Annotated in this window: 86 protein-coding genes, 1 tRNA gene, 2 rRNA genes and 1 pseudogene (2 of these 90 only partly in view); 55 read left to right on the forward strand and 35 right to left on the reverse strand. The window is 63.4% G+C overall.

Annotated features, from left to right (window positions below):
- From EJ076_RS32115 to EJ076_RS32130, 4 genes are all read left to right on the forward strand, one after another.
- Window positions 1-190, forward strand: partial view of an ABC transporter substrate-binding protein gene (locus EJ076_RS32115; protein WP_109658699.1) — the 3' end only. Its footprint begins 806 nt before the window's first position; 190 of the gene's 996 nt are visible here — the last part of the coding sequence; its start codon lies beyond the left edge, outside the window; its stop codon occupies window positions 188-190.
- A gap of 156 nt (window positions 191-346) precedes the next feature.
- On the forward strand, window positions 347-1900 hold the full coding sequence (locus tag EJ076_RS32120; RefSeq protein ID WP_126070576.1) for a sugar ABC transporter ATP-binding protein: 1554 nt from the start codon (window positions 347-349) through the stop codon (window positions 1898-1900).
- Window positions 1897-2862, forward strand: a complete 966-nt coding sequence (locus tag EJ076_RS32125) for an ABC transporter permease (RefSeq protein WP_109658697.1) — start codon at window positions 1897-1899, stop codon at window positions 2860-2862. Before EJ076_RS32120 ends, EJ076_RS32125 begins: the two co-directional genes overlap by 4 nt.
- Before the next feature lie 72 nt (window positions 2863-2934).
- Entirely contained in the window at window positions 2935-3951 is a 1017-nt protein-coding gene (locus EJ076_RS32130) for a zinc-binding alcohol dehydrogenase family protein (RefSeq protein WP_126070577.1), read from the forward strand.
- A gap of 15 nt (window positions 3952-3966) precedes the next feature.
- On the opposite strand, the gene phnF is transcribed toward EJ076_RS32130, so the two are convergent.
- Complete coding sequence (gene phnF, locus EJ076_RS32135; RefSeq protein WP_164548917.1) at window positions 3967-4716, reverse strand: phosphonate metabolism transcriptional regulator PhnF; 750 nt, start codon at window positions 4714-4716, stop codon at window positions 3967-3969.
- Between the two features lie 135 nt (window positions 4717-4851).
- Here phnF and phnG point away from each other — a divergent pair, with 135 nt between their 5' ends.
- The 3 genes from phnG to EJ076_RS32150 are packed head-to-tail and all read left to right on the forward strand — an operon-like array spanning window position 4852 to window position 7035.
- Window positions 4852-5313 (forward strand): phosphonate C-P lyase system protein PhnG, encoded by a 462-nt coding sequence (gene phnG, locus EJ076_RS32140; RefSeq protein WP_126070578.1) that lies wholly within the window; start codon window positions 4852-4854, stop codon window positions 5311-5313.
- Window positions 5313-5924, forward strand: coding sequence for a phosphonate C-P lyase system protein PhnH (gene phnH, locus EJ076_RS32145; RefSeq protein ID WP_126070579.1), 612 nt, complete (start codon window positions 5313-5315; stop codon window positions 5922-5924). The genes phnG and phnH overlap by 1 nt, the downstream gene beginning before the upstream one ends.
- 1 nt (window position 5925) lies before the next feature.
- The gene (locus EJ076_RS32150) at window positions 5926-7035 is read left to right on the forward strand and encodes a carbon-phosphorus lyase complex subunit PhnI (protein ID WP_126070580.1); all 1110 of its coding nucleotides are present in this window, start codon (window positions 5926-5928) and stop codon (window positions 7033-7035) included.
- A 2-nt stretch (window positions 7036-7037) separates the two neighbouring features.
- On the opposite strand, the gene EJ076_RS35370 is transcribed toward EJ076_RS32150, so the two are convergent.
- Window positions 7038-7247 (reverse strand): hypothetical protein, encoded by a 210-nt coding sequence (locus tag EJ076_RS35370; protein WP_164548784.1) that lies wholly within the window; start codon window positions 7245-7247, stop codon window positions 7038-7040.
- A gap of 65 nt (window positions 7248-7312) precedes the next feature.
- On the opposite strand from EJ076_RS35370, the gene EJ076_RS32160 reads away from it, so the two are divergent.
- The 9 genes from EJ076_RS32160 to phnE (EJ076_RS32200) all read left to right on the forward strand — a co-directional run bounded on the left by EJ076_RS32160 (window position 7313) and on the right by phnE (EJ076_RS32200) (window position 15534).
- A complete protein-coding gene (locus EJ076_RS32160) occupies window positions 7313-8212 on the forward strand; it encodes an alpha-D-ribose 1-methylphosphonate 5-phosphate C-P-lyase PhnJ (protein WP_109661115.1) in 900 nt (299 codons plus the stop codon).
- Window positions 8209-8985 carry a phosphonate C-P lyase system protein PhnK gene (phnK, locus tag EJ076_RS32165; RefSeq protein WP_109658692.1) on the forward strand — a complete coding sequence of 259 codons (777 nt, stop codon included), beginning with the start codon at window positions 8209-8211 and terminating at the stop codon, window positions 8983-8985. The genes EJ076_RS32160 and phnK overlap by 4 nt, the downstream gene beginning before the upstream one ends.
- A gap of 55 nt (window positions 8986-9040) precedes the next feature.
- Window positions 9041-9748, forward strand: coding sequence for a phosphonate C-P lyase system protein PhnL (gene phnL / locus EJ076_RS32170; protein WP_126070581.1), 708 nt, complete (start codon window positions 9041-9043; stop codon window positions 9746-9748).
- Window positions 9745-10362 carry a DapH/DapD/GlmU-related protein gene (locus EJ076_RS32175; RefSeq protein ID WP_126070582.1) on the forward strand — a complete coding sequence of 206 codons (618 nt, stop codon included), beginning with the start codon at window positions 9745-9747 and terminating at the stop codon, window positions 10360-10362. The genes phnL and EJ076_RS32175 overlap by 4 nt, the downstream gene beginning before the upstream one ends.
- Before the next feature lie 103 nt (window positions 10363-10465).
- Window positions 10466-11182 carry a DUF1868 domain-containing protein gene (locus tag EJ076_RS32180; protein ID WP_126070583.1) on the forward strand — a complete coding sequence of 239 codons (717 nt, stop codon included), beginning with the start codon at window positions 10466-10468 and terminating at the stop codon, window positions 11180-11182.
- Window positions 11183-11293: 111 nt separating this feature from the next.
- Window positions 11294-12151: a phosphonate ABC transporter ATP-binding protein gene (gene phnC, locus EJ076_RS32185; protein ID WP_109658688.1), complete on the forward strand. Its 858-nt coding sequence runs from the start codon at window positions 11294-11296 to the stop codon at window positions 12149-12151.
- Between the two features lie 92 nt (window positions 12152-12243).
- Window positions 12244-13152: a phosphonate ABC transporter substrate-binding protein gene (gene phnD / locus EJ076_RS32190; RefSeq protein WP_126070584.1), complete on the forward strand. Its 909-nt coding sequence runs from the start codon at window positions 12244-12246 to the stop codon at window positions 13150-13152.
- Window positions 13153-13207: 55 nt separating this feature from the next.
- The gene (phnE, locus tag EJ076_RS32195) at window positions 13208-14164 is read left to right on the forward strand and encodes a phosphonate ABC transporter, permease protein PhnE (protein ID WP_126070585.1); all 957 of its coding nucleotides are present in this window, start codon (window positions 13208-13210) and stop codon (window positions 14162-14164) included.
- A gap of 2 nt (window positions 14165-14166) precedes the next feature.
- Complete coding sequence (gene phnE / locus EJ076_RS32200) at window positions 14167-15534, forward strand: phosphonate ABC transporter, permease protein PhnE (RefSeq protein ID WP_126070586.1); 1368 nt, start codon at window positions 14167-14169, stop codon at window positions 15532-15534.
- A gap of 93 nt (window positions 15535-15627) precedes the next feature.
- On the opposite strand, the gene EJ076_RS32205 is transcribed toward phnE (EJ076_RS32200), so the two are convergent.
- The 3 genes from EJ076_RS32205 to EJ076_RS32215 all read right to left on the reverse strand — a co-directional run bounded on the left by EJ076_RS32205 (window position 15628) and on the right by EJ076_RS32215 (window position 19053).
- Window positions 15628-16479: a sugar phosphate isomerase/epimerase gene (locus tag EJ076_RS32205; protein ID WP_126070587.1), complete on the reverse strand. Its 852-nt coding sequence runs from the start codon at window positions 16477-16479 to the stop codon at window positions 15628-15630.
- Between the two features lie 175 nt (window positions 16480-16654).
- On the reverse strand, window positions 16655-17842 hold the full coding sequence (locus tag EJ076_RS32210; RefSeq protein WP_126070588.1) for a Gfo/Idh/MocA family oxidoreductase: 1188 nt from the start codon (window positions 17840-17842) through the stop codon (window positions 16655-16657).
- Window positions 17843-17997: 155 nt separating this feature from the next.
- Window positions 17998-19053 (reverse strand): sugar phosphate isomerase/epimerase, encoded by a 1056-nt coding sequence (locus tag EJ076_RS32215; protein WP_126070589.1) that lies wholly within the window; start codon window positions 19051-19053, stop codon window positions 17998-18000.
- Between the two features lie 400 nt (window positions 19054-19453).
- Here EJ076_RS32215 and EJ076_RS32220 point away from each other — a divergent pair, with 400 nt between their 5' ends.
- Genes EJ076_RS32220 through EJ076_RS32240 form a run of 5 tightly spaced genes read left to right on the forward strand, consistent with a single transcriptional unit; the run spans window position 19454 to window position 23712 of the window.
- Window positions 19454-20341 carry a sugar phosphate isomerase/epimerase gene (locus EJ076_RS32220; protein ID WP_126070590.1) on the forward strand — a complete coding sequence of 296 codons (888 nt, stop codon included), beginning with the start codon at window positions 19454-19456 and terminating at the stop codon, window positions 20339-20341.
- Window positions 20342-20399: 58 nt separating this feature from the next.
- The gene (locus EJ076_RS32225; protein WP_109658682.1) at window positions 20400-21569 is read left to right on the forward strand and encodes a mandelate racemase/muconate lactonizing enzyme family protein; all 1170 of its coding nucleotides are present in this window, start codon (window positions 20400-20402) and stop codon (window positions 21567-21569) included.
- A 2-nt stretch (window positions 21570-21571) separates the two neighbouring features.
- The gene (locus tag EJ076_RS32230) at window positions 21572-22291 is read left to right on the forward strand and encodes a FadR/GntR family transcriptional regulator (RefSeq protein WP_027043339.1); all 720 of its coding nucleotides are present in this window, start codon (window positions 21572-21574) and stop codon (window positions 22289-22291) included.
- Window positions 22292-22305: 14 nt separating this feature from the next.
- Window positions 22306-23286: a hydroxyacid dehydrogenase gene (locus EJ076_RS32235; RefSeq protein ID WP_109661109.1), complete on the forward strand. Its 981-nt coding sequence runs from the start codon at window positions 22306-22308 to the stop codon at window positions 23284-23286.
- Between the two features lie 42 nt (window positions 23287-23328).
- Complete coding sequence (locus tag EJ076_RS32240; RefSeq protein ID WP_109658681.1) at window positions 23329-23712, forward strand: hypothetical protein; 384 nt, start codon at window positions 23329-23331, stop codon at window positions 23710-23712.
- A gap of 3 nt (window positions 23713-23715) precedes the next feature.
- On the opposite strand, the gene EJ076_RS32245 is transcribed toward EJ076_RS32240, so the two are convergent.
- Window positions 23716-25026: an amidase gene (locus EJ076_RS32245; RefSeq protein ID WP_126070591.1), complete on the reverse strand. Its 1311-nt coding sequence runs from the start codon at window positions 25024-25026 to the stop codon at window positions 23716-23718.
- 105 nt (window positions 25027-25131) lie between these two features.
- On the opposite strand from EJ076_RS32245, the gene EJ076_RS32250 reads away from it, so the two are divergent.
- Window positions 25132-25479 (forward strand): GFA family protein, encoded by a 348-nt coding sequence (locus EJ076_RS32250; protein WP_109658679.1) that lies wholly within the window; start codon window positions 25132-25134, stop codon window positions 25477-25479.
- A 57-nt stretch (window positions 25480-25536) separates the two neighbouring features.
- On the opposite strand, the gene EJ076_RS32255 is transcribed toward EJ076_RS32250, so the two are convergent.
- Window positions 25537-26445, reverse strand: a complete 909-nt coding sequence (locus EJ076_RS32255) for an SDR family oxidoreductase (protein WP_109658678.1) — start codon at window positions 26443-26445, stop codon at window positions 25537-25539.
- A gap of 98 nt (window positions 26446-26543) precedes the next feature.
- Between EJ076_RS32255 and EJ076_RS32260 the strand changes: the two genes are divergently transcribed.
- The gene (locus tag EJ076_RS32260; RefSeq protein WP_245462926.1) at window positions 26544-27122 is read left to right on the forward strand and encodes a TetR/AcrR family transcriptional regulator; all 579 of its coding nucleotides are present in this window, start codon (window positions 26544-26546) and stop codon (window positions 27120-27122) included.
- A gap of 50 nt (window positions 27123-27172) precedes the next feature.
- On the opposite strand, the gene EJ076_RS32265 is transcribed toward EJ076_RS32260, so the two are convergent.
- Complete coding sequence (locus EJ076_RS32265; RefSeq protein ID WP_126070592.1) at window positions 27173-28387, reverse strand: MFS transporter; 1215 nt, start codon at window positions 28385-28387, stop codon at window positions 27173-27175.
- A gap of 91 nt (window positions 28388-28478) precedes the next feature.
- On the opposite strand from EJ076_RS32265, the gene EJ076_RS32270 reads away from it, so the two are divergent.
- The 3 genes from EJ076_RS32270 to EJ076_RS32280 all read left to right on the forward strand — a co-directional run bounded on the left by EJ076_RS32270 (window position 28479) and on the right by EJ076_RS32280 (window position 31065).
- Window positions 28479-29462 (forward strand): AraC family transcriptional regulator, encoded by a 984-nt coding sequence (locus EJ076_RS32270; RefSeq protein WP_126070593.1) that lies wholly within the window; start codon window positions 28479-28481, stop codon window positions 29460-29462.
- Between the two features lie 46 nt (window positions 29463-29508).
- Window positions 29509-30480, forward strand: a complete 972-nt coding sequence (locus tag EJ076_RS32275; RefSeq protein ID WP_126070594.1) for an AraC family transcriptional regulator — start codon at window positions 29509-29511, stop codon at window positions 30478-30480.
- A 153-nt stretch (window positions 30481-30633) separates the two neighbouring features.
- Window positions 30634-31065, forward strand: a complete 432-nt coding sequence (locus tag EJ076_RS32280; protein WP_109658673.1) for a DUF4437 domain-containing protein — start codon at window positions 30634-30636, stop codon at window positions 31063-31065.
- A gap of 6 nt (window positions 31066-31071) precedes the next feature.
- On the opposite strand, the gene EJ076_RS32285 is transcribed toward EJ076_RS32280, so the two are convergent.
- From EJ076_RS32285 to EJ076_RS32315, 7 genes are all read right to left on the reverse strand, one after another.
- A complete protein-coding gene (locus EJ076_RS32285; protein ID WP_126070595.1) occupies window positions 31072-32157 on the reverse strand; it encodes an ABC transporter ATP-binding protein in 1086 nt (361 codons plus the stop codon).
- Window positions 32157-33260 (reverse strand): ABC transporter ATP-binding protein, encoded by a 1104-nt coding sequence (locus EJ076_RS32290; protein WP_126070596.1) that lies wholly within the window; start codon window positions 33258-33260, stop codon window positions 32157-32159. The genes EJ076_RS32285 and EJ076_RS32290 overlap by 1 nt, the downstream gene beginning before the upstream one ends.
- On the reverse strand, window positions 33257-33478 hold the full coding sequence (locus EJ076_RS32295) for a hypothetical protein (protein ID WP_109658670.1): 222 nt from the start codon (window positions 33476-33478) through the stop codon (window positions 33257-33259). The genes EJ076_RS32290 and EJ076_RS32295 overlap by 4 nt, the downstream gene beginning before the upstream one ends.
- Window positions 33475-34434: a carbohydrate ABC transporter permease gene (locus EJ076_RS32300; protein ID WP_109658669.1), complete on the reverse strand. Its 960-nt coding sequence runs from the start codon at window positions 34432-34434 to the stop codon at window positions 33475-33477. The genes EJ076_RS32295 and EJ076_RS32300 overlap by 4 nt, the downstream gene beginning before the upstream one ends.
- A 1-nt stretch (window position 34435) precedes the next feature.
- Window positions 34436-35341, reverse strand: coding sequence for a sugar ABC transporter permease (locus EJ076_RS32305; RefSeq protein ID WP_109658668.1), 906 nt, complete (start codon window positions 35339-35341; stop codon window positions 34436-34438).
- Between the two features lie 67 nt (window positions 35342-35408).
- Window positions 35409-36725 carry an ABC transporter substrate-binding protein gene (locus EJ076_RS32310; RefSeq protein WP_109658667.1) on the reverse strand — a complete coding sequence of 439 codons (1317 nt, stop codon included), beginning with the start codon at window positions 36723-36725 and terminating at the stop codon, window positions 35409-35411.
- A 358-nt stretch (window positions 36726-37083) separates the two neighbouring features.
- On the reverse strand, window positions 37084-37779 hold the full coding sequence (locus EJ076_RS32315; protein WP_109658666.1) for a TetR/AcrR family transcriptional regulator: 696 nt from the start codon (window positions 37777-37779) through the stop codon (window positions 37084-37086).
- Window positions 37780-37862: 83 nt separating this feature from the next.
- On the opposite strand from EJ076_RS32315, the pseudogene EJ076_RS32320 reads away from it, so the two are divergent.
- From EJ076_RS32320 to EJ076_RS32330, 3 genes and pseudogenes are all read left to right on the forward strand, one after another.
- Window positions 37863-39058: pseudogene (locus tag EJ076_RS32320) on the forward strand (Tm-1-like ATP-binding domain-containing protein).
- A gap of 13 nt (window positions 39059-39071) precedes the next feature.
- Window positions 39072-39935, forward strand: coding sequence for a phosphoenolpyruvate hydrolase family protein (locus tag EJ076_RS32325; RefSeq protein ID WP_126070597.1), 864 nt, complete (start codon window positions 39072-39074; stop codon window positions 39933-39935).
- 6 nt (window positions 39936-39941) lie between these two features.
- Window positions 39942-40358 (forward strand): cupin domain-containing protein, encoded by a 417-nt coding sequence (locus tag EJ076_RS32330; RefSeq protein WP_126070598.1) that lies wholly within the window; start codon window positions 39942-39944, stop codon window positions 40356-40358.
- 194 nt (window positions 40359-40552) lie between these two features.
- Here EJ076_RS32330 and EJ076_RS32335 read toward each other — a convergent pair whose 3' ends face one another.
- Both EJ076_RS32335 and EJ076_RS32340 read right to left on the reverse strand, forming a co-directional pair.
- Window positions 40553-41743, reverse strand: a complete 1191-nt coding sequence (locus tag EJ076_RS32335) for a Xaa-Pro peptidase family protein (protein WP_126070599.1) — start codon at window positions 41741-41743, stop codon at window positions 40553-40555.
- Between the two features lie 63 nt (window positions 41744-41806).
- A complete protein-coding gene (locus EJ076_RS32340; RefSeq protein ID WP_126070600.1) occupies window positions 41807-42028 on the reverse strand; it encodes a hypothetical protein in 222 nt (73 codons plus the stop codon).
- A gap of 90 nt (window positions 42029-42118) precedes the next feature.
- Here EJ076_RS32340 and EJ076_RS32345 point away from each other — a divergent pair, with 90 nt between their 5' ends.
- The 6 genes from EJ076_RS32345 to EJ076_RS32370 all read left to right on the forward strand — a co-directional run bounded on the left by EJ076_RS32345 (window position 42119) and on the right by EJ076_RS32370 (window position 47799).
- Window positions 42119-43729 (forward strand): ABC transporter substrate-binding protein, encoded by a 1611-nt coding sequence (locus EJ076_RS32345; RefSeq protein WP_126070601.1) that lies wholly within the window; start codon window positions 42119-42121, stop codon window positions 43727-43729.
- A 129-nt stretch (window positions 43730-43858) separates the two neighbouring features.
- Complete coding sequence (locus EJ076_RS32350; RefSeq protein ID WP_126070602.1) at window positions 43859-44845, forward strand: ABC transporter permease; 987 nt, start codon at window positions 43859-43861, stop codon at window positions 44843-44845.
- Window positions 44842-45672: an ABC transporter permease gene (locus tag EJ076_RS32355; protein WP_126070603.1), complete on the forward strand. Its 831-nt coding sequence runs from the start codon at window positions 44842-44844 to the stop codon at window positions 45670-45672. The genes EJ076_RS32350 and EJ076_RS32355 overlap by 4 nt, the downstream gene beginning before the upstream one ends.
- Window positions 45669-46466, forward strand: coding sequence for an ABC transporter ATP-binding protein (locus tag EJ076_RS32360; protein ID WP_164548785.1), 798 nt, complete (start codon window positions 45669-45671; stop codon window positions 46464-46466). The genes EJ076_RS32355 and EJ076_RS32360 overlap by 4 nt, the downstream gene beginning before the upstream one ends.
- Entirely contained in the window at window positions 46463-47248 is a 786-nt protein-coding gene (locus tag EJ076_RS32365) for an ATP-binding cassette domain-containing protein (RefSeq protein ID WP_126070604.1), read from the forward strand. Before EJ076_RS32360 ends, EJ076_RS32365 begins: the two co-directional genes overlap by 4 nt.
- Entirely contained in the window at window positions 47245-47799 is a 555-nt protein-coding gene (locus EJ076_RS32370) for an L-2-amino-thiazoline-4-carboxylic acid hydrolase (protein ID WP_245462927.1), read from the forward strand. The genes EJ076_RS32365 and EJ076_RS32370 overlap by 4 nt, the downstream gene beginning before the upstream one ends.
- Here EJ076_RS32370 and EJ076_RS32375 read toward each other — a convergent pair.
- A complete protein-coding gene (locus EJ076_RS32375) occupies window positions 47753-48535 on the reverse strand; it encodes a DeoR/GlpR family DNA-binding transcription regulator (protein ID WP_126070605.1) in 783 nt (260 codons plus the stop codon). The genes EJ076_RS32370 and EJ076_RS32375 overlap by 47 nt on opposite strands.
- Before the next feature lie 206 nt (window positions 48536-48741).
- Between EJ076_RS32375 and EJ076_RS32380 the strand changes: the two genes are divergently transcribed.
- Window positions 48742-49524 carry a hypothetical protein gene (locus EJ076_RS32380; RefSeq protein ID WP_126070606.1) on the forward strand — a complete coding sequence of 261 codons (783 nt, stop codon included), beginning with the start codon at window positions 48742-48744 and terminating at the stop codon, window positions 49522-49524.
- A gap of 25 nt (window positions 49525-49549) precedes the next feature.
- On the opposite strand, the gene EJ076_RS32385 is transcribed toward EJ076_RS32380, so the two are convergent.
- A complete protein-coding gene (locus EJ076_RS32385) occupies window positions 49550-50161 on the reverse strand; it encodes an NAD(P)-dependent oxidoreductase (protein WP_126070607.1) in 612 nt (203 codons plus the stop codon).
- A gap of 43 nt (window positions 50162-50204) precedes the next feature.
- Window positions 50205-50843, reverse strand: coding sequence for a DsbA family protein (locus tag EJ076_RS32390; protein ID WP_126070608.1), 639 nt, complete (start codon window positions 50841-50843; stop codon window positions 50205-50207).
- A gap of 132 nt (window positions 50844-50975) precedes the next feature.
- On the opposite strand from EJ076_RS32390, the gene EJ076_RS32395 reads away from it, so the two are divergent.
- Window positions 50976-51893: a LysR family transcriptional regulator gene (locus tag EJ076_RS32395; protein ID WP_109658653.1), complete on the forward strand. Its 918-nt coding sequence runs from the start codon at window positions 50976-50978 to the stop codon at window positions 51891-51893.
- A 12-nt stretch (window positions 51894-51905) separates the two neighbouring features.
- Here the strand turns inward: EJ076_RS32395 and EJ076_RS32400 are convergent, their stop codons facing one another.
- From EJ076_RS32400 to EJ076_RS32445, 10 genes are all read right to left on the reverse strand, one after another.
- Window positions 51906-53522: a GMC family oxidoreductase gene (locus EJ076_RS32400; protein WP_126070609.1), complete on the reverse strand. Its 1617-nt coding sequence runs from the start codon at window positions 53520-53522 to the stop codon at window positions 51906-51908.
- Window positions 53519-55033, reverse strand: a complete 1515-nt coding sequence (locus EJ076_RS32405; RefSeq protein WP_126070610.1) for an FGGY-family carbohydrate kinase — start codon at window positions 55031-55033, stop codon at window positions 53519-53521. The genes EJ076_RS32400 and EJ076_RS32405 overlap by 4 nt, the downstream gene beginning before the upstream one ends.
- Window positions 55034-55055: 22 nt before the next feature.
- Entirely contained in the window at window positions 55056-55874 is an 819-nt protein-coding gene (locus EJ076_RS32410) for an aldolase (RefSeq protein WP_206438839.1), read from the reverse strand.
- 14 nt (window positions 55875-55888) lie between these two features.
- On the reverse strand, window positions 55889-57586 hold the full coding sequence (locus tag EJ076_RS32415) for a glycerol-3-phosphate dehydrogenase/oxidase (protein ID WP_126070612.1): 1698 nt from the start codon (window positions 57584-57586) through the stop codon (window positions 55889-55891).
- A gap of 21 nt (window positions 57587-57607) precedes the next feature.
- Window positions 57608-58603 (reverse strand): aldo/keto reductase, encoded by a 996-nt coding sequence (locus EJ076_RS32420; RefSeq protein ID WP_126070613.1) that lies wholly within the window; start codon window positions 58601-58603, stop codon window positions 57608-57610.
- Window positions 58600-59580: a sugar-binding transcriptional regulator gene (locus EJ076_RS32425; protein ID WP_126070614.1), complete on the reverse strand. Its 981-nt coding sequence runs from the start codon at window positions 59578-59580 to the stop codon at window positions 58600-58602. The genes EJ076_RS32420 and EJ076_RS32425 overlap by 4 nt, the downstream gene beginning before the upstream one ends.
- Window positions 59581-59605: 25 nt before the next feature.
- Entirely contained in the window at window positions 59606-60529 is a 924-nt protein-coding gene (locus tag EJ076_RS32430) for an ABC transporter permease (RefSeq protein WP_245463119.1), read from the reverse strand.
- Between the two features lie 76 nt (window positions 60530-60605).
- Window positions 60606-62141, reverse strand: a complete 1536-nt coding sequence (locus tag EJ076_RS32435; protein ID WP_126070616.1) for a sugar ABC transporter ATP-binding protein — start codon at window positions 62139-62141, stop codon at window positions 60606-60608.
- A 92-nt stretch (window positions 62142-62233) separates the two neighbouring features.
- Window positions 62234-63265 carry a substrate-binding domain-containing protein gene (locus EJ076_RS32440; RefSeq protein ID WP_126070617.1) on the reverse strand — a complete coding sequence of 344 codons (1032 nt, stop codon included), beginning with the start codon at window positions 63263-63265 and terminating at the stop codon, window positions 62234-62236.
- Between the two features lie 303 nt (window positions 63266-63568).
- Window positions 63569-65173, reverse strand: coding sequence for an FAD-dependent oxidoreductase (locus EJ076_RS32445; RefSeq protein WP_126070618.1), 1605 nt, complete (start codon window positions 65171-65173; stop codon window positions 63569-63571).
- Window positions 65174-65322: 149 nt separating this feature from the next.
- Between EJ076_RS32445 and EJ076_RS32450 the strand changes: the two genes are divergently transcribed.
- From EJ076_RS32450 to EJ076_RS32465, 4 genes are read left to right on the forward strand one after another with little or no spacing between them, the layout of a single operon-like run.
- The gene (locus tag EJ076_RS32450) at window positions 65323-65859 is read left to right on the forward strand and encodes a cupin domain-containing protein (protein WP_126070619.1); all 537 of its coding nucleotides are present in this window, start codon (window positions 65323-65325) and stop codon (window positions 65857-65859) included.
- A 10-nt stretch (window positions 65860-65869) separates the two neighbouring features.
- Entirely contained in the window at window positions 65870-66646 is a 777-nt protein-coding gene (locus EJ076_RS32455; RefSeq protein ID WP_126070620.1) for an aspartate dehydrogenase, read from the forward strand.
- A complete protein-coding gene (locus EJ076_RS32460; RefSeq protein WP_126070621.1) occupies window positions 66646-67458 on the forward strand; it encodes an alpha/beta fold hydrolase in 813 nt (270 codons plus the stop codon). The genes EJ076_RS32455 and EJ076_RS32460 overlap by 1 nt, the downstream gene beginning before the upstream one ends.
- The gene (locus EJ076_RS32465) at window positions 67448-69187 is read left to right on the forward strand and encodes a cobalamin-dependent protein (RefSeq protein ID WP_126070622.1); all 1740 of its coding nucleotides are present in this window, start codon (window positions 67448-67450) and stop codon (window positions 69185-69187) included. The genes EJ076_RS32460 and EJ076_RS32465 overlap by 11 nt, the downstream gene beginning before the upstream one ends.
- A 40-nt stretch (window positions 69188-69227) precedes the next feature.
- On the opposite strand, the gene EJ076_RS32470 is transcribed toward EJ076_RS32465, so the two are convergent.
- Window positions 69228-69974: an SDR family oxidoreductase gene (locus EJ076_RS32470; RefSeq protein ID WP_109661099.1), complete on the reverse strand. Its 747-nt coding sequence runs from the start codon at window positions 69972-69974 to the stop codon at window positions 69228-69230.
- A gap of 103 nt (window positions 69975-70077) precedes the next feature.
- Between EJ076_RS32470 and EJ076_RS32475 the strand changes: the two genes are divergently transcribed.
- The 7 genes from EJ076_RS32475 to EJ076_RS32505 all read left to right on the forward strand — a co-directional run bounded on the left by EJ076_RS32475 (window position 70078) and on the right by EJ076_RS32505 (window position 76373).
- Entirely contained in the window at window positions 70078-71049 is a 972-nt protein-coding gene (locus EJ076_RS32475) for a thiamine pyrophosphate-dependent dehydrogenase E1 component subunit alpha (protein ID WP_164548786.1), read from the forward strand.
- 1 nt (window position 71050) lies between these two features.
- On the forward strand, window positions 71051-72025 hold the full coding sequence (locus tag EJ076_RS32480; protein ID WP_126070624.1) for an alpha-ketoacid dehydrogenase subunit beta: 975 nt from the start codon (window positions 71051-71053) through the stop codon (window positions 72023-72025).
- 11 nt (window positions 72026-72036) lie between these two features.
- A complete protein-coding gene (locus EJ076_RS32485; protein ID WP_126070625.1) occupies window positions 72037-73353 on the forward strand; it encodes an acetoin dehydrogenase dihydrolipoyllysine-residue acetyltransferase subunit in 1317 nt (438 codons plus the stop codon).
- Window positions 73354-73418: 65 nt separating this feature from the next.
- A complete protein-coding gene (locus EJ076_RS32490) occupies window positions 73419-73742 on the forward strand; it encodes an NIPSNAP family protein (protein ID WP_109658643.1) in 324 nt (107 codons plus the stop codon).
- Window position 73743: 1 nt separating this feature from the next.
- Window positions 73744-74613: a hypothetical protein gene (locus EJ076_RS32495; RefSeq protein ID WP_126070626.1), complete on the forward strand. Its 870-nt coding sequence runs from the start codon at window positions 73744-73746 to the stop codon at window positions 74611-74613.
- Window positions 74613-75536, forward strand: coding sequence for a 3-hydroxyacyl-CoA dehydrogenase NAD-binding domain-containing protein (locus tag EJ076_RS32500; protein ID WP_126070627.1), 924 nt, complete (start codon window positions 74613-74615; stop codon window positions 75534-75536). Before EJ076_RS32495 ends, EJ076_RS32500 begins: the two co-directional genes overlap by 1 nt.
- A gap of 87 nt (window positions 75537-75623) precedes the next feature.
- Window positions 75624-76373, forward strand: coding sequence for an SDR family oxidoreductase (locus EJ076_RS32505; protein WP_164548787.1), 750 nt, complete (start codon window positions 75624-75626; stop codon window positions 76371-76373).
- Window positions 76374-76403: 30 nt separating this feature from the next.
- Here the strand turns inward: EJ076_RS32505 and EJ076_RS32510 are convergent, their stop codons facing one another.
- Window positions 76404-77156: an NAD(P)-binding domain-containing protein gene (locus EJ076_RS32510; protein ID WP_126070629.1), complete on the reverse strand. Its 753-nt coding sequence runs from the start codon at window positions 77154-77156 to the stop codon at window positions 76404-76406.
- A 110-nt stretch (window positions 77157-77266) separates the two neighbouring features.
- On the opposite strand from EJ076_RS32510, the gene EJ076_RS32515 reads away from it, so the two are divergent.
- The 7 genes from EJ076_RS32515 (at window position 77267) to EJ076_RS32545 (ending at window position 84142) form a co-directional block, all read left to right on the forward strand.
- The gene (locus tag EJ076_RS32515; RefSeq protein ID WP_164548788.1) at window positions 77267-78040 is read left to right on the forward strand and encodes a GntR family transcriptional regulator; all 774 of its coding nucleotides are present in this window, start codon (window positions 77267-77269) and stop codon (window positions 78038-78040) included.
- Between the two features lie 198 nt (window positions 78041-78238).
- The gene (locus tag EJ076_RS32520; protein ID WP_164548789.1) at window positions 78239-79294 is read left to right on the forward strand and encodes a branched-chain amino acid ABC transporter substrate-binding protein; all 1056 of its coding nucleotides are present in this window, start codon (window positions 78239-78241) and stop codon (window positions 79292-79294) included.
- Window positions 79295-79414: 120 nt separating this feature from the next.
- On the forward strand, window positions 79415-80365 hold the full coding sequence (locus tag EJ076_RS32525; RefSeq protein WP_245462928.1) for a branched-chain amino acid ABC transporter permease: 951 nt from the start codon (window positions 79415-79417) through the stop codon (window positions 80363-80365).
- Window positions 80365-81360, forward strand: a complete 996-nt coding sequence (locus EJ076_RS32530; RefSeq protein ID WP_109658636.1) for a branched-chain amino acid ABC transporter permease — start codon at window positions 80365-80367, stop codon at window positions 81358-81360. Before EJ076_RS32525 ends, EJ076_RS32530 begins: the two co-directional genes overlap by 1 nt.
- Window positions 81357-82187 carry an ABC transporter ATP-binding protein gene (locus EJ076_RS32535; protein ID WP_109658635.1) on the forward strand — a complete coding sequence of 277 codons (831 nt, stop codon included), beginning with the start codon at window positions 81357-81359 and terminating at the stop codon, window positions 82185-82187. The genes EJ076_RS32530 and EJ076_RS32535 overlap by 4 nt, the downstream gene beginning before the upstream one ends.
- The gene (locus EJ076_RS32540) at window positions 82111-82860 is read left to right on the forward strand and encodes an ABC transporter ATP-binding protein (protein ID WP_109658634.1); all 750 of its coding nucleotides are present in this window, start codon (window positions 82111-82113) and stop codon (window positions 82858-82860) included. Before EJ076_RS32535 ends, EJ076_RS32540 begins: the two co-directional genes overlap by 77 nt.
- Window positions 82853-84142, forward strand: a complete 1290-nt coding sequence (locus EJ076_RS32545; protein ID WP_126070630.1) for an FAD-dependent oxidoreductase — start codon at window positions 82853-82855, stop codon at window positions 84140-84142. The genes EJ076_RS32540 and EJ076_RS32545 overlap by 8 nt, the downstream gene beginning before the upstream one ends.
- A gap of 99 nt (window positions 84143-84241) precedes the next feature.
- Here EJ076_RS32545 and EJ076_RS32550 read toward each other — a convergent pair.
- The 3 genes from EJ076_RS32550 to EJ076_RS32560 form a co-directional block, all read right to left on the reverse strand.
- Window positions 84242-84318 (reverse strand) — tRNA-Met (locus tag EJ076_RS32550).
- Between the two features lie 183 nt (window positions 84319-84501).
- Window positions 84502-84616, reverse strand: a 5S ribosomal RNA gene (gene rrf / locus EJ076_RS32555).
- A 153-nt stretch (window positions 84617-84769) separates the two neighbouring features.
- A 23S ribosomal RNA gene (locus tag EJ076_RS32560) occupies window positions 84770-87220 on the reverse strand (it continues 371 nt past the right edge of the window).

Genomic DNA, 87220 nt, shown 5'->3' on the forward strand with positions numbered 1-87220 from the left:
CGACGGCGTCATTTCCGCCCTCGTTGTCCAGGATCCGTACCGGATGGGCTATGACGGCATCAAGACGGCGCTCGCCGCCTCGAAGGGCGAGAAGGTCGAGGCCAATGTCGACACCGGCGCCAATCTGGTGACCAAGGCCAACATGAAAGACCCCAAGATCGACGCGCTGCTCAACCCGAAGCTCAAGTAAGCATCGGCACGAAAACTGTTTCCGGGGCCTCGCGCCCCGGAAACATCAGCTTCGGCACAAACGGCTTGGCAATCCGCTGCCTTGGGCTAGGCTGCAAATGAGGTGTGTCACAGCCTCGCCGCCTGCCAACCGTGAGACCAATCTGGGAGGATTGTCATGACGTCGACAGCGCAGGACCTGCATCCGGCACCCGTGCTGGAACCGGGGCGGACCATCCTCGAATTGCGCGGGCTGGAGAAGCGCTATCCCGGCACCCACGCGCTGAAGCCGGTCAATCTTGCTTTCAAATCCGGCGAAATCCACGCCATCGTCGGCGAGAACGGCGCCGGCAAATCCACGCTCATCAAGCTTTTGACCGGCGTCATGCCGCGCACCTCCGGAGAGGTCATCTGGGAAGGCCAGCCCGCTGCGCTCGCGACGCCGCATGAGGCGATGGCGCTCGGCATCAATGCCGTGCACCAGGAGGTCGTGCTGTGCCGTCACCTGACGGTCGCCGCCAACATGTTCCTCGGCGAGGAGAATTCGCGCTTCGGCATCCTGCAACAGCGCGCCATGGTCAAGGAAGCCCAGAAGATCATCGACGATCTCGGCTTCGACCTGCCGGCGCATGTCACGCTGGGCGACCTCACCATCGGCCAGCAGCAGTTGATTGCAGCGGCCCGCGCCACCGTGCGCGGCACCAAGTTCCTGATCTTCGACGAGCCGACCGCCTACCTCACCCGCAAGGAGGCCGACCAGCTCTTCACCCTGATCCGCCGGCTGAAGGGCGAAGGCGTGACGATCATCTACATCAGTCACCGCATGGAGGAGGTGTTCGAACTGGCCGACCGTGTTTCCGTGCTGCGCGACGGCACGCTGGTCGGCACCCGCAACATCGCCGAGACCAACGATGCCGAGCTGGTCAAGATGATGATCAACCGCTCGATCGAGCAGGTCTACCACAAGGAGCATTTCACGCCGGGTGCCGCAATCATCGAGGCAAGAAACCTATCTGGCAAGGGCTTCGAAAATGTCTCGATGACGGTTCGCGCCGGCGAGATCGTCGGCCTCTATGGCCTGATCGGCGCCGGGCGCAGTGAGTTCGTCACCACGCTTTACGGCCGCCATCGCAAGTCGGCAGGCCAGATCCTCTGGGAAGGCAAGGATGTCCAGGTCAATTCCGAGCATGACGCGATCAAGCTCGGCATGGCGCTGGCGCCGGAAAGCCGCCGCGACCAGGGGCTTTGCCTCAACCTGCCGGTCGGCCTCAACCTCAACCTGCCGATCTACAAGCGCATTTCGAACAATTTGCTGATTTCGAGCGCGCAGGAGAAAACGCAGGCCGATCGCCAGATCGCCGATCTGCGGATCAAGACGCCGACGCGCGGCGCGCTGGCGTCCAGCCTGTCGGGCGGCAACCAGCAGAAGATCGTCATCGGCAAATGGCTGGCGCACGGCGCCAAGCTGTTCATCTTCGACGAGCCGACGGTCGGCGTCGATGTCGGCACCAAGGCCGAGATCTATCGTCTGTTCGGCGCGCTGCTGTCGAAGGGCGCCGGCATCATCCTGATCTCGTCCTATCTGCCGGAAGTCTATGAACTCGCCGACACGCTGCATGTGTTCCGGCGCGGCAAACTGGTGGCCAGCCATGGCTTTCGCGCCGCCAGCCACGAGGACATTCTCACGCAGGCGCTCGCCGAGAAACAAGAAAAGCTGGGAGGACAGATATGAGCACCGAGGCGATTGCTGTCGAAAAACCGAAGCGCAACTACAACGTCCTGTTTGGGCTGACGCTTTTGGCGCTGCTGGTTCTGCTCTGGATCCTCCTCTCCGTGGCGACAACAAGCTTCGCCTCGGCCAACAACATAGCCAATCTTTTGCGCCAGGGCTCCATGATCGCCATCATGGCGGTCGGCCAGACCTTCGTCATCATCACTGGCGGCATCGACCTCTCGGTCGGCGCCGTGGTCGGCTTCGCCACCGTCGTTGTCGCCATGATGATCAATGCCGGTTTCCCCATCTGGCTTGCCATTCTGGTGACGCTGCTGGTCGGTGTTGCCATCGGCATGTTCCACGGCTTCGGCATCGTCAAGATGGGCCTGCCGCCCTTCATCATCACACTGGCGACGCTGACCTCGCTGCGCGGTATCGGCCTTTTGATGACCAACGGCAATTCGATCAACATCAACAGCGACACCTTCACCGCGTTCTCGCGCAATTCCTTTATCGGCATCCCCAATTTGTTCTGGATGGTGATCCTGGTCGGCATTCCGGCCTATGTCTTCCTGCATCACAGCCGCTGGGGCCGGTATCTGTTTTCGGTCGGCTCCAACGCCGAGGCGTCGCGCCTGTCCGGCGTCAACGTCCAGCGCACCATCTACATGGCCTACACGCTGTCGGGCCTGTGCGCGGCCTTCGTCGGCGTGTTGCTGGCCGCCCGCATCGGCATCGGCAATCCGACCCAGGCCGAGGGCTGGGAGTTGCAGGCGATCGCCTCGTCGGTCATCGGCGGCACCTCGCTGTTCGGCGCCGTCGGCTCGGTGCACGGACCGTTGCTTGGCGCCTTCATCCTGGCCACCATCAACAACGGCGCCAACCTGCTCAACGTCAACTCGTTCTGGCAGCGTATCATCACCGGCGCGCTGATCATCATCATCGTCTACTTCGACGGGCTGCGCCGCCGCGGCAAGTGAATCGTCCCTGAACCGATGCGCCGGTCCGCTCAAACAACAGGCCGGCGCCCTTTTTGAACACTGGAATTGCGCATGAAAGCCGTCGTCTGCCGCTCGCCCGGCGACCTTGTCCTGGAAGACCACCCCGCGCCCGCTGCACCGCCTGCCGGCTGGGCACTGGTGGCGGTCAGCCATGTCGGGATCTGCGGCACCGACTACCACATCTTCGAAGGCAAGCACCCGTTCCTCGCCTATCCCCGCATCATGGGCCATGAAGTATCGGGTACCGTGGTGGAGACCGGCGAAGGTGTCGAACTGGCCGTTGGCGAGCCGGTCGTCATCAACCCCTATCTTTCCTGCGGAAAATGCATCGCCTGCCGGCACGGCAAGCCGAATTGCTGCGTCAGGATCGAGGTGCTTGGCGTGCATCGCGACGGCGCCATGTGCGAACGCATCCTGGTGCCGGCGCAAAATCTCTATCCGGCAAACGGCCTGTCTCTGGCCGACGCCGCCGCCGTCGAGTTCCTGGCGATTGGTGCGCATGCCGTGCGGCGCTCATGTGCCGAGCCCGGCGCCCGCACGCTGGTCATCGGCGCCGGCCCGATCGGACTCGGCACCGCCATCTTCGCCCGCATCGCCAGGCTCGACGTGACGCTGCTCGACATGAGTAGTGAAAGGCTTGCCTTCGCCGCGAACGAGCTTGGTTTCCAGACCCTCGACGGCTCGCGCGGCGCGGCGCCCGATCTGATCAGGGAGGCGACATCAGGCGAGGGCTTCGATGTGGTCTTCGACGCCACCGGCAACACCCAGTCGGTGCAGTCGGCCTTTGCCCATGTCGCGCATGGCGGAACGCTGGTGCTGGTCTCCGTCGTCAAGGACGACATCAGCTTTTCCGATCCGGAATTCCACAAACGCGAGATGACGCTGATCGGCAGCCGCAACGCCTTGCGCGCCGACTTCGACCACGTCGCCGCCTCGATCCGCAACGGCGCCGTGCCGCTGGCCAAGCTCGTCACCCACCGAACATCGCTTGCCGAAACGCCGTCCGATCTCGCTCGCTGGGCACACGAAAAATCCGGCCTGATCAAGGCTGTGATCGAGGTCGGATAGGCTACCGGCGCCGGCTCAGAGCGCAGACAGCTTGAGCTCGACCCGCTCGGCCGGGAAGCGCGACTCGGAAAACTGGATCGGCTGGCCGTCCGGCGTGACGTTGACGGCGACCGTGACCAGCACGATGGCGCCCGGCTGCAGGTCGAGATCGGCAAGGTCCGCCGCATCGGCATGGCGCGCCGACAGCACGGTCGATTGCCTGAGATAATCGTCGATGCCGAACCGCGCCAGCGACGCGGTGATCGAGCCGGTCTCAGCCATCGCGGCATCGATGCCGGCAAACCGACTGGCCTCGAACCAGCCGACAGCGCGCGACACCGGCCGCCCATCGGCTTCGCCGCGCGTTTCCAGTCGGATGACATCGGCTCCCCTGGCAAGGCCAAGGCCCTCGGCGACGCGCTGGCTGGCCGGCTCGACCGACGAGGCGAGCAGGACGATGTGCCGTTCCGTGGTTTGCCCCTGCAGGCCCGTCGAAAAACGCGTGCGCGCGCCAATCGGATAGGACAGCCGCTTGCGCGACAAGACGAAGGTTCCGCGCCCCTGCTCGGCCCGCAACACGCCTTCCTGCACAAGGGCTGCTATGGCGCTGCGCACCGTGTGACGATTGACGCCATAACGCTCGGCCAGCGCCACCTCCGGCGGCAGCGCGGCATTCTCGGCGAAATCGCCGATGGCGATCGCATGCAGGATCTTGTCTGCGATCTGCCGCCATAGCGAAACGCCGCTGCGCCGCTCTATGCTGTCCGCTTCCAGCTGCCCGACCATCATTGCCCCCGGCATTCTATCGCCCAGTCTTCAATCGCTTGTCATCCACCCGTCATGGACACGCGTTAGATAATAGGTATAATTTGTATAGTTGTCTATATCAATAGACAAATTTAACCACGAGGATTATTGCTTATGCGAGGACAGGAAGCCCGCGACCAGGCCGAGCGCAAGGCCGCCATGGCAACCCTGGCGCAATCCAGCGGCGATGACATCGTGCGGCTCTGGAACGAGGCCAGACTGCCTTCGGACGCCGAGCTGCTGCGCGGCCCCGAGACCGGTCTTGTCACCCTGCGCGGCCGCATCGGCGGCGGCGGTGCACCCTTCAATGTCGGCGAGGCGACCGTCACCCGCGCCACGGTCCGGCTGCCCTCCGGACAGGTCGGCCATTGCTATGCGCTTGGCCGCGACAAGCAGAAGGCGAAGCTGGCGGCCATCGCCGACGCCCTGTGGCAGGACCCTGCCCGCCGAAATGAGGTCGAGACCGGACTGATAGCGCCTCTGCGGTCGGCTCTGACCACGGCGCATGAAAAACGCCGCGCCGAGACGGCGGCAACGAAGGTCGATTTCTTCACCATGGTTCGCGGAGAAGACTGATGGACATTGCAGCACAATCGATCGAAGGCGGTTTCGCCGATCCGGTCTTCAATGCCCAGACCGTGTTCCGGGCGGTCATGGACGCGATGGCGCGGCCAGGCAGCGTACAGCCGCTGCCGGCCTTCGCGCGCCCGCCGGCGCCGCTCTCGGCAAGCGCCGGCGCCATAGCGCTGGCGCTTTGCGACAACGACACGCCGCTGTGGCTCGACCCGGCCCTGCAAGCTTCCACCGCCATCAAATCCTGGCTTGGTTTCCACACCGGCGCGCCCTTGGCCAACACGCCGGCCGATGCGCACTTCGCCCTGATCGCCACGCCAGCCGAGATGGTGGCGCTCGATGGCTTTTCGCAGGGCACGCAGGACTATCCCGACCGTTCGACCACGCTGATCCTGCAGGTCAGCGATCTCGTCTCCGGCACGCCGCTGTTGCTCGAAGGTCCCGGCATCGAAACCAGCGCCACGATCGCGCCGGCACAGATGCCGCGTCATTTCGTCGAACAGTGGAAGCAGAACATCAAGCGTTTTCCGCGCGGCGTCGACATCATCCTCGCCACCGCTGATGGCATTGCTTGCCTGCCGCGCACGACGCGCATCAAGACGATGGAGGCGTAAGATGTATGTCGCGGTAAAAGGTGGCGAAGCCGCCATTGCCAACGCCCACAGCCTGCTTGCCGACCGCCGGCGCGGCGACCGTTCCGTGCCCGCACTGCGCCTCGACCAGATCGTCGAGCAACTGGCGCTCGGCGTCGACCGGGTGATGAGCGAAGGCTCGCTCTATGATCGCGAGCTGGCCTCCCTCGCCATCGTCCAGGCGCGCGGCGACATGATCGAGGCGATCTTCCTGGTGCGCGCCTATCGCACGACGCTGCCACGCTTCGGCTACTCCAAGCCCATCGACACCGCCAACATGCTGGTCGAGCGGCGCGTGTCGGCGACCTACAAGGACCTGCCCGGCGGCCAGTTGCTTGGGCCCACCTTCGACTACACCCACCGGCTGCTCGATCCCGAGCTCGCCGCCGGCGCCGATGTCGCCGAGCCCTTGCTGCGCGAGACGGAAGCGCAAGCCATGCCGCGCGTCTCGGCGATCCTTGCCCGCGAAGGCCTGATCGAGCCGGACGGCGACATGCCGCAAGACCATGTCCCAGGCGACATCACCCGCGAGCCGCTGGAATTCCCGATGGCGCGCGACATCCGCCTGCAGGCGCTGTCGCGCGGCGACGAGGGTTTCCTACTGGCGCTCGGCTATTCCACCCAGCGCGGCTATGCCCGCAACCATCCCTTCGTCGGCGAGATCCGCATCGGCGAGGTCGAACTGGAACTTGACGTGCCGGAACTGCCCTTCGCGGTTCCGCTCGGCACTGTCCGCGTCACCGAATGCCAGATGGTCAACCAGTTCAAAGGGTCAGCCAAGGCACCGCCGCAGTTCACCCGCGGCTACGGCCTGGTCTTCGGCCAGAGCGAACGCAAGGCGATGGCGATGGCGCTCTGCGACCGTGCTCTTCGCGCAACCGAACTCGGCGAGGATGTCGTTGCCGCCGCCCAGGACGAGGAGTTCGTCATCTCGCATTCCGACAATGTCCAGGCGACGGGTTTTGTCGAGCATCTGAAGCTGCCGCACTATGTCGACTTCCAGGCCGAACTCGACCTCGTGCGCCGCATGCGCGCCGAATACGACGCGCGTGAAAACCCGAAGGTCGAAGAGAAGCGGGAGGCTGCGGAGTGATGCTAATGGCCGCCGCCATCAACCAAGCCGCCACCATGACCAGCGCTGTAGTGGCCATTATGCGCCTCGTTGAACCCTTTGCTGCCGGCAATGGTCTCACTGCTCGCACTTTCTTTTGGCGCGGGCAGAATCATGCGCCGAAGGAAAAAGAGAATGACGCCGGCGAACACCACCAACAGAATTCCGAGATGCATCCATCCGGTCGAGGTCATCTGAATTCGCCCCTGTTTCGGCTTCCTGGACGCCAATTCAATAGCACAATGTGGATGTGATCGCCATGACCGACATCGCCACCTACAATTTCGCCTATCTCGACGAGCAGACCAAGCGGATGATCCGCCGGGCGATCCTCAAGGGCATCGCCATTCCCGGCTACCAAGTGCCTTTTGCCTCGCGCGAAATGCCGATGCCTTATGGCTGGGGCACCGGCGGCGTCCAGGTCACAGCTTCGATCATCGGCCCGAACGACGTGCTCAAGGTCATCGACCAAGGCGCCGACGACACCACCAATGCGGTCTCGATCCGCGCCTTCTTCAAGAAGGTCGCCAATGTTGCTGTTACCACCGATACCGCCAGCGCCACCATCATCCAGACCCGCCACCGCATCCCCGAGCATCCGCTGACGGCGGGCCAGGTGCTGGTCTACCAGGTGCCGATCCCCGAGCCGCTGCGCTTCCTCGAACCGCGCGAGACCGAAACGCGCAAGATGCACGCGCTGGAGGAATACGGCCTCATGCATGTGAAGCTGTACGAGGACATCGCCAAGCACGGCCGCATCGCCACCACCTACGCCTATCCGGTCAAGGTCGAGGGCCGCTATGTGATGGACCCGTCGCCAACGCCAAAATTCGACAATCCAAAAATGCACCGCTCACCGGCGCTGCAGCTGTTCGGCGCCGGCCGCGAAAAGCGCATCTATGCAGTGCCGCCCTTCACCGAAGTGGTCAGCCTCGACTTCGAGGATCATCCGTTCGAGGTGCAGACCTTCGACCAGCCCTGCGCGCTGTGCGCGGCCGAGAACGTCTATCTCGACGAGGTCATCCTCGACGACCATGGCGGCCACATGTTCGTCTGCTCCGACACAGATCACTGCGAGAAGCGGCGGGCGGACGGGCACCGCGGCCACCTTGCACCAGAGACCCATCTTGCTTCGGAAAAAATGGAGCCGGCGCAATGACCGACGAACCGCTGCTGCGCGTCTCGGCGCTCTCCAAATTCTACGGCTCGCGCGTCGGCTGCGACAACGTCTCCTTCGAGCTGTGGCCGGGCGAAGTCCTGGCTGTTGTCGGCGAGTCCGGTTCCGGCAAGACGACGCTGCTCAACTGCCTGTCGACCCGGCTGCTGCCCAGTTCCGGCACCGCCGGCTACCGCATGCGCGACGGCCAGTTCCGCGAGCTCTACCGCATGAGCGAGGCCGAGCGCCGCTTCCTGATGCGCACCGACTGGGGCTTCGTCCATCAGAATCCGGCCGACGGCCTGCGCATGACGGTTTCGGCCGGCGCCAATGTCGGCGAGCGGCTGATGGCGGTCGGCGACCGTCACTACGGCAGGATCCGCGCCACCGCCGTCGACTGGCTGTCACGCGTCGAGATCGACGAGGACCGCATCGATGACGAGCCGCGCGCCTTTTCCGGCGGCATGCGCCAGCGCCTGCAAATCGCCCGCAATCTCGTCACCGGCCCACGGCTGGTGTTCATGGATGAGCCGACAGGCGGCCTAGACGTCTCGGTCCAGGCGCGCCTGCTCGACCTGCTGCGCGGTCTGGTCACCGATCTTGGTCTCGCGGCCATCGTCGTCACCCACGACCTTGCCGTGGCGCGGCTTCTGTCGCAGCGCATGATGGTGATGAAGGACGGTCGCGTCGTCGAAAGCGGTCTCACCGACCGCGTGCTTGACGACCCGCGCGCGCCTTACACGCAATTGCTTGTTTCCTCGATTCTGCAGGTTTGACGATGATTGCTCCGGCGCATAGCCCGCAAACGAATGACTATTGGAGAACCTTGTGATGCCAACCCCACTCGTTGTCTCCGACGTCGCCAAGAGCTTCACCATGCATCTGCGCGACGGCATCAAATTGCCTGTTGTCGCCGGTGTCTCGTTCTCGATCAGGGCTGGCGAATGCACCGTGCTCGGCGGCCCGTCAGGTGCCGGCAAGAGTTCGATCCTGAAGATGCTCTACGGCAACTACGCCGTCGACGAAGGCCAGATCATCGTCACGCACGATGACGGGTTGATCGACCTCGCCACCGCCAGCCCGCGCACTGTGCTTGCCATACGCCGGCAAACGATCGGCTATGTCAGCCAGTTCCTGCGCACCGTGCCGCGCGTCTCGGCGCTCGACGTCGTCGCCGAGCCGCTGGTCGAGCGCGGCGAGGATCGCGAGATTGCCCGCGGCAAGGCACGCGCCTTGCTGGCGCAGCTCAACCTGCCGGAGAAACTCTGGGCTTTGCCGCCTGCGACCTTCTCCGGCGGCGAGCAGCAGCGCGTCAACATCGCACGCGGCTTCATCACCGAGCATCCGATCCTGCTGCTCGACGAGCCGACCGCTTCGCTCGATGCCAGGAACCGCGATGTCGTGATCGAACTCATCGCCGCCAAGAAGGCGGCTGATGTCGCCCTGCTCGGCATCTTCCATGACCACGACGTGCGCGAGGCGGTTGCCGACCGCATCATCGACGTCACCGCTTTTGCTCCCGGAAAAATCGCCGCATGACCAGGAAGCTTTCAGAGACGCCGCTGGTCCATCCGACGGCGGACGTGCAGAATTCGACGCTCGGTCGCTGGACCGAGATCGCCGACCGCAGCCGGGTGTCGGAAAGCGAGCTCGGCGACTATTCCTACATGATGCAGGATTGCGCCGTCTGGTGCGCCACGATCGGCAAGTTTTCCAACATTGCAGCAAGCGTGCGCATCAACGCCACCAATCATCCGACCTGGCGGCCGACGCTGCACCATTTCACCTATCGCGCCTCGGATTATTGGGACGACGCAGAGCACGAGAGCGAGTTCTTCGCCCAGCGCCGCGCCAGGCGGGTCACCATCGGCCATGACACCTGGCTCGGTCACGGCTCGACCATCCTGCCCGGCGTCACTGTCGGCGATGGCGCCGCGGTCGGCGCCGGTGCGGTCGTCTCCAAGGACGTCGCCCCCTACACCATCGTCGCCGGCGTGCCGGCAAAACCGATCCGCGAGCGCTTCGATCGCCGCACGGCCGAACGCTATCAGGCGCTCGCCTGGTGGGACTGGGACCATGCAAGGCTGCGCACCTCGCTCGATGATTTCCGAGAACTGTCGGCCGAGGCTTTCCTGGAGAAATACGGCGGATAGAGCAATGCCAGGAAAAGGCGATCACATCATCGTCATGAGCGAGCCTGTTTCATATCCCTGACACATCGCCCGGGCAGGACGCGGCCTTTCGCTGGAGATCGCAATGTCCATTTCCGTCAGACCCTCGCTCGCCGCATTCTTTGCCGGCTCAAATCCGAAGCCGTCGGTTCATATCGGCACGCGCTACGACACATCAGGCAATTTCCTGATCGAGCCTGGCAACACGGTCGTCAGTCATCTCGTCACCGGTTCACCGTCGGAGGCGGTGGTGCTTGCAGTGCGCGACCGCATGCTGGCGATGCAAGACGCCGACCGGCTCGCCTTCACGCCCGTCTCCAGCCTGCACATGACGCTGTTCCAGGGCATCATCGAATATCGCCGCCGGCTTCCTTACTGGCCGCAGGACGTGCCGCTCGACACCAGCATCGACGCCATGACCCGCCTCTATCTGGAGCGCCTGAGGGGTTTCCAGGGCTTCGGCCCGTTCAACATCAAGGTGGTCGAAGTTTTGCCGACCGGCCTCACCGTTGCCGGCGCGACCGACGAAGATTTGCGCATCATGCGCGCCTGGCGCGAAGCGCTGGCCGTGCCGTTCGGTTACCGGCATCCCGATCACGACGCTTACGTCTTCCACATCACCTTCGCCTATCAGATCCAGCGTCTTGCCGACGATCGGGCCGCCGCATGGCAGGACCTGTTCGATGATGGTCTGGCACTCTTCGAGCGGCAGGCGCCGGTGATCGAAATCAAGGCCCCCGCCTTCTGCAGCTTCAGGGACATGGAGCACTTCGAGGAACTGTTGGTCCTGGGTCGGCCGTAACTCCACACCTGTGGAGCGTAACAAAACTGACATCATCGCGACACGGCAGGTTCATGTGGCTGCGTTAGGCGAGAGCCTGACGATCAATGGTCCGGACTGGAACCTGCCCCCATGCCAGCAACCTCTGCCACGCTCGAAATCCGCGGTGTCACCCGACGATTTGGCAAGAACACTGCCGTCAACGACATTAACATCGCGATCCCGCAGGGTCAGATGGTTGGCATTATCGGTCGTTCGGGCGCCGGCAAATCAACCCTTCTTCGCATGATCAACCGTCTCATCGATCCCAGCCAGGGGTCGATTTTTTTTGACGGCGCCGAGGTCTCCCAGTTGCGCGGCTCGCCGCTGCGGCGCTGGCAGCGTGACTGCGCCATGATCTTCCAGCAGTTCAACCTGGTGCCGCGCCTCGACGTGCTGACCAATGTGCTGCTCGGCAAGCTGAACCACCGTTCGACCATCACCAACCTGTTCGGCATGTTCTCTCGCGCCGAATGCGCCGAGGCCGTCGCAGCGCTTGAGCGGCTCGACATCGCCCGCACCGCGCTGCAGCCCGCAGGCACCTTGTCGGGCGGCCAGCAGCAGCGCGTCGCCATTGCCCGCGCCATGATGCAGCAGCCCAGAGTGATCCTCGCCGACGAGCCGATCGCGTCGCTCGACCCGCTCAACGCCAAGGTGGTGATGGATTCGCTGCAGGACATCAATTTGCGCGAAGGCATCACCGTCGTCACCAATCTGCACACGCTGGACACCGCCCGCACCTATTGCAACCGCATCATCGGCATGGCCGCCGGCAAGGTCGTCTTCGATGGCCCGCCTGAAGAGCTCAATCGCGAGGCCGTGCGTCTCGTCTATGGCGCCGATAGCAATGGCCAGGAAATCTCCGAGGCCATCACCTCGACCAGCGTTGCCTTCAGCCGAAAGATCGCCGCATCCGCCGGACCGCTCGAGCCCGCATTCCCGGGATACTGAGAGCGGCCTGGATCGCCAGCCCGCGTCAAGGGCACCTGTCAAAATCAATAACGCTGCCGGCGCGGGGCCGGAACCTACAGGAGAGATAACAGATGTTCAGGAAGATGGTTTTCAGCGCCGTTTCGGTGCTCGCCATGGCGACCAGCATGGCCCACGCTGCCGATATGAAGGAATTTCGCGTCGGCATTCTCGGCGGCGAAAACGAAACCGACCGGTTGCGCAACTACCAGTGCCTCGCCGACCATTTGAAGACCGAATTCGGCTTCGAAAAGGTCTCGCTGTTCCCCGCCGCCGACTATGACGGCGTCATCCAGGGCCTGCTTGGCGGCACGCTCGACTTCGCCGAACTCGGCGCTTCCGGCTACGCCAGCGTCGTTCTCAAGGACCCGAAGGCAGTCACCCCGATCCTCACCACCCAGCAGACCGACGGCGCCACCGGCTACTATTCGATCGGCCTGGCGCTGAAATCCTCCGGCATCACCGACATCAAGTCGGCCAAGGGCAAGAAGCTCGGCTACGCCGATCCGGATTCGACCTCCGGCTACCTGATCCCGCTGACCCAGATCCCGAAGGACACCGGCGCTTCGAACGAAAAGTTCTTCGCCTCGACCCAGTTTAACGGCGGCCACGAGAACAACGTTCTGGCCGTGCGTGACGGCAAGGTCGACGTGGCGGTGGACGATTCCTCCGGCATCGGCGACTTCAAGGACGGCTACTCCTCCGGCACTTTCCACAAGGAAGTCGCCAAGGGCGCCGTCGACCCCAACGACTTCGTCGAAGTCTGGCGCTCGGGCCTGATCCCGAACGGCCCGCTGGTCGTGCGCACCGCGCTCGGCGACGACATGACCGCCAAGCTCGCCAACTTCTTCACGCAGCTGCCGAAGAAGGACAAGGCCTGCTTCGAAGGCGTCGAAGGCGGCGATTTTACCGGCTACGTTCCGGTGAAGCCGGACTTCTACAACGTCATCGTCGAAGCCCGTAAGGCAGCCATCGGCGGCTAACGGCGAAATCAGGAAGGGCGGTGTTCAAAGCACCGCCCTTTTTGCATCTCCGATCATGACCCTTTCCGTGACAGCCCCTTCCGGCGCCACTCACCAGATGGCCGACGCCTGGCGTCGCCAGACGTCCTTGCGCCGGCTCTACACCGCCATCGGTGTCGGCCTGCTCATTGTCGCGCTCGGCAGCACCATGTGGTTCGCCGACGAGGCCAATGCCGGGCATTTCTTCGACCGGCTGCCGCATTTGCTGGATTTCCTGAGCTGGCTCGTCCCCAAGGACTGGAACGATGTCTGGCGAGCGATGTTCGACGTCGCCTCCCCGCATGACACTGGTACCCAGGAATTCAATTTTCCGCTTGGCCGCGCCTATGTCTGGGGCAGCTTCTACATCCCTGAATATTTCGAGCTGATGCTGACCACGCTGAATGTGGCGCTGGTCTCGACCTTCATCGGCTTCGTCTTCGCCGTGCCGTTCTCCTTCATCGCGGCGCGCAACCTGACGCCGCATCCGGTGCTGCGGCTGATCGTCAAGCGCTTCATGGAACTGCTGCGCGCCTTTCCCGAGATCGTCATCGCCGGCCTGTTCGCGGCCATCGTCTCGATCGGTCCGATTGCCGCCATCATCGCCATCGGCCTGCATTCGATAGGCGCGCTGGGCAAGCTGTTCTACGAGATCAACGAAAACATCGACATGCGCGCCGAGGAAGGCCTGAGGGCGGTCGGCGCCAACTGGTTCGAGCGGGTGCGCTTTGCCGGTCTGCCGCAGGTGCTGCCCAACTTCATGTCCTACACGCTGCTGCGGATCGAGATCAACGTGCGCATCTCCACCATCATGGGCGCGGTCGGCGGCGGTGGCATCGGCGAGGAGCTGAAGCTGTCCATCTCGCGCGGCTTCGGCGCCAAGACGATAGCTCTCGTGCTGCTCCTGTTCACGACGATCTTCATCGTCGACCAGTTCTCCGCCTGGCTACGCCGCAAGCTGGTCGGCGAGCAGGCCTTTATGATGAGCGCCTAACCATGGCCACCATGACCGCCGATCAAATCCAGTCGATCGAAGAGCGCTTCCCGCAGGTGTTCCAGCGTCCGTTCCACAAGCGCTTCGGGCCGCTGCTGCTGCTTGGCGGCATCTTTCTCTACCTGCTCTACGCGCTGTGGTTCTTCAACCTGCCGCAGGTCATGCGGGAATCGCACTGGGAGCGCCTGCCGCTGTTTCTAACCCAGTGGATCAGCTACGATGTGCAGCCGATCTTCCGCCTCGACGAGCCGCAGATCACCGCCAAGTACCCGCGCTTCTCGGTGCTCGGCCCGAACCCAAATCCGGACTGGGTCAAGACCAATGCCGACGGTTCGGTGACGATCCTGATCGACGGCACCGCCAAGTCGATCACCTTCACCAAGACGCAAGCGACGATCATTGCCAATGGTGAGACTGTTGCGGTCGCACTTGGCACAGGCAAACCGCTGATCTCCGGACCGATTCCCGGCTGGATCACCGCGCATGAGGACGAGGTCGTCGCCGACATGGGCTTTGCCGGCGAGGCCCGCGTCGCCGTTGACCGCGTCAGGATCCGCAAGCGTTTTCTCGGCTGGGCAAACTTCGTCTTCGACACGCGCTCGCCTTTCTTCGGCAAATCGGCAAGCGAAGTGGCCTCGCTGATCGTCTCCGGACCCGAACTGAAACCGGGCACGTCCAATCTGGCGCTGGCCGGCGACAACATCTGGAACAATGCCCAGTGGCAGCACGGCGATGTCTGGACGAAACTCCTGCAGACCATCGTCATGGCCTTTCTCGGTACCATGCTGGGCGGCATCGTCGCCTTCCCGCTCGCCTTCTTCGCCGCCCGCAACATCACGCCCAGCCGGCTGGTCAACCAGGTGCTCAAGCGCTTCTTCGACTTCATGCGTTCCATCGACATGCTGATCTGGGCGCTATTCTTCACCCGCGCCTTCGGGCCCGGCCCGCTCGCGGGCAGTGCAGCCATCTTCTTCACCGAGATCGGCACGCTCGGCAAAGTCTATTCGGAAGGCCTCGAAAACATCGACGACAAGCCACGCGAGGGCATCAAGTCGACCGGTGCCAACGGCTTGCTGGTGCAGCGCTACGGCGTGATGCCGGAAGTCATCCCCATATTCATCAGCCAGACGCTCTACCAGTGGGAATCCAACACCCGCGGCGCCACCATCATCGGCGCCGTCGGCGCCGGCGGCATCGGCCTCAAGTTGTGGGAGGCGATGCGCACCAATTCCAACTGGGCCAACGTCTTCTACATGGTGCTGCTGATCCTGCTCGTCGTCTTCATTTTCGACAACATTTCCAATTTCCTGCGCCGCCGGCTGAGCCGGACCATCCACGATTACAACAGGATCCAGGCCGAGCAGGGGTAGGCGCCTCGGCGCCATGATTGCCGGCAGCCCACCGCGCCTTCGTCATCCACGGGTCTCCGCGTCCGCTTCGCCCGTGGATGACGAAGTGAGCGCTTAAGCCGCTCGTTTCCACCCGTTCCTGATATGCTCATACCCCTCGCGATAAACCGCTTCCGGGCTCTCCGAAAAATCGCGCCACACCTTGGTCGCCGCCGCTAGATCCTTGAGCGAACGCCCAAACGCCTCGATCGTCAGCCAGTCGTCATAGCCGCTCTTGCGGATGGCCGAGAATGTCTCCTTCCATGGAATGTTGCCGCGCCCGGGCACGCCGCGATCATTCTCGGAGATGTGGATATGCACGACATTCCGGCGGTGTTTTGTGTAGGCGCCGATCGGGTCGGCCTCCTCGATATTGGCATGGAAGGTGTCGTACATCGCCTTGATGTGCGGCCGGTCGATGGCGTCGATATGCTCCGACAGATCCGCCATCGTGTTGAGGAGATAGCATTCGAAGCGGTTGAGCGCCTCGAGCCCGATGGTGACGTTCCTCTTACCGGCATGGTCGCCGATGGCGCGCTGCGAGGCGACCGAGCGCTTTTTCTCGGCCGCCGTCGGCCCAGCGCCGGAAAAGGCGCCGAGCGTCGAATGCAGCGGGCCGCTCAGCGTGCTGGCGCCAAGCGCATTGGCGCAGTCGATCGCCCATTTCATGTAGTCGACACCGGCTTTGCGCGTTGCCGCATCGGCCGAGATCAAATTCATCGCCGGATCGCCCATGGCTGAAACCGCGGTCCGCTCCAGCCCGATGCGGTCGAGCAGCTCGCCGAGCTTTCTATAGTCGTCCGGCGTGCCGGCGAAGATTGGTATCTCGACGCCATCGAAGCCGGTCGCCTTGATATCGCGAAGCAGCTTCTCGTGTTTCTTCGACACGGCCGTCGTCCATAAGAACATGCACATGCCGATTTTCATCGACGCCCCTCCCAGTTCCCTGTTGATGCCCCAAGGTGTTGAGATTCAGGTCAGGCCGAGTCGAAAATGGCTGGTTCCGAGAACCGGAGCGGAGCGTACTTTTGGTACGTGAGCACCGGAAGCGCAGGAAGCTGCCATTTGCAGGCCGGCATCACCTGAATATCTGCACCCTTGGTCAGAGCTTCGTCCAGGCCCCATTCTTCTTCGACGACTTCACGCAGGCCTCGATGAAGGCCATGCCTTCGACGCCGTCGTGAATGGTCGGAAAGACGACATCCTTTGCCGGCTTGCCACCCTTGCGGCGTGCCGCCCGGATGGCGCGCGCGGCCTCCTGGTAGATGTTGGCGAAGCCTTCGAGATAGCCCTCGGGATGGCCCGACGGCACGCGGCTGACACGCCCTGCCACCGGCAGCGCGCCGGCGCCGTTGCGGGTGATCAATTGCTTCGGCTGGCCGAACGGTGTGTACCAGAGATAGTTCGGGTCGGCCTGCACCCATTCCAGCCCACCCTTCGAGCCATAGACGCGCAGCTTCAGCCCGTTCTCGTGACCCGGCGCCACCTGGCTTGCCCAGATCATGCCTTTTGCCGGATGCGTCTTGCCCGCAGGCTTGAAGCGCAGCATGACGTTGACATTGTCATCGAGGAGCCGTCCCGGCACGAAGGCGTCGAGATCGGCTGAAAGGGAGTCCAGTTCCAGCCCGGAGACGAAGCGGGCAAGGTTGTAGGCATGCGTACCGATATCGCCCAGCGCGCCGCCGGCGCCTGCCTGTTTCGGATCGCCGCGCCACGCCGCCTGTTTCTGGCCGGTGGCGGCCAGGTCCTCGGTCAGCCAGTCCTGCGGATATTCGGACTGCACGATGCGGATGTCGCCGAGCACGCCCTTGGCGACCATCTCGCGCGCCTGCCGCACCATCGGATAGGCGGTGTAGTTGTGCGTCAGCACGAACACCTTACCGGTCTTCTCGACCACGGCCGCCAGCTTTTTTGCTTCGGCGAGCGTCGTCGCCAGCGGCTTGTCGCAGATGACGTGGATGCCAGCTTCCAGGAAAGCCTTTGCCGCCGGTACATGGACATTGTTGGGCGTGACGATAGCTACCGCCTCGATGCCGTCGGGCCGCTTGGCCTCGGCCTTGGCCATCTCGGCATAGGACGCATAGCTGCGATCGGGGTCGAGCCCGAGCTCGGCGGCCGAGGCCTTTGCGCGAGCTGGGTCGGATGACAAAGCACCAGCAACCAGCACGAAGTCATTGTCCAGGCGCGCCGCGATCCGGTGCACTGCGCCGATGAAGGCGCCTTGCCCGCCGCCGACCATACCATAGCGGATCGGGCCGCCTCCCGCTTCCGACTTCGATGCGCCGACCATGTTTTTCTCCTTGCTGTTGCTCACCTCCCCCTTGAGGGGAGGGTGGCCCGAAGGGCCGGGTGGGGTCGGTTCATGCCGAGCTCTACGCCCCGGCGACCCCACCCCGATCCGCTGCGCGGATCGACCCTCCCCTCAAGGGGGAGGGTAACACCGCGTCAGATACCCATCATGGCGCGCAGCACTTTCTTGTCCGTAGCGCCGCCGGCGAAATCGTCGAATGCCTTTTCCGTCACCCGGATGATGTGATGCTGGATGAAAGGCGCGCCCTCGGCCGCGCCATCTTCCGGATGCTTCAGGCAGCACTCCCATTCCAGCACCGCCCAGGAATCATAATTGTACTGTGTCAGCTTGGAAAAGATGCCGCCGAAATCCACCTGCCCGTCACCCAGCGAACGGAAGCGGCCGGCGCGGTTGGTCCAGCTCTGATAGCCTGAATAGACGCCTTGCCGGCCGGTCGGGTTGAACTCGGCGTCCTTGACGTGGAACGCCTTGATGCGCTCGTGATAGATGTCGATGAATTCCAGATAGTCGAGCTGCTGCAACAGGAAGTGCGACGGATCGTAGTTGATGTTGCAGCGCTTGTGGCCGCCGACCGCATCGAGGAACATCTCGAAGGTCGCACCATCGAACACGTCCTCGCCGGGATGGATCTCGTAGCCGACATCGACGCCATTGTCCTCATAGACGTCGAGGATCGGCTTCCAGCGCTTGCCGAGTTCGGCGAACGCTTCCTCGATCAATCCGGCCGGCCGCTGTGGCCACGGGTAGAGGTAAGGGAAGGCTAAGGCTCCGGAAAAGCTCACCGAGACCTTCAGGCCAAGGTTCTTCGAGGCCTTGGCGCCGAACTTCATCTGCTCGACCGCCCATTTCTGCCGCGCCTTTGGATTGTTGTGCACCGAAGCCGGCGCAAAGCCGTCGAATTGCGCGTCATAGGCCGGATGCACCGCCACCAATTGCCCCTGCAGATGCGTCGACAGTTCGGTGATCTCGACGCCAGCGTCGGCGCAGATGCCCTTCACCTCGTCGCAATAGGCCTTGGAAGAGGCCGCTCTCTTGAGATCGAACAGCCGCGCGTCCCAAGTCGGGATCTGCACGCCCTTGTAACCGAGACCAGCCGCCCATTTGGTGATCGACGCCAGCGAGTTGAACGGCGCGGCATCGCCCGCGAACTGCGCCAGAAACAGTCCAGGGCCCTTCATTGTCGTCGGCATCGGCATCCTCCCTCATTTTTCTCGCGACCGAGCATAGCGCCGATTGGAAGCAGGGCCAGCCACTTTGGTCTTTTCAGATCGAGCGCATTGTGTACGCGCCATTCTGGTATTACCAAATATGGGAATTTGGTCAAGCCTCGCAATGGACCGTCGAACCTCTTTGGGCATGCGAAATCCAGGCATATAGATCAATATAATCAATGAAGTAATCTGCATTGGAAGTTGCCTTCCCACGCTTCTTGCCGTCCCGCAGAATTTGCTGTAGACCTCCTTGCAGGCCCAATTGGTCGAACCAGTTTGCGAGAAAAGGCTGGGGATGCCTTGGGGAGGAACCCTTGCGTCGCCTTTTGGCGATGCATGTCGCAGGCGAACCATAGAGACGAATTGGGAAGGACAGACCATGCATCTTTCGACGCACAACTGGATGCGCGCGGAACCCTTGGAGACGACGCTCAAGCGCATCAAGAAATTCGGCTATGAGTCGATCGAGATTTCCGGCGAGCCCGAGCAATACAAGACCAAGGAGACGCGCGCGCTGCTGAAGGAGCATGGCATCCGCTGCTGGGGCGCGGTGACCTTGATGCTGGGCGAGCGCAACCTCGCGGCCAAAAACCAGGGCCAGCGCGAGCGCTCCGTTCAGTATGTCAAGGACGTGCTGACCATGGTCAGCGAACTCGACGGCGAGATCATCACGCTGGTTCCGGCGACGGTCGGCAAGGTCGTGCCCGACGGCACCGAGGAAGAGGAATGGAAGTGGGTTGTCGATGCGACCCGGGAATGCTTCACCCATGCCAAGAAGGTCGGCGTCAAGATCGCGGTCGAGCCGCTCAACCGCTTCGAGACCTATCTGTTCAATCGCGGCGCCCAGGCCCTGGCGCTGGCTGACGCGGTCAGCCCTGAATGCGGCGTCTGCCTCGATGCCTACCACATCCACATGGAAGAATTTAACGTCTATGACGCGATCCGGCAGGCCGGAAAGCGGCTGTTCGATTTCCACGTCGCCGACAACAACCGTTTCGCCGCCGGCCTTGGCCAGATCGACTGGCCGAAGATCGTCGCCACCTTGCGGGAGATCGGCTACGATGGCGCGCTGACCAACGAGTTCGTCGCGCCCGTCGACCGGACACCGGCTGCACCCTATCCCGACATGGTCGAGCGCAATCCGGTCGACATCTCGCCAGAACAGTTGAAGTTCATCCAGGACCACGGCTCCAGCGTGCTCACGGAAAAGTTCTACACCGACCAGATGCGCATCAACGCTGAAACGTTGCTGCCGCTGATCAAGTAGCCGACTGCTGTTGGGGAATTTGCCCTTCCGCCAGGCGGCGGCAGGGCTGGGGAAGAATATGCGCATCAAGACCGTCCAAGCCTGGTGGGTCCGCATCCCGATCGAAGCCGCTCGGCAACACCGCAGCGACTTCGGTCAGGTGACGACCTTCGACGCCGCCATCCTGCGCATCGAGACCGATGACGGGCTGGTCGGCTGGGGCGAAGGCAAGAACGCCGCCGGCAGCGCCGGCAGCTACGGTGCGCTTGTCCACATGCTGAACCATGAGGTCGGGCCGCAGCTGATCGGCCGCGATCCAGCCGACATCGGCGTCATCTGGGAAATGCTCTACAACGGCGTGCGCCACGACAGCGCCGCGCGCGCCGGCCACGCCATGCCGCAGCTGGCGCGGCGCGGCATGAGCATCGCCGCCATCAGCGCCGTCGACATCGCGTTGTGGGACATCCTCGGCAAATCGCTTGGCGTTCCGGTCTGGCGGCTGCTCGGTGGCCGCAAGCTCGATCGCATGCCGGCCTATGCCTCGGGCGGCTGGGCGGCCGCCGACGCCATCGGCGAGCAGTTGAAGTCCTACATCGCCAAGGGCGGCTTCAAGGCCCTGAAGATGCGGGTTGGCGCCATGGACGGCGCAGCACATGTGTCCGCCACGCGCGTCCGCGCCGCACGGCAGGCGCTCGGCCCGGATGTCGAGCTGATGGTCGATGCGCACGGCACCTATACGGTGGCCGAAGCCAAGCGCTTCATCCACCTTGTCAACGACCTGGATCTCGCCTGGTTCGAGGAGCCCATCATCGCCGACGACAAGCCCGGCATGGCCGAGGTGCGGGCATCAGGCTCCGTTCCGATCGCCACCGGCGAAAGCGAGGCGACACGCTATGCCTTCCGCGACCTTGCTGTGCTGAAAGCGGCTGACATCTTCCAGCCCGATCCCGCCTTCTGCGGTGGCATCAGCGAGGCGATGAAGATCGGCACCATCGCCAGCGCCTTCAATTTGCGCTTTGCGCCGCATCTGTGGGCCGGCGCACCCTGCTTCTTCGCCGGCTTGCATGTCTGTGCCGCCTCGCCGTCTAGTTTTACCGTCGAATATTCGCTCGGCGCCAACCCGATGATCCACGATCTGATCGAAGAGACTGTCGAAGCAAAGGACGGTATGATAGCGATCCCGGAAAAGCCCGGATTGGGATTCACCATTTCTGAGCGATTCCTGGAGGCGCACGCGCAACGCAGTTGACGATGAAAGAAAAGAACCTCCTCGCGGAACTCGCCGCCTATCTGTTCTCCCACTCGGACAGCGAGACCGGCCGCACGCCGTCGGAACGTGAGCTGGCGGAGCATTTCGGCGTCAGCCGCGGCCAGATCCGCGAGGCGTTGGCCATCCTCGAAGCCATGCGCATCGTCGAGCGCCGGGCCAAGTCCGGCATCTATATCGACACCAAGCAGGCCAGTGTCGAAGCGCTGGCATTGTTCGCGCGCGCCGGCCTGCCGCTTGATCCCTTGCAGATCTATGAAACGGTCGAGCTGCGCAAGATCCATGAGATCAAGGCCGCCGAGCTTGCCTGCTCGCGCGCCACCGAGGAGAATTTCGAACGGCTGCGCGAGATCCTCAAGGCATCCGAGGAGCGCATCGCCGCCGGCGAAGGCCTCGCCAAGGAAGACCGCGAGTTTCATCTCGAGATCGTGCGCGCCACCAAGAACAGCGTCTTCCATAACATCTGCAGCGTCTACTATCTGATGGGCGAACAGCGCCTGCCGATCTACTTCAACGATCCCGAACGCAGCGTGCGCTCGCATGCCGAGCACGTGCAGATCTACGAGGCGCTGCTGCGCCGCGACGGCAATCTCGCCCAGGCGCTGATGAGCGCCCATCTGCAAGGGGCGGAGAGCTACTGGAAGGGCCTGATCGAAGGCGGCAAGGCGGTTGCGCCGCCAAGCCCCGCGCTCGAAAAGGCCTGACCGTGGCCCAGACCGTGCCGAAGATTCTGTCGACCCATCCGCTGCACCCGCGCGCTTCGGCCAAGCTGGCCGGCGCTGGTCAACTCGTCATCGCATCGGCGCTCGATCCTGCCACCTTGACCAGAGAGGCCAAAGACGCCGACATAGTCATCGTGCGCGCGCCACTGCCGCCTGCACTGTTCGAAGGGGCTTGGAAGCTGCGGGCAGCAATCCGCCATGGTGCCGGGCTCGACATGATTCCGATGGAAGCAGCCGCTGCGGCCGGCGTGCTGGTGGCCAACGTGCCGGCGGTCAATGCCCGCTCGGTCGCCGAACATGTCATGTTCACCGCACTTGCGCTGCTGCGGCAATTCCGCAGGGTCGACCGCGACCTCCGCGCCAAAGGCTGGCTCGCCGGACGCGAGCACGCCAATTCCAACATCGAACTTGCCGGCAAGACCATCGGCATCGTCGGCCTTGGCGCCGTCGGCCAGGCCGTCGGCCATATCGCGGCGCATGGTTTCGACCTCAAAGTGGTGGCCACGACGCGCAGCATGCAGCCGGCGCCCGAAAAAGTCGGCTTTCTGTCGATCGACGCGCTGGTCGAGCAGAGCGACATCATCGTGCTCTGCTGCCCGCTGACGCCGGAGACGCGCGGCCTGATCAGCCGCGAGCGCATCGCCCGCATGAAGCCCAACGCGCTGCTGATCAACGTGTCGCGCGGGCCGGTCGTCGATGACGATGCGCTGATCGAGGCCTTGCAGAAACGCCGCATCGGCGGTGCAGCACTAGACGTTTTCTCGACGCAACCGCTGCCGTCAAATCATCCCTATTTCAGCTTCGACAACGTCATCATCACCCCGCATATGGCAGGCATTACCGAGGAATCGATGATGCGCATGGGCGTCGGCGCGGCAAGCGAAGCGTTGCTGGTGCTGGCGGGCAAACTGCCGGTCAACCTACGCAACCCCGAAGTGGTCGATCACTACCGCAGGCGGTTTCCTCTCGACATATAGCGCATCGCGGTTTCGCCCCAATTCTCCGCGACGTTGCGAGCCATGTCCGGTCTTCGCCTCGCATTTCTGATTGCCTCGTCCATCTGCGCCTTGCCGGCACTCGCCGCGGCCCAGAGCAGCTATGTCTATTGCGACAACGGACTGCGCTGCTTCAAGGCGCCCTGCCCGTCGAACAGCGCGCTCGACCTTGCCACCGGCACGATCATCAAGGGCGTGTCGATCGACGCCAGCGGATTGCCGCAGGCCGACAAGGCGATAATCGATCAGTCCGACGTGCTTTACAGCGGAAAGATCGTCGTCAGGGGCTCGATCGAGCACCGCACCCAGACCATCACCGGCAACGAGTACAGCCTGCCATGGCTGGTCGCGACCCGCATCATACGGACCGCCAAGGACAGCGAACGCAAGCACTGTTCGTCGCACTGATAGTCAGTTCAGCCCTGGTCCCGCGCCAAGCAGCGCCTCTATTTCAGCCGCAATCCGCAGCAGGCGCCGGTCATACCCGCTGCGCGCCACCAGCATCAATCCGGCCGGCAGCGTCGTGCCTTGCATCAGTAGCGAAATCGCACAAAGGTCGAACTGGTTGGCGACCTGCGTGTTGCGCAGCAGCAGGCCTTCAATACGGTCGCGCAGTTCGGCATCTTCAGTCATCGAGACGATGGTCGGCGCTGTCACCGGTGTGGTCGGCAGGGCCAGCACATCGACCGATGCCAGCCGCTCATCCATCGCAGCGACGAGCGCTGTGCGACGGCGCAGCGCCCTGATGTAGATAGGGGTTGGCAACATTGCTGCCCGCGACAAAGGCCCGCTGACGTGCGGGTCGACCGGCACCGCTGCCCCTGTCGCCAGCCAGTCGGCATGCACTTCGGCCCCTTCCATCGCGGCGATCGAACCACGCTTGGTGGCCGCGCGCATGTCGGCAAGCAGATCATCGATCGACAAATCCGCGGTCTGTGCGCCGGCCCGTTCGGCCTTGCCAAGACAGCGCTCAAACGCTGCCACGACCTCACCTTCCGTTTCTTCGAAAAGGACACCGCGCGGAATGCCTATGCGAAGCCCTGCAAGGGCAATCGGCGTCAGCGCGGTTGGCACCTCGCCGGCCATCACGGCGGCGGCGGCGGCACACTGGGCAACGGTTCGGGCAAGCGGACCGATCGAGTCCAGCGTGGCGGACAGTGGGAACGCGCCGGCGAGCGGCACGCGCCGCGCTGTCGGCTTGAAGCCGACAACACCATTGAGTGAAGCCGGAATGCGTATCGAACCGCCGGTGTCGGAACCGATCGATATCTCGCTCGTCCCCTCGCCGACGGAAACGCCGGCGCCCGAGGAAGAGCCGCCCGGAATGCGACTGGCGTCAACGGCATTGCCGGGCGTGCCAAAATGCTGATTGTCGCCGATCGCGGTAAAGGCGAATTCGGTCATGTTGGTCTTGCCGATGATGACCGCGCCGGCCTGCCGCAGCCGGCTGACGATGGCGGCATCGTGCGAGGCGGGCGCGGCGGTCTTGCGCATCAGCGAGCCGGCCGTGGTTGGTTCGCCGGCGACATCGAACAGATCCTTGATCGAGACAATGGTACCGTCGAGCGGCCCGAGCCTCACCCCTGCCCGCTTGCGGGCATCGCTGGCATCAGCCGCCGCTCGCGCGGCTTCGGCATAGAGCTTCGTGAACACGCGCTCTTCACCCGCATGGGCAGCGAGCCGCGCGAGGATGATTTCCAGTCGATCACGGACTGATTGCATTTTCGGTGTCGGACTCCAGACGCCTTGAACGTCCTTGAGGCATGGCTTGCCGAGACTTAACCCGGCGCAAGCAGTTTTGCACCCTGTCGAATGCGAGGAAATCCTATGCTCTACAAAGGCAGCTGCCACTGCGGCAAAGTCGCCTTCGAATTCAAGGCCGAACTGACCGGCGCCGTGCGGTGCAATTGCTCGATATGCTCGCGCAAGGGCGCCCTGTTGTGTGCCATCCCGCACGGGACCTTGCAGGTCCTGGCCTGGGGCGACGATCTCGGCACCTACACATTCGGCAACCATGCCATCGCACACCGGTTCTGCCGGGCCTGCGGCATCCATCCCTTTGCGGAGGATGTCCGTGAAGGCCGTGAACGCAGTGCCTACATCAACATCAACTGCGTGGCCGATCTCGACCCCTCGACCCTGTCGGTCTTCGATTTCGACGGGCGTTCGGCGTGAAGCAATTCCAGAGTGCGCAGCGGTGTTCAGTCCGGAATTGCGCAGGAATCAAATTACCTATCGATAGCCCGTCGCATCGGCGGGCTTGCCGGCATCCTGGACCTCAGGAACGTACCGCCAGGCGTCGGGCCGTGAGCCGTCGAGGTCGGTAAAGCCGTAGACCTGCGCGAGCCCGCCGCTGGACAGCGACTGCCCGTTCCAGCGCGAGCGATCCGCATCCGCCGCCAAAGCCGCAACGGCGCGGCCGACGAAGCGTGGCGTCTCGGAAATGACGAAATGCGGCACCTCAGCGGTGGCGTCGCGCCAATTGTCCTCGCTCACGCCAAAGGCTTCCAGCATCATCTCCGAACGCAGCCAGCCGGGCGTCAGCGACACAGACGTTGCGTCGTATTTTGCGAGATCCTTGGCGTGCGCCCATGCCATGCGCGTCACCGCGACCTTGGCAAGGTCGTAGAAGGGCGACAGCCGGTAGTGGTCGGCATTGTATTCGGCCGTGCCGTCGGTGACTTCGACGAGCAGCCCGCCCGGACGTTCGATCAGCAGCGGCAACGCATGGTGTGCTGTGATCAGATGCGTGTCGATGCCAAGCCGCAGCATGCGCAGACCATTGTCCAGATTGTGGTCCCAGACCGGCTTGTTCCACTCGAACAGCTTTTCGCCACCCCAAATGTCGTTGACCAGTATGTCGAGCCGGCCCTGTTCGCTGCGGATGCGCTCAACCAGTCTGCGCACATCATCGGCCACCAGATGGTCGACCTGCACAGCGATGCCCTTGCCTCCGTTCGCCGAGACCAGTTCCGCAGTTTCCTCGATGGTTTCGGGCCGGGCATATTCGGATTGTTGGGCGCGCGTGCTGCGCCCGGTGACATAGACGGTGGCACCGGCAGCGCCGAGTTCGACCGCTATGCCTCGTCCGGCGCCGCGCGTCCCACCGGCGACCAGGGCAACTTTTCCTTGCAACGTCATTGAATTCTCCCAAAAACGCACTCATCGATCAGACACGGGCTGGTCTGTGCTGCTTACATCATATATAAATGATCATTCGGTTATATCAGGATGTCAAGATGACTCGCCCAAAAACCCAGTCCGACGAGCAGGTGCTGGAGACCGCGCACCGGTTGATCCACGAGCATGGTCCGGAAGCACTCACCTTCGAGCGCCTGGCAAAGGCTTGTGGTCTCTCCGGTGCAACGCTGGTGCAGCGCTTCAAGAACAAGGCGCAGCTGAAACAGCGCACCTTGCTGCACGCCTGGGACGGTCTCGACGAGAACACCAGGACGCTGGCAGCCACTGTTCCCAGAACCCCCACCGGCGCGGTCGCGCTGTTGGTGGCGCTGTCGCAAGGCTATGGCGGCATCGAATCCTATGCCGAAGGCCTGCTTGTGCTGCGCGAGGATCTGCGCGATCCGGTGCTCAGGGCGCGCGGTGCCGCCTGGAAGGCGTTCCTGTGCGACGCACTTGCAGCCTGTTTTGCTGAAACGCCCAACCCGCCACGCGACATCGGCCTGCTGATGGCCTCGCATTGGCAAGGCTCGTTGCTGTGGTGGAGCTTTGACCCGGCGATCGAACTGGCCGCCTATGTCGAGGACAGCCTGAACCGCTTCGTCGCTGCCATCACAACGGCGTCGGCCCGAGAACCGTGATGGTTCCCGGGCCGACGCGCAGTGTCAGGGAAGCCTGATTTGCGCCCAGGCTACTCGGCGCGCTTCGGGCCGCGCAGGAACACCACGATGGCCGCCAGCAGCGTCGCCGCGCCGCAATAGGCGAAGGCGCTGGCGACGCCGGCATGGTCGACCAGCAGGCCGCCGAAGACGGCGCCGAGCGCAATCGCCACCTGGAACGTCGCCACCATCAGTCCGCCGGCGCTTTCGGCCTGATCGGGCGCGGCCCGCACCAGCCAGCTCTGCAGCCCGACCGGCACCGCGCCGAAGGCAAAACCCCAGACCGCAACAGCGGCAGCGGCGACCGTGGGTGAAGCGCCGAAAACCAGCATCGAGGCGGCGGCCAGCGCAATCAGCAGGGGCGCCAGCGCAACGGCTGCCTTGAGGCTGCGTTCGGCCAGGATGCCGCCGGCGACATTGCCGAAGAAGCCGCCTATGCCATAGGCCAGCAGCACCAGCGAGATCGTCTCGATGTCGAGCACGGGCACCTTCTCGAGGAAGGGGCGGACATAGGTGAAGCCAGCAAAGTGCCCGGAAGCGACCAGCAGCACGACCAGCAGGGCGACCCTGATCGATGGACGCTCCAGCACGTCGAGCAAGGTGCGGAAGCTAGCCACACCCACCGGCGGCAATTTCGGAATGGTGGCCAGTTGCACCAGCAGCGCCAGGGCGGCAACGACAGTGGCGATCATGAAGGCAGTGCGCCAGCCCCAGATGTCACCGACATAGGCGCCGACCGGCGCCGCGCAGACGGTCGCCAGCGAAACGCCGGTGAGGATGATCGACATGGCGCGCGGCATCAGCCGCATCGGTACCAGTCGCAGCGCCATCGCCGCCGACATCGCCCAGAAACCGCCGAGCGCCACGCCGAGCACGACACGGGCAAGCAGAAGCACCGGCAGCGAAGAGGCAAAGGTGGCCAGAAGGTTGGACAGGATCAGGAACACCGTCAGCATCCACATCACCAGCCTGCGGTCCATGCGCCTGGTGATGATGGCCATGGTGGGTGCGGCGATGGCGCCAACGATCGCGGTTGCCGTCACCGCCTGTCCGGCCACGCCCTCGGTGACGCCGAGATCGCGCGCCATCGGCGTCAGCAGGCTGGCTGGCAGGAACTCCGCCGTCACCAGACCGAACACCCCAAGTGCCAGCGAGACCACGGCACCCCAGGCCGGCTCGGTTCGTTCGTCGGAGTCTGCAGGGTTCAAAAGTGCGGCGTCGATGACGCCTGTCGCGGGTTCGGCCATGGTCAGTCTCCGATGTGTTTGCAGCGCAGCATTTGGCTGCAATGCAACATAGGGAGTGACCGCCTGGAGTTTCCATGCTAGAAACCCCATCATGTTTGACCATTCGTCCAAAATTCCAATCACTGGCGACCCGCTGACCGACATCTTGAGGGGCCTGCGTCTCGATGGCGTCGAATACGGCCGCTTCGAACTGAAGGAGCCTTGGGGCATCCAGTTCCCGGCCCAGCCCGCGGCGCGGTTTCATTTCATCGGCCGCAAAGGCTGCTGGCTGAAGCAGCCGTCCGGCGAATGGGTGGAGCTCAATGCAGGCGATGCGATCCTGCTGCCGCGCGGTGCGGCCCATATGCTTGCCAGCGAACCCGGCGCCCAGGCCTGGCCGATCCATGGCTACGAAGTCGAGGAGGTCTGCAAGGACGTCTACTGCATGTCGAACGAAGGCATGTCGGAGTGTTGCCGGCCGGGAACCCTGCTGTTCTGCGCCAGCATGTATTTCAATCTCGATGGCCTGCATCCCCTGCTCGGCATGATGCCGGACGTGATGCGCACGCATGAGCTGGAAGCCTACGAACCCGGCATTCCGCATCTCTTGGAATCGATGGCGCGTGAAGTGACGATGGAGCGCGTCGGCTCCGGCGGCATCCTGGCGCGGCTGGCTGACGTGCTTGCCGCCACCGTCATCCGCTCATGGGTCGAACGCGGCTGTGGTGACTCGTCCGGCTGGATCGCCGCGGTCAGGGACCGCGAAATCGGCCGCGTGCTGGCCGCCATCCATCTCGAACCGAACCACGACTGGACCGTCGAGTCGCTGGCCCGAATGATGGGCGCCTCACGATCGGGATTTGCCGAGCGCTTCGCCACCATCGTTGGCGAAACGCCGGCAAAATATGTCACCCAGGTCAGAATGCATCAGGCGCGACAATGGCTGATCCGCGACCGGATGAAGATCTCCGTTGTTGCCGCGCGTCTCGGCTATGAATCGGACGCCGCCTTCAGTCGCGCCTTCAAGCGCGTCATCGGCTCGGCGCCCAGCCACCTACGCGCCGAGGAACAGGCTGATATCCGTCAAGCCAACTAACGCATGGAGGCCGTGACGGGCTGGTGATTCCAAGCTAGAAATCGGCATGGTTTTCACCTCTTCCAAGACTATCTTGCCGGCCCCAGGCGGTCCGCTGACCGACATGTTGCGCGGATTGCGGCTTGATGGCGCCGACTACGGCCGCTGCGAACTTGGTGAGCCGTGGGCGGTGTTGTTTCCAGCTCAGAAGGCGGCGCGGTTTCACTTCATCGGTCGCCGCGGATGCTGGCTGTTTTCGCCATCCGGGGAATGGATTGAACTGAAGGCCGGCGATGCATTGCTCTTGCCGCGCGGCCCCGAGCATGTCCTTGCCAGCGCGCCAGGCATCCCTGCCGTGCCGATCGAACGCTACAGTGTCGAGCCTTTGCAGGACAACGTCTTCAGTGTCTCGAATGGAGGCCAGGGCCCGAAAACCTTGCTGTTTTGCGGCAGCATGCACTTCAACCTGGACGGATCGCACCCCTTGCTGGGCATGATGCCGGATATGATGCGCGCCGGGGAATTGATGGCGGGTGAGCCCGGCATCCCACACCTGCTGGAAGCCATGGCTGGCGAAGTGACCATGAATCGGGCCGGCTCCGGCGGCATGCTGGCGCGACTGGCTGATGTGCTGGCCGCAAGCATCATCCGTTCATGGGTAGAGAACAGCGGCGACGACACTAGCGGCTGGATCGCGGCGATCAAGGATCGGGACATCGGCCGCGTGCTGGCGGCCATTCATCTGCAGCCCGAGAAGACCTGGACCGTCGAAGCGCTCGCCCACGAGATGGGCGCCTCGCGTTCGGCCTTCGCCGAACGGTTCACGGCCATCGTTGGCGAGACGCCGGCAAGATATGTTGCCCTTGTGCGCATGCATCAGGCGCGACAGTGGCTGATCGACGATCGGATGCGGGTTTCGACGGTCGCCGCAAGGCTGGGCTACGATTCCGAAGCGTCGTTCAGTCGGGCATTCAAGCGGATCGTCGGCATCGCGCCCAGCCATCTGCGCACCGTCGACGGCACCTCCGAAGACCGCTGAGACCATCCCGGCCCGGCTGCCGTGGATTGCCGGATTTGGATGAATTGCCAAGCCTTCCGGACGCAATGTCATTGCCGGGCCGGTTGCATGCAATAGCTTGCCATTGCCAAGCAAGTGAGAGGTCGGCGGCAAGTCGGCCCGAGAGGAGAACCTATGCCAAATCATCTGAAGGTCCTGGCGTTCGCCGCCATGCTCGTGGCCTCCGGGCGCGCCTTTGCCTTGGAGGACAGTTACCTGCCGACCGACAAGATTCCCTATGTCGCCGAAGCGCCGGACCAGCCGCAGCGCCTCGGACCGCTGTGGGGCGAAAGGGCCAAGGGCCCGGCGGGAACGTTGCTGAAAGTCCCGGGCAACTGGCGCGCGCCGGTTCACGCGCACACCGCCGACTACCGCGCAGTAGTCATCCAGGGCCTGTGGGCGCACTGGCAGATGGATGGCGGCGAGGCGACCAAGGTCGAACTGCCTCCGGGATCCTACTGGACCCAGAAGGCCAATGAGATGCATGACGATGCCTGCCTCTCCGACACCGAATGCGTGATCCTGCTGATCAACGACACGCCCTACGAAACCTACCTGCCGAAATAGGCGGGCCTATGACGCGTGCCGCAAGCTGACGCCGCTGCCCTTGTCGAACAGCACCACCTTGTCCGGGTTCCAGGCGAAGCGCACCGCTTGCTCGATGGCGACATCGGTCCTGGCCGGCACGGTGGCACGCAGCGTGGCGTCGCCGACGCGCAGCGTCAGGATCTTTTCGACGCCATGGTTCTCGACATCGTGGACGCGCGCCTCGACCGGCGCGCCGCTCTCGAGATAGACGTCCTCGGGACGAATGCCGAAGACGAGCGGGCGACCATCGGTCGCCGCACTCGCCTTCGCACCCCCCGAAAAAGGCAGTTCGAAATTCAACGGCGCCATCACCGCGCGGCCGTTGACTAGCTTGCCGTCGATGAGGTTCATCGGCGGCGAGCCGACGAAGCTTGCCACATAGGTGTCGCGCGGATTGTTGTAGATCTCGTGCGGCGTGCCGGTCTGGACGATACGGCCATGGTTGAGCACGCCAACCTTGTCGCCCATCGACATCGCTTCGATCTGATCATGGGTGACGAACAGGAAGGTGGCGCCGAGCTGCATCTGCAGGTTCTTCAGTTCCGTACGGAGCGCCTCGCGCAGCTTGGCGTCGAGCGCCGACAGCGGCTCATCCATTAGGAACACGCGCGGCTTGCGCACGATGGCGCGGCCGATGGAGACGCGCTGCATCTCGCCGCCGGACAGCTTGTCGGTCTTGCGATCGAGCAGATGCTCGATCCTCAGCGTGCGGGCGGCGCGGTCGACGCGATCCTTGATCTCGGCGTCGGGCAGCCGGCGGATCTTCGGCTTCAGCGGGAACTCGAGATTTTCGCGCACCGTGTAGCGCGGATAGAGCGAATATTGCTGCAGCACCAGCGCCACGTCACGCTCGGCCGCACCCCAGTCGGCAACGTCGACGCCATCGATGAAGACCTGGCCTTCGCTGGGCTTTTCCAGCCCGGCGATCAACCGCAGCGTCGTCGTTTTGCCGGCGCCCGTCTCGCCCAGCAGCACGAAGAACTCGCCATCGGCTATGTCGAGATCGAGCCCGGTCAAGGCGGTGTGGTTGCCAAAGGTCTTCGAGATGTTTTTCAGCTGGATATGGGCCATCAGAGTCTCACCCCCAGCGACTTGCCGCTTGCCGTGTCGAAGAAATGCGCCTGGGCCGGATCGATCCTGGCAAACACCTTCTCGCCGGGACCGCTGACGAAGCCGCTCTTGGTGCGCGCGCGCAGCATCTTGGAGCCGACCTTGAGGTCGACGATATCGAAGGAGCCAAGCGGCTCGACGATCTGCGTCTCGACCGGCAGGAACCCGTCGGCCGCATCGCGGCGGATGAGCACGCCTTCCGGCCGGATGCCGAGCGCCAGCTGGCCGCCGGCATGGCCGTTGAGCTTCGACAGCAGCGCCCGCGGGAACTCGAAGCCGGCGGCAGCCCCGCCGACCGTCACCGAGACCGAGGACGCTGTCTCTGCCACCGCCGCATCGGCGACGTTCATCACCGGACTGCCGACGAATTGCGCCACGAACAGGTTTGCCGGACGCGAATAGACCTCGTCCGGCGAGCCAACCTGCTGCAGCACGCCTTCATGCATGATGACGATGCGGTCGGCGAGGCTCATCGCCTCGATCTGGTCGTGCGTGACATAGATGGTCGTCGAGCCCTGCTTGATATGAAGCCGCTTGATCTCCGCCCGCATCTCCTCGCGCAGCTTCGCGTCGAGCGCACCGATCGGTTCATCCATCAGCATCGCCTTCGGCCGCCGCACCAGCGCCCGGCCAATGGCCACACGCTGCATGTCGCCGCCCGAAAGCGCCGACGGCTTCTTGTCGAGCAATTCGCTGATCTGCAGCGTCTTGGCGACCGAACGCACTTCCTGCTCGATCTCGGCCTTGCTCTTGCGCGTGGCACGCAAAGGGAAGGCGATGTTCTCGTAGACGCTCATATGCGGATAGAGCGAGAATGACTGGAAGACCATTGCGATGTCGCGGTCGGCGGCCTTCAGATGCTGGATCGGTTTGCCGTCGATGAGGATGTCGCCTTCGTCGATCGTCTCCAATCCGGCGATGGCGCGCAGCGTCGTCGTCTTGCCGCAGCCCGACTGGCCGAGCAGAACGATGAACTCGTTGTCGCTGATCTTCAGGTTGAGGTCCTTGATGACCTGGACGGCGCCGAAGAATTTCTGGACGCCGCGAAGCTCGATCTGGGTCAATGCTGTGCTCCCGGATTTCGCACCTGGCCGGTGCCGGCCTTCTCCTCAGGCGCGATCTTCGAGGTGATGTTGAAGCCGATCAAGCCGATCAGGGTGATGGTCAGACCGTAGGTATGCAACAGCAGGTTCCAGGGCTGGCAGAGCGCGATAATGCCGAGCACCATCAGCACCTGCGAACCCGGCTCCAGATATTTCTGATTGATGGCGCGAAAGCTCATTTGCGGATCGCTCCGAAGGACATGCCGCGCAACAGATGATTACGAAGCAGGAAGGTGAAGATCGCGACCGGCAACAGGAACAGGAAGGTTCCGGCGGCGATCACCGTCCAGTCCGGCAAGCCGGAACCGACCTGGCTGGGGATGAACGGCGGCGCCGTCTGGGCGCGGCGGTTGGTCATGATCAGCGCGAAAGCATATTCGTTCCACGCCGTGATGAAGCAAAACACGGCGGTGGCGGCGATACCTGTGGCGGCCTCTGGCAGCACGATCTTGAAGAAGGCCTCCATGCGCGTGTAGCCGTCGACCAGGGCCGCCTCTTCATACTCTTTCGGGATCTCGTCCATGAAGCCCTTCATCAGCCACACCGAGAAGGACAGGTTGAAGGCGGTGTAGAGGATGATCAGGCCGATGTGGGAATCGTTGAGGCCGACCGCCCGGTACATCAGGAACATCGGGATCGCCACCACGACTGGCGGCAGCATGCGCGTCGACAGGATGAAGAAGAGCAGATCCGCCTCCCCCTTCACCTTGAAGCGCGAGAAGCCATAGGCGGTGAACGTTCCCATGCCGACCGCCAGCACCGTCGAGGTGATGGCGATGATCAGCGAGTTCAGGAAACGGCTCGGATATCCCGACCACTGCACCTGGCCCTTGCCGTCGCGTACGATCTTCTCGCCGCCGTCGAAGACGACGCGCTCCCACCACGGGGCGGCCGCATACTCTTCCGGTGTCGGCGGGCTGCGCATTTGCGAGCGCTTGGTGAACAGCTTCACGAACGGCGATATTTCCGGCTGGAAGACGACCGTCGGTGGGATGGTGGTGGCGAGATTGCGCGGCTTGAACGCCGTCGAGGCGATCCAGTAGATCGGCGCCAGGAAGATGATCGTCACCACCAGCACCGCGACGATGGCGACGCGATTGAGACCGATTTCGGAAGAAGTGCGGACGGCGGCCATCTCAGCGCTCCTTCACCTTGTTGAGGTATTTGACGTAGATGTTGGTGATGGCCAGCACCATGATCAGCACGATGTAGGCGAGCGCGCAGGAGCGCCCAGTCTGCCATTCCTGGAACGCCATCTTGTAGAGCCGGATCGAGATCAGCTCGGCTGTCGGCTGGCTGGTCAGGATGTAGGCAAGATCGAATGTCTTGAACGCTTCCATGGTACGGAAGATGACGGCGATCATCAGGATCGGCGCCACCAGTGGCAGCGTGATGCGGAAGAAGGTGTAGAACGGCCCGGCCCGATCGATCGCGGCGGCTTCGTAGAGATGCTTCGGCACCGCCGAGAGGCCGGCCAGCGACAGCAACATAACGAAGGGCGACCACATCCAGATGTCGGTGAGCGCGACGGCGTAGAGCGCCATCTTGGGGTCCGCGAGCCACTCGAAGTTGCCGAGCCCGAGGAAATAATTGATGACCCCCCATGACGGATCGTAGAGCAGTTTCCAGAACAGGCCGACGACGGCCATCGAGAGCATCATCGGCAGCAAAAGCAGCGTCGTCAGCAATCCCTTCAAGGGAATGTCACGGTTGAGCAGCATCGCCACACCGAAGCCGACGAACAACTGGCCGGCGACCGAGACGATGACGTATTTGGCTGTGATGGCGAAATTGTTCCACACGAACGGGTCGTTGAGCAGGTCGCGATAGTTCTGCAGCCCGACGAAGTTCGCCGGCGCGTTGGTCGACGCTCTAAAATCGGTGAAGGAATAGCCGAGCGAATAGATCAGCGGAAAGATGTTGAAGACGATCAGGAACAGGACCGTCGGAATGATGAAGAGGTTGCGGATCGAGATGTCGCTGAGGCCGCGTGCGGCCGCTCTTGAAGACCTGTCCAGTGTGGTGATCATCGTGGTCGCCAAGACCCTGCTCCCGTTTGCAGAAAAAGAAACGGAGGAGGCACCAACGCCCCCTCCGTGAGACACGATATTATTGACCGCGGCCGTACTTCTTGAAGGTCGCGTTCCAGTCGGCAGCCAGTGCGTCCAGCGTTTCCTTGGCGGTGCCTTCGCCGCCGATCATGTAAGGATAGACGCGCTGGTTGAGCTGCTGCAGCAGTTCGGCATATTCCGGCACCGCCCAGAAATCCTTCACCTTGAACATGGTCTCATAGAAGGCCTTGTTGTAGGGCGTGGCATTCTGGAATTCAGCCGACTTCAGCACGGCCGCACTACAGGTGTAGCCGCCGAGTGCCGCCCACTTCTTCTGGGTCTCGTCCTTGATGAACCATTCCAGGAACTTCGTCGCCTCTTCCTGCTTCTGCGAGTAGGAGACGATGGAGATGCCTTGCCCGCCGAGCGCGGCGAACTGATCGCCGTTCGGGCCGGGAGGATTGGCGAAGAAGCCGGTGTTCTTGGCGTTCGGGTTCGACGCCTCGTTGATCAGCGAGGGGAAGAACGCGAAGAAGTTCATGCTCATCGCGGCCAGGTTTTCGGTGATCGCCTGGTTGTCTTCGACAAAGAACGACTTGGCCCAGCCCGGAGGGGTGAACTTGTAGAGTTCCTTGTAGGCGTCGAGCGCCGCCACGGCCTTCTCGGAGTTGATATGGCCGTCGACCTTGTAGGTCGAATAGTCGCCCAGATCGCCGCCATAGGAGAACAGCGCATTCTCGAAGCCCATCGCCATCGCGTCGTAGGAGTTGTCGGTATAGATGGCGATGCCGTATTTCTTCTGATCCGGCCGGTAGAAGAATTCGGCGATGTCACGCAGTGCCTTGAAATCCTTCGGCACGTCGAGGTCGTAACCATACTTGGCCTTGAAGGCTTCCTTTTCCTTGGGATCCTCGAACCAGTCCTTGCGATAGGACCAGCCGACCGCATCGCCTTCGAGCGGGATTGCCCAGTATTTGCCGCTGTTGCCGGGATACTCGGAGTAATATTTCACCGTCGCCGGTGCCATGACATTGCCGAGGTCATGCTTCTTGAAGAAGTCTGTCAGGTCGACATAGTGGCCACCGGTCGAGCCGGCGCCGAGCCATTGCGAGTCGCCAACGACCAGATCGTAGGCGTCGCCATGGGCGTTGAACTCGGTGAAGGCCTTGGTCTGGAAGTCGGACCAAGGTGTGGTTTCCACCGTGATCTTGACGCCGGTTTCCTTCTCGTACTCGTTGCCGAGTTCCTGCAGATAGTTGGCCGGATCCCATTCGGCCCAGAAGATGGTGAGTGACTTTTCCTGCGCGTAAACGGACGTTCCGCAGGCAAGCGTTAAGCCGATACCAGCAAGTACGCTGGTCACTAACTTGCGCATAATGATTTCCTCCCTTGTGCGCATTCTACCTTGTCATGCGAGCCGGCAACGGGGCCGGCCCTGGTAGTTCCTCCCGTGATCGCACCTTTCCGGTTCCGAGCCTCCTCGCCCTGCCGGAAAATGGATCGCAGCCCTCACTTTCGATCCGCTTTTCTTGTCTGATCTGGTATTACCAATTCTGCATGCGCGTCAAGCCCTTTCTTGGCAGCTCGACTTGCCCATTGCTATCGGATTCCGGCTTTATCTGCCTGTTTTACCAAGATTTTCCTACTCAGTGATACGCGTGGGTGTTGTCCGGTACCCCGCACTGCGGTTAAGATCAGTAGTCGACATGCAAATCTGGTCGAACCAGATAGGGCTATTTCATGGCTGCCGTCGGATCGATGCTGTGTTCGTCGCCGATTGATTCCGCGACCGCCGCACGCACCAGCGCCCCGGCCGCCCATTGCGCGACCGACATCGTCCGGCGACTGTCCAGCCCCCATATATCCTTGAGCACGATCAGCACCTCGACACCGAACATCAGCGACAGCGCCTGCGCCAGCCGCTTGAAGTCTCGCGGCGGCAAACGGCCCTTGAGGGGCGCGATCGCCTCTTTCAGCAAGTCGATGCGGTGGCCGCGCGTGAAAGCCGGCTCGCCACCCAGCGTGCCGGCCTGACGCCGCGCCCATTGATCGAGCGACAGCTTCAGCGCTGCCTTGAACGTGGCTTCGAAGGCCTCGATGCGCGGCATGGCCGTGTCGAACAGCTCGGCGACCCGTCGCTCGGCATCGGCGGAGGTCGATTGCCAGGTCAGGATTGGCCCCAGTCCCTCGTCGACCACCGCTTGCACCAACGCGGCCTGGCTCGGGAAATAACGATAGGCAGTGGCACGGGAAACCTCAGCCGCCTCGGCGACCTCGCTGACCGAGGGCGTGACGCCCGCCTGCATCAGCCTTGTTGCTGTCTCCAGCATCAGCCGTTTCGTGCGTGCGCGCGGCCCGCGCTCTATCGCCTGGCCGTTTCCTCGCTCAGTGTCGTCGCTCGCCGTGGATTGTTGACGTGAGACATCCATATCAATACGATACGCGCGTCTCAAAAAATTGCAATGGCCTTCGCTTGCGGAAAGGCCGGGCAAACAGCCGGCAGGGAAACGCGATGAAGCGCATCTATGTGGTGGGCACCGCCGACACCAAGGGCGAAGAACTTGCCTTCCTGGCCGATGCGATCACTGCTGCGGGCGCAGCGGTGTCCCGCGTCGATGTCGGGACGCGCGACGCAACCATTCCCGTCGACATCACCGCAAAGGAAATTGCCGGCCATCACCCCGACGGTCGTGGCGCCGTGCTTGATATCGACGACCGCGGCACCGCGGTTGCCGCAATGGGCGTCGCCTTCGCCCGCTTCGTTCAATCGCGCAATGATATCGGCGGATGATCGGCATTGGCGGCGGCGGCGGCACATCGATCATCACGTCGGGCATGCGCGCGCTGCCGCTCGGCCTGCCCAAGATCATGGTCTCGACGCTTGCCTCCGGCGACACCGCTCCCTACGTCGATGTCTCCGACATCATCATGATGCCCGCTGTAACCGACATGGCCGGACTGAACCGGCTCTCCCGCGTTGTCTTGCACAACGCGGCTCGAGCCATATCAGGCATGGCGGCCAGCCCGGCGCCGCCGCCCGACGGCAAGCCGTCGATCGGCCTCACCATGTTCGGCGTCACCACGCCTTGCGTGACGGCCATCGCCGACCAGCTCCGTTCTGCCTACGACTGCATGGTCTTCCACGCCACCGGCACTGGCGGCCGCAGCATGGAGAAGCTGGCCGACAGCGGCCTGCTGTCCGGGATCATCGACATCACCACGACCGAAGTTTGCGATCTCCTGTTCGGCGGCGTCCTGCCGGCAACCGAGGACCGTTTTGGCGCGATCGCCCGCACCCGGCTGCCCTATGTCGGTTCGGTCGGCGCGCTCGACATGGTGAACTTCTGGGCGCCTTCGACCATCCCGGAACACCATCGCGACCGGCTGTTCTACGAGCACAATCCCAACGTCACGCTGATGCGCACCACGGCGCAGGAATGCCGTGCGATCGGCGAGTGGATCGGCACCAGGCTCGCTCGCTGCGAGGGGCCGGTGCATTTTCTCATTCCAGAAAAAGGCGTCTCGGCGCTCGACATCGAAGGCGGCGCCTTCTTCGACCCGGAAGCCGACGCTGTTCTCTTCGAAGCCATCGAGCGCACCATCAGGCCGAATGACCTGCGGCGCGTGACGCGCCTTCCGCTCCACATCAACGACCCGGAATTCGCAAAGGCTGCAACATCGGCCTTCCTCGACATCGCCAGACAGTGAGAGATCCCAAAAAATGCCCGCCATACCGCGTAAGGACATACTGAAGAGGTTCCGGGGAATGATCGACAAGGGCGTGCCGATCGTCGGCGGCGGCGCCGGCACCGGCCTATCGGCCAAGGCCGAAGAGGCCGGCGGCATCGACCTCATCATCATCTACAATTCCGGCCGCTACCGCATGGCCGGGCGCGGCTCGGCCGCCGGCCTGCTCGCCTATGGCAACGCCAACGAGATCGTCAAGGAGATGGCCTACGAGGTGCTACCGGTGGTCAAGAAGACGCCGGTGCTGGCCGGCGTCAACGGCACCGATCCCTTCGTCATCATGCCGCTGCTGCTGGCAGAGCTGAAGACAATGGGCTTTTCCGGCGTGCAGAATTTTCCCACCATCGGCCTGTTTGACGGCCAGATGCGGCAGAGCTTCGAGGAGACCGGTATGGGCTTCGGGCTCGAGGTCGACATGATCGCCGAGGCGCACAAGCTCGACCTGTTGACCACGCCCTATGTCTTCAACCCGGATGAGGCCCGCGCCATGACCAAGGCCGGCGCCGACATCGTTGTCGCCCATATGGGCGTGACGACAGGCGGCTCGATCGGCGCCACCTCGGCCAAGTCGCTCGACGACTGCGTTCTCGAGATCGACGCCATTGCCAATGCGGCACGCTCGGTGCGCAAGGACGTCATCCTGCTTTGCCATGGCGGGCCGATCTCGATGCCCGACGACGCCCGCTACATTCTCTCCCATGCCAAGGGCCTGCATGGCTTCTATGGCGCCAGCTCGATGGAACGGCTGCCGGCCGAGGCGGCGATCGCCAAGCAGACCGCCGATTTCAAAGCGGTGACGCTTGATGGCGAGAAGACCACGAAGAAACGGAAGGGATGATGAGAGATGACCGACAAGAGCAAAATGTTTGTCTACCCGAAGGACGTCAGCGCCTTCGGCTTCGATTGGGGCAGACTGGCGCTGACGGTGGCGCCCGAGGTGAATGGCGCGACCCGGTTTTCCGGCGGCGTCGTCGACCTGCCGTCGGGCAAGGGCCACACGCGCCACAATCATCCTGGTGCCGAGGAAATCATCTTCGTCATCTCAGGCCATGGCGAACAGATGGTCGAGGACGAGAAGGGCAATCCGGTGGTCGAGAAGGTCGGCCCCGGCTGCACAATCTATGTGCCGGAAAGCCGCTTTCATTCGACGCTCAACACCGGTGACGGTCCGATGCAGCTTTTCGTCGTCTATTCGCCGGCCGGCCCGGAGCTGGTCCTGCGCGAGCTGCCGGATTTCAGGCTGATCCCGGCGGGGCAGTGATCTTCCTCCGTCCCGCGTTTGCTGGGAGGCCCCCTCATCCGACCGCTTCGCGGCCACCTTCTCCCCAAGGGGAGAAGAGACGAGCATCATCGCCGGCTCCCTCCTCTCCCCTCGGGGAGAGGTCGGATTGCCCCGAATTGCTCTTCGCAATTCGGATGGCAATCCGGGTGAGGGGGCAGCCGCCTCAATACCAGCTAGGCTGTCGCACCCCTGTTCCACCCCCGGCCCCGATCACCGAACATCACATAACCAGCATCCGTCACCGCCAGCGTATCCTCCAGCTTGATGAAGCCGCGCGTCGGGTGGAGCATGGTTGTCTCCACCGACAGCACCATGTTCTTCTCCAGCGGCTTTGCCGCATAAGTGCCTTCGTAGGTGACTGGATGGTTGGTCATCAGGAACGGCGCCTCGTGCGTGATCAGCCCCATGCCATGGGCGAAGAAATCCGTGTAGGCCGCGACCTTCGAGGCTTTCAGCACGCCCTCCGCGTGTGAAATCATGTCGCCGCCCAATATGCCCGCCTTGACCTTGGAGAAGGCTGCCTGCTGCACCGTTTCGACCTCGGCCAGCAGATCTTCGAGTTCGGCATCCGGTTCGCCGAGAATCCCCATCCGGCAGAGGTCGCCGATATAGCCGTGATAGTTGCCGCCGGAATCGATCGACAGCACCTCGCCTTGCTTCCACGCCTGCGGTGAGGCGGCCCGGTTGTGGCTGGAACCCAGTGTCAGCAGGCAATATTCGAAATGGATGCCGCGATTGGTTTCCTCGCGCCGCAGCCGCTCGATGATCTCGCTCTTGGTCGTGCCTTCGCGTGCCCCGGCAATGGTCGCCAGCATGGAATCCGTGATCAGTTCGGAGGCGGTGCGCAGCTTCTCCAGCTCGGCATCGGTCTTGATGGCGCGCATGTTCTCAAGCATGCCGGTCGCATCGATCAGTCTGGCGTCCGGCAACGCCTTGCGGATCAGCGTATGGGCGTCCGACGGCAGGAAGCCGGGCTCGATGCCGATGCGGGCGCCCGCCTTGCCAATCTTCTGCAGATGCTCGACGGCGAGGTTGGCAGCGTCGAGCGTGCCCCAGCAGGCGGCGTGCAGTGTCGGCGTCCAGAACGGGTTGTTCTGATGCTCGCCGCCTTCCATGCGGTTGCCGATATAGGCGGCATGGTCCGGCCCGCCCTTTTCGTACACGACGATCGGCAGGTAACGGCTGTGGCCGATCGCATCCATGGCGGCAAAGAAGATGAACTTGTAGCCTCCCAGCAGGTATTGCGTGTTGTGCTTGGAGGTGGCGAGCAGCACATCGATGCCCGCCTCCTCCATCAGCCGGTCGACCCTTGCCTCGTCGAACGGGATATTGCCGACGGCATTCTTGCCCGGAGCAATGTTCATCTTTTCTCTCCCTGAATTGCCTGGGATCGCCGGCTGTTCTGCTCCCGATCCCTTGGCTATGGCTCAAACCTGCACCATTTTGCCCATTCTGGTCCAGCCAGAAATAGGAAAAACAGCATCGCTCGATGTCACCATATCGTCATCCGTCGCATATCGGATCAATCTGGTCCTACCAGGCTGATCGAATTGAGCCACTTCCTCCAAACTGGTCCAGCGGACGAAAATTTCAAAGCCAAGCAAGGATGCGCCAATTCCGTCTCTGGCGAAACCCTCGGCAAGGCTCATAATCGCCGCCGCAAGGATGCCGGCGGGCTTGCCGGCGTCTGAGGGGTATTGGCGCACCCGACCGGGTCGCGGAGAGGACGGAGTTCGATCATGTCAGGTTTCACGATTTCCAGACGCACGATGCTGGCAGGCTCGGCAATGCTGCTGGCCTCCACCGCCATGCCGACTTCGGGCTGGGCGCAGACGCCGAAGAAGGGCGGGCGCCTGGTGCTTGCCGCCGATTCCGAACCACGCAACCTCAATCCGGCGATCGTCGCCTCCAACGGCGTGTTCTTCATCTCCAGCAAGATCGTCGAAACGCTGGCCGAAGCCTCCTTCGACGGCAAGGACGGGCTCGCTCCACGGCTGGCGCTGAGTTGGGAGGGTGCTGCCGACGGGCTCTCAGTGACGTTCAAACTGCGCGACGGCGTCAAATGGCATGACGGCAAACCGTTCACCTCGGCCGACGTCGCCTTCTCGGCGCTGCAGATCTGGAAGCCGCTGCAGAATCTCGGCCGCACCGTGTTCAAGGATCTGGCCAGCGTCGACACCCCGGACGATCTCACCGCCGTGTTCAAGTTCGCCAAGCCGACGCCCTTCCAGCTGATCCGCAACGCGCTGCCGGCGCTAAGCAGCGTGGTGCCGAAGCACATCTACGAGGTGGGCAAGATCGAGGACAACCCGGCCAACAACGCGCCCATCGGCACCGGGCCGTTCAAATTCGGCGAGTACAAGGCCGGCCAATATTACCGGCTGACGAAGAACACGGATTACTGGAGCAAGGACGAGCCCTATCTCGACGAGATCATCTATCAGGTGCTGCCGGATCGCACGTCCGCGGCGAGCGCGCTGGAGGCTGAAGAGATCCAGCTCGCAGCCTTCTCCGCCGTGCCGCTGGCCGACCTCGACCGCATCTCGAAAGTGCCGGGGCTGAAGGTGATCTCCAAGGGTTACGAAGGGCTGACCTATCAGCTCGTCGTCGAGATCAACCATCGCCGCAAGGAGCTGGCCGACGTGAAAGTGCGGCAGGCGATCGCGCACGCCATCGACAAGGATTTCGTCGTCAAGACGGTGTTCCTCGGCTATGCCGCGACAGCCACCGGTCCGGTGCCGAAGAACGATCCGCAATTCTACACGGCCGACGTGCCGACCTATGCCTTCGACGTCGCCAAGGCCAACGCGCTGCTCGACGAGGCCGGCTACAAGAAAGGTGCCGATGGCAACCGATTCTCGCTAAAACTGCTGCCGGCGCCCTATTTCAACGAGACCAAACAGTTCGGCGACTATCTGCGCCAGGCGCTCGCCGCCATCGGCATCGACGCTCAGTTGGTCAACAACGACTCGGCCGCGCACATCAAGGCGGTCTACACCGACCATGCCTTCGACCTCGCGGTCGGCCCGCCGGTGTTCCGCGGCGACCCGGCGATCTCCACCACCATTCTGGTGCAGAGCGGCATTCCGGACGGCGTGCCGTTCTCCAACCAGGGCGGCTACAAGAACGACGCGCTCGATGCGCTGATCGCTAAGGCATCGGAGACGCTCGACACCACTGCCCGCACCGACCTCTACAAGGAGTTCCAGAAGGAGGTGGCCGCCGACCTGCCGCTGATCAACGTCGCCGAATGGAGTTTTATCAGCGTTGCCCGCGACACGGTCGGCAACATCGCCAACAACCCGCGCTGGGCGGTGTCGAACTGGGCGGATACGTATCTGGCGGGTTGACCGCCAGACTTGCAGATCAGCGGTCCGGGTGCTCAGGTTCGACAATGAGAGTTCCTTCGCGCCCCCTCTTGTCCTGCCGGATAGCGGCATCGGCTTTGCCCTCCCCCTTGTGGGGAGGGTAAGGCGGCCATGACCCGCGCCCTGACCCTGCTCCGCCGTCGCCTCGTCGGCAGCATCTTCGTGCTGCTGATCGTCGTCATCGGCACCTTCCTGCTGCTCGAAGCGGCCCCGGGCGACGCGGTCGATGCCTATATCGTCTCGACCGGCGGCGACGCCGGCATGATCGAGCTGTTGCGCCATCGCTGGGGCCTCGACCAGTCGGAGCTGACGCGGCTGGCCAACTATCTCTGGGCTCTGTTGCATCTCGATCTCGGCCAGTCGGTGACGTTCTCCCGACCGATCCGCGACGTCATCCTCGAACGCCTGCCCAACACGCTGCTGTTGATGGTCAGCGCCACCGCGCTCTCCTTCGGGCTTGGTTCGGCACTCGGCATCTATGCCGGCGCGCGGCCAGGCAGTTTCCGCGATCGCTTCCTGTCGATCGGCTCGCTGGCGCTCTACGCCGTACCGGGTTTCTGGCTCGGCCTGGTGCTGATCGTCGTCTTTGCCGTCGACCTACGCTGGCTGCCGATCGGCGGCATCGAAACCCTGGCCTCTGACAAGACCGGCCTTGATCGCGCAGCCGACATTGCCATCCATCTCGTCCTGCCCGTTTCCGCCCTCGGCTTCATCTATCTGGCGCTCTATCTGCGCATGATGCGCGCCGGCATGGCCGAGGTCTGGCGCCTGGATTTCGTGCTGGCCGCCCGTGCCAAGGGATTGTCACGCCGTCGCATCGTGCTAGCCCACGTCGCCCGCAACGCACTGCTGCCGCTGGTCACCATGCTCGGCCTGCAGTCTGCGCAGATGCTCGGCGGCAGCGTCGTCATCGAGAGCGTCTTTTCCGTACCCGGCCTCGGTCGACTGGCGCAGGAAGCGGTGGCCGCGCGGGACACCCCATTGCTGCTCGGGATTATTCTCACCAGCGCCGTCCTGGTCATTTTCATCAACCTTGCCGTCGACATCGCCTATGCCTTCCTCGATCCGCGCGTCGGCGCTAGCGAGGCTGACGCATGAGCCCGCTCCGCCGCTTTCTGCGCACGCCCGAGGCGTTCGCCGGCGCCATCCTCCTGGCGGCGCTGATCGCCATGGCGCTGTCGGCGTCACTGCTCTTCCCCGGCGATCCGCAGGCCATCGCCGGACCGGCAATGCTGCCGCCGTTCCAGGATTGGTCGCTGCCGCTCGGCACCGACCGGCTTGGCCGCAACGTGCTGGCCGAGCTCTTTCATGGCGCCCGCACATCGCTGGCCGTCGGGCTCACGGCTGCGGCCGCCGCACTTGTCGTCGGCGCGGTGGTCGGCACATTGGCCGGCTTTGCCGACGGCATCGTCGACGAGGTGCTGATGCGCATCACCGACGCCTTCCAGACCGTGCCGAGCTTCCTGCTGGCGCTGGCCTTCGTCAGCGTCGTCGGACCGTCGCTCGGCATCGTCGTGATTGCCATCGCGCTCGGCACCTGGACCGGACCTGCCAGAGTGGCCCGCGCGGAAGTCCTCTCCATTCGCGAACGCGATTATGTCGCCGGGGCCAGGGTCATCGGCATGCACCCGCTGGCGATCGCCTTTCGCGAGGTGCTGCCCAATGCCTTGCCTCCGGTGCTGGCGATGTCATCGGTGATCGTCGCCGCCGCGATCCTCACCGAAGCGGCCTTGTCCTTCCTCGGCTTGGGAGATCCCAACCGGGTCACCTGGGGCGGCATGATCGCCGAAGGCCGCACTGTCCTGCGCACCGCACCCTTCCTGTCGATCGTCCCGGGCATAGCGCTGGTGCTGACCGTGCTCGGCGTCTATCTCGCCGGTGAAGGCATAGTCGAGACGACGGCGGTCAGGAGAGGCCTGTCGTGACCGCCCTGGCTACGATCCGCGACTTGACGGTGACCTACCGCCGCGACGGCGGCGAGGTGACGGCGCTGAAGGGTATCAACCTCGGCATCGCCAGTGGCGAACGCCTCGCCATCATCGGCGAAAGCGGTTCGGGCAAGAGCACGCTGGCGCTGGCCATTGCCGGGCTGTTGCCGGCGTCTTCGGCGGTCAGCGGAAGAATCGAGTGGCCCGGCCTTGCCCACGCGCCGCTCGGCGGTCGCGACATCGGCTTCGTCTTTCAGGACCCTTCCGCCAGCCTCGATCCTGTCATGACAGCCGGCAAACAAATCGCCGAAGTCGCGCGCACTCATCTCGGCCTCACATGGGCACAGGCGTTTGCGAAGGCAAAGCACCTGCTCGAGCGGGTCCGCCTGCCGGACCCGGACTCAGCCTTGCGCGCCTTCCCGCACCAGCTCTCCGGTGGCCAGAAGCAGCGTGTGGCGATCGCCGCGGCCATTGCGGCCGGTCCGAAATTGCTGATCGCCGACGAGGCGACCAGCGCGCTCGACACCATCGTGCAGGCTGAGATCGTTGCCTTGATCCGACGATTGGTGACCGAGGACGGCATGACGCTGCTGTTCATCAGCCATGACATTGCGCTGGCGGCCGAGCTTGCCGAGCGCATTGCCGTTTTCCGTCATGGCCAACTGGTCGAGCTTGGGACGGCTGCGCAGATTGTCGGCGCCCCAACCCAGCCCTATACGCGCGCATTGCTCGACGCCCATATCGGCCTCGACGCCGAGCCATTGCTGAACCAAGCCGGGCTCCACGCATGAGCCTGCTGGCGGTGTCCAATCTCACCAAACGCTACCGTCGAGGCGACAAGACCATCGCAGCCGTCGACGATGTCTCTTTTCACATCGACCCCGGCGAAACGCTGGCGCTGGCCGGGCCCTCCGGTAGCGGCAAGTCGACGATCGCGCGGCTGGTGCTGCGATTGATCGAGCCGGACGCCGGACGCATCGACTTCGAAGGCGACGATTTCCTGGCCTTGCGCAGCGCAGCACTGCGAGCGCGACGCGCAAGCCTACAGATGGTGTTCCAGGACCCGTTGGCCGCCTTCAACCCGCGCGCCACGGTGGCGCGCGTGCTCGACGATCCCTTGCGCATTCATGGCATCGCCTCCCGCACCGAGCGCCCGCGCCGCATCGCCGGCTTGCTGGAGCGGGTCGGGCTGACGGCTGATCTCGCCCCGCGCGCCATTCACGAAATCTCCGGTGGCCAGCGACAGCGCGTCGCCATTGCCCGCGCCGTCGCGACGAAGCCGGCGCTGATCGTGCTCGACGAGGCGGTGTCGGCGCTCGACGTTTCCGTGCGCGGACAGATCCTCGACCTTTTGCTTGACCTGCAACGCCAGGAACGGATCGCCTATCTCTTCATTTCACATGATCTCGGCGTTATCAGGGCGATCGCCCACCGCGTCGTCCTTCTCGATGCCGGGCGGATTGCCGAGAGTGGCGATGCCTGTGCCGTCATCGACGCGCCGCAATCAGCCATCGGCAAAGCGCTGGTGGCGGCCGCACCGAGATTGAACCGGACCACGCAGGACGCATCATGACCGACTCCGAAGCCAGAGCCGAGAAACTGTCGCGCGAACTCGATTCCGCTTTTCGCAACCGAGCCGATCTATACCGCCTGTTCCTCGAAGAACTGACCGGAGAGCTGGGCGCCAAACAGGCCGAGGCGATCATGATCCGCGCCATCGAACAGCGCGGCAAGGAAGTCGCGGCGGTCGCTTTCGCCAGCTTCGGCGCTAACGACGCTCGCGCGATCGGCGAGGCCTTCCTGGCGGTCAGCCCGGATGGCGGCCTGATGTATCCGACCGATGTCGAACGCGGCGACGACCATATCGCCTTCAAGGTGAAACGCTGCCCGCTGAAAGACGCCTGGGTCGAGGCCGGCGTCGGAGATGAGAAACTCGCCACGCTCTGCCGCATTGCCGGCGCCTTCGACCGCGGCCTGTTCGAGGCGACCGGCGTGCGTTTCGACAATGTCACCTGGACTCCGGGCCATGGCTCCGGCTGTTGTCATATCGCGCTGACAACCGGGATGCCTGATAGGCTCAGCCGCCGCCAAAGACGTGAAGTTCCGTTCCGCCCGCTTCGATGACGGCGCGCAGCGCCGGCTGCGGCTCGCGATCGGTGACGATGTCGGAAAGCTCGCCGAGGCCGCACACGCGCTCGAGGCTGTTGCGGCCGAACTTGTCGTTGGTCACCACCAGCGCTGTCGACAACGTTCGCGAGATCATCGCCCGCTTGACCGCCGCCGCCCCCGAGATCATGTCGCTGGGTCCATCCGCGGACAGGCTCGAGGCGCCGATTATGGCAATGTCGGCGTTGTAGCGCCTGATGAATTCGACCGTATCCTCGCCGAACACGCTGGCTTCCCGGCTGTCATAGGTGCCGGGGCACAGGACAACCCGGAAAGTCGGATTGGCGCCGGCTACCGAGGCCACCCCGATGGAGTTGGTGATGACGGTCAGGTCGCGCCTCAACTGCGAGAGATTGCGCGCCACCTCGTAGGTTGTCGAGCCTCCGTCGATCATCACGATCTGGCCTTTCTTGACCAGTCCGGCCGCGCCACGCCCGATCCGGGTACGCTCCTCGACCATGGTCTGGTTGCGCTCGGCAATCACCGGCTCGGATGTCACAAGCGAGATCGTCGCGCCACCATAGGTTCGGTTGAGCAGCCCGGCATCGCCAAGCTCGATAAGGTCGCGACGGATCGTCTCGCCGGCTACGCCAAGGCGTATGGCGAGCCTGGAGATACGGATCGAGGCCGACCGGCGCACTTCCGACAGGATGAGCTCATGCCGCTCCTTCTTCGACAGCCGGCTATGCTCCATGATCAATCCTCCGCGAGTCGAGACATTAGAGCAATTCCAGGAAAAGTGTGAAACGGTTTTCCGTCCGGAATTGTGTCAAAACAAAGAGTTAGAGCGATACGGGCACCGGTGCGGAAGGAGGGGCCTAACCCGATATGGGCTGACAACCGTGTTCATGGCTGGTTTGATGAAGCCTTGGCGAATCGACCGAACGTCAGGAGAGCCCAATGCATGTCGTGACATTGTTGAAAGCGAACATGTTCGATGTCGAGATCGACGGCAAGCCCGCTTCGATCGCCGAGGCCTTGCCGGACTGGAACCCGCATGACCGTTTCGGCCTGGTGATCGACGACGCGCTTGGCGGCATCGGCGCGACCCATCTGCTGCAGATCGCCATCACCTCGTTCTACGACGTCAAGCCAAGCCGCCGCACCGAATTGACGGTCTATCCGGAAATCTATGCCTTCCACATCGGCAAGGGCTATGGCGCGCATGCGCCCTATGATTTCTGGCCGGCCCGGCGCGAGGTCATCACCTCGCGCGATCACCGTGAGGTGCTCGACGCCATCAACGATCGTGGCATCACCCGGCTTGCCGTCCCCGATCGCCAGCCACGAGAAGTCGTGCACCGGCCGAAGGAAGTCGACGCGGCGCTCGACCGGATCGTGTCGGCATTCGTCTACAGCCCGTCGGGCCGGGTTTCGGATCCCGACCTCGTCATTTCAGGCAACGACAGGCGAACTGAATACAACCCCAACAGCGCCTTGCGGCCCCGCTATACCGACAACCGGCCGGCTTCGGTTTCGACGGCAGCCAAGCCGGTCAAGGAAGTCGATCCGTCCTACCAGGAATGGCTGCGCAAGCGAGAGCACGACCTGACCAGCGAGGAACGCGCCTTTGTCGAACGCCGCCGCGAGGCGCTGAGACAGGACGGCGTCGTCACCGAGACCTACCGGCGCGCCGGCGTCCGCGAAGCGCTGATGCGGCTGGCGTCGGCCGGCCTCGATTGAGGCTCGGCCGCCACCACTCGCCCACTCAATAGCCGACGGTAAAGCGCTGCCTGATGTGGGCCGGCTTCTCGATCTCATCGACCATGACGATAGCGTAGTCCTCGAAGGAAATGCTGCTGCCCTTGTCCGAGGCGAGAAGCGTGTCCTTGCCGAGGCGGAATTTTCCGGTGCGTTCGCCCGGAACGAACATGGCGGATGGCGACAGGAACGTCCAATCGAGGTCGCCGACCGTCTTCAATCTGTCCAGGAAGTCGGCGCCCTTCTGCGCTTCGGCCTTGTAGATCGCCGGGAATTCGGGGGTATCGACCAGCCGCTTGCCGGGCGCGACTTCGAGACTACCGGCGCCGCCGACGACGAGATAGCGCTTCACGCCGGAGGCTCGCACCGCGGCGATCAGTGTATCGGCATCGCTGTCCAGAAAATGCACCGCGCTGATCACGACATCGTGGCCATGGATCAGGTCGGCCAGACCCTTCTCGTCGAAGACATCGCCCTTCCTGGCCGTCACGCCCGGAAGCGAGACGATCTTTTCTGGGTTGCGCGCAATGCCGGTGACGGTATGGCCGCGATCGGAAAGTTCTCTGAGTAGGCGCGAACCGACAGCACCCGATGCACCAATGAGAGCGACTTTTGCCATATCTATTTCCTTATTCCTTGTTGGAGGTTTCTGGAGGACGGGATCACGCCGCCGCGATATGGGCGACGAGATTGTCGAAGCTGCCGAACAGCGCGTTCGAACCGATGAGCCGGGGCGCATCGTTGCGGATGACCGCCAGCGAAGGCACGCCGTCGGCATGCAGGCGCTGGAACAGCGCGCGGCCGCGGCCGACCAACTCGCGGTGGGCCGTCAGCAGTGTTTCGGTCGGCGCCTTAAGCATCTCGGCGGCGTCTGCCATACCGGCGTCGGCGAGCACCTCGGCCACACCGCTGGTCGTCACGACATCGCTGCCGTCGACATAGCGCGCCCGCTGGATCGTCTTCAGCGCGGCAAGCCGGCGGCTGGGATATTCCAGGCCGGCGGCGCTGATGCCGAGCGTGGCGGCATGCGAATCGAGCAGGGTCCCGCTGATATCGAGGACATTGCGCCGGTAGGCCGGCGTGAACACTTGTCCGGTCAGGCGCTCGATCCGTTGGTCGTTCGCCCAGGCGTGGGCGGCAAAACCTTCGTCCATCGGACGCGCGCCGGCACCGGAGAACAGGCCGGTCGGCAGCAGTTCGACGTGCAGGCCGGTGGCCGACAGCCTGTCGAGCATCGGGGTGGCACCATAGCACCAGCCGCAGAGCGGATCGAAAAGATAGGTCACTTCTGAATTGCTCATAATCGCTGCTACCCTTGATCCGGCTGCCGGCTTGGTCGAATGCCTTGGCTCATATGTGGCAGGCGGGGGTCTTGCGATAAATGGCGCCCAATAATACAAACTGTCTGATTCAATCAGACAAAGACTGCCACCTTGGCTGAACTTCTGAACCTCAATCGGCTGGCCTACTTCACCACGGTGATGGAAACCGGCTCGTTCACCGCGGCGGCGGACCGGCTTGGCGTCGCCAAGGCCGTGGTCAGCCATCAGATCGGTAAGCTCGAAGAGGAACTCGGCGCAACGCTGCTGCAGCGCACGACGCGGCGTGTCACACCGACCGAGGAGGGTCGCCTCTTCTATGACCGCGCGATGATCATCCTGCGGGAAGCGGAGGCGGCCTATGGCGAAATCTCGCGCGGAGGCGTCGAACCGAGCGGAACGCTGAGACTGACCGCGCCGCTCGACTACGGCACCAAGATGGTGGCTCCGGTCATGGCGGCCTATCTCAGAACCTATCCGCACATGCGCGTCGATGCCATATTCGATGACGCGGTCAGCAATCTGGTGGACGAGCAGATCGATCTCGGTATCCGTGTCGGCTGGCTCACCGACTCCTCGAACCAGGCGCGGCGCCTGGGTACGATCCGGCAGACCGTGGTGGCGAGCCCTGGCTTCGCGGCAAGCCTGCCGCCCGACGTGACGCCGCGCCAGGCAAGATCGCTGGCCTGGGTCGGCAACGCCCAGCTGCGCGGCATCGGCCAATGGCTGTTTTCCAGGGACAATGAGAGGGTGCTGACCGAGCTCAATCCAATCATCATGTGCGACAAGAGCCCGGCCGCCCTGGCTTGCGTGCTCGCCGGTATCGGGCTCGGCGTGTTTCCGGACTACAGCGTCAGCGACGATATCGCCGAAGGGCGGCTGGTACCGGTGTTTGCCGACTGGAGCTTGCCCACCGGCGGCATCCACGCCGTCTTTCCACCGGCCCGGTTCCGGCCCGCCAAGGTGCGCGCCTTCGTCGACCTGCTCGCGGCCGCGGAGAAAAGGCGATCGCGCGGCGTTGCCATGGCTTGAAGCCGATAGCGGTCAGCGGGCCTCTTGCAGGATCATCTCGGCTGCCTTCTCCGCGATCATGACGACCGGCGAGTTGGTGTTGCCCGAAACGATTGTCGGCATGATCGAGGCATCGACCACGCGCAGTCCGGCAAGCCCGTGAACACGCAGGCCATCGTCGACCACCGCCATGCTATCCAAACCCATCTTGCAGGTACCGACGGGGTGGAAGATCGTCGTGCCGATATCGCCGGCCTTGCGGATGAGGTCTTCGTCGCTGTCATACTGCGTGCCGGGCAGCATTTCTTCGGGCGCAAAGCGCGCCACGGCGCGGGCCTTCATCAGACTGCGGACATGGCGCAACGAGGCGACGGCCACGGTGCGGTCTCCCTCGGTGGAAAGATAGTTCAGCCGGATCTTCGCCGCCTCCCGTGCATCGGATGAACCCATATGTACGGTGCCCCGGCTTTCCGGTCGCAGATTGCAGACCGACACTGTCACGGCTGGAAAGCGATGCAGCGGCTCGCCCAGCCGGTCGGTGCTCAGTGGCTGCACATGATATTCGAGGTCGGGCGTTGCAAGGCGCGGATCACTCCTGGCGAAGATGCCGAGCTGGCTTGGCGCCATCGACAGCGGCCCGCTGCGCTTGAGCGCGTATTCCAGCCCCATCGACGCACGGCTGACCAGATTGTGGTAGCGCTGGTTGAGCGTCGCGGCATTGGCGACCTTGAAGACGGTGCGGATCTGCAAATGGTCCTGCAGATTTTCACCGACGCCCGGCAAGGCGTGACGGACATCCACGCCAATGCTCGAAAGCAGGTCGGGGCGGCCGACGCCAGAGAGTTCGAGCAGCTTCGGCGAGTTGATGGCGCCGGCTGCAAGGATCGTCTGTCCAGCGCGGACCTGGTGCAGGCGGTCGCCTTGGCGGAAGACGAGTCCGATGACGCGCCGGCCATCGAATTCGAGCCTTTCGGTCTCCGCGCCGAGCACCACGCGAAGGTTCTTGCGCGTGGCAATGCCGCGCAGAAACGCCTTCGATGTGTTCCAGCGCACGCCCTTCCGCTGGTTGACCTCGAAATAGCCCGACCCTTCATTGGTGCCGGTGTTGAAGTCTTCGGTGCGGGGAATGCCGAGTTCCTCGGCCGCGTCCCGGAAGGCGTCGAGGATCGGCCATGACAGCCGCTGCCGTTCGACCCGCCACTCGCCGCCGCTACCATGCATGGCGCTCTTGCCGCCATGGAAGTCTTCCGACTTGAGGAAGTAAGGCAGGACATCGTCCCAGCCCCAGCCGGCATTGCCGGCCTGACGCCAGCCATCATAGTCGGCTGCCTGGCCGCGCATGTAGATCATGCCGTTGATCGATGAACAGCCGCCAAGCACCTTGCCGCGCGGATAGTTGAGGCTGCGTCCGTTGAGACCGGCTTCCGGCTCGGTCTTCATCATCCAGTCGGTGCGCGGATTGCCCATGCAGAAGAGGTAGCCGATCGGGATATCGACCCAGTGGTAGCGGTCGCTGCCGCCGGCCTCGAGCAGCAGCACATTGTTGCGCGGATCGGCCGAGAGCCGGTTGGCGAGCACGCAGCCAGCGGAGCCGGCACCGACAATGACGTAGTCGTAACTGCCGAACGGGGACGGTGAAGCTTCAGTCACGTGTACGCCTGCTGTCCGGCGATGCGCTCCCACATCGGGGTCATCGCCTGGTTGATCTCGCCATACAGTCGATACCGCCGTGCATAGGCGTCGGCAACCGCCTCGTCAGGCACAAAGTGCCGGGCGGCGGCTGTCATGGCGGCGGCACCGGCGCTGTAGTCCGCGAAGATGCCGACGCCGGTGCCGGCAGCGATTGCCGCTCCCAGCGCGCCGGTCTCGCGGCTGCGCGCCACGGTGACAGGCACGCCGAGCACATCGGCGAAGATCTGCGGCCAGACCGTGCTGCGCGAGCCGCCGCCGGACAGCACCACCTGGTCGAAATCGGCGCCCGCTTTGTGCAAGGTCTCGACATGGCGCCTGTGCTCGAAGGCGACGCCCTCGAACAGCGCACGCAGCAGATGGGCTCGGCTGTGCCAGCCGGCGATACCGTAGAAGCCGGCGCGCGCATGGCCATTCTGCTGCGAGCCGTAAAGGAAGGGATGATAGATCGGGATGTCGCTGTTTGGATCGACGGAAGCGACGAGTTCGCTGCACAATTCGAACGGCGATTTGCCGGCCTCGCCGCCATGCTCGAGGAATTCGCGAACGATCCATTCGAGATTGGCGGCCGAGGTCGCGCTGGATTCGATCGCCAGATAGCGCTGGCGGTCGAAAGTCGACAGCATGAAGATCGAGGGGTCGCGGATCGGTTCGTCGGTGATGACCTGGTTGATGCTCCAGGTTCCGGCGATGACCGAGGCCGCACCGGTTCTGGTCACGCCCGAACCGACCGCGCTCGCGACGACATCGAACAGCCCGGCCACGACGGGCGTGCCGGCGCGCAGTCCCGTCAGAGCCGCCACCTCCTTGCTGACATGACCGGCAATGTCGGCCGATTCCAGCACCGGCGGCAGCAGGTCCCAGCAATCGCCGAGCCCATAGGCGGCAAGCAGATCCGGCTCGTAACGCCGGTCCCGCATCTGCAGCAGGCCGCAGCCCGACATGTCTGATGTATCGCTGCTGCGCGCGCCGGTCAGGCGGTTGACGACGAAATCCTTGCACAGGAAGACGGTGCCGATGCTGGCGAACAATGCCGGCGAAAAGCGCTTGAGCCAGGCAAGCAGGGTCGGCGTCTGCGCCGCCCACGGCCGTTGCAGGCAGTGTGCATAGGTGCGGTCGCCTACATTCTGCTCTGCCCATTCGGCAACGATGCCGACCGCGCGCGTGTCGAGCGACTGGATGCCGATCAGCGGTGCACCCGCGCGATCGAGCGCATAGAGCCCGTTGCCATGGCCGGCACAGCCGATGCCGACAATCTCGCCGGCGTCGATGCCGGCTTCAGCGATGCATTGGCCGATGACCGAAACCGCGTTGCGCCAGAGCTCGTTGAGGTCGCGCTCGACATGGCCGGGCTTTGGCATGGACGAGCGGCCGTCGCAGGCGGCAAGCGCCAGCTCGCGCCCCGACAGGTCGAAGAGGATGGCCTTGATGACGGTGTTGCCGGCATCGAGGCCGAGAATATACTTACCCATTGGGGCCTCCCGATGCTGCGGCCTATGCCTGGTTGTACAGGTCCCAGGCCACGCTGCCATCGGCATCGTCATGAATGATCGCCATCAGCCCGCGCACGACAGCAGTCGGGTTGGCATGCTGGTAGATGTTGCGGCCATAGACCATGCCAAGCGCACCCTGCGCCATCAAGGCAGCCGACTTGTCGAACACAGCGCGCAAATCCTCCTTGCCGCCGCCGCGCACCAGCACCGGGCAGCGCGCGGCCTCGACGACGCGGTGGAAGTCGTTGGGATCGGTGGTCGGGTCAGCCTTGATGATATCGGCGCCCATCTCGCGGGCAAGCCGGGTCAGCGTGACGATCTTTTCGGCGTCGCCGTCAACCATGTAGCCGCCATGCTCAGTGACCGGCAGCATGGCCAGCGGCTCGATCATCAGCGGCAGGCCGTATTTCTCGCAATCGGCGCGCACGCGGGCGATGTTCTGCACGCATTGCCGGAACAGATCCGGCTCGTCGGGCAGCATGAACAGATTGACCACGACGCAAGCCGCATCCATCTCGATGGCGCCAAGCAAGGGCTCGGCTTCGTTCTGCAGCACCGCCCACATCGCCCGGTGGCGTGTCCTGTTGTAGGGATTGCCCATGTCGATGCGCATCACCAGCGCCGGCTTGTCCTTGCCCGGCACCGCCTGCAGCAGATCGGCCTGGCCGTAGTTCATCTGGATGGCGTCGGGGCCGGCCTTGACCAGCTGGGTGACGACACCGGCCATGTCCTCGAGCCCGGCAAGAAAGCTCGGTTCGTTGCAGACGCCGTGATCGATGGCGACATCGAGGCAGCGGCCACCGCCGAACAGCCGGTTCATGCGGAATTTCTTGTTTACGCGCATAGGGCGCTCCTTTGATGCGTCTGGAGGTCGATGCCGTGCCGGTCGGCCAGCAAGGCCAGGAAGGTCGAGCGTTCAGCGGCAGCCTCACTGGCGCTCCACCCCTTGTGCGCCGCCAGCATGTCGAGAACGGCGTTGATGAGGTCGAAGCTGAGGCCACCCGAAATGGCAATGGTGGTGCGGCGCAGGAACAGGTCCGCAAGGCATTCGACCTGCTCACGCTCGAAGATGTGGCGGATCTCGCTTGCCGAGTAATCCGACCGGGGCAGCATCTGTTCGCCCGCCGGGTGCGAAACGAAATCCCCGGCCGACGTGCCATAGCGCTGCAGCAGCGTGTGCGCGCGCTCGACCGGCAGGCCGTGCTCGGCGGCGAATAATGCGCACCAGGCCTGCGGATCGGCCGGGAAGTCGCGACCGCCGCCGATGGCCATGTCCTGCGTGCCCATGCTGCGTGCGAGCCCCAGCCGCTTCAACGCCATATCGGCTGCCAGCGCCCCGAACGAGCGGAAGGTCGTCCACTTGCCGCCGATCATGCACAGTGTCGCCGGCAGGTGGCCGGCCGGTTCGACGAACTCGCAGAAATGATCACGCGGTATTCGGCTCGTAAAACTGTCCTCGCTGGCGGGCAACGGGCGCACGCCGGCGAAGCGGAACACGATCTGGTCTTCGGTGACCTTGATCGAGGGAAAAACAAAGGCGAGCGACTGCAGGATGTAGCGCTGCTCGTCCTCCTCGCAACGGACCTGGTCCGGATCATCGACCCGGATGTCGGTCGAACCGATCAGCACCTTGCCTAGATAGGGAAACAGGATGCAGATGCGCCCGTCCTCGTTCTCGTAGTAGACCATGTGACCGCTGAGCGCGCCGAGAAGTTCTGCGTTGTCGACGATCAGATGCGAGCCTTTGGTCCCGCCCATCATTTTCTGCGCCATCGCCCCGATGGCCTTGTTGGTCAGGTCGATCCAGCCGCCGGTGGCGTTGATGACCAGTTGCGCCCGCACCGGCAGTTCCTCGCCGGTCAACGTGTCGGTAATGGCAAGGCCGTCGCCGGTCGATGATATCAGTGCGTAGTTCAAGGCCCGAGCGTTCGCCGCGCTCGCCGTGGCGTCCAGCAGCATCTCCAGGCCGAGGCGTTCGGGCCGGCTCACCCAGGCGTCGTAATAGGTCGCCGAATTGCGGATCGCCGGGTTGATCGCCGGCCATGTCTTCAGGGTCTCGGCGCGCCCCCTGAACCTGTGCGTCGGCATCAAACGCCGTGCGGCGGTGAACAGGTCGTACATGGCAAGTCCGGTCTTGATGACCAGCGCGCCACGCCGGCTAGGCCGCCGCGTCAGCCCCAGGAAACGCACCGCACCGTTGGCGAGGCCGGAAAACATATCGAAGATCGGCACCGTCGTCGGCAACGGAGCCACATAGTGTGGGGCATTCCGCAGCAGACGGTCGCGTTCGAGCAGCGATTCGCGCACCAGTTTGAATTCGCCGTTTTCGAGGTAGCGCAGGCCGCCATGCACCATGCGTGACAGGGCAGCACTGGCACCGCTGCAATAGTCGCCTTTTTCCGTCAGCACGACATCGACGCCTTGCAGGGCCAGTTCGCGAAAGACGCTGATGCCGTTGATGCCGCCACCGATGACGAGCACGGCAACATCAGGCCGGTCGCGCAGACCGGCGATTGTATGGCTACGGTTCATCGGGGCTGTTGCCTTTTTTGCTCAGGCATCCATCGCGGTGAGATGCTCGGCCGCCGCCGCGTCGATTGCCGCAAGCTCGCTTGCCGCAAGCGTGATCTCCCCGGCCCGTGCATTGTCGAGCGCCTGTTCGGGATTGCGCGCGCCGCACAGGGCAAAAGTGATGCCCGGCTGGGCGAGCGTCCAGGCGATGACGATCTGCGCCATCGAGGCCTGGTGGCTTTCGGCGATCGGGGTGATGGCCGCTTTCAGCTTTGCCACCTTCTGACGGTTGGCCGTGGAGAGGCGTGGGTTGTCCTTGCGTTGGTCGTCGCCGCCGAATGTGCGCGCTGGGTCGACCGTGCCGGTGAGCAGGCCCAGCGCCAGAGACGAGTAGCTGAGGGTGGCGATGTCATGGCGGCGAGTGATCGGCAGCAGGCTGCTCTCGATCTCGCGGTCGATCATCGAATAGCGCTCCTGGATCGCATCGAGCTGGCCGGCGTCGATATAGTGGCCGAGATCCTCGGCGCTGACATTGCTGGCGCCAATGGCGCGGATCTTGCCGGCTGCCTTGAGCTTTTCCAGCACCGCCACCGTCTCGGCGATCGGCGTCGTCGGGTCCTGCCAATGGGTGATGTAGAGATCGATATGATCCGTGCCGAGACGCCGCAGGCTCTGCTCGACCTCATAGGCAATGCCGTCGGCGCCGAGATAACGGTGAACCGGCTTGCCGTCCTGGTCGAAGAAATGGCCCCCTTTGCCGGAATGCCAGTTCAGCCCGCATTTGGTCGCGATCACCACTCTGTCACGCTTGCCCTTGATGGCGGTGCCGACGATCGCCTCGCTGCGGCCCAGACCGTAGGCCGGTGCGGTGTCGATCAGGCTGAGGCCGGCGTCGATCGAGGCTTCGATCGCCTTGACCGACTCCTTCTCGTCAGTGCCGCCCCACATCCAGCCGCCAATGGCCCAGGTGCCCAGGCCTACAGCCGACGCCGATATGCCGGACTTGCCGATCTGCCGCTGGATCTGTCGAGAATTCATGCTGCCTCCTGTTCGGCCAGTTCGAGGATATGCAGCCCCGTGGCCTCGTCCGTGACGATGGTGTCGAGATGGTTGCCGCGCATGGCGGCGAGGATCGGCGCGACCTTGCTGGGGCCGCTTGCGATGCCGATCGAGCGCGGGATGGTCGCGAACTCGTCAAGCGTCAACGAGACCAGCGAACGGTTGAGCGAGTAGTTGCAAAGCTTGCCTTGGCGATCGATGAGATGGGCGAGCAGCTCGCCTGTCGCCCCGGACTTCTCGATCGCCTGGCGATCGGCGTTCGAGGACGGATGCAGGTCGTAATAGCTGGAATCGTCGGTCAGGATGGAGCCGACACCCACCACCGCCACATCGGCCTCGCGCGCCTTGCGAAACACGTCGGCGACAGAGCTGATCCCCATCAGCATCTCACGCTGCTGCGCGGTATCGGCAAACAGCGGCGCATGGATCTGATAGGCGCGCCCGCCGAGCTTGTCCGCCATCAGCGAGGCGACGTGGTTGACGTCGGTGTAGTGCTTGCCCTGCACCAGCCCGGTGGCCGGAATGATTTCGACGTCGTATCGGCGCCCCGGCTTGAGACCGGCGACCAGCGCGCTGACGCCCTTGCCACCGGTGATCGAAATCGTGTCGCCGTCCTTGATGGTGTCGAGCAGCAGCCCAGCCGCCGCCTCGCCGACCCGCCGCAGGGCTGTGTGCGGATTGTCGGAGACCGACGGCACCACCATCGCCCGTTCGATGCCGCCCAGCGCCACCAACCGCGCTTCCAGGTCGACCAGATGGTCGATCGGCGACTTGATCTTGATCTCGACGAGGCCGAGCTGGTGGCCGCGCTTGATGAGCCGGTTGACGGTCGCGTGCGAGATGCCGAGTTCCCCGGCGATCTCGGCCTGGGTCTTGCCTTCGACATAATGCAGGACAAGCGCCTGGTGCATCTGGCGGACAGCGGCGATGTCGTCGCGTGTGTTGGGAGGGGCCATGGTCTTGCTTCGCTGCCTTTGAGGTTCAGGACTTCTTGCGGTGCAGGAAGTGATCGATCGACACCGCGGCCAGCAGGATGCATCCCTTGATCATGTCCTGCCAATAGACCGAGATATCGAGCAAGATAAGCGAGCTCGTTACCACCGACAGCAACGCCATGCCGAGGATCGCCCCGAAGATGGTGCCCGAGCCGCCATTGAGCGAGGCACCGCCGATGACGGCCGCGGCGATGATGTTGAGTTCCATGCCGGCGCCGAAGGTCGGCGTCGCCGCGCCAAAGCGCGCCATGTAGATGACACCGGCCAGTCCGGCCAGCGTCGAGCACAGCACCGTGACCCAGAACTTCACCTGATTGGTCCTGATGCCCGAGAACTGCGCGGCCTTCTCGTTGGAGCCTGTGTAGAAAACCTTGCGGAAAGCCGTGGCGCGGCGCAGCAGGAAGTCGAAGATCGCCACCACGACGACGAAGATCAGGATGACATAGGGGATGTTGTTGAAGCTGCCCTGGCCGATGGCCTTGAAGGCCGGCGGCAGGGTGAACAGCGACAGCGGCGTGCCCTTGGTGACCACCAGGCACATGCCGCGCACGATGACCATGGCCGCCAGCGACGTGATGAAATGATTGAGGCCTATCACCGTGACGAAGAAGCCCATCGCCGCGCCGATCAGCGCGCTGACGCCGATGCCGATCAGGCTTGCCGTCCATGGATCGAGGCCGGCGAGGAACAGCGCGCCGGAGACCACCATCGAGAAACACACGACCGAGCCGACGGAAAGATCGATGCCGCCGACGATGAGCAGGATGGTCATGCCGACGACGACGATGCCTTCGATGGAAAAGCTCATCAGCATGGCGCGGAAATTGCCCCATGTCAGGAAGTGCGGCGAGGCAAAGCTCATGGCGATGCACAGCGCCAGGATGATGACGATCAGCCCGGCCTCGCGCATCGAGGCGAGCTGAGCGAAATTGATCCGCCGCCCGGCGGCCTTGATCTCGGCGTGCACGAGCGCTTCTCCTGATTGCCTAGGCGACATTCTGGGCCTGCCTTTGAGTTGAACTGTTCTGGACGCCCGAGGCGAGCATGATGATGGCTTCCTCACCAAGCTCGCCGGCGGAGAGTTCGCCGGCGATCCTGCCTTCGCGCACCACGAGAACGCGGTCGCACAGACCGATCAGCTCCGGCAGTTCCGACGAGATGACAATGACGCCGACACCGCTGCCAGCAAGCTGGCGCAGCAGCCGGTGGATCTCGACCTTGGCGCCGACATCGATGCCGCGTGTCGGCTCGTCCATGATGATGACCTTGGGGTCGACGGACAGCTGCCTGGCGATGGCGACCTTCTGCTGGTTGCCGCCGCTCAGCGTCGAGACGGCGGCATTGATGCCAGCCATGCGCACGCCGAGCCTGCCGGTCAGGTCCCTCGCCTGACGATCCTCGGCCCTGCGGTCGAGCAGGCCGAGCCGCCCGGTAAGCCTGGCCAGGTCGAGCGCGGAGATGTTCGCCGCGATCGGCAGATCGAGGAACACGCCGGAGCCTTTGCGATCCTCCGAGAGATAGACCAGCCCCGCTTTGACCGCATCGCCATAGCCGCGCAGCCGAAGCGGCTTTCCGTCGAGCGCGACGGCTCCCGCCGTCATTGGCCTGAGGCCGCAGACTGTTTGCGCGATCTCGCTGCGGCCGGCGCCGATGAGGCCGCCTATGCCGAGAATTTCGCCAGCGCGAAGCTGCAGATCGACGTCGGCGAAGCGGCGGCCATCGGAAAGCCCCTCGACCGAGAGGAGCAGGCGGCCCGGCTCTTGCGGCGCCAGCTTATCGGGATAGAGCTGGGTGATTTCGCGGCCGACCATCTTGCGCACGACATCGTCGGGAGAGACGGCGGCGATCGGATCGGTCGCCACGTAGCGGCCATCGCGGAAGACGGTGACGCGGTCGCACAGCGAAAAGATCTCGGCCATGCGGTGGCTGATATAGACCACCGAAATGCCGCGCTCCCTGAGCCCGCGCACGATCGAGAACAGGCGTTGCGCTTCGCTTTCGGTCAGCGCCGCGGTCGGCTCATCGAGCATCAGCACCTTGCAGTCGAGCGTCAGCGCCTTGGCGATCTCGACGAGCTGCTGGTTGGAAATGGAGAGGTCAGCGACCCTGGTGCGCACCGGAATGGGGGCGAGCAGGTCCATGATTTTCTGGGCATCGGCGTAGAGCTTCTGGAAATTCATCAGCGGCGCGCGCCGGCTGTTGATCGCGGCCATGTAGATGTTTTCGGCAACCGTGGCGTCCTGACAGAGCGCAATCTCCTGGTGGACAAGTGCAATGCCGAGGCGTTGGGCGGCCGCGGGCGAGTGGATCGAAACACGCTCGCCATCGATCAGGATGTCGCCCTCGTCAGGCTGCAATACACCGGCGATCATGTTCATCAGCGTCGACTTGCCGGCGCCGTTCTCTCCGCACAGCGCATGGATTTCGCCGCGCCGCAGCTCGAACTGCACGTCGCTCAGCGCCTTGACCGCGCCGAACGCCTTGGACAGGCTGCGGATTTCAAGAATGGGCGCCTGGGTCACGCCATGCTCCTGCGATGCTTGCGGGGGAGGAAGGAGGCCGAAGCCTCCTTCCCGGTTGGTTCGGCCTCGCGGAGGCCGGGGCGAGATCGAGATTATTCCTCGATACCCTTGGTGCCGCGACGCTTGAGATACTTGTCCCAGTAGAAGTCGTCCGCATTGTCCTTGGAGACGATGGAGAAGCCATTGTCGACGAAGGGCACGCTCATCGGATTGAAGCCCGAACGCTTGGCATCGTTCATCGGATCGATCAGGCCGGGATGCTTGGCCATCCACAGCAGCATGAAGCCCATATAGCCCTGCATGCCCTGGTTGGGATTGACCGAGCCGAAGATCTCGCCGGCCTTGATCATGTCGAGGATCTTGGCGTTGACGTCGGCGAGCATGACGCGGATCTTGCCGCCGCCTTCCTTGGCTGCCTGGGCGGCACCAATGGCCGAATTGGCCTCCGGCATGAACACGGCGCCGAGGTCAGGATGCGCCTGCGCCAGGCTCAGAACGGCCTGATAGGCCTTGGTCGGATCCTGGTTCGAAGCGGCGCGGCCGACGAGCTTCATGTCCGGCCATTTGGCTACCATGCGGGCGACGAAGGCGTTGACGCGCTTGTCGTGGTTGTCCTGACCGGGATTCTCCAGCACGGCATATTCGCCCTTGCCGTCCATCGCCTTGGCAACGGCGTCGGCGGCATAGGTGCCTTCGGCATTGTTGTCGGAGGTGATGTAGGAGACGCGCTTGGAATTCGGCGAGTCGGCGGCGAAGGTCACCACCGCGGTGCCCTGTTCGATGGCGCGGTTGATCGGCTCGATGAACGGATCGGAGTTCATCGGATGCACCAGTATGCCGGCCGGCTTCTGCGCCAGCGCTTGGTCGAAGGTGGCGATCTGCTTGTTGACGTCGTACTCCGGCGTACCCGTATAGGCGGTCTCGCAGCCGAACTGCTGGCCGGCCTGCTTGAACATTTCATAGACCGGGAACCAGTATTCGACACCTGAGACCATGACGTTCATGACGTATTTTTCACCCGGCTCGCATTTGAACGGGTTTGGGGTTTCGGCGCGTACCTGCATCGACCCAAAGCAGGTCGATGCAGCCGCCGCGATTGCGAGCGTGCTCAGAAATTTGCGCAAGTTTCCTCCCTTGGCCGAAGCCATCCTCAATGACCGTCGCAGGCGCCCAACGAGCGCTGCTGTATGGATTTGATGACGCCGACCTTCCTCCGAAAGCCGACGATCGGGACATTACAGCCCCGGCGCGTGTTGTCAATATAATTCACATAGTGAAATATATTTCATATCACACTTCCGATGTCGGGAAGCGCGAGCGTCATCGAGCCATGCCGCAGGGCCTGGAGACTTCCCGCAGCTTTGGCCGAGGGACATCAGCGGATCGTGGCGATGAGCGCGCTCCTTATGGCGCGCAAGGCCCCGCGATCACCTGTTTTGATGCAGGATCGTCTCGGCGGCGATGAAGCCCCATGTCAAATTGGGGCCCAGCGTCGTGCCCGCTCCTACGGCGCGAGTGCCGATGGGGTTGGCCATGGCAAGCCCGGCCGCATAGAGGCCGGGGATGATCGAACCGTCCGGCCTCAGCACCTGCGCGCGCTCATTGGTGCGGGCGCCGCCCTTGGTGCCGAGGATCGAGCGATTGATCGTCATGCCGACATAGGGCGCTTTGTCGATCGGCTTCAGCCGATTCTCGGGGCCATGCGCCTTGTATGCCTCCCAACCATTGTCGCCGCGTTGGAAGTCCGCATCGTGCCCCTTCGCGCAAAAGCCGTTCCAGCGGGCGATTGTCTCCTCAAGCGCCGCCGCCGGCAGTCCGAGCTTGGCGGCAAGGCCAGCGATCGTATCGGCCTTCTTGATCCAGTCGCGCTCGTAGGAGGCATACCAGCGGAAAGGCAGCGACGTTTTCAGGAAACGATGATCGCCGACGAGATAGCAGGGCAGATGGATCGGCGCGCCGTCCGGCCCGCGCGCATCGATCGCCTCGCCGATGTTGAACGCGTTTTCGCTGACAAAGCGCTTTGCATCGCGATCGACGACGATCGAGTGCGGCTCGGCCTGGAAGGTCATCGGCAAGCCGTGCGATTTTCCCTGGTAGCGCGTCGGCAGGCAGGGATAGACGTTCGCCTGATCCATGCGGTCCAGCTGCGCGCCAACGGAAGCCGCAAGCTTCTGGCCGTCGCCCTCATTGCCGCGCGGACTGCCGATCCGGTCGAAGGCGCCGGGGAAGTGGCGCGCACGCATCTCGGCATCCCATTCGAAGCCGCCGGTTGCGATGACGACGCCGCGACGCGCGACGATCTTCGCGCGCTGGCCCTCGCGCTCCACTTCCGCGCCGGTGATGCGCGAATCCGGATCCTGAAGCAGGGTGACGGCACGCGTTCCCGGCTGAAAGGTGACGCCGGCATCGAGGCAGCCCTTGATGAGCCCGGTCATGAGAGCCATGCCCTGGCCGCCGGAATTCGTCAGCCATCGCCATAGAAGCTTCGGCCAGACCTTGAACCCGGCGCGGATGGGATGGTGATAAAGATCGAGGTCGACGATCTCTTGATACGTGAAGCTGTGCGGCAGTGTGGAGCGGCGCAGGCTCCGTGCAAACTTGCCCAGGATACGGCGGCTGAGCGGCCTCGGCGAGAGCATGCGGCCGTAGAGCTTACCGCCAGGCGCTTCGGCAAAGGGATCCGGCTCGTTGATCAGGCGAAAATCGAGCGGCGTGTTGACGGACAGGAAGCGCAGCATGTCCGGTGCGGCCTTGGCGAACGCGCCCCAGAGCGCGTCCTCCTTCTGCTCCCACCCTTCGGGCGCGACGGCACGCAGATATGCGAGCGCGTCCTCGCGGCTGTCGGCGATGCCGGCCTCGGCCGCGACATGGTTGGCGGGTATCCAGACCCCGGCCCCGGACATGGCCGAGGTGCCACCCAGCCATTCGCTCTTTTCGATGACGAGCACCTTGAGGCCGCCCTTGGCGGCCCGCAGCGCCGCCGAGCAGGCAGCGGATCCCGAACCGATCACCAGAACGTCGTACTCGCCCATCGGCCTTCCCCTGCCATCATCACCACGGCACTATAGAGGCAGGAAATTTAATCTGTCTACTATTGTGTCGACACTTTTTGCGCTGTACCCTCTCTTGGTCAGCAGCGTGCCCCGCACGACCTTCGCAGCTCCTTTCGAGAGGCAGAGCCATGGACGACACCCGCCTTCAACCCGCGCCGACAGGCATCCATGTTTCCGGGCCCGACACGCGCGAAAGCTACTGGCAGCCGGTACCGGCAAACGGCCATATCGACGTCGCGCTCGCGCCGCACATCGTCGGCATGGAACACCCCTTCGCGCTGGGCACGCAATCGGTGGCGCCCGGCGGCTATGTGCGTGAACACACGCACGACCGCAACGAAGAGACGGTCTACGTCATCGAAGGCCGTGGCCGCGCCGTCATCGATGGCAAGGAATATCGGCTGGAACCGGACAGCGTGGTGTTCCTGCCGAAGAATGTCCGGCACATGTTCATCAACGATGGCGAGACACGCCTGCGCTGGATCTGGTTAATCGTGCCGAACGGGCTCGAGGACTTCTTTCGCCTGATCGGCAAGCCGCGCAAGCCGGGCGACCGCGTGCCGTCCAATTTTCCGCGCCCGGAAAACGTCCTGGAGATCGAGCGTAAGACAGTGTTCGGGGCGGACCTCGCCGACAAATTCGATCCCCTGAAACAGAACCCCTGAAGAAGCCCCGATGGTCACGCTCGGCCTCATCGGGTTCGGCACGATCTCGCGCGCGATCGTCTCCGCTTTCCCACCGGACTCGTGTCGCTGGGTGGCGCTGATGCGCGAAGGCGCCCGCCCCGCACTGCCGGCGAACGTCAGCACTGTCACGCAGCTTGACGCGCTGATCAGTGCGCGTCCAAGCACGGTGGTCGAGGCGGCAAGTCAGGAAGCAGTGGCCGCCTACGTGCCCGCGCTTCTCGACGCCGGCATCCCGACCATCATCGCTTCGATCGGTGCGTTCTCCGATCCGATACTTGCCGCCCGGTTAACCGATGCTTCGCGCAACAGCGGCGCGCGCTTGGTCCTGCCGTCAGGCGCGTTGGGCGGCCTCGACTATCTCAGGGCGATAGCGGCACTTCCCGATGCACGGGTGCGCTATACCTCGCGCAAGCCGCCGGCAGCCTGGAAAGCCGAGCTTGCCACTCTTGGCCTATCCGCCGAGCACGATGCGGTATCGCTCTTCGAGGGCACGCCCGCGCAAGCGGCAAAACTCTATCCGAAAAACCTCAACGCCGCCTTCGCCGTGGCGCTCGCGGCAGGCATCGACAAAGTCACCGTGAGCGTGGTTGCCGATCCGAAAACTACCGGCAACACGCACGAGATCGAGGTCGAGAGCACCGCCGGCACCGCCTCCTTCCGCCTCGTCAACGCGCCCTCGCCCAGCAATCCGAAGACCTCGATGCTCACGGCGCTCAGCCTCGTCGCGGCGCTTAGCGAGTTGCTCGACAGGGAGGGCTGTCACTGATGCCCTTCTTCCCCGCCGCCGATGGCTGCCGCATCCACTACGAGACATCAGGCGACCATGGCCCGCGCCTTATCCTAATCCCGGGGCTCGGCGGCGACGGAAGGTTCTGGGCCGGCGTGGTACGCCGGCTCGAGGCCGACCATCGCATCATCGTCACCGACCATCGCGGCGCCGGCCGCAGCGATCGACCGGAAAGCCCCTATTCCATCCCCCTGATCGCCAGCGACATTGCCGGCCTGCTGGCGCAGGCGGGCGGACCAACGCACATTGTCGGGCATTCCACCGGTGGCGCCATCGCGCAGGTGCTGGCGCTCGATCATGCGGAACTCGGCCTGAGCTACACGATCAGCAGTTCCTGGGCGCGCGCCGACACCCGTTTCCGCACGCTCTTCACCGCTCGCGCCGAATTGCTGGAGGCCGGCCTGGCCGAGACCTACCAGCGCCTAGGCCATGTGCTCTGCCACGAGCCGTCCTACCTCGATACCTATGCCGGGCAGCTCCAGGCGGCCGTCGCCGCCGCCCCTCGCACGCTGGCTCCGCTCACCGTCGCCGCTGCACGCGTGCGCATGCTGCTCGACCACGATCGCCTTGCCGATCTGCCGCGTATCGACGCCCCGGTTCAGGTGATTGCTGCCGCCGGCGATATTCTGACGCCGCCGGCTCTTTCGGAGGCGATCGCCGCTACGATACCGGGTGCCCGGTCTGTCTCAGTTCCCGGCGCGCATTTTCATCCCCTCGCCGACCCCGAGGGTTTTGCCGCCATCATTCGCCGTTTCATTGCCGGAGCCGACAGCAAACATCATGACCGCTGAAATCGCCCCCGCTCTCATCGACCCAGGCCTCAAGCCCGGCGCCGACCTCCTCACCGAAGGGCGCGCTATGGCGCGCGACTGGCGCCTCGGCGGCTGCCGCTTCCTCAGTGAAACCGGGATGCCGTCCGAAGCCGCATGGAAGCGCAAGGCGGCAGCCGAAAAGCGCGTCATGCAGCACGCCCATATCGGCTTCAGAAGCGTCGATCGCACCGTGGCGGCGATCGGCGAGGTGCATGAGCAATGCCGCAAGGCAGGCGTAACGGTCGACCGTTTCGGCATCACTCTCGACTGGTCGATGGGTTATCCCCAGGCCATGCGCGCCAAGGCTGCGCGCGGCACCGGCATCGTGCTCACCGGCCCCGAGGATTTCGCGCGCATCACCAATGCCGCGCCGGCCGCCGCTCATTTCGGCGACTTCATGCTCGGCCTGCCGGGCGCGGTGGAAAACACCCGCGCCGCCATCGCCGCCGGGGCAACGGCCATCGGCAATCTGGGACAGTATTTCACCTTCCGGCTGCCCTATTGGGACGATGATGTGGCGACCACCGAAGCGACCGTCACCGCGCTCGGCCTGATTGCCGCGCAGGAGGCCGAAATCCTTGTCCATTCCAATCTCGACGACGGCTTCGCCGGGCTGTTCATCGACATGGCCTGCGCGCTCGGCATGGTGCTGGTCGAAAAGCACATCGTCGAGGATCTGATCGGCGCGCGGCTCGGCCATTGCTACGGCCACCACTTCAGCGATCCGCTGTCGCGCGCTGCTTTCCATTCCGCGCTGGTGCGGGTCAGCGACACGCCGGGCACCATGATCTTCGGCAACACCGTTTCCTATCAGTCGACCCCGGCGGGCAACTACGCCAGCCTGGCAAGTTATCTCCTGGCCGACATTCTCGCCGTTGGGCGATGGCCCTCCGGCCATGCGATCAATCCGGTGCCGGTGACCGAGAACCAGCGCATTCCCGATGTCGATGAGATCATCGATGCGCAGACCTTCGCACACCGGCTCACGCTGCACGCACCGTTCTACGATCCGGTCTTCGACTGGACCAAGGTGGAGGCAATGGCCGATGTGCTGGTCGAAGGCGGGCGCCGTTTTGCCGATGCCGTCATGAAGGGGCTGGCCGAGCGCGGGGTGGATACCGAAGACCCGGCCGCGCTGATGTTCGCCATCCGCCGCATGGGGCCGAAACGCATGGAGGCGCTGTTCGGCCCGGGCGCGGACGGCATGCGCGGGCGCACGCCGCTGATCCATGCCGAATGGGCACGCGAGCTCAACCACAAGGCCGTCGCCTGGGTCGCAACGCAAAAGCCGCTGGAAAGCCCTAAACCCCTAACCGTCTGCATCGGCACCACCGACGTGCATGAGCACGGCAAATACCTCGTCGAACAGGCGCTCGAAGGTCTGGGCATCGTCATCGCCGATGCCGGTGTGGCTGTCGACCCGGAAACGCTCGTCGCCCGCGCCGCCGAAACAGGGGCCGATGCCATCGCGGTCAGCACCTACAACGGCGTGGCGCTGCGTTATGCACAGGCCGTGAAAGCGGCGATGGCGGCACGCGGACTTGCCTTGCCGGTGCTCATCGGCGGACGATTGAACGAAGTGCCCAAGGAGTCCAATTCGGGCCTGCCTGTCGACGTGACCAAGGATATAGCGGACCTTGGCTGCCTGCCCTGCGCCGATCTCGACGAGATGCTGAGTGCCCTGCGTTCCATCCGGCCTGTTGCCTGAAGCGGCAGGCTTCGTTTTCCGCCATCGACTGGCGCGCGCCTCACCAGGCGCTCATGCCGCCGTCGACCGTCAGGATCGAGCCGGTGGCGAAAGAAGATTCGTCGCTGGCGAGCCACAGGATTGCATTTGCGATTTCAGTCGGTTGCGCGACGCGATTCATCGGCGAACGCGCATTCAATGCCGCGACAAACCCCTGAGGGTCGGGATGAGTTTCCAGCATGGTTTCGAAATAGCTCGACCAGGTAACACCCGGCGCCACGGCGTTGACGCGGATCTTGTCTGCAACATGGTCAAGCGCCATGGCACGCGTCAGCGCCGCGACGCCGCCTTTGGAGGCGACATAGGCCGCCCGATCGGCAAGTCCGACATGGGCCACGTTGGAGGCGGTGTTCACGATCACCCCGCCACCACCCGCGGCCATGACAGGAATGACGTATTTGGAGCAGAGAAAGACGCCCTTGAGGTTCACGGCCATGAGCGCGTCCCAATCCGCCGCCGCAGTGGTGACGACCGAGCCGCGTATGCCGTAGCCGGCATTGTTGACCAGGATGTCCACCCGGCCGAATGCCTCTTGCGCGCGGCGCACCATCGTCGCCACGGAGGCTTCGTCCGAGACGTCCGCCTCAAAGGCCAGCGCTCCGGTCCTGTCGGCCACCTCGCTGGCCCGCGCGCCGTCGCGGTCGACGACCAGAACGCGCGCGCCCTCCTTCACAAACAGTTCCGCGACGGCTGCGCCGATACCGGCGCCGGCGCCGGTGACGATGGCCGCCTTGCCCTTCAAACGCATGATCGATCCCCTTTTCACAAACTTGTTTTGCCCTATCTTGCAGAAGCGCTTGCAAAGTGTCGACACTTTTGTATTTAATTTCGGCACGAACTCGGGGATACCAGTGAAAAACACTCCTTCCGTCGAACAACATCTGGAAATCTATCGCCGGATGCTGCTGGTGCGGCATCTGGAAGAGGGGCTTGGAGCGCTTCACAAGGAGGGACGCACGCGCGGCCCGATCCATCGCTGCGATGGCCAGGAAGCCGTCGGTGTCGCCGCGACCGCCGTACTGGAGGCGGGTGACAAGGTCGCCACCACTCATCGCGGCCACGCGGTCTATATCGGCAAGGGCATGGCCGTGCACCCCGTGGTGGCCGAGATCTTCGGGCGGGCCACTGGTGCCTGCGGCGGGCGCGCCGGCCACATGCTGGTGGCCGATGCCGAAAAGGGCGTGATCGGCGGCAACGCCATAGTCGGCGCGGGCATTCCGGCCGCCACCGGCATGGCGCTGTCGATGCAGATCCTCGGCACCGGCAATGTCGCCATGTGCGTTTTCGGCGACGGCGCCGCGCAAACCGGCATCTGCCACGAGGCCATGAACATGGCCGGGCTGTGGAAGCTGCCGGTCGTCTTCGTGCTCGAACACAACCAGTTTGGCCTGACCGTTCCCACCGAAGTCCAGTCGCCGGTCGAGGATCTGTCGATCCGCGCCGCCGGCTATGCGATGCCCGCCGAAATCGTCGACGGCAATGACGCGGTGGCCGTCTACCGCGCCGTGTCGACCATGGTCGAGCGTGCCCGGCGTGGCGAGGGTCCCGGCATGGTCGAATGCAAGACCTACCGCATCGAGGGTTTTTCCACCTCCGACATGGGCGGCTACCAGAAGCCGGAGGACATTGCGGCCTGGAAGGCGCGTGACCCTCTGCTGGTCTCGCGCAAGGCGCTCTTGGGCGACGTCGGCGAGGCGAAACTCGCCGGGATCGAGGCCGCGGCCAAGGCCGAGGTAGACGAGGCATTCGCCGCCGCCCTCTCCGACCCGATGCCCGAATTCTCGCTCGACGAAGCCTGCAACCCCTACAGCGAGGCGCACTGACATGGCCATGATGCGGTACGCCGAAGCGCTCAATGCAGCACTGCGCGAAGAGATGCAGGCCGACCCTTCCGTGTTCGTTTTCGGCGAGGACATCGGCCGCTATGGCGGCGTCTTCAAGGTGACGAAAGGGCTGATGGAGGAATTCGGCGAAACGCGGGTGCGCGACACGCCGATCTCCGAACAGGCGCTGACCGCCATGGCGGTGACCGCCGCCATGACCGGTACCCGTCCGGTGCTTGAAATCATGTATGCGGATTTCGTGCCGCTGACGCTCGATGCGCTGGTCAACCAGGCCTCGATCTACAACTATATCTGGAACGGCCAGGTGAAGATGCCGTTCGTGCTGCGCACGCAGGGCGGCGGCGGCGCCGGTGCGGGCGCACAGCACTCCAAGTCGCTCGATTCCATGCTTGCCCACATACCCGGCATCAAGGTCGTCGCGCCTTCGACGCCGGCCGATGCCAAGGGCATGCTGAAGGCCGCGATCCGCGACGACCAGCCGGTCGTCTTCCTTGAGCACAAGCTGCTCTACAACACCCGCGGCGAGGTGCCGGAAGGCGATGTGATCGTGCCTCTCGGCAAGGCGGCAACGATGCGCGAGGGCAGCGATATCTCGATATTCGCCACCTCCAAGATGGTGGTCGAGGCCCTGAAAGCCGCCGACCTTCTCGCAGCAAACGGTGTTTCAGCCGAAATCGTCGACCTCCGGTCGCTGCGCCCGCTCGATGTCAACGCCATCGTCGCCTCGATCGCGAAAACGCACCATGCCGTGGTGGTCAACGAGGGCTGGCGCTTCTGCGGCTACGCCGCCGAGCTCTCGGCAACGATCATGGACCACGCCTTCGACGAATTGGACGCGCCTGTCGCGCGCGTCACGCTGCCGGATATGCCGATCCCCTATTCCGAACCGCTGGAAACGGCGATGCTGCCAAGTGCCGAGAAGATCCGCACGGCCGCGCTGAAGACACTGAAGTGACGGAGGCGGCGATGGCGACCCATCCGATCAGCATCGACAGTGCCGGCGGCGAATATATGGAAGCCGTGCTGGTGATCGGCTGGGCGGTGAAATCAGGTGATTCGGTCAAGGCGGGCGATCTTCTCGTCACCGTCGAAACGGCCAAGGCCGCAACCGAAATCGAAGCCGACCGCGACGGCTGGCTGGCGGAAATCTTCTTCGCCGAGGGACAGGAAGCGCCGGTGGGCGCCGTGCTCGGCACGATCGCGGACGAGAAACCGATAGTTGGCGAGAAGCCGATCGCTAGCCAATCCGCTTCGATCGCGCTGGCCACGGCAACGGCTGCGGAACCCAATCCGAGCGAGCCTGTGGCCAGCGAAGCGCCCTCTTCCATCCGGCCGCCCGGCAGCCGTGCAATCGCCAGCCCGCTGGCCCGGCGGCTTGCCGCCGCGGCTGGGCTCGACCTTGCCGCCATTTCGGGAAGCGGCCCGCATGGGCGCATCAAGAAGCGCGACATCGATTCCATCCTTGCCGCCCGCTCGAACGAACATGACGGCGCGGTCCTGCGAACGCCGGCTGCAGCCCAGGCATCGCCTGTTGCCGCGCCGACGCTGGCCCGGCAGACGGTGCCGGTAGTCCTCATCCACGGCTTCGGGGCGGATCGCTCGGTGTGGCGGCAGGTCGTGCCCTTGCTCGGGCCGGGGATCGAGACGATCAGCCTCGACCTGCCCGGCCATGGTGCGGAAGCGGCAAGACCCGCAAGCAGCATCGAGGAGATCGCCTTCCTCCTCTCCGACCGGCTGGAGGATATGGGCGTCGGCAATGCCCATCTCGTTGGCCATTCCCTCGGCGGTGCGGCGGCTCTCGCGCTCGCCCGACTTGGCCGTCTTACGGTGCGCTCTGTCACGCTCCTTGCCCCTGGCGGGCTTGGCCCCGAGATCAATGCCGGCTTCATTGCCGGTCTCGCCCGCGCGACCACGGTGCAGGCCCTGGAGCGGTGGCTGACGGTGATGGTCGGCGACCCATCGGCCTTGCCGGTCGGCTATGCGCAGGCCGCGCTCAGGCAGATGGAAAAGATCGGCAATCGCGACGCGCTCGCTGCGATGGCCGAAAGCCTGTTCCCGGACGGCACGCAGGGTTTCGATCTCGCGGGCGCGCTTGCCGAGCTCGCCGTACCGACGCGGTTCATCTGGGGCAGGCTCGACCGCGTCATCCCGGTCGCTCATGCAGTCCGCGCGCCAGGCTTCACTGCTGTTCATCTTCTCGATGGCGTCGGCCATGTACCGCAGATTGAAGCACCGGCGCTCACAGCCCGGCTGATCACCGAGACGGTGCGAAGCGCCGGCTGAGCCGACAAGACCATCACGCCGGCGCCGAAGGCACCGGATACAGAACGCCAGAAGGAGTGCTCGATATGATTTTCGACCATCGCACCTATACCGCCCGCCCGAACAAGCTGTCGCATTTCCTGAAACTCTATGAAGACGTCGGCCTGCCGATGCAGCAGCATTATCTGGGCGAGCCCTTCGGCTTCTTCCAGACGCACATCGGCGACCTGTCGCGCACCGTGCATCTGTGGAAATATGAAAGCCTGGCCGACCGGGAGGACCGGCGCGACCGCATGGAGGCCGATCCCGAATGGCAGGCGTATCGGCGCAAGGTGATCGAGACCGACTATCTTCTCGACATGCGCAACCAGATCCTCAAACCCGTCTCCTTCTTCAATCCCGGAAAGTAAGATGGACCTGATCTTCTCGGCTGAAGGGCGCAGCTGGCCGCTGCGCCTGACCGGCGATGCCGAGCGCACGCGCCGTGCGCTGCTTTTGGCCCTGCCCATGCGTCTGCAGCTTCACACGCCCAAAATCGCCGGCAGCCATATCTATTGGCATGCTCCCTTCGTCGAGGATATCGAGGGTGCTACGCATGTGCTTTCCGCAACCGCCGGCGCCTTCATCTACTGGCCGGTGCGGCAGTTCCTCGAAATCACCTTCGCGCCGCTCCAGGCAGAAAATGCCGAGATCACCGTGCTCGGCCATCTCGACGCGCCGGTGGAAGGCATTGCCGAGCTTGCCGCAACGCTGAAGCGGGACCAGGGCCGCCGTATTCTGGAAGGCACGCTTGTCCGGTCGGATGGCAGCGTGTCCGAGCCATCGCCGCCGTCGCCATTGCCGCAGGATATCATCGCCGCGCGCAAGGCGCTGTGGGCGTCCTGTCCCGCCGACATCAGCCGGGTCACCGCGTCACGCGCCATCATGCACCCGGCAGGTCCCGTCTTCACCGCGGAGTCGGAAGCGCGGGTGCTGCACGAATTCCTGTGGTGGGTCCACGCCGAGCGCGGCAGGAAGGACGAATTGGTGATGCGCCAGGCGGCAGCAATCGCACTCGACAAGACCGCGACCCGGCTGCGCGACTTCTGCCACATGGAGGAAACGCCGGCCCTGCTTTTCCGCCTCAAGGCGGCGATGGGCGACGACCATCCTTTCGACGCCCTGATCGACGAGGCAATCCTGGTTGCCGGACGGATCGGCGCCTGGCTCGATCTCCTCATCCCGTGGAATGACCTCAACGAGGCCTTCCGCGCAGCGCTTGACGGAAGGAAGGCCGGGTGATGCAAAAACTGACCATCGGCATTGTCGGTTTCGGCGTCATCGGGCAGCGTTGGACGGCTTGCTTTGCCCATGCCGGCCACGCGGTGCGCGTGTTCGACCCGACGGAGCGGCGCGAAGCGGCCTTCAATGAGGTGCTGCCTGCACTCATGGCCGACCTAGACGCGTTGAAGGGCCCCTCGCACGCGCCCGGCGCGATCCATCTTTTTCCGACACTCGCCGAGACGCTCGAAGGTGTCGATTTCGTGCAGGAAAACGGTCCGGAAGACCTCGCCCTCAAGCGCCGGCTGCTGGCCGAAATCGAAGACCATATCGGCGACGAGGTCGTCATCGCTTCCTCCTCATCTGCCCTGCTGGTTTCCGACATGCAGGGTGAGTGCCGCCTGCCCGGCCGCGTCGTGCTCGGTCATCCCTTCAATCCGGCGCATCTGATGCCGCTGGTCGAGATCGTCGGCGGCAAGGCGTCGGATCCGCAGGCGATCGCCCGGGCACACGTCATCTACGAGGCCATCGGCAAGAAACCGGTGACGCTCAACCGGGAAGTGACCGGCCATATCGCCTTGCGCCTGATGGGCGCCATGTGGCGCGAGGCGATCGCCCTGGTGCGCGACGGCGTCGCCTCGGTCGAGGACGTGGATCGTGCCTTCATGTATGGGCCGGGTGCGAAATGGACCCTGCAAGGTTCGTTCATTTCCAACAGCCTCAACGCCGATAGCATCGAGGACTTCCTGCGCAAATATGGCCCGACATACCAGGCGATCTGGGACACGCTGCTGGACGCAAAGCTCGACAGCGAGACCATCCGCGCCATCACGGCTTCGACAAATGCGGCGGTGGACGGACGCAGCCAGGACGACCTGAAGGCCGCGCGCGAGGCTGGCCTCGTCGGCATCTTGAAAACGATGGCCGCACACGGCGCGCTCTAACTCTTTGTTTTGACGCAATTCCGGACGGAAAACCGTTTCACACTTTTCCTGGAATTGCTCTGATCATCACGGTTCAGGAGAATGGCCATGACCTATCGCACCGCCCTCGTCACCGGCGCCTCGAAAGGCATCGGCGCGGCAATCGTCGAAAGCCTGGTCGCGGAAGGTTTGACCGTCCATGCGCTGGCGCGCAACCATGACGCGCTGCAGATTCTGCAGGCGAGGCTCGGGTCACGCGTAAAGCCGCTCGTTGCCGATGTGCGCGACCACGAGGCAATCGCTTCAGCGCTCGGTGCGGCGGAAATCGATGTGCTCATCAACAACGCCGGCGGTCTGGCGACCGTGCGCCCCCTGCATGAGCAGAGCGCGGAGGAAACAGCCGAGGTGGTGGCGCTGAACCTCACGGCGCCATTGCAGCTCATCCGCCTGTTGCTGCCAGGCATGATCGCGCGCAAGCGTGGCCACATCTTCAACCTGACCAGCACGGCAGCCAGCGGCGTCTTTCCCGGCACGACAACCTACGGTGCGGCAAAGGCCGGCCTTTCCCAGGCTGGCCGCATCCTGCGCTTCGATCTCGCGGGCACCGGCGTGCGGCTGACCGAGATCGCCCCCGGCCGCGTGGAAACGGATTTCTACCTGAAGGCCTTCGACGGCGACCGCGAGGGCCTGCACAAGCGCATGTACTCGCAACAGCGGCCGCTCGGCCCGGCCGACATTGCCGCCGTGCTTGTTGCCGCGCTGCGGATGCCGGACCATGTCGACATCGCCGAACTGATCGTTGCGCCAAGCGAACAGGCACCCGGCGGTCATACCTATCCGCCCGCGCCGCAACGCTGAGCGACTGCGTGGCGCCAGCGACGCCGCGCCTCAGTCTGGTCCCATCAATTTGTCGAGCACGGCCGTGCAAGCCTCCTCCCAGGCCGCAGGCACACCACGCGCCGAAAGCACCTGCAGGCCCCGCTCGGTGATGCCGCCCGGTGTCACTAGCTCCTCGAGCATTTGGTCCATCGGCTGGTCCTTCTCCTCAATCAGCCGCCCGGCGGCCACGAATGTCAGCGCCGTCAGCCTGCGGCCAATTGCCGGATCGAGACCTTGCGTGCTCGACCATTCCGCCGTTTTGCGGATCAGATCCTGCACCCAGCCATAGACGGCGGCATTGACCGTCGCCACCTCGAAGTCCGTTTCGCTGGCGAGCGCAATCGAGGGGCCGAGCCGGTCGAGAACCGCCTGCGCCTGCTCAATGTCGGGGAAATAGATCGTCGGACTGGCACAGATTTCGGAAGCCGTGAACGGCATGGCGCGCACAGCGCGCGCAGGCGCGACAGCGAACCGCGACAGCGGTACACCGGCGCAAACCGAAACCACCACTTGGTCCTTGCGCCACGGCAAACCAGCGACCGCGTCCGGCGCATGCGCCGGCCGTACGGCGACAATGACGACATCGGACCGTTCGACGAGATCGCGATTGTCGGTTGCCAACCGAAAACCATGCCGGGCGCAAAGTGCAGCGGCCTTGCCGCGCGGCGACAGCACGATTGCTGTGGGATCGAGCCCGGAACGCAGGAAACCAGCCAGCATGGACGTCGCCAGATGCCCGACACCAAGAATGCCTACAATCATTGTTGTCCCCCGGATTTGAACCTGCTGCTTGCCATTCAGACGAAGTTGGGAAAGAAAGGCGCTCTACAAAGTGTAGACACAACCTGCATACAAATCAGATGAGAATCGTCGTGACCGAACGAGCCGAGACCAGCGCCGATAGCGATCCGTCCCTTGCCGCCGAGGCCGAAACGCGCCGCGCTGCCGACAGCAGCGAACGCGCCTACAACACCATCCGCAAGCTTCTGGTGGAGTTCAAGCTGAAGCCCGGGGAACGCATCAATGAGGTCCAGCTTTCGCGCAGCCTCGGCGTTTCGCGCACACCGATCCGCGAGGCGCTGAACCGGCTCGCCTCCGAGGGTTTCGTTTCGCTCACGCCCAATCGCGGCTTTTTCGTCAGAAGCCTCAGCACCGAGGGCCTGCTCGACCTCTACGAGTTCCGCTCGATCATCGAATGCGCTGCTTTCAAGCTGATGTGCGAACGCGCCGACGACAGTGAAATCGACCGGCTGCGGAGCTACTGGGAAGCGATCGTCGACGCCTACCCGGACCAGCCGCCGGATGTCATCCTGGCCGAGGACGAAGGCTTCCATCTGCTCATTGCCGAACTGTCGGGAAATCCGGAACTTGTCGGCCAGCTCAGCTCCATCAATGCGCGCATCCGCTTCATCCGCCGCATCCAGATCGAACATCCCTCGCATGACAAGGCGCAGATCACCTCCCATTCGGCCATCGTCGATGCCGCCGTCAGGCGGGATGCCGAAAACGGCATGAAACTGCTGCGCGAACATATCGAAATGACCGTCTCCGCCACGCAACAGGCGCTCAAGGACGCCCTGCTCAAGGTGTTCGCGCCCGGCAACGGCGCTGATCTGAAGCGCCGGCGAAGGGCACGCGACGCATAATCGATATCTGAGCACGAAATTGAACGCAATAGTGTCGACACTTTCTTGACGACAGTCTCTTTGTCTGCTTCGATGGGTTCCAAGGGGAGAGAAGACCGGAACGGCCGCTCCTGCTGTGACCAGTAGCCAAGGGGAACCATCATGAGAAAATTTATCGCCACACTCCTTCTCGGAGCATCGCTATTCGCGGGCCCGGCCATGGCCGAGCAGATCACGATTGGTCTATCCGCTCCGCTCTCCGGCCCGCAGGCCTATTTCGGCACCACATGGCATAATGGCTTCAAGCTCTATGTCGACAAGCTGAACGCCGATGGCGGGGTCAATGGTGTGACCGTCGCCTATGAACAGGAAGACGACAAGGCAGATCCACGCGAGGGAACGCTCGTGGCGCAGAAGTTCTGCGACAATGACCAGGTCGTCCTCGGCCTCGTCAACTTCAATTCCGGCGTCGCCCAGTCCACCTTGCCGATCTATGAGGATTGCTCGCTGCCGACGATGACCTTCGGCTCCAACCCATCGCTGACCAAGCAGGGCTACAAGCTTATGGTGCGCCCGGTCGCGAACGATCTGGCGGGCGCGCTGCTGCCGGCTGAATACGCGCTCGGCAAGCTTGGCGCCAAGACGGCGCTGGTCGTCAACGACAAGCAGGTTTTCGGCCAGGGAATCTCCGAAATCTTCGCCAAGAACTTCGAGAATGGCGGCGGCAAGGTCATCGACACGATTTCGGTCGCGCCAAGCGATGTGGACTTCGCCGCCGTGCTGGCGCAGATCAAGCCGAAGAAGCCCGACGTCATCTATCTCGGTGCCGTCATGCCGCAGCTGGCGCTCTTTGCAAAACAGATGCATGAGCAAGGCATCACCGCCACCCTGATCGTACCCGACGGCGGCTATACGCCGGACCTGATCAAACAGGCCGGCGAGCCCAACGTCCAGGGCACGCTCGTCGCCATCCAGGTGCCGCCGATGGATGCCTCGCCGGAGATCGCCGAGTTCGCCAAACTCTACAAGGCCAAGTACGGCGAAGAAGCCGGCCCTTACTCGATCTATGGCTATGTTCAGGGCCAGATCCTCGAACAAGTGCTGAAGACGACCAAGGGCCTGACGCGCGAGGACATCAACACGGCGCTGCACGCGGTCAAGGTCAAGACCGCCGTGGGTGAACTGGAATTCGACGAAACGGGCGAACTTAAAGTCGCCCCATCGTACCTCTACAAGGTCGAGGGATCGAAGTTCCAGCTTGTCGGCTCGAAATAGCAGCCGGGCGCCGGAGCCGCCTGCCTTTTTAAAGGCGGCTCCTCTTGCCTGTCGACGGCCGCGCCTGACAAGAGTGCGACGGACCGTCGATCGGGAACCCATTGCACAGGACACCGGCCCATGCTGGGAAACCTCATTCAACAGACGGTCAACGCGTTGACCATCGGCTCGATCTACGCGCTGATCGCGCTCGGCTACACGATGGTCTATGGCGTGCTGCGCATGATCAATTTCGCTCATGGCGAGATGTTCATGCTCGGTGCCTATGTCGCCTTTCTGATCCTCTCCATGCTGGTCGGCGATGTCGGCATGGCGGGCGCGATCGCGCTTACCGTGGCCTTTGTCGTCGCTGTCTTCCTGGTCGGCTTCATCGGCGTCGGCATTGAACGCGTTGCCTACAAACCGTTGCGAAATTCCACCCGGCTTGCGCCGATGCTGTCCTCACTTGGCGTTTCGCTCTCGCTGGTCACCGGCATGCAGATTCTTGCCGGCCCGCAGCCGGTCGCCTTTCCGAGCTTCTTCCCTGTCGTCCGCTATGAAGTGCTGGGTGGCACCATCACCTCGATGCAGATCGGCATCCTCGTCGCCGCCTTCGTGTTGATGCTCAGTCTGCATTTCCTCGTTAACCGCAGCCGTATCGGCATCATCGTGCGTGCCGTTTCGGAAAGCCGCCCGACCGCACAGCTTCTGGGCATCAACGTCAACGGCGCGATCTCGATGGTATTCTTCGTCGGCCCGCTGCTCGGCGCGGCCGGCGGCATCCTCTATGCCAGCTATTACGGCATCATGTCGCCGACGATGGGCGCCGTCATTGGCCTGAAGGCCTTCACCGCGGCGATCCTCGGCGGCATCGGTTCCATTCCCGGCGCCATGCTTGGCGCCTTCATCCTCGCCTTCGTCGAAGTCGGCGGAACCGCGCTGCTGCCCGTCATCACCCATGGCGTGCTGGGCACCGAATATCGCGATGTGCTCACCTTCGCGATCCTCATACTCGTGCTTCTCGTTCGCCCCGCCGGCATATTGGGCGAGGCCGTGTCCGAGGAAAGCATCGTGTACAAGAGGGAGTTCTGATGTCCGTCGCCGAGAGCCTCGCGGCTGCCAGGCCGCGTTCAAGCCGGGCCGTCGCGTTCCTTGTCTTTGCCGTAGCAATCGCGCTGATCGCGGCGACGCCCTTCCTGCCCAATTACTATATCCGTGTCATCGACAGCCTGCTGATCTACATCTTGCTCGGCATCGGCCTGAACATCGTGATTGGCTATACTGGCCTGCTCGATCTCGGCTTCGTCGCCTTCTATGCGGTCGGCGCCTACAGCTACGCACTGCTTGCCAGCCCTCAGCTCGACCTGCACCTGCCCTTCCTGGTCATTCTGCTGGTAGCCGCCAGCCTTGGTGCGATCACCGGCATATTGCTCGGCATCCCGGTGTTGAGATTGCGCGGCGACTATCTTGCCATCGTCACACTCGGCTTCGGCGAGATCGTGCGCATCATCATCAACAATGTCGACTGGCTTACCGGCGGGCCGAAAGGCATAGCCCGCCTCGACAAGGCTTCGATCCTCGGCATCCAGATCGCCCGGCCGGTCGATTTCTTCTGGCTCCTGCTTGTCGTCGTGCTCCTGGCCGGCCTTGTGGCCTGGCGGCTGGAGCGGTCCATCCTCGGCAAGGCCTGGGCAGCGATCCGCGAAGACCAGGATGCCGCGCGCGGCATCGGCATCAACACGACCAACGCCAAGCTTGCCGCCTTCGCCACCTCAGCGACGATCGGTTCGATCGCGGGCGCAATCTTCGCGGCCTCCCAGCGCTTCGTCAGCCCGGAGAGTTTCACGCTTCAGGAATCGGTGCTGATCGTGCTGATGATCGTGATCGGCGGCATCGGCAACATTCTCGGCATCGTCGCCGGTGCGGCAATCCTGATCCTGCTGCCGGAAGTGCTGCGCGAATTCGCCGAATGGCGCATTCTTTTCCTCGGCCTGTTGATGATCTTCCTGATCATCGTACGCCCGGCCGGCATCGTTCCGCGCAGCTTCGGACCAGACAAGCTTATCCGGAGACTGTTCGGCAAATGACCCTGGTTTTCGACAGACTGCGAAAGGAATATGGCCAGGTCGTCGCCATCGATGACGTGACCGCCTCCTTCGCCCCCGGGCTGATCCACGGTGTGATCGGGCCCAACGGCGCCGGTAAGTCGACGCTCATCAACATGACCGCCGGCTCCTACACCGTCTCGGCCGGATCGATAGCGCTCGACGGCAAACGCCTGGACAAGCTCAAGAAATATCAGATCGCCAATTCGGGAGTCGCCCGCACCTATCAGAACATCCGTCTCTTCGACCAGATGACCGCGCTCGAAAACCTCGAGGTCTGCTTCTATCCGAGCGACGTCGGCGGCACATGGAAAGAAGTCGTGTGGCCGCCCTATGCCTCGGCCCGCCGCGACCACCGACGCGAAAAATGCATGGAGATCTTGCGTTTTTTCGATCTGCAAGGCCATGCCGACGCGGAGGCCGGCAGCCTGCCCTATGGCCGCCAGCGCATGCTGGAGATCGCCCGCGCGCTGGTTTGCAATCCGCGCCTGCTGCTGCTTGACGAGCCCGCTGCCGGGCTGAACCATCATGAGACGGCGGATCTGACCGCGAAGCTCGCCGCCCAGCGCTCGCCCGACCGGATCACGATCATCGTCGAGCACGACATGGATCTGGTGATGGCGCTCTGCGACAACATCATTGTCATGCATCACGGAAAGCTGCTTTTTCAGGGAACACCCGCCGAGGTGCAGGCCAGCACCGACGTCCAACTCGCCTATCTGGGAACCGCCAATGACATCGACGACATCCGAGCCGCTGCTCAGGATCGCCGGGCTCAGCTCGGGATACGGACGCGTCGGCGTTCTTGAAGACATAAACGTCGACGTCGATCCGCACGAGATCGTCGTTGTTCTCGGCCCGAACGGCGCCGGCAAGACGACGCTGCTCAACTCCATCTCCGGCGTTGCGCGTCCGACCGCCGGCAGCATCACCTTCGAAGGGCGCGACATCACCGGCCTGCGGCCGGAGCAGGTCGTGCGCCTGGGCATCACCCATTGCCCGGAAGGCCGCCAGATATTCCAACGCCTGACGGTGGAAGAAAACCTAGTCGCCGCCCACGTTGGCCGCGGCGGCAAGAGCTTCGAAGCGCTGCGCGCCGAGGCCTTCGATCTCTTTCCGGTGCTGAAGGAGCGGCGCAACGGTATGGCGAGCCGCATGTCCGGCGGCCAGCAACAGATGCTTGCCATTGGCCGGGCGCTGATGGCCGAGCCGAAACTTCTGATGCTCGACGAGCCATCCCTCGGCCTCGCCCCGAAGATCGTTCATCAGATCTTCCGCATCATCCTCGACCTGTCGCGCAACGGCATTTCCATCCTGCTCGTCGAACAGAATGTGCAGCTAGCACTTGAATGCGGCGACTACGCCTATCTGCTGAACACCGGCAAGGTGAAGCTTCACGCCCCCGCACAGGAAATGGCCGAGCATTCCGCCTTGAGCGAGCACTATCTCGGCGGCGCCACCGTGGAAGTTCTTCATGTTTGAAGTCGACTGGAAGACGCCGCATCTGTGGCGCAAGACCGCGGATCTGCGCCAGACGGCGCCGGCACTGCAGGGCGATTTGAAGACGGATGTGCTGGTCGTCGGAGGCGGCTTCACCGGCATGGCAGTTGCACTCGGCGCGCGCGACAGCGGCGTCGATGTCATTATGCTCGAAGGCAACGAGATCGGTTCGGCGGCTTCCGGCCGCAACAACGGCCTTGTCATCTCCCACCATTCCAAGGCATCGCCTTCGGAATTCGAGGCGGCATACGGAAAGACCGTCGGCACCCGCTACAACCGCATGGTCGCCGATGCCGCCGGCGTGGCCTTCGGCCTGATGCAGCGCTTCAACATCGATGCGCATCAGGTGCAGGAAGGCTGGATCCAGCCCGCGCACACCGAGGCGACACTTGCCCGCACGCGCCAGTTCTATGAGGAGTGGAAAGCCTTCGGCGCCAATGTCTCCAGCCTGGACCGTGACGAAGCCACCGCGCGCATCGGCAGTCCCTATCTCGGCGGCTGGATGGTGCACAATTCGGGCCATATCAACCCGTTTGCCATGACCATCGGCCTTGCCGCGGCGCTGGAGCGCGAAGGCGCGACCATCCACGAAAACTCCCGCGCAACCCGCATCGAGAAGGTGGAAGGCGGCTGGCGCGTCTTCACCGCGTCGGGAAGCGTCACCGCACCGGAGGTGGTGCTGGCGACCAACGCGCTGACCGGCGACATCTGGCCGGGCCTCAAGAAGACGCTGGTGCCGCTAAAAGTGTTCCAGGCGGCGACCAACCCTCTGCCGGAGGACATGCGTGCCAAGATCCTTATCGGCAATCCGGCCGTGTCCGACATGCGCAACGACATCCGTTACTTCCACTATGACCGCGACAATCGGCTGGTGAGCGGCGGGACGCATACGTTCTGGTTCGGCGAGGCCGATCGCGGCCGCACCAAGGTCTCGCGCATGCTGGGCAAGGCCTTTCCCGCGTTTGGCGGCGAACCGGAGATGGTGGAATATTGGCACGGGACATTCGCGGTGGTGCCAGACCGCAGGCCACGCCTTTATCGTCTCGCCCCCGGCCTTGTGTTTGGCGGCGTCTATTCCGGTCGTGGCGTGGCACTCTCCATGTCGCTTGGCCAGGAAATCGGCCGCTGGGCGGCAGGGCGGCGCACGGATGAGCAGATGTCGCTTCCGGTCACCAATATGAAGCCGGTTCCGTTCCATCCGATCGCGGTGCAGGTGGCCAACCGCATGCACGCCTGGAACCGCTTTCAGGACAAAGGCTCCTAAAGCCTCCAGGATTGATCAACAATGGCGCCCTTCCGGCGTATTCCCAAAAGCCGGTCCCCAAACGCAAACGGCCCGCAGAGCGGGCCGTTTGATTAAGTTTGGTTGCGGGGACAGGATTTGAACCTGTGACCTTCAGGTTATGAGCCTGACGAGCTACCGGGCTGCTCCACCCCGCGTCAACCCTAAGCAAGCGTTTGCTTGCGTTCCTAGGCAAGCACTTGCTTGCTTTCCTTTTCTGCAAGCCGAGGCCTACAAATAGGTAGATGGCTCACCAATTGAAAGGGCCGCTTACGCGGCCCGTGGTTTCCCGATTGGCGGGCCTTGTTCATAAAGAGAAGATTTCAACGTGCGTTTGGCAGACCTGGCAGCGACCTACTCTCCCGCGTCTTGAGACGAAGTACCATCAGCGCTGGAGCGTTTCACGGCCGAGTTCGGAATGGGATCGGGTGCAGCCGCTCCGCCATAACCACCAGGTCGGCAAAACGCACGTTGTTCGAGAAGCTGTTTCTAGCGATTGGCCGCAACATAGCATCAGGCGTAAGGCCTGGGGCTCTGTCGGAGCTTTTCGCTGGTCTTTGTCGTGCCTGTCATCCTCCATTTCTGGAGCGATGAGCATAAGGAATGAGAACGATCAAGCCGATCGAACTATTAGTACCGGTAAGCTTCAAGCGTTGCCGCTCTTCCACACCCGGCCTATCAACGTGGTCGTCTTCCACGGTTCTCAGGGAATACTCGTTTTAAGGTGGGTTTCCCGCTTAGATGCCTTCAGCGGTTATCCCGTCCGGATATAGCTACCCTGCTATGCGGCTGGCGCCACAACAGGTCCACCAGAGATCCGTCCATCCCGGTCCTCTCGTACTAGGGACAGATCCTTTCAATATTCCTACACCCACGGCAGATAGGGACCGAACTGTCTCACGACGTTCTGAACCCAACTCACGTACCGCTTTAAATGGCGAACAGCCATACCCTTGGGACCTGCTCCAGCCCCAGGATGCGATGAGTCGACATCGAGGTGCCAAACAACCCCGTCGATATGGACTCTTGGGGGTCATCAGCCTGTTATCCCCGGCGTACCTTTTATCCGTTGAGCGATGGCCCTTCCACGCGGGACCACCGGATCACTATGACCGACTTTCGTCTCTGCTCGACTTGTCAGTCTCGCAGTCAGGCAGGCTTATGCCATTGCACTCAGCGAACGATTTCCGACCGTTCTGAGCCCACCATCGCGCGCCTCCGTTACTCTTTAGGAGGCGACCGCCCCAGTCAAACTACCCACCATACATTGTCCCGGACCCGGATAACGGGCCGCGGTTAGACATCCATAGTAATAAGGGTGGTATTTCAAGGGTGGCTCCACCTGAGCTGGCGCCCAGGTTTCAAAGCCTACCACCTATCCTACACATGCCACTACGAATGCCAATGTAAAGCTATAGTAAAGGTGCACGGGGTCTTTCCGTCTAACCGCAGGAACCCCGCATCTTCACGGGGAATTCAATTTCACTGAGTCTATGCTGGAGACAGCGGGGAAGTCGTTACGCCATTCGTGCAGGTCGGAACTTACCCGACAAGGAATTTCGCTACCTTAGGACCGTTATAGTTACGGCCGCCGTTTACTGGGGCTTCGATTCAGAGCTTGCACCCCTCCTCTTAACCTTCCAGCACCGGGCAGGCGTCAGACCCTATACGTCGTCTTGCGACTTCGCAGAGCCCTGTGTTTTTGATAAACAGTCGCTACCCCCTGGTCTGTGCCACCCTCCTCTACTTGCGTAGAAAAGGGTCACGCTTCTTCCGAAGTTACGCGTGCAATTTGCCGAGTTCCTTCAGCATAGTTCTCTCAAGCGCCTTGGTATACTCTACCAGACCACCAGTGTCGGTTTCGGGTACGGTTTATAAGGAGGAGCTATTTCCTGGAACCACGCAGCAGCCCGTTCAATCCGATAAGATTGGACTACCTCAATGATCCGTCACTACCTCCAAGCCCACGAATATTAACGTGGTTCCCATCGACTACGCGTTTCCGCCTCGTCTTAGGGGCCGGCTAACCCTGCTCAGATTAGCTTTAAGCAGGAACCCTTGGTCTTTCGGCGGGGGAGTCTCTCACTCCCCTTACGTTACTCATGTCAGCATTCGCACTTCTGATACCTCCACCACCCCTCACGGGTATGGCTTCATCAGCTTACAGAACGCTCCGCTACCGCTTGGCCCTTGCGGACCAAACCCTAAGCTTCGGTGTATGGCTTTAGCCCCGTTACATTTTCGGCGCAAAGACCCTTATTTAGACCAGTGAGCTGTTACGCTTTCTTTAAATGATGGCTGCTTCTAAGCCAACATCCTGGTTGTTTTGGGATCCTCACATCCTTTCCCACTTAGCCATAACTTGGGGACCTTAGCTGTAGGTCAGGGTTGTTTCCCTTTTCACGACGGACGTTAGCACCCGCCGTGTGTCTGCCGACTAGTACTCCCAGGTATTCGGAGTTTGGTTAGGTTTGGTAATCCGGTGAGGACCCCTAGCCCATCCAGTGCTCTACCCCCTGGGGTATTCGGTCGACGCTCTACCTAAATAGATTTCGCGGAGAACCAGCTATTTCCGAGTTTGATTGGCCTTTCACCCCTAGCCACAAGTCATCCCGAACTATTGCAACAGTTATGGGTTCGGTCCTCCAGTAAGTGTTACCTTACCTTCAACCTGCTCATGGCTAGATCACTCGGTTTCGGGTCTAATGCGACGAACTGAACGCCCTATTCAGACTCGCTTTCGCTGCGCCTACACCTAGCGGTTTAAGCTTGCTCGTCACACTAAGTCGCTGACCCATTATACAAAAGGTACGTGGTCACCCAGGACGAACCTTGGGCTTCCACTGTTTGTAGGCAATCGGTTTCAGGTACTCTTTCACTCCCCTTGTCGGGGTGCTTTTCACCTTTCCCTCACGGTACTAGTTCGCTATCGGTCATGCACGAGTACTTAGGCTTGGAGGGTGGTCCCCCCAATTTCAGACAGGATTTCACGTGTCCCGCCTTACTCGAGGACGATTGATTGCATTACGCGTACGGGGCTGTCACCCACTATGGCCCTAC

It is taken from the genome of Mesorhizobium sp. M7D.F.Ca.US.005.01.1.1 (assembly GCF_003952545.1).
Lineage (GTDB): Bacteria > Pseudomonadota > Alphaproteobacteria > Rhizobiales > Rhizobiaceae > Mesorhizobium > Mesorhizobium loti.

Coding starts and splice junctions, on each gene's coding strand:
- EJ076_RS32250 (WP_109658679.1), top strand. CDS start 25,132: ATGCTCTACAAAGGCAGCTGCCACTGCGGCAAAGTCGCCTTCGAATTC.
- EJ076_RS32335 (WP_126070599.1), bottom strand. CDS start 41,743: ATGAACATTGCTCCGGGCAAGAATGCCGTCGGCAATATCCCGTTCGAC.
- EJ076_RS32470 (WP_109661099.1), bottom strand. CDS start 69,974: ATGCGTTTGAAGGGCAAGGCGGCCATCGTCACCGGCGCCGGCGCCGGT.
- EJ076_RS32160 (WP_109661115.1), top strand. CDS start 7,313: ATGACCGACATCGCCACCTACAATTTCGCCTATCTCGACGAGCAGACC.
- EJ076_RS32485 (WP_126070625.1), top strand. CDS start 72,037: ATGGCGACCCATCCGATCAGCATCGACAGTGCCGGCGGCGAATATATG.
- EJ076_RS32545 (WP_126070630.1), top strand. CDS start 82,853: ATGTTTGAAGTCGACTGGAAGACGCCGCATCTGTGGCGCAAGACCGCG.
- EJ076_RS32530 (WP_109658636.1), top strand. CDS start 80,365: ATGTCCGTCGCCGAGAGCCTCGCGGCTGCCAGGCCGCGTTCAAGCCGG.
- EJ076_RS32405 (WP_126070610.1), bottom strand. CDS start 55,033: ATGGGTAAGTATATTCTCGGCCTCGATGCCGGCAACACCGTCATCAAG.
- EJ076_RS32415 (WP_126070612.1), bottom strand. CDS start 57,586: ATGAACCGTAGCCATACAATCGCCGGTCTGCGCGACCGGCCTGATGTT.
- EJ076_RS32215 (WP_126070589.1), bottom strand. CDS start 19,053: ATGCCGACGACAATGAAGGGCCCTGGACTGTTTCTGGCGCAGTTCGCG.
- EJ076_RS32245 (WP_126070591.1), bottom strand. CDS start 25,026: ATGCAATCAGTCCGTGATCGACTGGAAATCATCCTCGCGCGGCTCGCT.
- EJ076_RS32295 (WP_109658670.1), bottom strand. CDS start 33,478: ATGAGCTTTCGCGCCATCAATCAGAAATATCTGGAGCCGGGTTCGCAG.
- EJ076_RS32180 (WP_126070583.1), top strand. CDS start 10,466: ATGTCCATTTCCGTCAGACCCTCGCTCGCCGCATTCTTTGCCGGCTCA.
- phnC (WP_109658688.1), top strand. CDS start 11,294: ATGCCAGCAACCTCTGCCACGCTCGAAATCCGCGGTGTCACCCGACGA.
- EJ076_RS32300 (WP_109658669.1), bottom strand. CDS start 34,434: ATGGCCGCCGTCCGCACTTCTTCCGAAATCGGTCTCAATCGCGTCGCC.
- EJ076_RS32120 (WP_126070576.1), top strand. CDS start 347: ATGACGTCGACAGCGCAGGACCTGCATCCGGCACCCGTGCTGGAACCG.
- EJ076_RS32220 (WP_126070590.1), top strand. CDS start 19,454: ATGCATCTTTCGACGCACAACTGGATGCGCGCGGAACCCTTGGAGACG.
- EJ076_RS32505 (WP_164548787.1), top strand. CDS start 75,624: ATGACCTATCGCACCGCCCTCGTCACCGGCGCCTCGAAAGGCATCGGC.
- EJ076_RS32480 (WP_126070624.1), top strand. CDS start 71,051: ATGGCCATGATGCGGTACGCCGAAGCGCTCAATGCAGCACTGCGCGAA.
- EJ076_RS32265 (WP_126070592.1), bottom strand. CDS start 28,387: ATGGCCGAACCCGCGACAGGCGTCATCGACGCCGCACTTTTGAACCCT.
- EJ076_RS32385 (WP_126070607.1), bottom strand. CDS start 50,161: ATGGCAAAAGTCGCTCTCATTGGTGCATCGGGTGCTGTCGGTTCGCGC.
- EJ076_RS32230 (WP_027043339.1), top strand. CDS start 21,572: ATGAAAGAAAAGAACCTCCTCGCGGAACTCGCCGCCTATCTGTTCTCC.
- EJ076_RS32375 (WP_126070605.1), bottom strand. CDS start 48,535: ATGGAGCATAGCCGGCTGTCGAAGAAGGAGCGGCATGAGCTCATCCTG.
- EJ076_RS32205 (WP_126070587.1), bottom strand. CDS start 16,479: ATGAAAATCGGCATGTGCATGTTCTTATGGACGACGGCCGTGTCGAAG.
- phnG (WP_126070578.1), top strand. CDS start 4,852: ATGCGAGGACAGGAAGCCCGCGACCAGGCCGAGCGCAAGGCCGCCATG.
- EJ076_RS32345 (WP_126070601.1), top strand. CDS start 42,119: ATGTCAGGTTTCACGATTTCCAGACGCACGATGCTGGCAGGCTCGGCA.
- EJ076_RS32175 (WP_126070582.1), top strand. CDS start 9,745: ATGACCAGGAAGCTTTCAGAGACGCCGCTGGTCCATCCGACGGCGGAC.
- EJ076_RS32285 (WP_126070595.1), bottom strand. CDS start 32,157: ATGGCCCATATCCAGCTGAAAAACATCTCGAAGACCTTTGGCAACCAC.
- EJ076_RS32310 (WP_109658667.1), bottom strand. CDS start 36,725: ATGCGCAAGTTAGTGACCAGCGTACTTGCTGGTATCGGCTTAACGCTT.
- phnD (WP_126070584.1), top strand. CDS start 12,244: ATGTTCAGGAAGATGGTTTTCAGCGCCGTTTCGGTGCTCGCCATGGCG.
- EJ076_RS32125 (WP_109658697.1), top strand. CDS start 1,897: ATGAGCACCGAGGCGATTGCTGTCGAAAAACCGAAGCGCAACTACAAC.
- EJ076_RS32495 (WP_126070626.1), top strand. CDS start 73,744: ATGGACCTGATCTTCTCGGCTGAAGGGCGCAGCTGGCCGCTGCGCCTG.
- EJ076_RS32425 (WP_126070614.1), bottom strand. CDS start 59,580: ATGGCCCCTCCCAACACACGCGACGACATCGCCGCTGTCCGCCAGATG.
- EJ076_RS32365 (WP_126070604.1), top strand. CDS start 46,463: ATGAGCCTGCTGGCGGTGTCCAATCTCACCAAACGCTACCGTCGAGGC.
- EJ076_RS32490 (WP_109658643.1), top strand. CDS start 73,419: ATGATTTTCGACCATCGCACCTATACCGCCCGCCCGAACAAGCTGTCG.
- EJ076_RS32355 (WP_126070603.1), top strand. CDS start 44,842: ATGAGCCCGCTCCGCCGCTTTCTGCGCACGCCCGAGGCGTTCGCCGGC.
- EJ076_RS32380 (WP_126070606.1), top strand. CDS start 48,742: ATGCATGTCGTGACATTGTTGAAAGCGAACATGTTCGATGTCGAGATC.
- EJ076_RS32460 (WP_126070621.1), top strand. CDS start 66,646: ATGCCCTTCTTCCCCGCCGCCGATGGCTGCCGCATCCACTACGAGACA.
- EJ076_RS32340 (WP_126070600.1), bottom strand. CDS start 42,028: ATGAGCCTTGCCGAGGGTTTCGCCAGAGACGGAATTGGCGCATCCTTG.
- EJ076_RS32270 (WP_126070593.1), top strand. CDS start 28,479: ATGTTTGACCATTCGTCCAAAATTCCAATCACTGGCGACCCGCTGACC.
- phnK (WP_109658692.1), top strand. CDS start 8,209: ATGACCGACGAACCGCTGCTGCGCGTCTCGGCGCTCTCCAAATTCTAC.
- EJ076_RS32275 (WP_126070594.1), top strand. CDS start 29,509: ATGGTTTTCACCTCTTCCAAGACTATCTTGCCGGCCCCAGGCGGTCCG.
- EJ076_RS32455 (WP_126070620.1), top strand. CDS start 65,870: ATGGTCACGCTCGGCCTCATCGGGTTCGGCACGATCTCGCGCGCGATC.
- EJ076_RS32410 (WP_206438839.1), bottom strand. CDS start 55,874: ATGAACCGGCTGTTCGGCGGTGGCCGCTGCCTCGATGTCGCCATCGAT.
- EJ076_RS35370 (WP_164548784.1), bottom strand. CDS start 7,247: ATGACCTCGACCGGATGGATGCATCTCGGAATTCTGTTGGTGGTGTTC.
- EJ076_RS32210 (WP_126070588.1), bottom strand. CDS start 17,842: ATGGTCGGCGCATCGAAGTCGGAAGCGGGAGGCGGCCCGATCCGCTAT.
- EJ076_RS32255 (WP_109658678.1), bottom strand. CDS start 26,445: ATGACGTTGCAAGGAAAAGTTGCCCTGGTCGCCGGTGGGACGCGCGGC.
- phnF (WP_164548917.1), bottom strand. CDS start 4,716: ATGGTCGGGCAGCTGGAAGCGGACAGCATAGAGCGGCGCAGCGGCGTT.
- EJ076_RS32420 (WP_126070613.1), bottom strand. CDS start 58,603: ATGAATTCTCGACAGATCCAGCGGCAGATCGGCAAGTCCGGCATATCG.
- EJ076_RS32130 (WP_126070577.1), top strand. CDS start 2,935: ATGAAAGCCGTCGTCTGCCGCTCGCCCGGCGACCTTGTCCTGGAAGAC.
- EJ076_RS32325 (WP_126070597.1), top strand. CDS start 39,072: ATGCCCGCCATACCGCGTAAGGACATACTGAAGAGGTTCCGGGGAATG.
- EJ076_RS32225 (WP_109658682.1), top strand. CDS start 20,400: ATGCGCATCAAGACCGTCCAAGCCTGGTGGGTCCGCATCCCGATCGAA.
- EJ076_RS32535 (WP_109658635.1), top strand. CDS start 81,357: ATGACCCTGGTTTTCGACAGACTGCGAAAGGAATATGGCCAGGTCGTC.
- EJ076_RS32520 (WP_164548789.1), top strand. CDS start 78,239: ATGGCCGAGCAGATCACGATTGGTCTATCCGCTCCGCTCTCCGGCCCG.
- EJ076_RS32450 (WP_126070619.1), top strand. CDS start 65,323: ATGGACGACACCCGCCTTCAACCCGCGCCGACAGGCATCCATGTTTCC.
- EJ076_RS32150 (WP_126070580.1), top strand. CDS start 5,926: ATGTATGTCGCGGTAAAAGGTGGCGAAGCCGCCATTGCCAACGCCCAC.
- EJ076_RS32430 (WP_245463119.1), bottom strand. CDS start 60,529: ATGCGCGAGGCCGGGCTGATCGTCATCATCCTGGCGCTGTGCATCGCC.
- EJ076_RS32500 (WP_126070627.1), top strand. CDS start 74,613: ATGCAAAAACTGACCATCGGCATTGTCGGTTTCGGCGTCATCGGGCAG.
- phnH (WP_126070579.1), top strand. CDS start 5,313: ATGGACATTGCAGCACAATCGATCGAAGGCGGTTTCGCCGATCCGGTC.
- EJ076_RS32525 (WP_245462928.1), top strand. CDS start 79,415: ATGCTGGGAAACCTCATTCAACAGACGGTCAACGCGTTGACCATCGGC.
- EJ076_RS32240 (WP_109658681.1), top strand. CDS start 23,329: ATGTCCGGTCTTCGCCTCGCATTTCTGATTGCCTCGTCCATCTGCGCC.
- EJ076_RS32350 (WP_126070602.1), top strand. CDS start 43,859: ATGACCCGCGCCCTGACCCTGCTCCGCCGTCGCCTCGTCGGCAGCATC.
- EJ076_RS32280 (WP_109658673.1), top strand. CDS start 30,634: ATGCCAAATCATCTGAAGGTCCTGGCGTTCGCCGCCATGCTCGTGGCC.
- EJ076_RS32465 (WP_126070622.1), top strand. CDS start 67,448: ATGACCGCTGAAATCGCCCCCGCTCTCATCGACCCAGGCCTCAAGCCC.
- phnL (WP_126070581.1), top strand. CDS start 9,041: ATGCCAACCCCACTCGTTGTCTCCGACGTCGCCAAGAGCTTCACCATG.
- phnE (WP_126070585.1), top strand. CDS start 13,208: ATGACCCTTTCCGTGACAGCCCCTTCCGGCGCCACTCACCAGATGGCC.
- EJ076_RS32330 (WP_126070598.1), top strand. CDS start 39,942: ATGACCGACAAGAGCAAAATGTTTGTCTACCCGAAGGACGTCAGCGCC.
- EJ076_RS32315 (WP_109658666.1), bottom strand. CDS start 37,779: ATGGATGTCTCACGTCAACAATCCACGGCGAGCGACGACACTGAGCGA.
- EJ076_RS32390 (WP_126070608.1), bottom strand. CDS start 50,843: ATGAGCAATTCAGAAGTGACCTATCTTTTCGATCCGCTCTGCGGCTGG.
- EJ076_RS32445 (WP_126070618.1), bottom strand. CDS start 65,173: ATGGGCGAGTACGACGTTCTGGTGATCGGTTCGGGATCCGCTGCCTGC.
- EJ076_RS32260 (WP_245462926.1), top strand. CDS start 26,544: ATGACTCGCCCAAAAACCCAGTCCGACGAGCAGGTGCTGGAGACCGCG.
- EJ076_RS32540 (WP_109658634.1), top strand. CDS start 82,111: ATGACATCGACGACATCCGAGCCGCTGCTCAGGATCGCCGGGCTCAGC.
- phnE (WP_126070586.1), top strand. CDS start 14,167: ATGGCCACCATGACCGCCGATCAAATCCAGTCGATCGAAGAGCGCTTC.
- EJ076_RS32510 (WP_126070629.1), bottom strand. CDS start 77,156: ATGATTGTAGGCATTCTTGGTGTCGGGCATCTGGCGACGTCCATGCTG.
- EJ076_RS32370 (WP_245462927.1), top strand. CDS start 47,245: ATGACCGACTCCGAAGCCAGAGCCGAGAAACTGTCGCGCGAACTCGAT.